General features: G+C 64.9%; 103 protein-coding genes, 1 tRNA gene and 1 riboswitch (2 of these 105 running past the window's edge). Of the genes, 51 read left to right on the forward strand and 53 right to left on the reverse strand.

The window, feature by feature from the left end:
* The 4 genes from AB3X94_RS09290 to AB3X94_RS09305 all read right to left on the reverse strand — a co-directional run.
* Nucleotides 1-547, reverse strand: partial view of an MFS transporter gene (locus AB3X94_RS09290; protein WP_368611364.1) — the start only. The gene continues 959 nt to the left of window position 1, outside the view; 547 of the gene's 1,506 nt are visible here — the first part of the coding sequence; it begins with the start codon at nt 545-547; the stop codon falls past the left edge of the window.
* 73 nt (nt 548-620) lie between these two features.
* Nucleotides 621-1,886: a CaiB/BaiF CoA transferase family protein gene (locus AB3X94_RS09295; RefSeq protein ID WP_368611365.1), complete on the reverse strand. Its 1,266-nt coding sequence runs from the start codon at nt 1,884-1,886 to the stop codon at nt 621-623.
* Nucleotides 1,883-2,899: a hydroxymethylglutaryl-CoA lyase gene (locus tag AB3X94_RS09300; protein WP_368611366.1), complete on the reverse strand. Its 1,017-nt coding sequence runs from the start codon at nt 2,897-2,899 to the stop codon at nt 1,883-1,885. Before AB3X94_RS09300 ends, AB3X94_RS09295 begins: the two co-directional genes overlap by 4 nt.
* A gap of 281 nt (nt 2,900-3,180) precedes the next feature.
* Nucleotides 3,181-4,074: a LysR family transcriptional regulator gene (locus AB3X94_RS09305; RefSeq protein ID WP_368611367.1), complete on the reverse strand. Its 894-nt coding sequence runs from the start codon at nt 4,072-4,074 to the stop codon at nt 3,181-3,183.
* A gap of 214 nt (nt 4,075-4,288) precedes the next feature.
* Here AB3X94_RS09305 and AB3X94_RS09310 point away from each other — a divergent pair, with 214 nt between their 5' ends.
* Together AB3X94_RS09310 and AB3X94_RS09315 are read left to right on the forward strand one after the other, a co-directional pair.
* Complete coding sequence (locus AB3X94_RS09310) at nt 4,289-4,930, forward strand: LysE family translocator (protein WP_368611368.1); 642 nt, start codon at nt 4,289-4,291, stop codon at nt 4,928-4,930.
* 255 nt (nt 4,931-5,185) lie between these two features.
* On the forward strand, nt 5,186-5,974 hold the full coding sequence (locus AB3X94_RS09315) for a sulfite exporter TauE/SafE family protein (protein WP_368611369.1): 789 nt from the start codon (nt 5,186-5,188) through the stop codon (nt 5,972-5,974).
* Between the two features lie 45 nt (nt 5,975-6,019).
* Here AB3X94_RS09315 and AB3X94_RS09320 read toward each other — a convergent pair whose 3' ends face one another.
* Both AB3X94_RS09320 and AB3X94_RS09325 read right to left on the reverse strand, forming a co-directional pair.
* The gene (locus tag AB3X94_RS09320) at nt 6,020-6,268 is read right to left on the reverse strand and encodes a hypothetical protein (RefSeq protein WP_368611370.1); all 249 of its coding nucleotides are present in this window, start codon (nt 6,266-6,268) and stop codon (nt 6,020-6,022) included.
* Between the two features lie 264 nt (nt 6,269-6,532).
* A complete protein-coding gene (locus AB3X94_RS09325; RefSeq protein WP_176122554.1) occupies nt 6,533-6,871 on the reverse strand; it encodes a BON domain-containing protein in 339 nt (112 codons plus the stop codon).
* 555 nt (nt 6,872-7,426) lie between these two features.
* Between AB3X94_RS09325 and AB3X94_RS09330 the strand changes: the two genes are divergently transcribed.
* The 3 genes from AB3X94_RS09330 to AB3X94_RS09340 all read left to right on the forward strand — a co-directional run bounded on the left by AB3X94_RS09330 (nt 7,427) and on the right by AB3X94_RS09340 (nt 10,830).
* Nucleotides 7,427-8,830, forward strand: coding sequence for a TAXI family TRAP transporter solute-binding subunit (locus tag AB3X94_RS09330; RefSeq protein WP_368611371.1), 1,404 nt, complete (start codon nt 7,427-7,429; stop codon nt 8,828-8,830).
* Nucleotides 8,831-8,989: 159 nt separating this feature from the next.
* Nucleotides 8,990-9,646, forward strand: a complete 657-nt coding sequence (locus AB3X94_RS09335; protein WP_368611372.1) for a 2-hydroxychromene-2-carboxylate isomerase — start codon at nt 8,990-8,992, stop codon at nt 9,644-9,646.
* Nucleotides 9,647-9,846: 200 nt separating this feature from the next.
* Complete coding sequence (locus AB3X94_RS09340; protein ID WP_184225960.1) at nt 9,847-10,830, forward strand: LysR substrate-binding domain-containing protein; 984 nt, start codon at nt 9,847-9,849, stop codon at nt 10,828-10,830.
* A 61-nt stretch (nt 10,831-10,891) separates the two neighbouring features.
* On the opposite strand, the gene xdhC is transcribed toward AB3X94_RS09340, so the two are convergent.
* From xdhC to xdhA, 3 genes are read right to left on the reverse strand one after another with little or no spacing between them, the layout of a single operon-like run.
* Nucleotides 10,892-11,503 (reverse strand): xanthine dehydrogenase accessory protein XdhC, encoded by a 612-nt coding sequence (xdhC, locus tag AB3X94_RS09345; RefSeq protein ID WP_368611373.1) that lies wholly within the window; start codon nt 11,501-11,503, stop codon nt 10,892-10,894.
* A 29-nt stretch (nt 11,504-11,532) separates the two neighbouring features.
* Nucleotides 11,533-13,902, reverse strand: a complete 2,370-nt coding sequence (gene xdhB, locus AB3X94_RS09350) for a xanthine dehydrogenase molybdopterin binding subunit (protein WP_368611374.1) — start codon at nt 13,900-13,902, stop codon at nt 11,533-11,535.
* Between the two features lie 34 nt (nt 13,903-13,936).
* Nucleotides 13,937-15,454, reverse strand: a complete 1,518-nt coding sequence (gene xdhA, locus AB3X94_RS09355; RefSeq protein WP_368611375.1) for a xanthine dehydrogenase small subunit — start codon at nt 15,452-15,454, stop codon at nt 13,937-13,939.
* Nucleotides 15,455-15,842: 388 nt separating this feature from the next.
* Between xdhA and AB3X94_RS09360 the strand changes: the two genes are divergently transcribed.
* Nucleotides 15,843-17,054: an MFS transporter gene (locus tag AB3X94_RS09360; RefSeq protein ID WP_368611376.1), complete on the forward strand. Its 1,212-nt coding sequence runs from the start codon at nt 15,843-15,845 to the stop codon at nt 17,052-17,054.
* A 19-nt stretch (nt 17,055-17,073) separates the two neighbouring features.
* Here the strand turns inward: AB3X94_RS09360 and AB3X94_RS09365 are convergent, their stop codons facing one another.
* The 6 genes from AB3X94_RS09365 to AB3X94_RS09390 form a co-directional block, all read right to left on the reverse strand.
* Entirely contained in the window at nt 17,074-18,363 is a 1,290-nt protein-coding gene (locus AB3X94_RS09365) for an oligosaccharide flippase family protein (RefSeq protein WP_368611377.1), read from the reverse strand.
* 24 nt (nt 18,364-18,387) lie between these two features.
* Complete coding sequence (locus AB3X94_RS09370; RefSeq protein WP_368611378.1) at nt 18,388-20,124, reverse strand: hypothetical protein; 1,737 nt, start codon at nt 20,122-20,124, stop codon at nt 18,388-18,390.
* 57 nt (nt 20,125-20,181) lie between these two features.
* Nucleotides 20,182-21,099 (reverse strand): glycosyltransferase family 2 protein, encoded by a 918-nt coding sequence (locus tag AB3X94_RS09375; RefSeq protein WP_368594634.1) that lies wholly within the window; start codon nt 21,097-21,099, stop codon nt 20,182-20,184.
* Nucleotides 21,100-21,255: 156 nt separating this feature from the next.
* Nucleotides 21,256-22,461, reverse strand: coding sequence for a hypothetical protein (locus tag AB3X94_RS09380; RefSeq protein ID WP_368611379.1), 1,206 nt, complete (start codon nt 22,459-22,461; stop codon nt 21,256-21,258).
* Between the two features lie 4 nt (nt 22,462-22,465).
* Nucleotides 22,466-23,566, reverse strand: coding sequence for a glycosyltransferase (locus tag AB3X94_RS09385; RefSeq protein WP_368611380.1), 1,101 nt, complete (start codon nt 23,564-23,566; stop codon nt 22,466-22,468).
* A 142-nt stretch (nt 23,567-23,708) separates the two neighbouring features.
* Nucleotides 23,709-25,928 (reverse strand): GNVR domain-containing protein, encoded by a 2,220-nt coding sequence (locus AB3X94_RS09390; RefSeq protein WP_368611381.1) that lies wholly within the window; start codon nt 25,926-25,928, stop codon nt 23,709-23,711.
* A gap of 221 nt (nt 25,929-26,149) precedes the next feature.
* Here AB3X94_RS09390 and AB3X94_RS09395 point away from each other — a divergent pair, with 221 nt between their 5' ends.
* Nucleotides 26,150-26,533 carry a hypothetical protein gene (locus AB3X94_RS09395; RefSeq protein WP_368611382.1) on the forward strand — a complete coding sequence of 128 codons (384 nt, stop codon included), beginning with the start codon at nt 26,150-26,152 and terminating at the stop codon, nt 26,531-26,533.
* 397 nt (nt 26,534-26,930) lie between these two features.
* On the opposite strand, the gene AB3X94_RS09400 is transcribed toward AB3X94_RS09395, so the two are convergent.
* The 8 genes from AB3X94_RS09400 to aspT (AB3X94_RS09435) form a co-directional block, all read right to left on the reverse strand.
* Entirely contained in the window at nt 26,931-28,175 is a 1,245-nt protein-coding gene (locus AB3X94_RS09400; RefSeq protein WP_368588619.1) for a glycosyltransferase, read from the reverse strand.
* A 92-nt stretch (nt 28,176-28,267) separates the two neighbouring features.
* Entirely contained in the window at nt 28,268-29,152 is an 885-nt protein-coding gene (locus tag AB3X94_RS09405; protein ID WP_176379075.1) for a polysaccharide deacetylase family protein, read from the reverse strand.
* A 61-nt stretch (nt 29,153-29,213) separates the two neighbouring features.
* A complete protein-coding gene (locus AB3X94_RS09410) occupies nt 29,214-30,467 on the reverse strand; it encodes an FAD-dependent oxidoreductase (RefSeq protein ID WP_176109442.1) in 1,254 nt (417 codons plus the stop codon).
* A 36-nt stretch (nt 30,468-30,503) separates the two neighbouring features.
* On the reverse strand, nt 30,504-31,493 hold the full coding sequence (locus tag AB3X94_RS09415; RefSeq protein ID WP_368611383.1) for a carboxylate--amine ligase: 990 nt from the start codon (nt 31,491-31,493) through the stop codon (nt 30,504-30,506).
* A gap of 717 nt (nt 31,494-32,210) precedes the next feature.
* Nucleotides 32,211-33,434 (reverse strand): alanine--glyoxylate aminotransferase family protein, encoded by a 1,224-nt coding sequence (locus AB3X94_RS09420; RefSeq protein ID WP_368611384.1) that lies wholly within the window; start codon nt 33,432-33,434, stop codon nt 32,211-32,213.
* A gap of 157 nt (nt 33,435-33,591) precedes the next feature.
* Entirely contained in the window at nt 33,592-35,256 is a 1,665-nt protein-coding gene (locus AB3X94_RS09425) for a bifunctional aspartate transaminase/aspartate 4-decarboxylase (RefSeq protein ID WP_368611385.1), read from the reverse strand.
* 123 nt (nt 35,257-35,379) lie between these two features.
* Nucleotides 35,380-37,062, reverse strand: coding sequence for an aspartate-alanine antiporter (gene aspT, locus AB3X94_RS09430; protein WP_176109445.1), 1,683 nt, complete (start codon nt 37,060-37,062; stop codon nt 35,380-35,382).
* Nucleotides 37,063-37,196: 134 nt separating this feature from the next.
* Nucleotides 37,197-38,882 carry an aspartate-alanine antiporter gene (gene aspT, locus AB3X94_RS09435; protein WP_368611386.1) on the reverse strand — a complete coding sequence of 562 codons (1,686 nt, stop codon included), beginning with the start codon at nt 38,880-38,882 and terminating at the stop codon, nt 37,197-37,199.
* Between the two features lie 461 nt (nt 38,883-39,343).
* Between aspT (AB3X94_RS09435) and AB3X94_RS09440 the strand changes: the two genes are divergently transcribed.
* Nucleotides 39,344-40,339 (forward strand): 2-hydroxyacid dehydrogenase, encoded by a 996-nt coding sequence (locus tag AB3X94_RS09440; protein ID WP_368594645.1) that lies wholly within the window; start codon nt 39,344-39,346, stop codon nt 40,337-40,339.
* 44 nt (nt 40,340-40,383) lie between these two features.
* Here AB3X94_RS09440 and AB3X94_RS09445 read toward each other — a convergent pair whose 3' ends face one another.
* Complete coding sequence (locus tag AB3X94_RS09445; RefSeq protein ID WP_368611387.1) at nt 40,384-41,004, reverse strand: hypothetical protein; 621 nt, start codon at nt 41,002-41,004, stop codon at nt 40,384-40,386.
* Nucleotides 41,005-41,104: 100 nt separating this feature from the next.
* Between AB3X94_RS09445 and AB3X94_RS09450 the strand changes: the two genes are divergently transcribed.
* The 5 genes from AB3X94_RS09450 (at nt 41,105) to AB3X94_RS09470 (ending at nt 45,516) form a co-directional block, all read left to right on the forward strand.
* Nucleotides 41,105-41,938: a crotonase/enoyl-CoA hydratase family protein gene (locus AB3X94_RS09450; RefSeq protein ID WP_368611388.1), complete on the forward strand. Its 834-nt coding sequence runs from the start codon at nt 41,105-41,107 to the stop codon at nt 41,936-41,938.
* Nucleotides 41,939-41,972: 34 nt separating this feature from the next.
* Nucleotides 41,973-42,365 (forward strand): SRPBCC family protein, encoded by a 393-nt coding sequence (locus AB3X94_RS09455; RefSeq protein ID WP_176109449.1) that lies wholly within the window; start codon nt 41,973-41,975, stop codon nt 42,363-42,365.
* A gap of 173 nt (nt 42,366-42,538) precedes the next feature.
* Entirely contained in the window at nt 42,539-43,696 is a 1,158-nt protein-coding gene (locus AB3X94_RS09460; protein WP_368611389.1) for an MFS transporter, read from the forward strand.
* A 70-nt stretch (nt 43,697-43,766) separates the two neighbouring features.
* On the forward strand, nt 43,767-44,315 hold the full coding sequence (locus AB3X94_RS09465) for a hypothetical protein (RefSeq protein ID WP_368611390.1): 549 nt from the start codon (nt 43,767-43,769) through the stop codon (nt 44,313-44,315).
* A 40-nt stretch (nt 44,316-44,355) separates the two neighbouring features.
* Nucleotides 44,356-45,516, forward strand: coding sequence for an MFS transporter (locus tag AB3X94_RS09470; RefSeq protein ID WP_368611391.1), 1,161 nt, complete (start codon nt 44,356-44,358; stop codon nt 45,514-45,516).
* A 52-nt stretch (nt 45,517-45,568) separates the two neighbouring features.
* Here AB3X94_RS09470 and AB3X94_RS09475 read toward each other — a convergent pair whose 3' ends face one another.
* Nucleotides 45,569-45,943, reverse strand: a complete 375-nt coding sequence (locus tag AB3X94_RS09475; RefSeq protein WP_368611491.1) for a hypothetical protein — start codon at nt 45,941-45,943, stop codon at nt 45,569-45,571.
* On the opposite strand from AB3X94_RS09475, the gene AB3X94_RS09480 reads away from it, so the two are divergent.
* Entirely contained in the window at nt 45,903-47,435 is a 1,533-nt protein-coding gene (locus AB3X94_RS09480) for a PQQ-binding-like beta-propeller repeat protein (protein ID WP_368611486.1), read from the forward strand. The genes AB3X94_RS09475 and AB3X94_RS09480 overlap by 41 nt on opposite strands.
* Nucleotides 47,436-47,542: 107 nt before the next feature.
* On the opposite strand, the gene fahA is transcribed toward AB3X94_RS09480, so the two are convergent.
* The 3 genes from fahA to AB3X94_RS09495 all read right to left on the reverse strand — a co-directional run bounded on the left by fahA (nt 47,543) and on the right by AB3X94_RS09495 (nt 51,602).
* Nucleotides 47,543-48,841: a fumarylacetoacetase gene (gene fahA, locus AB3X94_RS09485; protein ID WP_368611392.1), complete on the reverse strand. Its 1,299-nt coding sequence runs from the start codon at nt 48,839-48,841 to the stop codon at nt 47,543-47,545.
* Complete coding sequence (hmgA, locus tag AB3X94_RS09490; protein WP_176109455.1) at nt 48,838-50,184, reverse strand: homogentisate 1,2-dioxygenase; 1,347 nt, start codon at nt 50,182-50,184, stop codon at nt 48,838-48,840. The genes fahA and hmgA overlap by 4 nt, the downstream gene beginning before the upstream one ends.
* A gap of 62 nt (nt 50,185-50,246) precedes the next feature.
* Entirely contained in the window at nt 50,247-51,602 is a 1,356-nt protein-coding gene (locus tag AB3X94_RS09495; RefSeq protein WP_368611393.1) for an MFS transporter, read from the reverse strand.
* A 266-nt stretch (nt 51,603-51,868) separates the two neighbouring features.
* On the opposite strand from AB3X94_RS09495, the gene AB3X94_RS09500 reads away from it, so the two are divergent.
* Complete coding sequence (locus AB3X94_RS09500; RefSeq protein WP_368611394.1) at nt 51,869-52,702, forward strand: diguanylate phosphodiesterase; 834 nt, start codon at nt 51,869-51,871, stop codon at nt 52,700-52,702.
* Nucleotides 52,703-52,740: 38 nt separating this feature from the next.
* On the opposite strand, the gene AB3X94_RS09505 is transcribed toward AB3X94_RS09500, so the two are convergent.
* On the reverse strand, nt 52,741-53,526 hold the full coding sequence (locus AB3X94_RS09505; protein WP_176109458.1) for an IclR family transcriptional regulator: 786 nt from the start codon (nt 53,524-53,526) through the stop codon (nt 52,741-52,743).
* A 94-nt stretch (nt 53,527-53,620) separates the two neighbouring features.
* On the opposite strand from AB3X94_RS09505, the gene AB3X94_RS09510 reads away from it, so the two are divergent.
* Complete coding sequence (locus AB3X94_RS09510) at nt 53,621-54,811, forward strand: acyl-CoA dehydrogenase (protein WP_176109459.1); 1,191 nt, start codon at nt 53,621-53,623, stop codon at nt 54,809-54,811.
* A gap of 76 nt (nt 54,812-54,887) precedes the next feature.
* Here the strand turns inward: AB3X94_RS09510 and AB3X94_RS09515 are convergent, their stop codons facing one another.
* Nucleotides 54,888-55,526 (reverse strand): peroxiredoxin, encoded by a 639-nt coding sequence (locus AB3X94_RS09515; RefSeq protein ID WP_368611395.1) that lies wholly within the window; start codon nt 55,524-55,526, stop codon nt 54,888-54,890.
* A gap of 342 nt (nt 55,527-55,868) precedes the next feature.
* On the opposite strand from AB3X94_RS09515, the gene AB3X94_RS09520 reads away from it, so the two are divergent.
* The 3 genes from AB3X94_RS09520 (at nt 55,869) to AB3X94_RS09530 (ending at nt 57,267) form a co-directional block, all read left to right on the forward strand.
* Entirely contained in the window at nt 55,869-56,171 is a 303-nt protein-coding gene (locus AB3X94_RS09520; protein ID WP_026227987.1) for a YqjD family protein, read from the forward strand.
* 133 nt (nt 56,172-56,304) lie between these two features.
* Nucleotides 56,305-56,694, forward strand: coding sequence for a phage holin family protein (locus AB3X94_RS09525; RefSeq protein ID WP_176109461.1), 390 nt, complete (start codon nt 56,305-56,307; stop codon nt 56,692-56,694).
* A gap of 57 nt (nt 56,695-56,751) precedes the next feature.
* Nucleotides 56,752-57,267 (forward strand): DUF3318 domain-containing protein, encoded by a 516-nt coding sequence (locus AB3X94_RS09530; RefSeq protein WP_368611396.1) that lies wholly within the window; start codon nt 56,752-56,754, stop codon nt 57,265-57,267.
* 87 nt (nt 57,268-57,354) lie between these two features.
* On the opposite strand, the gene AB3X94_RS09535 is transcribed toward AB3X94_RS09530, so the two are convergent.
* The 7 genes from AB3X94_RS09535 to glyA form a co-directional block, all read right to left on the reverse strand.
* Entirely contained in the window at nt 57,355-57,786 is a 432-nt protein-coding gene (locus AB3X94_RS09535; RefSeq protein WP_176109463.1) for a type IV pilin protein, read from the reverse strand.
* A gap of 22 nt (nt 57,787-57,808) precedes the next feature.
* On the reverse strand, nt 57,809-58,408 hold the full coding sequence (locus AB3X94_RS09540) for a hypothetical protein (protein WP_368611487.1): 600 nt from the start codon (nt 58,406-58,408) through the stop codon (nt 57,809-57,811).
* A complete protein-coding gene (locus AB3X94_RS09545) occupies nt 58,408-59,214 on the reverse strand; it encodes a PilW family protein (protein ID WP_368611397.1) in 807 nt (268 codons plus the stop codon). The genes AB3X94_RS09540 and AB3X94_RS09545 overlap by 1 nt, the downstream gene beginning before the upstream one ends.
* Nucleotides 59,211-59,660: a hypothetical protein gene (locus tag AB3X94_RS09550; RefSeq protein WP_176109466.1), complete on the reverse strand. Its 450-nt coding sequence runs from the start codon at nt 59,658-59,660 to the stop codon at nt 59,211-59,213. The genes AB3X94_RS09545 and AB3X94_RS09550 overlap by 4 nt, the downstream gene beginning before the upstream one ends.
* The gene (locus AB3X94_RS09555) at nt 59,657-60,223 is read right to left on the reverse strand and encodes a GspH/FimT family pseudopilin (RefSeq protein WP_368611398.1); all 567 of its coding nucleotides are present in this window, start codon (nt 60,221-60,223) and stop codon (nt 59,657-59,659) included. Before AB3X94_RS09555 ends, AB3X94_RS09550 begins: the two co-directional genes overlap by 4 nt.
* A gap of 213 nt (nt 60,224-60,436) precedes the next feature.
* Nucleotides 60,437-60,919: a transcriptional regulator NrdR gene (gene nrdR / locus AB3X94_RS09560; protein ID WP_008919734.1), complete on the reverse strand. Its 483-nt coding sequence runs from the start codon at nt 60,917-60,919 to the stop codon at nt 60,437-60,439.
* Between the two features lie 6 nt (nt 60,920-60,925).
* The gene (gene glyA, locus AB3X94_RS09565) at nt 60,926-62,173 is read right to left on the reverse strand and encodes a serine hydroxymethyltransferase (protein ID WP_368611399.1); all 1,248 of its coding nucleotides are present in this window, start codon (nt 62,171-62,173) and stop codon (nt 60,926-60,928) included.
* A gap of 178 nt (nt 62,174-62,351) precedes the next feature.
* A riboswitch (ZMP/ZTP riboswitch) is annotated at nt 62,352-62,478 on the reverse strand.
* A gap of 247 nt (nt 62,479-62,725) precedes the next feature.
* Here glyA and ydfG point away from each other — a divergent pair.
* From ydfG to AB3X94_RS09610, 9 genes are all read left to right on the forward strand, one after another.
* Nucleotides 62,726-63,472, forward strand: a complete 747-nt coding sequence (gene ydfG, locus AB3X94_RS09570) for a bifunctional NADP-dependent 3-hydroxy acid dehydrogenase/3-hydroxypropionate dehydrogenase YdfG (RefSeq protein ID WP_176109469.1) — start codon at nt 62,726-62,728, stop codon at nt 63,470-63,472.
* A gap of 200 nt (nt 63,473-63,672) precedes the next feature.
* Nucleotides 63,673-64,137, forward strand: coding sequence for a tol-pal system-associated acyl-CoA thioesterase (gene ybgC / locus AB3X94_RS09575; RefSeq protein ID WP_368611488.1), 465 nt, complete (start codon nt 63,673-63,675; stop codon nt 64,135-64,137).
* 187 nt (nt 64,138-64,324) lie between these two features.
* Nucleotides 64,325-65,002, forward strand: coding sequence for a protein TolQ (gene tolQ, locus AB3X94_RS09580; RefSeq protein WP_176109470.1), 678 nt, complete (start codon nt 64,325-64,327; stop codon nt 65,000-65,002).
* A 10-nt stretch (nt 65,003-65,012) separates the two neighbouring features.
* Entirely contained in the window at nt 65,013-65,459 is a 447-nt protein-coding gene (gene tolR / locus AB3X94_RS09585) for a protein TolR (RefSeq protein WP_013088523.1), read from the forward strand.
* A complete protein-coding gene (gene tolA, locus AB3X94_RS09590; protein WP_176109471.1) occupies nt 65,456-66,496 on the forward strand; it encodes a cell envelope integrity protein TolA in 1,041 nt (346 codons plus the stop codon). The genes tolR and tolA overlap by 4 nt, the downstream gene beginning before the upstream one ends.
* A gap of 137 nt (nt 66,497-66,633) precedes the next feature.
* Complete coding sequence (gene tolB, locus AB3X94_RS09595) at nt 66,634-67,926, forward strand: Tol-Pal system beta propeller repeat protein TolB (protein ID WP_176109472.1); 1,293 nt, start codon at nt 66,634-66,636, stop codon at nt 67,924-67,926.
* Nucleotides 67,927-67,958: 32 nt separating this feature from the next.
* Complete coding sequence (gene pal, locus AB3X94_RS09600; protein ID WP_176109473.1) at nt 67,959-68,465, forward strand: peptidoglycan-associated lipoprotein Pal; 507 nt, start codon at nt 67,959-67,961, stop codon at nt 68,463-68,465.
* Between the two features lie 20 nt (nt 68,466-68,485).
* Entirely contained in the window at nt 68,486-69,235 is a 750-nt protein-coding gene (gene ybgF, locus AB3X94_RS09605; protein ID WP_176109474.1) for a tol-pal system protein YbgF, read from the forward strand.
* A 187-nt stretch (nt 69,236-69,422) separates the two neighbouring features.
* Nucleotides 69,423-69,498: transfer RNA gene (locus AB3X94_RS09610), tRNA-Lys, on the forward strand.
* A gap of 662 nt (nt 69,499-70,160) precedes the next feature.
* Here the strand turns inward: AB3X94_RS09610 and AB3X94_RS09615 are convergent.
* Nucleotides 70,161-70,598, reverse strand: a complete 438-nt coding sequence (locus AB3X94_RS09615) for an HD domain-containing protein (RefSeq protein ID WP_368611489.1) — start codon at nt 70,596-70,598, stop codon at nt 70,161-70,163.
* Nucleotides 70,599-71,246: 648 nt separating this feature from the next.
* Between AB3X94_RS09615 and AB3X94_RS09620 the strand changes: the two genes are divergently transcribed.
* Nucleotides 71,247-71,582: a hypothetical protein gene (locus tag AB3X94_RS09620; protein WP_176109477.1), complete on the forward strand. Its 336-nt coding sequence runs from the start codon at nt 71,247-71,249 to the stop codon at nt 71,580-71,582.
* A gap of 201 nt (nt 71,583-71,783) precedes the next feature.
* Here AB3X94_RS09620 and AB3X94_RS09625 read toward each other — a convergent pair whose 3' ends face one another.
* Complete coding sequence (locus AB3X94_RS09625) at nt 71,784-72,020, reverse strand: hypothetical protein (RefSeq protein ID WP_368611400.1); 237 nt, start codon at nt 72,018-72,020, stop codon at nt 71,784-71,786.
* A gap of 79 nt (nt 72,021-72,099) precedes the next feature.
* Nucleotides 72,100-74,334: a LamG-like jellyroll fold domain-containing protein gene (locus AB3X94_RS09630; RefSeq protein ID WP_368611401.1), complete on the reverse strand. Its 2,235-nt coding sequence runs from the start codon at nt 74,332-74,334 to the stop codon at nt 72,100-72,102.
* 164 nt (nt 74,335-74,498) lie between these two features.
* Here AB3X94_RS09630 and AB3X94_RS09635 point away from each other — a divergent pair, with 164 nt between their 5' ends.
* Nucleotides 74,499-74,885, forward strand: coding sequence for a hypothetical protein (locus tag AB3X94_RS09635; RefSeq protein ID WP_368611402.1), 387 nt, complete (start codon nt 74,499-74,501; stop codon nt 74,883-74,885).
* 61 nt (nt 74,886-74,946) lie between these two features.
* On the opposite strand, the gene AB3X94_RS09640 is transcribed toward AB3X94_RS09635, so the two are convergent.
* The gene (locus tag AB3X94_RS09640; RefSeq protein ID WP_368611403.1) at nt 74,947-75,126 is read right to left on the reverse strand and encodes a hypothetical protein; all 180 of its coding nucleotides are present in this window, start codon (nt 75,124-75,126) and stop codon (nt 74,947-74,949) included.
* An 84-nt stretch (nt 75,127-75,210) separates the two neighbouring features.
* On the reverse strand, nt 75,211-75,534 hold the full coding sequence (locus AB3X94_RS09645; RefSeq protein WP_176109481.1) for a hypothetical protein: 324 nt from the start codon (nt 75,532-75,534) through the stop codon (nt 75,211-75,213).
* A 191-nt stretch (nt 75,535-75,725) separates the two neighbouring features.
* Here AB3X94_RS09645 and AB3X94_RS09650 point away from each other — a divergent pair, with 191 nt between their 5' ends.
* The 3 genes from AB3X94_RS09650 (at nt 75,726) to AB3X94_RS09660 (ending at nt 77,603) form a co-directional block, all read left to right on the forward strand.
* Nucleotides 75,726-76,148 carry a hypothetical protein gene (locus AB3X94_RS09650; protein ID WP_368611404.1) on the forward strand — a complete coding sequence of 141 codons (423 nt, stop codon included), beginning with the start codon at nt 75,726-75,728 and terminating at the stop codon, nt 76,146-76,148.
* A gap of 69 nt (nt 76,149-76,217) precedes the next feature.
* Entirely contained in the window at nt 76,218-76,592 is a 375-nt protein-coding gene (locus tag AB3X94_RS09655) for a hypothetical protein (protein WP_368611405.1), read from the forward strand.
* A 192-nt stretch (nt 76,593-76,784) separates the two neighbouring features.
* Nucleotides 76,785-77,603 (forward strand): mechanosensitive ion channel family protein, encoded by an 819-nt coding sequence (locus AB3X94_RS09660; RefSeq protein ID WP_176109484.1) that lies wholly within the window; start codon nt 76,785-76,787, stop codon nt 77,601-77,603.
* Between the two features lie 122 nt (nt 77,604-77,725).
* Here AB3X94_RS09660 and AB3X94_RS09665 read toward each other — a convergent pair whose 3' ends face one another.
* Nucleotides 77,726-78,397, reverse strand: coding sequence for a VTT domain-containing protein (locus tag AB3X94_RS09665; RefSeq protein ID WP_176109485.1), 672 nt, complete (start codon nt 78,395-78,397; stop codon nt 77,726-77,728).
* Between the two features lie 194 nt (nt 78,398-78,591).
* Here AB3X94_RS09665 and mutL point away from each other — a divergent pair, with 194 nt between their 5' ends.
* Complete coding sequence (gene mutL, locus AB3X94_RS09670) at nt 78,592-80,682, forward strand: DNA mismatch repair endonuclease MutL (protein WP_176109486.1); 2,091 nt, start codon at nt 78,592-78,594, stop codon at nt 80,680-80,682.
* Nucleotides 80,683-80,727: 45 nt separating this feature from the next.
* Nucleotides 80,728-81,708 (forward strand): tRNA (adenosine(37)-N6)-dimethylallyltransferase MiaA, encoded by a 981-nt coding sequence (miaA, locus tag AB3X94_RS09675; RefSeq protein WP_176109487.1) that lies wholly within the window; start codon nt 80,728-80,730, stop codon nt 81,706-81,708.
* Nucleotides 81,709-81,812: 104 nt separating this feature from the next.
* Here miaA and purM read toward each other — a convergent pair whose 3' ends face one another.
* Nucleotides 81,813-82,880 carry a phosphoribosylformylglycinamidine cyclo-ligase gene (gene purM, locus AB3X94_RS09680; RefSeq protein ID WP_176109488.1) on the reverse strand — a complete coding sequence of 356 codons (1,068 nt, stop codon included), beginning with the start codon at nt 82,878-82,880 and terminating at the stop codon, nt 81,813-81,815.
* Between the two features lie 277 nt (nt 82,881-83,157).
* Between purM and hda the strand changes: the two genes are divergently transcribed.
* The 6 genes from hda to panB are packed head-to-tail and all read left to right on the forward strand — an operon-like array spanning nt 83,158 to nt 88,320.
* Entirely contained in the window at nt 83,158-83,910 is a 753-nt protein-coding gene (hda, locus tag AB3X94_RS09685) for a DnaA regulatory inactivator Hda (protein WP_176109489.1), read from the forward strand.
* Nucleotides 83,903-84,589: an HAD family phosphatase gene (locus AB3X94_RS09690; protein WP_176109490.1), complete on the forward strand. Its 687-nt coding sequence runs from the start codon at nt 83,903-83,905 to the stop codon at nt 84,587-84,589. Before hda ends, AB3X94_RS09690 begins: the two co-directional genes overlap by 8 nt.
* On the forward strand, nt 84,586-86,196 hold the full coding sequence (gene pcnB / locus AB3X94_RS09695; protein WP_176109491.1) for a polynucleotide adenylyltransferase PcnB: 1,611 nt from the start codon (nt 84,586-84,588) through the stop codon (nt 86,194-86,196). The genes AB3X94_RS09690 and pcnB overlap by 4 nt, the downstream gene beginning before the upstream one ends.
* 51 nt (nt 86,197-86,247) lie before the next feature.
* A complete protein-coding gene (gene folK, locus AB3X94_RS09700; RefSeq protein ID WP_176109492.1) occupies nt 86,248-86,790 on the forward strand; it encodes a 2-amino-4-hydroxy-6-hydroxymethyldihydropteridine diphosphokinase in 543 nt (180 codons plus the stop codon).
* Nucleotides 86,787-87,467, forward strand: a complete 681-nt coding sequence (locus tag AB3X94_RS09705) for a deoxynucleoside kinase (RefSeq protein WP_368611406.1) — start codon at nt 86,787-86,789, stop codon at nt 87,465-87,467. The genes folK and AB3X94_RS09705 overlap by 4 nt, the downstream gene beginning before the upstream one ends.
* A 37-nt stretch (nt 87,468-87,504) precedes the next feature.
* Nucleotides 87,505-88,320, forward strand: coding sequence for a 3-methyl-2-oxobutanoate hydroxymethyltransferase (panB, locus tag AB3X94_RS09710; RefSeq protein ID WP_176109494.1), 816 nt, complete (start codon nt 87,505-87,507; stop codon nt 88,318-88,320).
* 49 nt (nt 88,321-88,369) lie between these two features.
* On the opposite strand, the gene pabB is transcribed toward panB, so the two are convergent.
* From pabB to grpE, 4 genes are all read right to left on the reverse strand, one after another.
* Nucleotides 88,370-90,256: an aminodeoxychorismate synthase component I gene (pabB, locus tag AB3X94_RS09715; RefSeq protein ID WP_368611407.1), complete on the reverse strand. Its 1,887-nt coding sequence runs from the start codon at nt 90,254-90,256 to the stop codon at nt 88,370-88,372.
* A gap of 18 nt (nt 90,257-90,274) precedes the next feature.
* On the reverse strand, nt 90,275-91,414 hold the full coding sequence (gene dnaJ / locus AB3X94_RS09720; protein ID WP_018431876.1) for a molecular chaperone DnaJ: 1,140 nt from the start codon (nt 91,412-91,414) through the stop codon (nt 90,275-90,277).
* A gap of 267 nt (nt 91,415-91,681) precedes the next feature.
* Entirely contained in the window at nt 91,682-93,637 is a 1,956-nt protein-coding gene (gene dnaK / locus AB3X94_RS09725; protein ID WP_176109496.1) for a molecular chaperone DnaK, read from the reverse strand.
* 332 nt (nt 93,638-93,969) lie between these two features.
* Nucleotides 93,970-94,557, reverse strand: coding sequence for a nucleotide exchange factor GrpE (gene grpE / locus AB3X94_RS09730; protein WP_176122491.1), 588 nt, complete (start codon nt 94,555-94,557; stop codon nt 93,970-93,972).
* 363 nt (nt 94,558-94,920) lie between these two features.
* Between grpE and AB3X94_RS09735 the strand changes: the two genes are divergently transcribed.
* Entirely contained in the window at nt 94,921-95,082 is a 162-nt protein-coding gene (locus AB3X94_RS09735; RefSeq protein WP_176109498.1) for a hypothetical protein, read from the forward strand.
* Here AB3X94_RS09735 and AB3X94_RS09740 read toward each other — a convergent pair.
* The 3 genes from AB3X94_RS09740 to hrcA form a co-directional block, all read right to left on the reverse strand.
* Nucleotides 95,054-95,461: an RNA-binding S4 domain-containing protein gene (locus tag AB3X94_RS09740; RefSeq protein WP_176109499.1), complete on the reverse strand. Its 408-nt coding sequence runs from the start codon at nt 95,459-95,461 to the stop codon at nt 95,054-95,056. The genes AB3X94_RS09735 and AB3X94_RS09740 overlap by 29 nt on opposite strands.
* Nucleotides 95,462-95,469: 8 nt before the next feature.
* Entirely contained in the window at nt 95,470-96,540 is a 1,071-nt protein-coding gene (gene hemH / locus AB3X94_RS09745) for a ferrochelatase (protein WP_176109500.1), read from the reverse strand.
* A gap of 178 nt (nt 96,541-96,718) precedes the next feature.
* Nucleotides 96,719-97,738, reverse strand: coding sequence for a heat-inducible transcriptional repressor HrcA (hrcA, locus tag AB3X94_RS09750; RefSeq protein ID WP_026227992.1), 1,020 nt, complete (start codon nt 97,736-97,738; stop codon nt 96,719-96,721).
* Nucleotides 97,739-97,948: 210 nt separating this feature from the next.
* On the opposite strand from hrcA, the gene AB3X94_RS09755 reads away from it, so the two are divergent.
* On the forward strand, nt 97,949-98,851 hold the full coding sequence (locus AB3X94_RS09755) for an NAD kinase (protein WP_368611408.1): 903 nt from the start codon (nt 97,949-97,951) through the stop codon (nt 98,849-98,851).
* A gap of 63 nt (nt 98,852-98,914) precedes the next feature.
* Entirely contained in the window at nt 98,915-100,582 is a 1,668-nt protein-coding gene (recN, locus tag AB3X94_RS09760; RefSeq protein WP_176109502.1) for a DNA repair protein RecN, read from the forward strand.
* Between the two features lie 112 nt (nt 100,583-100,694).
* Here the strand turns inward: recN and glnE are convergent, their stop codons facing one another.
* Complete coding sequence (gene glnE / locus AB3X94_RS09765) at nt 100,695-103,493, reverse strand: bifunctional [glutamate--ammonia ligase]-adenylyl-L-tyrosine phosphorylase/[glutamate--ammonia-ligase] adenylyltransferase (RefSeq protein ID WP_368611409.1); 2,799 nt, start codon at nt 103,491-103,493, stop codon at nt 100,695-100,697.
* A gap of 261 nt (nt 103,494-103,754) precedes the next feature.
* On the opposite strand from glnE, the gene AB3X94_RS09770 reads away from it, so the two are divergent.
* From AB3X94_RS09770 to AB3X94_RS09795, 6 genes are all read left to right on the forward strand, one after another.
* Nucleotides 103,755-107,999, forward strand: a complete 4,245-nt coding sequence (locus AB3X94_RS09770; RefSeq protein WP_368611410.1) for a YhdP family protein — start codon at nt 103,755-103,757, stop codon at nt 107,997-107,999.
* 149 nt (nt 108,000-108,148) lie between these two features.
* A complete protein-coding gene (locus tag AB3X94_RS09775; RefSeq protein ID WP_176109505.1) occupies nt 108,149-109,009 on the forward strand; it encodes a carbon-nitrogen hydrolase family protein in 861 nt (286 codons plus the stop codon).
* Nucleotides 109,010-109,096: 87 nt separating this feature from the next.
* Nucleotides 109,097-110,563 carry a metalloprotease TldD gene (gene tldD, locus AB3X94_RS09780; RefSeq protein WP_176109506.1) on the forward strand — a complete coding sequence of 489 codons (1,467 nt, stop codon included), beginning with the start codon at nt 109,097-109,099 and terminating at the stop codon, nt 110,561-110,563.
* A gap of 340 nt (nt 110,564-110,903) precedes the next feature.
* Complete coding sequence (gene aroG / locus AB3X94_RS09785) at nt 110,904-111,977, forward strand: 3-deoxy-7-phosphoheptulonate synthase AroG (RefSeq protein ID WP_176109507.1); 1,074 nt, start codon at nt 110,904-110,906, stop codon at nt 111,975-111,977.
* A gap of 201 nt (nt 111,978-112,178) precedes the next feature.
* Nucleotides 112,179-112,523 (forward strand): type II toxin-antitoxin system RelE/ParE family toxin, encoded by a 345-nt coding sequence (locus tag AB3X94_RS09790; protein ID WP_368611411.1) that lies wholly within the window; start codon nt 112,179-112,181, stop codon nt 112,521-112,523.
* Nucleotides 112,520-112,852: a helix-turn-helix domain-containing protein gene (locus AB3X94_RS09795; RefSeq protein WP_008923434.1), complete on the forward strand. Its 333-nt coding sequence runs from the start codon at nt 112,520-112,522 to the stop codon at nt 112,850-112,852. Before AB3X94_RS09790 ends, AB3X94_RS09795 begins: the two co-directional genes overlap by 4 nt.
* Nucleotides 112,853-112,914: 62 nt before the next feature.
* On the opposite strand, the gene AB3X94_RS09800 is transcribed toward AB3X94_RS09795, so the two are convergent.
* Nucleotides 112,915-113,469: a cob(I)yrinic acid a,c-diamide adenosyltransferase gene (locus AB3X94_RS09800; protein ID WP_368585438.1), complete on the reverse strand. Its 555-nt coding sequence runs from the start codon at nt 113,467-113,469 to the stop codon at nt 112,915-112,917.
* Nucleotides 113,470-113,691: 222 nt separating this feature from the next.
* Between AB3X94_RS09800 and AB3X94_RS09805 the strand changes: the two genes are divergently transcribed.
* Nucleotides 113,692-114,079: the start of an FAD-linked oxidase C-terminal domain-containing protein gene (locus tag AB3X94_RS09805; RefSeq protein ID WP_368611412.1), read on the forward strand. 1,031 nt of this gene lie beyond the right edge of the window; only the first 388 of its 1,419 coding nucleotides appear in the window; its start codon is at nt 113,692-113,694; its stop codon lies beyond the right edge, outside the window.

The following is a 114,079-nucleotide window of genomic DNA, read 5'->3' on the forward strand; positions in this document are numbered from 1 at the left end:
TATACGTGCCGATCGTGACGATCTCGACGCCGATGCCGATCCCCGCGATAAAGCGCCAGCAGTTCAAGCCGAGCGCCGTGTGCTGGAACGCCATCACGACGTTGGCCGCCGTATACCACAGCAGCGACCACGTGAAGATCGCGCGGCGGCCGAAGCGGTCGGCGAGAAAGCCGCACGCCGCCGTACCGATGAACAGGCCTGCGAACAGCGCGGCGATGAAACTCGCGACGCCGCTCGTGCCGAACAGCCCGCGCGTCGTGGCCGTGAGCAGCCCGCTATGCACGAGGCCCGGCGCGATATAGCCGGAGTACATCAGGTCGTAGAGTTCGAAGAACATGCCGAAGCTCAGCAGCATCACGAGCTGCCAGATCGTGCGGGTCGCGGGCAGCCGGTCGAGCCGCGAGGAAATCCGCGCGCCATCGAGCGCGATCGCGCCGGCGCGGCCCGCCGCTGCCGCACCGGCGCCCGCGTCCGTGGGTGAGCCATCGAGCGCGCCGGCCGCTTCGCCGAGCGCAGTGGCGTACATCGCCTGATTCGACGATTTCATCGTCTGTCTCCAGAGTTTTTGGTCTATTGCCCGTTGCAACGGGTGCGGCGCGGCACGGCGCTCGTGCAGCCGCTCACGCAGCCGCGCGGGGCTTCCGCGATTGCACGGCACCGCTCAGCTCCGCGATCCGCGCGTCGTTGAAGCCGAGTTCGCGCAGCACGTCGACGGTGTGCTCGCCGATCTTCGCGATCGGCTGGCGCGGCCCGAGACGCGCACCATCGAGCGAAATCGGCAGCAACGGCATCGCGGTTTCGCTGCCGTCGTCGAGCGTCAACGGCACGAGACCGCCGCTCGCGTTCAGGTGCGGGTCGTCGAACAGCTCTTCGGGCTTCGTGATCGACGCGAACGGAATGTGATTGCGCTCGAACAGCGGCACGAGCGTCGCGCCGTCGAAACGGCTCAGGCTTTCGCCGAGCGTCGGCAGCAGCCAGCCGCGCGCGAGCACGCGGTCGTTGTTGGTCGCGAGGCGCGCATCGGCGAGCAGATCGTCGCGCTCGAGAATCGCGCACAGCGCGCGCCACTGCGCGTCGCCGGTCGCGGCGATGAACATCTGCTCGCCGTGCGCGAGCGTGAACACGTCGTAGACGGCCCAGGCGCTGATGCGCTCGGGCATTGGCGCTGCGGCCACGCCGGTGGCCGCGAACTGCTGCATGTGCTGCGCACTCAACAGCACGCAGTTCTCGAACAGCGCGCTCTGCACCTCCTTGCCGCGGCCGCTCGCGTGCCGCTCGTGCAGCGCGGCCAGCACCCCGATCGCGCCGAACATGCCGCCCATGATGTCGTTGACCGAGCTGCCCGCGCGCAGCGGACGGCCCACCGGCCCGGTCATGTACGCGAGGCCCGCCATCATCTGCACGACTTCGTCGAGCGCCAGACGATGTTCGTACGGACCACTGAGAAAGCCCTTGTGCGACACGTAGATCAGCTTCGGATTGCGCTCGCGCAGCGTCGCGTAATCGAGGCCGAGACTCGCCATGCGGCCGGGTTTGAAGTTTTCGACGAAGACGTCGGCGCTATCGACCAGTTGCTTCAGCGCGGCGAGACCGGCTTCGCTGTCGAGATCGAGCGCGACGCTCTTCTTGTTGCGATTGAAGGTGCGGAAAAATCCCGCGCCGGTGCCGAGCAGCCGGCGTGTGCTGTCGCCACGCGGCGGCTCGACCTTGATCACTTCGGCGCCGAGGTCGCCGAGGATCATGCCGCAGGTCGGGCCCATCACCATATGCGACAACTCGATCACGCGGATGCCCGCGAGCGGCAGCGTGCCGGGCTGCGGCGAAGACGCCGAAGATGCCGAAGACGTCGAAGACGGAGCTGAGGTAGCGGAGGAAAGCGGAGTCATTGCGGCACCTGCGGAGCAAAAGAATGGGAATAACGCAAAGATTCGGAAGGCTCAGCGGATTCCCGCACGGCCGGTTGCGCGTGCGCGAACTGCTTCGGCAATCCCGCTCGCGCGAGATAGCCATACAGCGGCTCGCCCGGCAGCGCTTGCGCGAGCACTGCGCGCGAGGCGAGCAGCCGCGTGATGTCGATGCCGGTGTCGTAGCCCATGCTGTCGAGCATGAACACGAGGTCTTCGGTATTGACGTTGCCGGTCGCGCCCGGCGCATGCGGACAGCCGCCGAGACCGGCCAGCGACGCATCGAATTCGCGAATCCCGTGCTGCAGCGCGACCAGCGTGTTGGCAAGACCGAGGCCGCGCGTGTCGTGGAAGTGCAGCGAGCGAAGCCTGTCGCCCGCGACGTCGCGCACCAGCTCGATCACCTTGCCGACCTGGCGCGGCGTCGCCTCGCCGGTCGTGTCACCGAGCGCGATCACGTCGGCGCCGGCCTGCACCGCGGCGCGCGCGATCGCGGCGATATCCGCGTACGGCACCGCGCCTTGCAGCGTGCAGCCGAACACCGTCGACAAACCGGCGATCAACTCGACGCGGCGCCCACCCGCCGAAGACGCGCGATCGATCAGTTCACGCATCGCGGCGAACGCGTCGATCATCTCGGCGGGCGTCTTGCGCACGTTCGCGACGCTATGCGCGACGCTCACCGAAATCGGCGCCACGATGCGCTCTACGCCGGCATCGAGCGCGTGCTGCGCGCCCTTCAGGTTCGGCACGAGCGCCGTGACGCTCAGATCGTCATAGCTACGGGCGTGGGCGACTACTGCGGCGGCGTCGGCCATTTGCGGCAGCAGCTTCGCCGGCACGAATGACGCGACTTCCATATGACGCACGCCGGCCGCGTAGGCGGCGTCGATCCAGCGGCGCTTGTCGTCGGTGGACATGATGCGGGGAATGCTTTGCAGACCGTCGCGCAGACCGACTTCGGTCACGACGACGCGCTCGCGGGTGTCATTCATCGGTTTGAATCCTGATCGTGGACGCGGGCTTCGGACGCCCGTTGGATAGAAGTGATGCGCTAACCGGATCACAGCGTGCTCGCGCGCAGACGCGCGGCAAAGTCTGCATTGACGACGCCCGCCATCGCTGCTCGCGATGGCCGCTCAGGCTGATAGGGCGGGCTTTGGCGCTCGCCTGGGTGAAATGCTTAGGGGTTTGTCTGGAGAGGTGGCGAAGGGCGTCGCCGGGGGGGGGAGCTGCCAGGGACTGCCGGTGCGAGAGACCAGGTGCGTCTCCCGTCTTACCTGGCGTCCAACAGATGCTCGAGCAAGCGCGCGGCCGCCAGCGTCAACGCCTCGCGATCGCGCATGCAAATAACGAAGCGCCGCTCGGCCCACGCGTCGCGCAATGGCACGGCGACGATGCCGTACTCGTTGGCGGCATGGCGCGGCAATGCCTCGCGCGGCAGGATCGCGACCGCGAGACCCGCCTGGACGAAGCGGTAGGCGGCATCGAACGTCGAGACATAGGTACGGTAGTTCAACTCGCTGCCTTTCTCCAGCGCGATGCGCTGCATCAGCGCGTTGACCGACGCATTGGAGGCGAGGCCCAGATGATCGAATCCGAGCGTCTGTTCGAAGCCGACCTGCGTCTCGCCCGCGAGCGGATGCGCGCGCGGCACGATCAGCGCCAGATGATCGGCGCGATACGGCAGCGTGTCGAGACTGCCGAGCGGCACCGTGTCGCGACAGATGCCCAGATCGGCGACGCCCTCTTCGAGCCCGCGCACGATGTCCGCGCTGACGCGCTCCTCGACATCGACCCGAATCGCCGGATTCGCCTGCAAAAACGCGGACAACGCCTCGGGCAAGAACTCCACCATCGACGACACGTTCGCCAGCACCCGCGCATGGCCGCGCGCGCCGGCCGCGTATTCACTGAGCTCGGCCTGCAAGCGTTCGTGGCCGCGCATGATGAGCCGCGCGTGGCGCAACAGCGCTTCGCCCGCGGCGGTCGCGCGCACGCCGCGCTGGCTGCGCGACAGCAGTGCAACATCGACGAGCGCTTCGAGATCGGCGAGCCGCTTGCTGACCGCCGACGGTGCGATGAACTCGCGCTCGGCCGCGCGCGCGATCGTGCCTTCCTCGCACACGGCGATGAACAAGCGCAGCGTGACCTGATCGATTTGCCACATCGGCGAAGCGGATTTGGGAGTTGGGAGTTGGGAATTATGCCCTGACGACGGCGGGCGCTGACGAGCAGTCACCCAGCCACGCGTTTCGCCCTTGCCCGAGCTTGCCCGCGATTTGCGGTCTGGCTATGCTGGCGGGTGCGTCGGCTATCCGCGGACGACCGGGCCGCGCCTGCACCGCACACTCCAACCAGAACAACCGCTCGAGAACCTGCTCATGTCCACCACCAGTCTGTTTTTCACCGCCGCCGGCGTCGGCCTCGCGATCGCCGCGCCGGTCGGCCCGATGGGCATGCTGTGCATCCGCCGCACGCTGACGGGCGGCCCGCGCGCGGGACTCGCGATCGGCTTCGGCATCGCGAGCGGCGACGCGGCCTACGGGCTGATCGCCGCGCTCGGCCTCGTCGGCATTTCGCAGTTCATGCTCGCGTACGACCGCCCGCTGCATCTGTTCGCCGGCCTGTTCCTGCTGTATCTCGGCGTGCGCGCGCTGCTGCAGAAGCCGCCCGCTGAAAGCGCCGACGGCAATGGCAACGGCAAGCTCGCGCAGATCGGCCGCGCCGGCGCGTTGCGTGCGTACGCGAGCGCATTGCTGCTGACGCTGACCAATCCGCAGACCATCATCATGTTCGCGGCGCTGTTCACGACGCTCGCACCGCGCGGCGCGTTTTCGCCGGCTATCGCACTGACGACGGTCGGCGGCGTGTTCGCCGGCTCGATCGCGTGGTGGTGCTGTCTGGTGACGATGGTGTCGCTCGCGCGTCATGCGATCGGCAGCAGGCTGCGCCACGCGATCGATCGCGTGGTCGGCCTGATGCTCGCGGCGTTCGGCGTCGTCGAAATCCGCCGCGCGCTCTGAGCGGCGCCTCGCACGCGATGCGGCGCACCCGCGCCGTACCCGCCGAACGCAGCGCGCTGCCAGCCGCGACGAACTCCCCCTGAGTAAGTGCCGCACGCGGGCGCGGCAGTTTTGCGACAATAGCGCCTTTCGCCGCTCAGGCGCCGGCCGACGCGGCCGTGCAGCACACCGCACACCGCCGCCGCCAGCCGCTCCGGCGCGTCCGCCGGCCTTGCCGCCCAACCCTTCACCCGCGCTGCGTCAGCTGTCCGTTCAATGGCACTCCCCCACATCGATCTGCTGTACTCCGTCTCCGGCCTCTTCGTCGGCTTTCTGGTCGGGCTGACGGGCGTCGGCGGCGGCTCGCTGATGACGCCGATCCTCGTCCTGCTGTTCAAGGTGCACCCTGCCACCGCGGTCGGCACCGACCTGCTGTACGCGGCCGCCACCAAGGCGACCGGCACGCTGTTGCACAGCCTGAAGGGCTCGGTCGACTGGCAGATCACGCTGCGCCTCGCGGCCGGCAGCGTGCCCGCGGCCACCATCACGCTGATCCTGCTGCATCGCTACGGGATGGACACGCCGGGCGCGGGCCGGCTGATCCAGGTCGTGCTCGGCGCGGCACTGCTGGTTACCGCGATCGCGCTGGTGTTCCGTCCGCAGCTTGCGGCGCTCGGCGCGCGCAAGCTGCGCGCGCCGAGCCAGGGGCGCACGCTCGCGCTGACGATGCTGACCGGCGCGATCCTCGGTACGCTGGTGTCGCTGACGTCGGTGGGCGCGGGCGCGATCGGCGTGACGGTGTTGCTGCTGCTGTATCCGATGCTGCCGACGACACGCATCGTCGGCTCCGACATCGCGCACGCGGTGCCGCTGACCTTGCTTGCGGGCGCCGGACATTGGCTGCTCGGCTCGATCGACTGGTCGATGCTGCTGTCGCTGCTGGTGGGATCGCTGCCCGGCATCGCGATCGGCAGCTATCTGGCGTCGCGCGCGCCGGAAGTACTGCTGCGCAATCTGCTCGCGGCGACGCTGACGCTGGTCGGCGTGCGGCTGGTGTTGTCGTGAGCCGCCCGCTGAAGACGCGTCAAGCGCACACGCCGCGACCGCTGTCTATTTGAAAAACCGGCTGGTCAGATCCGCCTCGAACTGCCGGACCCATTGACCGTGGCCGTCGCGATACGACCGTGACCAGTCGACACGCCGCACGGTGACGACCCGCTCGTGCGCTGGCTCACCGGGTGCCGCGCTCGCGCTGATGTCGAAATGCGCGGGCGCGAAACCGTGTCTTGCGCACACCAGTTCGAATGCCGCGCGATCGGCGATCGGCAGATCGATGTAGCGAAACTGCGTGGTTTGCATGAGCTTGGCTCCCCGTTCCCTCCTCGTCAAAGTACGCCCCGCGATGCATCGGTACTGTGCCGCAGCGCACGAAGCCGGGACAGCCGCGCCTCGATCAGCACCTGTGCGTGCGGCAAGCCACATTGCTGCGGTCCCGCAGACCTCGCCCGTCTCGCGCCCAAAACCGGCGGCGAAAAAAAAGCTCCGGCGAAAATGCCGGAGCCTCCGAATCGATTGATAGACCTCGCGACGCGGGCCTTGCGGCGCCGCGCGCACGCGCACCGCTTACTGTTGCTTCGCCGTCAGCTTGTTGGTCACCGACGTCACGCCCTCGACGCCCTTGGCGGCCTCGCCGGCCTTATCGGCCTGGCCCTGGTCCGGCACCGTGCCGGTCAGCGTCACTGCACCGCCACGCGCGCGCACGGCGATGTGCGACACGTCGAGCCCCTGGGTCTTGGTCAGCGCGTGGCGCACCTTACGGCCAAGTTCGTGATTCGCTGCCTTGCCGGCCTTGACGGTGGCTGCCGCCGACGCCGTATCTGGAGCGTTCTGGGCGTAGACGCTGCACGCCGCCACCATTGCCACCACCGCACCCAGTGTTTTCAGAAAACCGACCGTTTTCATAGCTCTCTTCTCCTTGGTTTCACATTGGACCGCATCAACAAGCGGCTACGTTACGACTACGGGCGGCCGTCATCGCGCGAACGCGCGCGTGCGCGACGGCCATCAACGTCTGACACGATGTGCAAGAGGCGAGAGAGGCTGATTACCTGTAATCGGTAACCGGCAAACCGCGAAGTCCGCCGACGTGCCCGGTTCTTGTCCGTCTTGCCGGGATATCGCCGCAAACGTTGGATCGCGGTAGCGATGCACAATTTAATCTAGCCGGCACAGAAGCGCAAAGGGTTTAGCGCGCGGCGTGGCGCACCGACAGCGGCTGCGTCATGCTTGCCGGATAAAGACGGACACGCTCCGTGGTCGCGCAAAAATTGCCTGAGCGTCGTGCTGGCGGGCACCCGCGACGCTCACCATTTGTTACGCGTTTGTCGGCGCGACGGGCGGCTACGCGATTCGCGGCCGTGCCAATCTCAGGTACCATCGGCGCGACGCGTGCTGGCGCGCCGCCCAAGCCGCCTGCGCGCATTCGAGCCCGACCGACCGCCGTTTTCAGAAGATCCGATGAAGCCTGACACCGGCCGCAGCCGCCCTACCCGTCTCGTCGCCCGTTTTGTCGCGATCTCGTGGCGCGACCTGGCGGTCTCGTTCGGCCCGCTCGTGCTGCTCGTGATCGTCGGCATCTGGGCCGCCGTGCGGCTGATCCAGCCCGCCCCGCCCAATACGCTGACGATTAGCGCCGGCCCGGTCGGCAGCACGTTCTGGATCGCCGCGCAGAAGTACAAGGCGATCCTCGCGCGCAACCGCATCACGCTGAACGTGCTGGCCTCGCAGGGTTCGCAGGAAAATCTGAAGCGACTGTTGGACCCGAAGGCCAACGTCGATGTCGGCTTCGTGCAGAGCGGCATCGCGCCCGCCGCGGTCGACAAGGACAAAAGCCTGATGTCGCTCGGCAGCGTCGCTTACGTGCCGCTCGCGATCTTCTATCGCGGCGCGCCGGTCGACTGGCTGTCCGGCTTCAAGGGCGAGCGCCTCGCGATCGGCCCCGAGGGCAGCGGCACGCGCGAGCTCGCGCTCGCGCTGCTGAAGGCCAACGGCATCGTGCCGGGCGGCCCGACCCAACTGCTGCCGCTGACGGGCGACGCAGCCGCCGACGCGCTGATCGACGGCACGATCGACGCGACCTTCCTCGCCGGCGACTCGGCGCAGCCGGCCGTGATGGGCAAGCTCTACCGCACGCAGAACGTGCGCTTCTACGATTTTTCGCAGGCCGACGCGTACACGCGCCGCTTTCCGTACCTGACGCAGCTGAAGGTGCCGATGGGCGCGTTCGACCTCGGCAAGAACCTGCCGGCGAACTCGATCAGCATCGTCGCGCCGACCGCCGAGCTGATCGCGCGCGATTCGCTGCATCCGGCGCTGTCGGATCTGCTGATCGAAGCCGCGCGCGAGGTGCACGGCGGCGCGACGACGATGCAGCGCGCCGGCGAATTCCCCGCGCCGCTCGCGCACGACTTCCCGCTGTCCGACGATGCCGCGCGCTACTACAAGTCGGGCAAGAGCTTCCTGTACCGGACGCTGCCGTTCTGGATCGCGAGCCTCGCGGACCGCCTGCTGGTGATCGTCGTGCCGCTGATCGTGCTGCTGGTGCCGGCGCTGCGCGTGGTGCCGGGCTTGTACGCGTGGCGCGTCAAGTCGCGCATCTATCGCTGGTACGGCGCGCTGATCGCGATCGAGCGCAGCGCGCTCAGCGAACACTCGCCGGCCGAACGCGCGTCGCTGATCGAGCGGCTCGACACGATCGAAGACTCGGTCAACGGCATGAAGATGCCGCTCGCATACGCGGACCAGTTCTACGTGCTGCGCGAGCACATCGGCTTCGTGCGGCGGCGGCTCACGGCAAGCCGCGACACGCAGGGCGGGTTGGACGAAGCCGACGAGCAGGCGGCCGATCAAGTCAAAGGCTGAGCGCGCCGGCGACACCGCCTGAACCCGCACCCGCCGCCCGCCACCAAGGGATATCGACCGGTGCAAGCCGGGAGCGCACCGCGTAAGATCGCTACAATTTTGATGAGATAGCGGACGCACCCTCCGCTCCGTCCGACACAGGCAATCCGGGAGACCTTTATGACCGTTGGCATCGACGCCCAACAGCCGCTGTGGTTTTACGATTTCGTCTCGCCGTTCACCTACCTGTTGCTCGAGCAACACGACAAATGGCCCGGCATGGACTTCGCATTCACGCCGGTTGTGCTGAACGATCTGTATCGCCACTGGGGCCAGCGCTCCGCGTACAGCGTGCCCGCCAAGCGCATCTTCATGTACCGGCACGCGCTGTTTCGCGCGGAGCAGCTCGGCATTCCGTACAAGATGCCGCCCGCCCATCCGTTCGATTCGATGAAACCGCTGCTGCTCGCGACCGCCGCGAACGGCGACGTGCAATTCGTGCGCGAGATTTTCCGCTTCATCTGGCGCGACGGGCGCGACCCGTCGAGCGACGAAGCGTTCGCCGAACTGTGCGAGCGCGTCGGCAGGCCGGACGGCCCCGAGCTGATCCAGGACGAAGCGGTGAAGGGGCAACTGCAGCGCAATACCGCCGATGCGATCGACCTCGGCGTCTATGGCGTGCCGACGTTTCGTCTGAACGATCAGCTGTTCTGGGGCGAGGACGCGCTGCCGATGGTGCTGTACTGCGCACGCACGCCGAACTGGCTCGAATCGCGCGAAGTGAAGCGAATCAGTTCGCTGCCGTGGGGCCTCGCGGACAAGCCGGCACCGGTATAACACGGCGGCGGCAGCGGGCCGCGCCGTGGCTGCGGCTTCGGCCCCAGAAGCGCCGCCGGCGCACGCCGCGCTGATGCCGGCCATACCGCGCCCGCTATGCCGCCGACGCGCAAACGGGCCTAAGGTTATAAGCTTTCGCACCCCACGCGCTCGCCGCGCGGCGAGCCGATCGGCTGCGCCCGCGTCACCACGCTTCGACCATGGACGACACCGCCGCCTCACTCGATATCTGGCTCGTGCGCGTGCTGCGCACGCTGCTCGTCGAGCGCAGCGTCACGCAGACCGCGATGCGGCTGAACCAGACCCAGCCCGCGATCAGCACCGCACTGCGCAAGCTGCGCGAAACGCTCGGCGATCCGATTCTGGTGCGCGGCAAGTCGGGCATGGTGCCGACCGAATACGGCGAGTCACTGCTCGCGGCCGCGCAGCGCGTGCTGCGCGATGTCGATTTCGTCGCGACGCCGCACGGCGATTTCGACCCGGGCCGCTCACGCCGCACGTTTCGCGTTGCCGCGCCCGACTATCTGAACGACTTCTTCATGCCGACCGTGATCGCGCGATTTCGCGAAGCGGCGCCGCATGCGCGGCTGGAAATCGAATCGCTGGGGCCGCTGCTCGATCATTCGGCCGCGCTCGACGCCGGCGAACTCGATCTCGTGATCGGCAACTGGCCGAAGCCCGATCCGCGCTTCGAGCGCAGCGACCTGTTCGCCGATACCGTCGTGTGCATGATGCGCGCGGACCATCCGCTCGCGCGCGAGCCGCTCACGCGCGACGCCTATCTGGCCGCGCCGCATCTGGCGCCGACACCGTACAGCGGCACGCGCGGCGGCGCGATCGATACCGGCTTCGCGCGCGCGAAGGCGAGCCGGCGCATCGTCGCTACGCTGCCCTACTTCGGGCTGGTCGCGCAGACGCTTCTGCAATCCGATCTGATCTTCACGACCACGCGGCGCTTCGCGATGCACTACGCGAGCATGCTGCCGCTCGCGGTCGTCGATGTGCCGATCGCGTTTCCGCGCATCCGCTGCTATCAGTTGTGGCATCCGCAGCCGGATCGGCCAAGCGATATCGGCTGGCTGAGGACGTTGATGTCCGAGGTGTCGAGTGAGCTGGTCGCGCGCAAGACGCCGCGCGTGAAGACGCCGCAGCGGGGCCAGCAACAACCGTCCAGCGGCAAATAAAGAAAGGGACGGCGTGTGAGCCCGTCCCCCTCGAACACTCGCGCAAGCCGTTGCGCGTTGCCTATGCCACGATCGGCTCGGTTGCGTGAATCTGGCTCGCGGCCTGCCGCGTCCTCAATCGCAGCAGTTGCGCGCACACCGCAATCGCGATCGCGGCGGGTGCCTTGTCGACGATGCCTTCGACGCCGATCGGGCAAGTCATCTCCGCGAGCCGCTCCAGTTCCACGCCTCGTTCGAGCAGACGCCGCTCGAACTTCACGCGCTTCGTCTTCGAGCCGATCATCCCGAAGTAGCTGAAATCGCGGCGTCGCATGATGCGCGCGGCGAGCGAAAAATCGAGCGCATGGTTGTGCGTCATGACCAGAAACCACGCGCCGGGCGGCGCGGCGTCGACGATCGCATCGGGCGTGTCGGTCGCTTCGACCTGCACGTTGGGCGGCGTTTCGTCGGGGAACAGTTCGTCGCGTTCGTCGACCCACTGGACCACGCACGGCAGGCTGCCGAGCAATTGCACGAGCGCATGGCCGACATGCCCCGCGCCGAACAGCACGATGTGCATCGGCGCCGGCCGCGGTGCCAGTTCGGACGCGACGCTACGCCGGCCGATCCGCACCGGTGCGGCATCGTCGATGGTGCCGGTGCCGTTCAGATAATTGTTCAGGCGTGCTTCCATCTCGCGCTCCCGCTCGTCCGCCATTCGCATCAAGCCTGCCGCGCGGCCGCGGTCGCGGCGCGCACCGCTCCGACCGCCTTCAGAATTTCCTCGCTGGTCGCGGGCGCGTTGAGCGGCGGATTGACCTGGTGGCCGCCCACCGCCGACACCGCGTCGCGCACCGCGAAGAACACCGAGAACGGCAGCAGCAGCGGCGGTTCGCCGGTCGCCTTCGAACGATGGATGCTGTCCTCCACGTTGCGGTTCTTGAACAGCTTCACGTTGAAGACCGGCGGCACGTCGTTGACGGTCGGGATCTTGTACGTCGACGGCGCGTGCGTCATCAGCTTGCCGCCCGCGTTCCACCACAGCTCCTCGGTGGTGAGCCAGCCCATGCCCTGAATGAACGCGCCCTCCACCTGACCGACGTCGAGCGCCGGATTCAGCGAGGCGCCCACGTCGTGCAGCGCATCGGCGCGCAGCACGCGCATTTCGCCGGTCAGCGTGTCGATCACGACTTCCGATACCGCCGCGCCGTACGAGTAGTAATAGAACGGCCGGCCTTGCAGCTTCGACTGATCCCAGTAGAGCTTCGGTGTCGCGTAGAAACCGTCGGACCATAGCTGGATACGCGCGAGATAAGCCTTGGCGATCACTTCCTCGAACGGCACGGCGACCTCGCCGACCACCACGCGATCATGCGCGAAACGCACGTCGCGCGCGGTCACGCTGCCCGCGCCGTAGCGCTCGGCCGCGAAAGCGGCGAGCCGCTCGCGCAACTGGCGCGCGGCGTCCTGCGCGGCTTTGCCGTTCAGATCGGAGCCGGTCGAAGCAGCCGTCGCCGACGTATTGGCGACCTTGCTCGTATCGGTCGCGGTCACGCGAATGCGCTTGAAGCCGACGCCGAGTTCATGCGCGACGACCTGCGCGACCTTCGTGTTCAGCCCCTGGCCCATTTCGGTGCCGCCGTGATTCACGAGCACCGAGCCGTCGGTGTAGATATGGACGAGCGCGCCGGCCTGGTTGAAGTGCGTGACGTTGAACGCGATGCCGAACTTGACCGGCGTCAGCGCGAGGCCCTTCTTGAGGATCTCGTTGTTCGCGTTGAATGCGTCGATCTCCTTGCGGCGCGCGCGATAGTCGCTGGTCGCTTCCAGTTCGTCGATCAGCTCGTGAATCACGTTGTCTTCGACCACCTGGCCGTACGGCGTCTCGTTGCGCTCGGTCTTGCCGTACAGATTGCGGCGGCGCACGTCGAGCGCATCGATACCGCACGAGCGCGCGACGTTGTCGAGGATGTACTCGATCGCGAATGCGCCTTGCGGACCGCCGAAGCCGCGAAACGCCGTGTTCGACTGCGTGTTGGTCTTGCCGCAGAAGCCGTCGATCGATACATCCGACAGCCAGTACGCGTTGTCGAAGTGGCACAGCGCGCGCGTCATCACCGGGCCCGACAGGTCCGCGGAAAAGCCGCAGCGCGAGGTCATGTCGACCGCGACGCCTTCGATCACGCCGTCTTCGTCGTAACCGACTTCGTACGTGTAGTGGAAATCGTGGCGCTTGCCGGTCACCATCATGTCGTCGTCGCGATCGGGGCGCAGCTTGACCGGGCACAGCAGCTTCCATGCGGCGAGCGCGGCGCAGCAGGCGAACAGCGCCGACTGCGATTCCTTGCCGCCGAACCCGCCGCCCATGCGCCGGCATTCGATCAACACGTTATGCGATGCAACGCCCAACGTGTGCGCGACGAGGTGCTGCATTTCGCTCGGATGCTGGGTCGAGCAGTAGACGTGCATGCCGTCGTCATCCTTCGGCACCGCGTAAGAGATCTGCCCTTCCAGATAGAACTGCTCCTGGCCGCCGAGCAGCATCTCGCCGGCCTCGCGATGCGCGGCGCGCGCGATCTTCGTGCCGGCATCGCCGCGCGCGAGCTTCATCGGCGGCAGCACGAACTGGTTCGCGGCGCGCGCCTGCTGCGCGGTCAGTACCGCCGGCAGTTCCTCGTAGACCACTTCGGCGCGCCGCGCGCCGAGCCGCGCCGCTTCGTGCGAGCTGGCGACCACGATGAACATCGGCTGGCCGACGTATTGCACGACGCCGTCGGCGAGGATCGGATCGTCGCCATGAACGATCGGGCCGACGTCGTTGGCGCCGGGGATGTCGTCGGCGGTGAAGACCGCGACCACGCCGGGCGTCGCGCGCACCCGGTCGAATGCGATCGACACGATCTTCGCGTGCGCCTTCGACGACAGCCCCAGCGCCGCGTGCAGCGTGCCGGCCACTTCGGGGATGTCGTCGGTGTAGGTCGCGCGGCCGCTCACGTGCAGATGCGCGGACTCGTGCGGACGCGACACGTGCACCTGGGTGAACTCGTCGAGATCCTGAAGCTCTTTCAGGAACGGTTCGGCTTGCTGGTTCATTGTTGGGTTCTCCGTATCCGTGGACGCGCGGCGCTCAAACGCTCACGCCGGCCGGCGCGACCGCGCGCACGTCGAGCGCGCTCTTCGGAAGCGGCTCCCGCGCGCGCGTTTCGAGCCAGAAGCGGTACAGCGTGTTCTTCGCCGCTTCGAGGCGGTAGTCGCTGGTCGCGCGCATGTCGGTGAGCGGCGCATAGTCGTTGCCGAGCGCGAGCATTGCGGCTTGTGCGGTCGCCTCGTGCCAAGCGGCGTCGCGCAGCACGGCTTCGGCATTGAGCGCGCGCCTCGGCGTCGCGGCCATACCGCCGAACGCGATGCGCGGCTCGCGGATCACGTCACCGTCGGCGATGAACGAAAACGCCGCGCACACGGCCGAGATATCCGAATCGAAGCGCTTCGACAGCTTGTAGGTGCGAAAGCGCAGATTCTTGCGCGCGCCGCCGCGCGCGGGCACCTTCAGGCCGACGACGAACTCGTGCTCGGCCATGTCCTTCTTCTGATATGCGAGGTACAGATCTTCGAGCGGCATCTCGCGCTCGATGTCGCCGCCGCGTACGATCACGCGCGCGCCGAGCGCGATCAGCCCGGGCATCGAATCGCCGATCGGCGAGCCGTTCGCGATGTTGCCGCCGAGCGTGCCGGCGTTGCGAATCGGCAGCGACGCGAAGCGCTGCCACATTTCGGTCAGCTCCGGATACTGCTTCGCGATCTCGGCATACGCTCTTTCGACGCTGACGCCGGCGCCGATATCGATCCAGTCGTCATTGGTTTCGAGCTTTTGCAGCTCGGCGATCTGCCCGACGTAGACGAGGTTGCCGAGTTCGCGCATCTGCTTGGTGACCCACAGGCCGATATCGGTGCTGCCCGCGAGGATGCGCGCGGCCGGTTCCTGCTCCTTGATCTGCGCGAGCGCCGCGACCGTGCGCGGCGCGGCGAAGCGCTGGCCCGCGTGCTCGTACTGGAACGTGTCGTCGCGTTCGAGCGTCGCGAGCGTGTCGGCGAGCGCCTTCACGTCGAGCGGCGCTTGCGGCGCGGGTGCGTCGAACATGCGCTCGGCCGCATCGACGATCGGCCGGTAGCCGGTGCAGCGGCACAGGTTGCCGGTCAGCGCATTGCCGATCGCCTCTCGCGACGGCACCGTGCGGTTCGCGCAGCCATGCCCGTGGCCGTGCTTCTCGTAGAGCGCCCACATCGACATGATGAAGCCCGGCGTGCAGAAGCCGCACTGCGAGCCGTGGCAATCGACCATCGCCTGCTGCACCGGATGGAGCGACCCGTCCGGCTGGCGCAGGTCTTCGACCGTGAAGAGCGCGCGGCCGTCGAGCGTCGGCACGAACTGGATGCAGGCGTTGACCGCCTTGAAGTCGACGCCGCCCGCCGCGTTGCGCTCGCCGATCACGACGGTGCAGGCGCCGCAGTCGCCTTCGGCGCAGCCTTCCTTGGTGCCGGTGCAATGCGCGTCTTCGCGCAGATACTGCAGCACCGTACGGGTAACGGGCGCGTCCTGGATTTCGCGGATCGCGTTACGGTGATAGAAGCGAATCGGCTCGGTCATGTCTCGGTGCTCTCGTCTGTTCGGTGTTCGCGCGGACACGCCGCGTCGATGGTTTGAAAGCTATCACCGTCAATAAACGCAACCCATAGCCTGAATCACATGGGGGACATATTCGCCGCGCGATATAGAACTGGATTTGCGCGCGGCAACGCTTATGTTGCTCCGGAGAATCTTCCGTATTTTTATAGTTTTTGCGGATCAAATGACATACTCTAGCGCCGCAAGCCAGCCGTCTCGCCAGAAAATCACGCGGCCACGGCGCGAAAACGGACCTTTATCGAGTCTCGGCCCGCCATTAGTTCGTCCCATTTTTTAGGCAAGCCCTGCAAAGGAATCGGTTCCATGGGACAATCACGCCTCCTCGCCGATTTCAAGTCTCGTTTTCCCGATGTCCACCGACTCCGCGCCCGCCCGCAGCGAATATGCGACGACCCTGCAAATCATTCCAGTCGTCTTTTTCACCTTTCTTTGCTACCTCGCGATCGGAATTCCGCTCGCGGTGCTGCCCGGCTACGTGCACGGCGACCTCGGCTACAGCGCGGTGCTGGCCGGCGCGGCGATCAGCGTGCAGTACCTCGCGACGCTCGCGTCTCGGCCGCTCGCGGGCCGCTCCGCCGATACGCTCGGACCGAAGCGCACGGTATCGATCGGTCTGCTCGGCTGCGGCGCGAGTGGCGTGCTGCTGCTGCTCGCCGCGCTGGCCGGTTCCTGGCCGGTGCTGAGCCTCGCGCTGCTGGTGTGCAGCCGCCTCGTGCTCGGTTTCGGCGAGAGTCTGTGCGGCACCGGCGCGATCCTCTGGGGGATCGGCCGGGTCGGCACGTCGAACAACGCCCGGGTCATTTCCTGGAACGGCATCGCAACCTACGGCGCGCTCGCAATCGGCGCGCCGCTCGGCGTGATGATCTCGCGCTCGATCGGCTTCACCGCGCTCGGCATCCTGGTGATCGCGCTGGCAGGGCTCGGCTATTACCTCGCGCGTCTGATCGCGCCGGTGCCGGTCGTGCACGGCGAGCGGATGTCGTATCGCAGCGTGTTTACGCGCGTGCTGCCGCACGGCATGGGTCTCGCGCTCGGCTCGGCCGGCTTCGGCTCGATCGCGACCTTCATCACGCTGTTCTATGCGGCGAAGCACTGGCCGAACGCGGCGCTGTCGCTGACGCTGTTCGGCACGCTGTTCATCGGCGCGCGACTGCTGTTCGCGAACACGATCAAGACCTACGGCGGCTTTCGCGTCGCGATCGCATCGTTCTCGTTCGAATGCGCGGGTCTGTTGATGCTGTGGCTCGCGCCCGAGCCGCATATCGCGCTCGCAGGCGCCGCGCTGACCGGCTTCGGCTTCGCGCTGGTATTTCCGGCGCTCGGCGTCGAGGCGGTCGGGCTGGTGCCGCCGGCGAGCCGCGGCGCGGCACTGTCCGCGTACTCGGTGTTTCTCGATCTGTCGCTCGGCATCACCGGCCCGCTGGCGGGGTATATCGCCGGCGAGTTCGGTTATGGCTCCGTGTTCCTGTTTGCCGCGCTCGCGGCTGCCGCGGCGGTCGTGCTGTCGACGGTGCTGTATCTGCGCAACGCGAAAGTGACCAATCTGTCCACCGCGCAGTGAACACCGTCCGTCTCGGCGGCTAATCCCTCTCCGCGGCCATCTCCTGCTTGATCGCCGTCTGCGAGCGCACCGCGATCTGGCCGTGATTGATCCGGCTCGCCACGTTGTACACGCCGATCAGCATGAACAGCTCGGTCGCGGCCACCGAGCACGCGGTGCCGACGCCGCCCCAGAAGTAGATGCTGATCGGCGCCTGCACCAGATGGAACAGCGCGCCGTAGATATAGATCCGCTTCAGCAACGACTGATTGCCCGACGCGATCACCGTCAACATGACCTGGGTCGTCGTCATGCCGACGATTGCCGGCACGAACACAAGGACGCGCAAAATGCGGAACGTCTCGCCGAACGCCTCGCCGAGAAAACGTCCGACGAACCATTCACCGAGCACCGTAAAGCCGACCAGGATCAACACCGCCGACGCCGCGAACGCGAGCATGAAGCCGCGGTTGACCTTGTGGATATAGCCGAAGTCGTTGCGCTCGTACGCGACGCAGATCTTCGGAAAGAACGCCTGGATGGCCGGCGCCGTGCACGCGCGCAGCGCGTTGGTGAGTCGCTCGGCCGCCACGTAATAGCCGACCGCACCAGGGCCGCTGATCATGCGCAGCATGATCACGTTCGCGTACATGTACACGGACGTCAGCGCCGAGCCGAGAAAGATGTGATACGCCTCTTTCGCCTCGGCCATCACGTCGGCCCAACCGACCCGCACGGTCAGCAGAATCTCGCGCTTCCAGATCAGCGCGCCCATCAGGATCAAGCCGCACACGAAGGTCGGCGCATATTGCAGCGCGGCCGCGAGCATCACGTCGTCGCGAGTCTTCACGAACAGGAACAGCGGAATCAGCAGACCCACGCGTGTGGCGAGCAGCGTGCCCGCGAGCACCGGCAGGCGCTGCGTGCCTTCGTAGAAGCAGCCGGGCGTCAGCACGCCGCCCCAGATCACGAGCGAGCCGAGCAGCGTCGCACCGCGCTCCTGCGGCGACATGTGCGCGGCGAACGCCCAGACGACCAGCACCAGCGAGCACAGCAACGCGAGAATCGCGCGGCCGATCGTAGTCGACCAGTAGATGCGGTTCACGACTTCCGGGCTGTCGATGTGCACCGCCACCTTGCGCGCGCTCGACAGGCCGAAGCCGAAGTCGACGATAACGAGAAGAATCTGCGAAATCGATTGCGCGTAACCGATCACACCCAACCCGGCCGGCCCAAGTACGTGCGACAGATACGGCAACGTAACGAGCGGCAGCACGTAGTTCAGCGCATACACCGAATACAGCGCGATGATGACGTTTCTCGTCGACACAATCGTCCTGTTTGCAGTTAAATCTCAAGTCGAAAAAACAGAATACGACACGAAAGCAGGTTCACTTAGTGCGACATCGATCTGGTTGTAGCGATCGTCTTCACTATTTGCGTTCAATACCGCGCTCTTCACCGCATTGCCGATCAGATTGCTCACGACGGTCTTGTAGTTGGCGTCGCTTGCGTCGGTTGCGAACAGGATTTCGGCGAGTAGAGCATGGCCGCGTGTGGCCGCGCGCAGCACCACGCGGCCCGAGGTCGAGCGCAGTACGTTGATCGAGATGCGCGTCGTCTCCTGCGACACCGTCTGGTTGCCGCAATGCAGTGCCGCCGCGACGCCGCCGCGTTGGTAGCCGACGCCGAGATTCAGCGCATGCACGAGGCTCGCGTCCTTGCCGCCCGCGATCGCGCCGCCGCCCGGATACGCCTTCGCGTAACCGACGATCGAATCGCCGGCGCGATCGCCGAAATTGCCCTGAATCGTGATGCCGTCGAGCGGCGTGCTGCCCGGCGCGGTCGAACTGCCGTATACGAACTGCGGGCCGTCGCAGCCGGCGTTCTCGTCGTCCTGGCCGGGACGGTAGCGATTGCCGACGATCGTCGCGCCCTGCTGGTAGTCGATCTGGATGTGGCAGCTCTGACCGGGCGGCACATCGAGGTACGACGGATGGCCGCGCGTCGAGAACTTCCAGCGGCCGATCTTGCCGTCGCCGCCGCAACCGTTGCGCGAGAAGTAGTTGCCGTTCACCACCTTGCCCCAGTTGCCGCTCTTCATATAGACGCCGGCAAAGCCATTGCGATCGAACACCGCGCCGACGATCAGCGACTCCGCGCCGAGAATCACGCCGTGACGCGCATTCCATTCCCAGCGTCCGCCGATCACCTGCCAGAAGTTGTCGACGATATCCGCGCCGGCCGTATGGCAGAACATGCCGACGCAGTTGATCAGCGAGCCGTCGGTGTGCTCGGTCGCGTAGAAGCCGCGCTCGCACATGTACGCATAACAGCGCTCGAGCGTCGACGTGACGCCGAGCTCGTAGCCCGCGCGCGAAAAGCCGATCGCCGTGCAACGACTCGCTCCGGCCGACGTGCCGAAGTGAATGCCGATCGCCGTGTTGCCGGTGTGCGCCGGATAGTTGGCAAGGTAGTAGATGACCTTGTCGTAATGCGCGGGCCGCACCTGCACATGCTCGACGAACGCCGAGTCGCCGAGCTTCAGTGCCGCCGACGTCGGACCGCCCGCGTCCTGTCTCTCCAGCACGGTCGCCCCCATCGCGATGTCGGTGATCACCACGTATTCGCCGCCGCCGTCGCCGCGCAGTCTCGAACCGTTCGCGGTGGTCAAGTCGCCCGTGTAACGCCAGATGCCGCGCGGCAGATACAGCCCGCGCGCGCCGCTTGCGAACGCCTCCCGGAGTTCGGCGCCGACATCGTAGCCGGACGCGCCGCGCTGGATCGCCGCCAGCCTGCGCGGATCGACGAAGCGCGCGACGCTGACCTCGAGTCCCGCGACGATGTCGCTGAGCGTCTTCAAGTAGCTCGGCGCGACCGGTTCCGATGCGGCACGCTCGGGCACGGACGCGGCGACGCGCAGGATGCCGCCTGCGCCGTCGGCCGCGCCGTTACCCACGGTCGCGAACGCGTCGGGCGCGCGCGGCGCGTGCCCGGTCGCGCGCGCGATGCCCAGATCGGCTGCGCTTGCACTGGCCCCGGCCAGGCCGCCGAACAGGAACGTCTTGAGCGCCTGTCGCCGGGTTTTCATCTACCCCTCCCCCATTGCGTTACTCCTGCTTTTTTCACGTCGATACGGCGCGAGGCGTCACTCGACCGTGATGCTTTGCGCCTGCTCGGCGGCCGCCGCACGCGCGCTCACGGCGGCCATCGGGACCGGCAGCGCACGCGCCTTCGCGCCGCGCATCAGGCCCTGCACGCCTGGCGGCCTGAACAGCGGCACACGATACTTGCGGCTGAAGCGCCACAAGCTGTTCATATGCCGGCGTCCCGCCTTGCTGAGGAAGCCCGCTGCCGACGCGCGCTGATGCTCGTGCGTGAGCCGCGCGCCCGGCACGCACAGCACGCGGTAGCCCGCCTGCCAGATGCGCGCGCAAAAATCGACATCCTCCATATAGAGGAAGAAGTGCTCGTCCATGCCGCCGAGTTCGCCGAACAATGCGCGCCGCACGATAAAGCCCGTGCCCAGCACCCACTCGGCTTCGAACGGCGTGCCCGCGGCCCACGCTTCGCGCATCATGTGGATGTCGATGCGGCGCTTGAACACGCCGAGCCGCCCGAGCGGCGAGCGCCGGCCGAGTATGTCGAGCACCGAATAGAAGCGCCGCGCGGAAAACTGCCGCTCGCCATCCGGATAGACCAGATCGAGACCGACGAGGCCGACATCCTTCTCCGTCTCGAACAACTGCACCGCGTTCTCGAGCGATGTATCGACGAAATAGGTGTCCGGGTTCAGCACGAGCACGAGTTCGCGCAGACAACCGACCATGCCGAAATTGACGCCGGCTCCGAAGCCGCGATTGATCGACGTTTTGACGAGTCTCACTCCTGTCGGAAGCGTCTCCCTCAGATAGGAAAACGAATTGTCCGGTGAAGCGTTGTCCACTACGACGATGTCCTCCTTATCCGCAATCGAAAGTTCCAGCACGGAGCGCACGCAATTTCCGACCAGTTTCGGCGTGTTGTAATTGACGATCACCACACTGATCATTCCCTTCAGGTTCATCCCCACCTCCTGCTTTGCATCAGGTGTTCGTGGAATACCCCCAAACACGGCTTTCCAGTTCGTTCACCATGCTTCGCGCTCGTCGCGCGCACTATCGACTACCCACTGCTCGTCCGCGCGATGCGGACGATCTGGCATGCACTGCCTTGCGGTTCGCTACGCGCTGTTTCGACGCGGTCCGTCCACGTAATCGAACACCGGCAATGTCATCAGGATGAAGACAAACGGAATCACTTCGATCGATTGATAGAAGAACGTTTGAAATAAAGCGGCCCATACACACAGCGCAATCCGGCTTGCGCTGCTCACGAGTTTCGTCACCGATACCAGCACGCCGTAATAGAAGATCGCGCCCATCAGGCCGATATTCAGAATCTGCTGCAGCACGCTCGATTCGACCACGCCGAACTCCTGTTTCATCGGCTCGGGTGCCGAGTTCGTGACGAGCCCGAAGTAGGTGCCCGCGATCGCGTTGACCGGCAATACGAGCGACTTGGCCTTTTCCCATGCTTCGGTGCGGCCGTCGTTGCCGTCCGATTGCAGGTCGGTCGCGCCGATGATCCGTTCGGTGCCGACGTTGACGACACTATCGTTCTGACTGCTCACCGCGACGCCGAAGATCATGATCGCCATCGTCGCGAAGATAGTGGCAACGATCAGTTTCGCGTTTCTCGTGATGAACTGGATCGGTCCCTGCACGAACGCGAGCCCGAACGTGCCGAGAATGATCAGCATGCCGCTGCGCGACAGCGCCGAGAAGATCGCGAAGCTGAGCACCGCGCACGCGAGGCCCGACAGTACTTTCTTGCGCACCAGATAATCGACGCCACACAGCGACGCGGCAATCGCGACGAACAGCGGGTAATGCAGATAGCTGCCGGTCAGCGACGGCGCGCGCAGATTGTCGAAGCCATAAGTCGCGCCGGGCAGATCGATCGGGAACACGTTCTGCTGCTGCGCGAGCGCGACGCCCGCCTCGATCAGCGCGATCAGCACGAGCCCGACATAGGCGAAGCGGGGCCGCACGAAACGCCTTTGATAGTTCGAGATCGCGTAGAAATAGATGAACAGCGTGAAGACGAAGACGAGCAGATAGGCCGGCCCGAGCTGATCGGTGAGCGCGAGCGTCGCGACGATCGACAGCCCGATTGCGAACAGCATGCCCAAGAGCAAGCCGAGCGACAGGCGTCCTTCGTCGCGGAAGTAAGCGGCAATCGCCGTCGGCGAGATGTACCACACGAGCAGCCCGACGATGCCGCCGACCTGGATCAGATAGGCGGCGTCCTTGCCGATCAGATACTCGAGCACGCCGCGCGATGCGCACAGCACGACGGCCAGCAGATAGGCGATGGTGGCGATCATGGCGTCACGCCTGATACGCCACGGAGGCGTTGACGTTGACCGGTTCGCCGCGGTAGATGCGCTCGATCACGTGCTGGAACTCATCGATCTCGCAGACGTTGAGCAAGGTGCCGTCGTGCTCGACGCCTTCCGCGCCGAGCGGCGTGGACACGACCGGCAGCTTCGCGGCGAGCATCTCGAGCGTCTTCAGCTTGACGCCGGCGCCCGACAGCAGCGGCACCACGCCGATAGCGGCGGCCTCGAAGTACTTGCCCGGATTTTCGACGAAGCCGGTCACGCAGATATCGTCGCTATTCAGGCGCTTCACGCGCTCGCTCGGATCGGAGCCGACCACGAACAGCTTCAGTTGCAGACCGCGTCGGCGCAGCGGCAGAAAAATCGTGTCGATGAAATTGAGCAGCGCCTCTTCGTTTTCGCGGCGCTGCATCGCCCCCCAGAACAGGATGTTGCCTTTCTCGACCGTGTCTTTCGAGCGCCGCACTTCCTTCAGAAACGCCGGCAGTGAGATCGGCACGACCTGCACCGTGCCGACCCCGGGGTACAGGCCGTTGATCAGCTGCGCGTCCTTGCTCGACAGCACGAGCACCTTGTCGGCCAGCTTCAGCAGACGCTGCTCGAGCATGAAGGTCTGCCGTGTAAACAGCCATCCTTCGATGGACTTGATGCGCAGCAGGATCTGGATCTGCACGTCATGCGCGCACATCACGATCTTCACGCCATCGTGGAAACGCTCGCGCAGATTCTGTGCATACGTGAAGCATTGCGAGAATTCGAGCCGCACCGTGTCGTAACGGTGCCTGTCGACGAGCTCGCAGAGGAACTTGCCGATCGCGGGTTTATAGCGCGAGAACAGGCGCGGTGAAAACGTCAGTGGATTCGCGAGGAACGACGGAATCAGGTCGAACCGGCTCACGTACTGGATGTAGACGTTGCGCACGTTCGCGCGGAACTCGATGTCTTTATCGTCGACCGGCACGCGCGACACGATCAGCACGTCGAGTTCCGATTCCGCGCTCAGTTTGATCAGGTAGTCGTAGGCCAACCGGTGGCCAGCTTGCGGCGCGTTTTTCTGAGGCAGAAAAGGCGTGACAAATAGCTGTTTCATCCGAGTAGTCCCTTGCCTGTACGGTGTGCGCTCGGCAAGCGCGGCCGTAAGATCCCTTCGCATTGCTATGTTGGTTTTCTGATCGGTCCATTCGGGCGCTACGCCCCGCGCCGCGGGAGCGTCACGAACCACGCGCCCGGGTTTAGCGGTCGTACGGTTTGTAGATGTAGGCCGCGTAGCGATAGCGTCCGTAGCCGTAGCTGTAGCGTCCCGGCCGCATCTTCAGTCCGTTCATGATCACGCCGCGCACCGGCAGGCCGACCTTCTGCATCTGGCGGACCGACTCACGGAGCTCGCCGATGCCCGTCACACCCTGACGCGCGACGAAGAACGTCGTACCTGCCACGCACGCGAGCCGCACCGCATCGGCGGCGAGCAGCACCGGCGGTCCGTCGAGCAGCACGACGTCGTAGCCGGTCGCGACCTGGCGCAGCACCGACTCGAGCCGGGTGTTCGACAACACGTCGCTCGGGCTCGCAACCTGGCGGCCGCTCGCGATGAAATCGACACCCTGGAAACGGGTCGCGCGAATCAGCTCTTCGGGGCGGTACGCGCCCTGGATCAGATCGGACAGGCCGGGACCGCGATCGCCGCCGAGATGCCGATGCAGGAAGCCGCGGCGCAGGTCACCGTCGACCAGCAGCACGCGCTTGCCGGTCGCACCGATGACCGCAGCGAGATTCAGCGACACGAACGACTTGCCGATGCCCGGCGTCGGGCCCGTGATCAGCACGATATGGTTGCGCGCCTTGGTCATCGTGAATTCGAGTGCGGTGCGAAAGCCACGCAGACTTTCGATGGCCGGATCGACCACCGCTTCGCCCGCGAGCACCAGCGCCTTCGATTCCGGCCGGCGACGGCTGTGCGCGAAGCGCTCTTCCTGACGGCTGAACGGCACGCTCGCGTAGACCGGCAGACCGGTGCGCAGCTCGACTTCGTACGGATCGTCGATCGCGTCGAACAGACGCTGACGCACGAGCGCGATCACCGAGCCGACGAACACGCCGAGCATCATCGCGCCGACGATTATCAGCAGCGGCTTGGGCCGCACCGGCGTATCGGGCGCGACAGCGCCGTCGACGATGCGCACGTTGCCGGCCTTGCCCGCCTTGATCAGCTTCAGCTGTTCGAGCGTATTGCGCAGCGACGTGTCGAGTTCGGTGCCGACCTGCACGTCGCGCTGCAGGCGCAGCACGTTCTGTTCGAGCGGCGGCAGCGACTGCGTCCGGCTCGCGAGATCTTTCGCTTCCTGTTGCGCCGCGCGCAACTGCGCGTTGACCGACTGCACGGCCGGATGCTGGTCGGTGAAGCGCGACAGCAGTTCATTGCGCTTCTGCTGGAGTTCCGCGAGCCGCGTCTGCGCCTGAACCGACAGCTGCAGCAGGTTGGTCGCTTCCTCGCCGAGATCGACGGTGCCATGCTTCGCGCGGAAGTCGTTGAAGCGCGTTTCCGAATCGGAAAGCTGCTGGCGCATTTCCGGAAGCTGCATTTCGAGGAAACGGATCGAACGCTCCGCTTCCTCGGATTTGCGCTTCAGGTTCTGGCTCACGTATTCGCCCGCGATGGTCCCGAGAATCGCGCTGATCTTATTCGGATCGCTGCCTTCGAGCGACACGCCGAGGATGTCGGACTCCTTGCCTTTTTCGGAGATCGTCAATTCCTTGCGCAGCTTTTCGGTCGTCGTCAGCGCGGACTGGCGCCGCAATTCGAAGGTCGCACCGGGCTTCGCGTCGATCCGGTCGACGACGAGCGTGAGCGGCCCGTAGTTGGTCGTCGCGTTCAGCGCCTGGCCGACCGTGCCTTCGAGCTTCAGCTTGCCGTATTGCAGTTCGTAGGTCGATCCCTCGCCCATCCTCAGCACGAACGGACGATCGAACAGCTCTTCCGGCACATCGAATTTCGACACTTTGATGCGCTCGTTGCCGTACACGTAGCCGTGCGGTCCCGGCGTCGACAGATGATCGGAATGACGGGCGAGCCAGCGGCCGAACAGCGGGAAGTAACGCGGTGCCGCTTCGATGTCGAGATTGAGCTTGTCGACCGCGCGGCCCACCACCATGCGCGAGCCGATCACCTGCGCCTCCCCGGACGTCGCGGTCTTCACGTCGAACATCGCGGACACGTCGCCGATCACGCTCTTGGACGAGGTACCTGCGTTCTCTTCGACCTGCACCAGGATGTCAGCGCGATAGACGGGTTCGGAGAACACCGAATAACCGATGCCGAGCGCGACCGCGATGGCCGTCGTGATGGCAATCAGCTTGCGGTTGTCATACAGCGCATCCAGATAGTTAGCAAAGCCTGCCGGCGGATGTTCGCTGTTGTTGTTCCGGCTATCGAATGGTGCACTGCTTTGGTTCATGCGAGTTCTCCCAAAGTCCCGACGGTTTCCCACTTCTTCCCGGCGCCCGAACCGGCACGTCGCCGCATCCAGTCACGCCCGTGTCCGATCGAGCCGACCGCCTCGATCGGACGGGGGTAGCCGATTTACGCCACATCGGCTACCTTTGTGTGTAACAGCACCTATGCGAGCTCGGCTCTTTTCCCTAACATCGCACCACTCGTGTTCTTACGGAGACCGAAATGAAAAAACTTCTTGCCGCCGTATTACCGGTATTACTGACTGCTCACGTGGGATACGCCCAGAGCATCGTGTCCGCCTCCTCTTCCGCTTATGCCCCGCGTTATGTCGCCAAGCACTCGCAACTCGACGCGATGACGCCTCATGCGGCCAGTTCACCGACGCTCTACGGCTCTCCGTCGGATCTCGCGTACGCAAAAAAGAACCGCTATGTCGCGCCCAACATGTACACCCAAACTAAAAACAGCCTTCCGAAGCAGAAACGTACAAGCGTTGCACAGCCTGTCCGCGGCAAGAACTCAGCGGACCCCTACGGCAGCGATTTGTGGAATTCAGACCAGACCTACGCGTCTCCCGAGACCTCCGATCCGTACAGCGTGCGCTAAGCTGTAGCGCATCACCGTCTGGATCCCCCGTATCGCCGATGTGGCCGCTTGCGGCCACATTCCTGTTTGGGTTGAGCTGACTGCCGGGCCCGGTAGAGATATATCCCCGATTAGCCGCGTCTCGTCCGCCGTTTTTCCACGCAAACGCTCACGACATGCACATGCTCTTGTTTTGATGAGTCTGCCGTTTCGTCGGCGCGCTACAACGCTCGATAAAAAGCCTTTCTTGGCAATCATAATATTCAGAGAGCCCGTCCTTACAACGTTCGGCAGCGCACACAAAAGCCGATTGCTACAGGATTGCTTCAGACAAATCACGCAATAAAAAACGCATGTTTAAAGCGACGATAAGCGTGCGGATATACACGCCGTTCGCCACAATCAGCGCCGACTATTTTCAGGGCGCCGGACGCGGATTATCTGCATAACGCGCGCGCCGGCGCGACGGCGCGATGGGCGCCGAGCTTTCGCCGATGTGCATGATTTCGGCCAGACGCCGCGCGTAATGCTCGGGCAGATATTCTCCGACGTCGTACTTTCTGTGCTCATCGGCCAGATGAACGGCCAACTCGCCGAGCGCCTGTTTCAGACTGCCCGGATCGAACTTGAACTTGATCTTGTTGCCGACCGATTCCGCGGTCACCGCCATGCTGCCGCCATCGCGAATCAGCACCGGCAGGCCGAGCATCGCCGCCTCGACGACGACGAGGGGCGCGTTCTCCGCGCCCACCGACGGCACGACCACCGCATCGGCGAACTCGCGCATCGCGGGAAACAACTGCTGCTGCGGCATCGTGCCGAACAGGATCAGCTTGCGCTCGGCGATCAGCGACGCGTAACGTTCTTCGATCGCCGCGCGATCCGGCCCGTCGCCATACACGCCGATGCTATTGATGCGCTCGAAGCCCGCCGCCTCGCAGAGCGTCAGAAATTGCAGCAGGCCTTTCTCGGGCGAGATCCGTCCGACGAACGCGATGTTGAAGCGTTCCTTGCCACGCACCGTGACGATCGGCATCGCGCTCGGCACCGCCGACGGATTGTGCACGATCACCGTGTTCTCGATGCCCACGCGATGCAGCGCCTGCTGCATGAACAGGCTCGGGCACAAGATCCTGTCGAACACGCGCGCGGGCTGATAGGCCGCGCGTACCGCATGCCACCACGCCTTCGTCATCAGATCGTGCACGAGGCCCTTCGGCGTCGGCCGCAACGTGAGGACCGCGCGGGTGCGCAGCACGTCGAGCGGCAGAATGATCGGCCGCTTGTCCTTGTCGAAGTACTGCAGCGACGGGTTGTAGTAGACGAGGTGATAGTCGTGGCAGGTGTGATACGCGCGGTAACCGAACTGACGCTGGTTGTGCGCGATCACGCTGAGAATCGAAGGCGACAGCACGTTGTGGTAGTTGTGCACCATCAGCCGATGCGGCCGGAAACGGTGCAGCGTCTTTTCGAGCGCGCGCGCGGCGGTCATGTTCCAGGAGCGCGTCAGCATCGTCGAGCGGCCGGAAAACTGGCTATCGTCGAAACGCTCGACCTCGACGCCGCGCAGCGTGCCCAATAGCTCGGCCGATTGTTGATAGACCACTTCCGCGCCGCCCATGTGCGCGTAATCGTTGATCACCAGTACCCTGCAACGCTGCATGTTCCCCTCCTGTTGTCTGCCTCTCGTGCCGTCTCGCGAAGAACCCGGACGGCTTGCCCGGACCAATCGCCTGGTCCGGGCGCTCCCCCTGTTCAAAACTGCGGAAACTTGCCGCGCCAGCCGCCCCCCTCGCGCAGATAACGCAGAAACAGCGCAATGCCGCTCAATTGCGCCGCGAAGCGCAGCGTCGACGCCGCATCGTCGATGATGATCGTGCGCAACCGGTACGGATCGGTGTGCTGATCGTTCCAGCCGATGTCGCAGGTCCGCGCGGTTTTGAAGCCCGCCGCGCGCACGAACTCCACTTCGCGCTCGCCGTAATTGCCGTTCGGATACGCGAAGTGCTCGCACGGCTGTTGCAGCAGCGCCGCAATTTCACGGCGGCTGTCGCTGATTTCGGCCTCGCTTTCAGCGTCGCTGCAATGCGTGAGGATCGGATGGAAGCGCGTATGCGCCTGGAAGTCGACGTGCTCGCGCATCGCCTGCATCTGTTCGATCGACAGGCCGGTCGGCCGGTCGTCGCCGTCCTGCTGGTAGCCTTGAGCCGCCAGCGCGGCGAGGCGCTCTTCGTTCGTCATGCGCTTCAGACGTTCATGGCCGACGCGCAGCGAACCCGGATGCAGCCACCAGTGACTGCGCGGCCGTCCGACGATGCGGCTGCACAGGAAGATCGTCGGGCGCACCTTGTGCTTGATGAACACCGGCAATAGCTTCGCGTTGCCCACGTGGCCGTCGTCGAGCGTGATCGCCACGCGCGGCCGGCCGCGGCCGGGCGCGCTGACGTCGGTCAATGGCACGAACTCGCACAGCTTGCTCAGATAGGTCAGGTGACGGTCGAGCGTGTCCGGATCGGGATCGTGATAAAGCAGCACGGCTACGCGATCGCGCCACAGCAGCTTGCGCGTGCACCACGCGAGCCCTGACATCAACACGAAGCCCGCGAGCATCTCCTTCACGAGCGCCTTGTAGCGCTTCATGCGGGGCCCGCGGTAGCGATCGGACAGGCGCGAGTGCACAGACGCACCCGTTGTTTGGGTCTTATTCACCTGAGCGCTCCGGCATGGGTGCATGGGCGACGGGCCACGCGCGTTGCCGCGAGCCCGCTTTCAACGAGCCGATAAGGTGCCGCGCCACGGTCGGCGACGCGTGCTTGGTTCCATAGACGAAGCGCATCACGGGCCCGAAGCTATGCGCGGACGCGGGTCCGATCACATAGAGGCCGCGCACGCGCGTTTCGTAGTGCGAGCTCAGGTCGGGCATGCCGCCTTGATTCGAAATCGCGTCGGCCAGATCTTTCGACAGGAACGCGTGCTGGCGCATGTCGGTTTTGAAGCCGGTCGCGGCGATCACGTGATCGGCGCTCACGCGTGCTTCCTTGCCGTCGGTCAGCACGTTCAGAACGACGCGGTCGTTTTCGATCGCCGCGGAGCGCACCACGGTGCGATGCGATATCTGTACCTTGCCGACCACGCGATCATGCAGCCACCACGCGCCAGACGCGCCATACGTGTGCTCCATGATCAGCTTGCGGCGTCGCGGGTCGAGCATGTGGAACACGCCGGGAAACTCGGACAGGAACAGCGACCGCCAGCCGCGCCCGAGCCCCGCGTCGGGCCCCTTGATGCGCGACAGGATGTTGCGCCCGCCGTGCGGCCGCTCGTGCCACACCACGCTGCTCTCGCGCATCAGCACGTGCGCGCGTGCGCCGAGCTCGTTGAGCAGCGCGGACAGCCCGAGCGCCGACTGCCCGCCGCCGACGATCGCAATGTCCTTGCCGCGCGCCCACTCGAGGTTGCCGTACAGCTCCGAATGCGACGCATACTGCGGCGGCAAGTCCTGCAGCGCCGGCGGAGTTTGCGCGAAGCCCTTCAGGCCGAGCGCGATCACGACCCGGCGCGCGGCGAGCGAGCGGCCGTCGCTCAGCGACAGCTGGAACTGATCGCCGACGCGGCGCAATGCGAGCACGTCGACCGGCTGGATATCGCCGACCAGATTCGACTGGAACCACAGCCCGTACTCGACGAAGGTTTCGAGCGGCAGCGCCATGCCGAGCGGCCGGTAAGGCAGGCCTTTCAGGCGGCAGAAGTCTTCGACGGTAAAGCCGCTGCGCGGCGCATGCATGCTCGACGCGAAAGCTTCGGAGCGCAGCAGCATGCCGGGCGGCATGTAGTTTCGCCACGCTCCCATCGGTTCCCCGAGGATCTGGTGATCCACGCCGGCGGCCTTCAGATGCGCGGCAAGAGATGACCCGTAGGGCCCCGCGCCAATGATGATGGTATCGGTCAAAGACATTGCTGGTCTCCAGGGGACGGGCTCTCGTCGCCGGCGTCAGGCTTTCGCCTGACGCGACTCGGGCGCCCTGATCGCTTTTTTCCAGCTGCGCTTCATGCGTCGGAGCGGATTCATCACGACATAGTGCTGCAACGCTGGGAACGGATCGTTCCAGCGGAAATAGCCATCGAAAATTTTGGTGCGTTCGCTCAGCAGTTCGGGCGGCGGCCGGTCGGAAAACGTCGCGCGCCACGCAACCGGTAGCCGGCTCGGGCGCTCGACTGGCAACGGCAGGCCGAGTTCATGGCGGTACGCGGCAAGCGGAATGTTGACGCCGCACAGCGTCGCGATCTCCTCCTGCCAGTCCGTGCGGCCGACCGTCGGCTCGACCATCACGAACTCGTTGTAGTTGTCGTCCCACTTGTACTCGATGCTGCCCATGCCGTCGAAACCGGCCGCCTCGGCGAAGCGCCGCGTCAGCGGTTCGAGCGTCCCGCGCGCTTCGGGCGCGGCCACGCAGATCGCGGTGTTGCCGACGCCCGGCGGCGAGCTCAACACCTTGCGGCCGGTGAACATGCTGACCATGTTGCCGTCGGCGCCGCGATAGAACAGCGTGAAGTGGATGTTGCTGTCGGGACCTTCGATCCACTCCTGCGCGATGATTCCGCCTGGTGTCGCCAGCATCGCGATCGCGCGATCGCGTGCATGCTGCAGCGTGTCGACGCGCACCGCGCGTTCTTTCTCGCCACGCAGCACGTTGCGCTTGTCGTCTGGTTTCAGCACGCACGGGTAGCGCAATTCGGCCAGCCATTCGATGTCGGCAAGCTTTTCGAGCACGACTGAGCGCGGCACCGGAAAGCCGTGGCTCTGTGCGAATTCGTGAAAGCGCGCCTTGCTCGACAACATCTTGACGGTGTCGTCGGCGGGCAAACGGAATCGATACCAGTGCGACAAAGCCAGCCGATTTTCCGACACCGCATGCACCGCGTCTTCGTCGGTCAGAATCAGAACCGGCAGACGATCGAACCGCTTGCCGAGTTCGATCATTTCGTCGACGAATATTTTCCCAACAAAACTTTTTATCTGATGCGCATGAACGTGTCGGCACCACGTCGCCGCGCGGCTCCTCGTATCGACTGCGACAACCGGAACGCGGGCCTGCGCGAGCGATCGCGCCACCCCCAGTCCGTTCAACTCTGCTCCAACAATAACCCCTGCCGATTGACCTGAGTCGTATGCGCTCGCCATAGTGTCGATTTCCTTGCTTCGTACGTGCATGGGCCCTCGAAGACATGCTTCGAGACTCCACGCGATCGAACTATCGAATCGGATAGAAATCCTTTTTATCGCCTCGCGGGGGCGCTTCGGCGTTAAAGCTGTGTTTCGGCGGAAAGCATGCATGAGCGCGGCAGGCGCGTCCTGGCACGCGCCGTGTGTCGAATCATGGTCTTGCGATTTACCGCAGCGAGCGCATTGCGCTGCGCTCGCCGTGACCTACTTTACGTTTCCGCCTGATCTCGATACGTGCGCCGGCGCACAGAGAGCAAAAGAAAGTATGAACAGAAAAAACCCTTTCGAAAGGCGCTCAGCCTTATTGCGTAAGGGTTTCGCCAATTATGCATTTGTTATGTAAAAACGTTGCGAAGCATTAATTTATTGCAACGCGATAATGGCGGAAAAAAACTTTCTAATGGGACTATAAAGTGCTGGATCGCACAAAAAATACGCGCTGCGAATGCTATTCGTAGCGCGTCGGAAAATGCCTTATTTACCTTCGCTCAATCCGCGTTCGAGCGCCGCGACACCCGCCGGCAGATCGACCTTGACGCCAAGATCGACCATCGTGCGGCCGAGCGCGTGCACGGTGCGAAACAGGTTGTGCTCGCGGCACTGCTCGCCCATCTGGCCGATCCGCACGATCGGCAAACCGAACGAGCCAGCGATTTCCACCTGATGCTGTCGCGAGATATGCGCGCAGACGTCGGCGGGACTCAGGCCGTCAGGCACCTCGATGCCGATCACCGAGTTGAGCCGGCAATTCTCCGGCGCATACAGTTGCAGGCCCATCGCGGTGACGCCCTGCTGCAACGCGAGCGAGCATTTCAGATGGCGCGCGAAGCGCTTCTCCAGCGTTTCCGCGCAGACGAGCCGCAGCGCCTCGTGCAAAGCGAGTACGCCCGACACCGGTGCCGTGTAGTGATAGCCGGCGTTGTGCCAGAAGTTTTCCGCCAGCGACGCATCGAGGCACCAGTGCGTGTTGGGCACCGTGCGGCCTTTGACGCGCGCCCACGCCGCGTCTGAGAACGCGATCAGCGACACACCCGGAATCGACGACAAGCCCTTCTGGCCGCCGGTAATCACCGCGTCGATGCCCCAGTTGTCCATTTCGAGCGGCATCGTGCTCAGCGTGCAGACGGCGTCCACGATCACGAGCGCGCCGGCTTCCTTCGCGAGCGCGACGATGTCTTTCAGATGATGGTTCCACACGGTGTTCGAAGTCTCGCCCTGCACGACCGTGACGACCTCGGGACGCTCGCGGCGCAGCGCGTCGGCGACCTGATCGAGACTCGCGACCGTGCGGTCCGCGACTTCGAGCGTGGTCACCTTCGCGCCGACGCGCCGGCCCATTTCGCCCATGCGGTCGCTGAAGAAGCCGTTCTTGATGCACAGCATGCGCGTGCCTTCCCACGCGAGATTGCAGATCGCCATCTCCATCGCGCCCGATCCCGGTCCTGCCACGCCGAGCACCCACTTCGACTGCGTCTGGAACACGTAGCGCGCCATCGTCTTCACCTGGTTCACCACCTTCGCCATCGTGCCGCCCAGATGGTTGATCACGATCGCATTGGCCTTCGCGACCGCGGCGGGAATCGGCACGGGACCGGCGCCCATCATCAGCAGCGGTTCTTCGGGAAGGATGGCGTCGAGCGATTCGACAGCCGGACAGGGGACGGACGAAGCAACGGTAGTAGAGGTTGAAGTCGGCATGATCGGTGTGTGAAGGTGAAGCGCAAAGGAGCGAACGGCCTCGCCGCAGATATGCCGCTCGAGGCCGTTCGTCCGATCATTCACCGAACCGCGCGATTGCGCAAGTTTTTTGGCCAGGGTCGCGGGCCGCCAGGCGCGACCGGTACACCCTCGCCAGTCACTTCATCACCTTGCTCTTGTCGAGCTTGCTGCCGGTCGCCGCGTTGTAGCGCTCGACATACTCCTCGATCAGCTTGCGCATCGCCCGACCGATCTTGCGATAGTCGGACTCGTTCAGATTGGCGAGCGACACGCGCCCCGACGGGTGCTGGGTGCCGAAGCCGCGGCCCGGCAGCAGCACCACGCGCGCCTCGCGCGCGAGCCGGAACAGCAGCTCGGACGGCTCGGTGTTCTTCAGCAGCCAGTCGACGAACTCGCGCCCGTAGGCTCTTTCACCGAGGAATTCGATGTCGACGATCGTGTAGTAGTCGACCTGGTTCGGATCGTCGTCCTCGAACGCGATGCCCACTTCTTCGTACAGCGCCTGCTTGCGCTTGCGGATCAGGCGCTTCAGCGCGTTCTTGTACGCGTCGGGCGTGTCCATCAAGGAGAACAGCGAGAACAGCACCATCTGCACCTGCTGCGGCGTCGACAACCCGGCCGTGTGATTGAGCGCGACGGTGCGGCTGTCGGCCACGAGCCGGTCGATGAACTTCAGCTTGTCGGGCTCGGTCGTGATCGACTCGTAGCGACGATGCAGCTCCTTCTTCACGTCGGCCGGCAGTTTGCCGATCAGCTTGTCGAGCACGTTGTCGCGATGCGTGGCCACCGCGCCGAGACGCCAGCCGGTCGCGCCGAAATACTTCGAGTACGAATAGACGAGGATCGTGTTCTTCGGCGCGAGCGCGAACAGCGACACGAAGTTGTCGGCGAACGTGCCGTACACGTCGTCGGTCAGCAGGATCAGATCGGGCCGATCCTTGACGATATCCGCGACGTGCTCGAGGCTCGCGTCGTCGATCTTCACCGACGGCGGATTGCTCGGGTTCACGAGGAAGAACGCCTTCACTTTCGGATCGCGCAGCTTGTCGAGCTCCTGCTTCGAGTACTGCCAGCCGTGCGCGACGTCGGCATTGATATGCACGACTTTCAGCTGATAGTCGTTCAGCGCCGGGATCTCGATGTACGGCGTAAAGATCGGCATGCCGAGCGCGATCGAGTCGCCCGCCTTGATCAGATGGTTCTCGCGCATCGTGTTGAAGATATAGGTCATCGCCGCAGTACCGCCTTCTACGGCGAAGATGTCGAACTCGCCGATGAACGGATGCTTGCCGATCATCTCGCGGCGCAGATACTGGCCGACGATGATTTCCGACAGCTTCAGCATGCGGTCGGGCACCGGGTAGTTCGACGCGAGAATGCCCTCGCACATCTCATACAGAAAGTCGGTCCCGGACAGCCCGAGCTGATCGCGCACGTACGACACCGCGCCGCGCAGAAAGTCGATGCCGGGCACGCCGCGGTTCTCGCGTATGAACAGGTCGAAGCGCTCCGCGAGTCCGTCGCGGCGCGGAAAACCGCCGACGCCTTCGGGCATGTACGCGAACGAGCGCTCGGACTCGCGCATCGCGAACAGGCCGAGCTGCCAGAAGCCGTGGCGAGGGATCGTCGCGAGAAAGTTCGGATTGCCACGGCCGGCGTTGAGCATCGCGATGTTGGCGGCCCGCTCGACCGCGCCGCCGCCGGCGGCCTTGATCAGTTCGTCCTTCAGTTCGAACGGGCTCAGCGCGGCAAGACCCGCGTCCACGCCCGAGCGTTTCTTATCGCCCTTCTCTTTAGCCATGATGCGTTCTCCAGTGAAGAGGTGAAACACGCCGGCGTGGCGAGGGGTCCCGGTTGCGGCCGGCTACAGGGATCGATACGCAACGGCTTTCGACAACCGTGCGATCAACGTCGGGGGAGCGCGCTACACGAGCCCGACGACCAGCGGCCCGAGCAGTGTCAGCGCGACGTTCGCGATCGCATAGGTGATCGCGAACGGCACGGTCGGCACCGCGCTTTCGGCCTTATCGAGCACGCCGCCGAACGCCGGGTTGGCGCTGCGCGAACCGGACAGCGCGCCGGCCAGAATCGCCGCGTTGTTGTAGCGCAGCACGTAACGGCCGAACAGCATCGTCAGCAGAAGCGGAAACAGCGTGACGAACACGCCGAGCAGGAAGATGGTCACGCCGCTTTGCTTGACCGTGACGACCGCCTGCAGGCCCGAGTTCAGACCGACCACCGCGACGAACGCGGCGAGCCCGAAGTCCTTCAGCAATTGCGAAGCGGCCGACGGCATCACGCCGTACATCGGATGCTTGCCGCGCATCCAGCCGAACAGCAGGCCCGCCAGCAGACAGCCGCCGCCCGAGCCGAGCGTGAGCGGCACGCCGCCCACGTTGACGACGATCAGCCCGATCAGCAGACCGATCACGAGGCCGACGCCCATGTAGATGAAATCGGTCTTGTTGCTGTACGGCAGCTCGTAGCCGGCAGCTTCGACCGCGCGCTTGGTATCTTTCGGCGCGCCGTAGAAGGTGATCACGTCGCCGTGCTGCAGCTCGGTTTCGGGCAACACCGGCAGCGGCTGCCCGACGCGCGTGATGCTCTGCACGTAGACGCCGTGCCGCATGTCGCGATCGATCATCTGGCGCGCGGCCGCGATCGTCGTGTGATTCATGCCCTTGCGCGTGAACACGCCTTCGCGCGTCTGCATCACGACGCCGATGTCCTCGGCGTCGCCGACCTCGTTGCCTTTCGCGCCGAACGCGACGACCGCCTCGCGGCGGCCCACGACGAGCACGATGTCGTCGGGTTGCAGCACGAAGTCGGGCTTCGGCTCGATCTGCTGGTTACCGCGCTTGACGCGCTCGATCGTCAGACCTTCGCCGTGCAGCGACTCGACCGCCTGCACGCTCTTGCCAGCGCTGAAGTCGATCCGGTATGCGCGCCCGACCAGTTCGGGCAGCGCCGCCACCTGCCCCGGTCCGCGCGTCGGCGCGCCCGACGACAGCTCGCGCTCCGCCTCGATCGACGCTTCGCGCAAGCCCTGGCCCATGAACTTCGGCAGGATGTTCACGCACACGATGATTGCGCCGAGCGAACCGAACACGTAGGTGACCGCGTACGCGATCGCGACGTCCGATTGCAGCGATCTGACCTGATCGGCGGGCAGGCCGAGCCGCGCGATCGCGTCGCCCGCGGTGCCGATGATCGCCGACTGCGTGAGCGCGCCGCCCGCGAGTCCGGCCGCGAGCCCCTTGTTCAGATGGAACAGCTTCGCGCACACGACCACCGTGATCAGCGCGGTGACCGCGAGAAACACGGCCATCGCGATCTCGCGCAGCGTCTTGCGGTTCAGCGAGTTGAAGAAGCCGGGCCCGGAGTCGTAGCCGACCGCGTAGATGAACACCGCGAACATCACCGCCTTCACGCCGTTGTCGACCGTCACGCCCGCCTGGCTGATCACGACCGCCGCGAGCAGCGAGCCGCCCACGCCGCCGAGCTGGAACTTGCCGAAGTTGATCTGCCCGATGAAATAGCCGACCGCGAGCGACAGGAACAGCGCCATCTCCGGTGACTTGTGAAAGATGTTGTGTAGCCAGTCCATCGCGCCCTCGCTGAGTAGTTGTCGGGTTCGTTGGCGATACCCGGCACGGGTACGGCGCGCACCTGTGCGGCGCGAGCGCCTGATTTGCCGCGACGTGCGAAACGCCGCGCGGCATGCGGCTTCGGCAAGTCCGGCTAGCCGAGCTTGCCGGCGAGGCCCACCACCACGGGCCCCATCAAAGGCAACAGGATGTTGGAGAGCGCATAGGTGATCGTGTAGCCGATCACCGGCGTGGAATTGCCGGCCACGCCGACGAGCGCGCTGATGGCCGGCGTACTGCACTGCTGGCCCGCGATCGCGCCGAGCAGCATCGGCGCTTCGAGCTTCAACAGCGCATGGCCGACCCATAGCGACAGCAGGCCCGGCACCAGCACCATCAGGATGCCGGCGAGCGGCAGCGCGAGCCCGTACTCGCGCACGAGCTTGATCGCGTCGGGACCGGCCGACAGCCCGACCGCGGCGATGAACGTCGCGAGTCCGAAGTCCTTGAGGATCTGCGCGGCCGCTGACGGCAGCGAGCCGACCAGCGGATGGCGCGAGCGGACCCAGCCGAACAGCAGGCCCGACAGCAGACAGCCGCCGCCTGTACCGAGCGCGAGCGTCACGCCGCCGATCGTGCCGCCGAGCCGCCCGATCGCCATACCGACCAGCACACCGACGCCGAGATAGACGAAGTCGGTCTTTTCGGTCGGCGGCAATACATAGCCGAGCCGCTTCGCGCCACGTTCGACGTCGGCTTTCGCGCCGACCAGCGTCAGCACGTCGCCGCGATGCAGATCGGTGCCGGGCAGCGCGGGAATCGTCGATTCGAGCCGCGTGATCGCGGCGATATAAACGCCGCGCGCGTTTTCCGGCTTGGCCTGCGCGCGCAACTGGGCGACCGTCATCCCATCGACGTCGGGCCGCGTCAGCACCACGTTGAGTCGTTGCGCGAACACCTGGCCGAAATCGGCGCCCAGCACCTCTTCACCGAGGCCAGCCGACGCCGCCGCGACGACCGCCGCGCGCCGTCCGGCGACGAGCACGACATCGCCGGCCGCGAGCCGCATCTCCATGGCGACCGGCAGGTCCGCGCCGTGGCGCTCGATCTGCTCGACGGTCAGGTTGTAGCCGTATTGCTCCTCGAGCGCGCGCACCGTGATGCCGGCGGCCTTGCCGATTCGAAATGCGCGGCCGACGAGCGCCGGCGCGGCCGCGCTCTGTCCTTCGCTGAACGCGCCCTCGCCGCCGAGCTTGCGCCACACGCGCTCGGCTTCTTCGCGCAGATTGACGCGCAGCAGCAGCGGCGCGAACTGGCTCGTAAACAGCACGATCGTGACCAGGCCGAACAGGTAGCTGACGCTGTAAGCGGTCACGATATTGGCCTGCAGACGCTGGGTTGCCGCGTTGCCGAGACCGAGCTTCGCGATCGCCTCGGACGCGGTGCCGATCACCGCCGACTCGGTCGCCGCGCCCGCGAGCAGTCCAGACGCGGTGCCGACGTCGAGCCGCAGCACGCTGACCGCGATCATGATCAGCACCAGCACCGAGACGATTTCGATCAGCGACAGCAGCCCATAGCGCCAGCCGCGCCCGATGTTCGCGAAGAACTGCGGCCCGCCGGTGAAGCCGAGCGCGAAGATGAACAGCGCGAACGCGATGTTCTTCAGGTCGGGCGCGATGCGCGCACCGCTCTGCCCGAGCACGAGCGCGACGATCAGCGTGCCGCACACGCCGCCGAGCTGAATCGGGCCGATATGAAACGAACCAATGAAATAGCCAATGGCGAGACATGCGAATAGTGCGATTTCGGGTTGCGATCTCAGCAATTCACCGATCATGTTGGCTCGCCGATTTACAGTTGATTAACGAAAAACGGAACACCAACCGTTTGAAAACCGAATCAAACCGTCTGACAAAGGTGACGCGATGGTGACGTCGCGCGGGCAACGGGCGCGATGCACGACACCTCAAAGAACGCTGCGATGACAGGAGAACCACGCAATGGATGCCGGAAGCGCCGCACAGCGGGCACCGGCGCGCCTGGACGAACGCACCGCCAGGCAATGCCGGCGGTGAAACGATTTCCCGAACGCCCGACAGTTACTCTTTCATCGCGAAGTCGCCTAACATCGTGGAAAAGATAATCTGCTGTTTGGCCAGTTTCTCGCCGCATGTTTGTACATGCTTTGTTCGGAATGCTCGTTATTTGATATTGCAGTTCGGCACCCCTGTCAATGTTATTTTTTACGAAAACCGACTTCGCAAATCACGTCTAAAGCACGCTTCTTCGGAGCCTCATATGCGCACGATCCTGTTCAGCAGTCGTCAATACGACGTCGATACATTCACCGAAGCCAATGCCGCGCATGGCTATGAACTGCATTTCCAGGAATCCCCACTCGACAGCGAGACCGCGATCCTCGCGCATGGCTACGACGTGGTCTGCCCGTTCGTCAACGACAACGTCGACGCCGCCACGCTCGAACGGCTTCATGCGGGCGGCACGCGCATGATCGCGCTGCGCTCGGCGGGCTTCAATCACGTCGACCTCGCCGCGGCCGAGCGGCTCGGCCTGCCGGTCGCGCGCGTGCCGGCCTATTCGCCGTATGCGGTCGCCGAGCACGCGGTCGGGCTGATTCTCGCGCTGAACCGGCGCCTGCCACGCGCTGTCGCGCGCACGCGCGAAGGCGACTTCTCGCTGCATGGGCTGCTCGGCTTCGACCTGCACGGCAAGACGGTCGGCGTGATCGGCACCGGCATCATCGGCCGGGTATTCGGGCGCATCATGGCGGGTTTCGGCATGCAGGTGCTCGCCTACGACCCGGGGCCGCACGCCGACGAACTGATCGCGCTCGGCGCGCGCTACGTGCCGCTCGATACCTTGCTCGCCGAATCGGACATCGTCAGTCTGCATTGCCCGCTGCTGCCCGACACCTATCATCTGATCAACCGCGCCGCGCTCGCGAAGATGAAGCGCGGCGCGATGCTGATCAACACCGGGCGCGGCGGCCTCGTCGAGGCGAATGCCCTGATCGGCGCGTTGAAGGACGGCCAGCTAGGCCATCTCGGGCTCGATGTGTACGAGGAAGAAGGCGGCATCTTCTTCGAGGATCATTCGAATCTGCCGCTGCAGGATGACGTGCTCGCGCGTCTGTTGATGTTCCCGAACGTGATCGTCACCGCGCACCAGGCGTTCTTCACGCGCGAGGCGATGACCGAGATCGCGCAGACCACGCTCGCGAACATCGCGGCGTGGCAGGCGGGCACGCCGCGCAACGTCGTGCAGGCGGGGTAGCGGTGATAACCGGGGCCTATGCGAGTTGCCGAGGACCGCGAAAGTCAGACGTCGCTGTCGCCCAGTTGGGTCGCGCGAATCTCGGTGCGGGCATCATCGGCCGCGCCGCACAGCTCACGCAGCAATGCCGCCTCGCGCTCGTGCACTTCGACCGGACACCAGCGCGCGCCCGCCTCGGCCAGATAGCGCGCGCGATGCTGGCCGTTGCGAAACGCCACCACCCCCTCGCGCTCGATGCCGATCCAGCCGAGCAGTCCCGGCGCTCGTCGCGTGGAGATCGTCACGTAGGGCATCTGCGGAATGCGCGCGCTGTCGGGATCGAGAAACTCGCGAATGCCGCGGACCTTGCCCGCGTGCCATTCGGCGACCGGCTTCAGCACGTAATCGGTGTTGTCGCGATTCGCGCACACGAGCAGCTTGCGCAGATCGACGAGCACCACCTGGTGACGCGTGCCGTCGGTGACGAATACGCGCTTCAGACGCACATGGTCGTACCACGAATGCTCGCGCAACGGCACGATCCAGACCGTTTCGGCGCTGCCCGGCACGGCGACCGGCGATGTATTGGGCAAAGGCAGGGACAAAGGCACACTCGGCAAGCTGACGGCAGGACGCCAGCGCATTAATAGAGCGCTCACGCTACGAGCCGGATGTGACGAAAACATGACGGCCTACCGGATTAATTGCGCTGCATGAGCGGTTGGCAACACCGCCTGATCAGCAGGCGAATACGGCGCTTCAGATACCCTTCAGGTATACATAACGATGATAGCCACCGAACATTTCAATAGCCACGTGCGAATCGAATCGCATGACGTCAACGGCGTCGCGACGATCGTGCTGGACAGGCCCGCGCGGCGCAACGCGGTCGACCGGCAGGTGGCCGACGCATTGAGCGCCGCGTTCAGCCGCTTCGAGGCCGAGCCCGCGTGGCGCGCGGCCGTGCTGTTCGGGGCGGGCGGCACGTTTTGCGCGGGCGCCGACCTGAGCGCACTCACCGACGACACGCGCCGCAACGAACTGCACGCCGACGGCAGCGGCCCGGGTCCGATGGGACCGACACGCACACGCTTCAGCAAGCCGGTGATCGCCGCGATCGCCGGCTACGCGGTCGCGGGTGGACTCGAGCTTGCCGCGCTGTGCGATCTGCGCGTCGTCGAGGAAGACGCGGTGCTTGGCGTGTTCTGCCGGCGCGTCGGCATTCCGCTGATCGACGGCGGCACGATCCGGTTGCCGCGGTTGATCGGTTTGTCGCGCGCGCTCGATCTGATCCTGACCGGCCGCGCGGTCGATGCGCGCGAGGCCCTCGCGTTCGGGCTCGCCAACCGCGTGGTGCCGAAGGGCGAAGCGCGCGCGGCCGCCGAGCAACTGGCAGCGGAGCTCGCGGCGTTTCCGCAGGCGGCGCTGCTCGCCGATCGCCGCTCCGTGCTCGAGAACAGCGCGCTTGAAGATCTCGCCGAGGCGTTGCGGCGCGAAGGCGCGGGTGGCTACGCGGCGGTCTTCGCCGAGGGCGTGGCGGGCGCGGCGCGCTTTGCGTCGGGCGCGGGCCGTCATGGCGACAGGTTCGACGCGGATCAGCCGGCGCCGCCCAATCGTTGAGACATGCTTACCTGAATCGAAGAGAGGAACTGCGATGGCTACGATCTACCGGGAAATCGCCGTGGAAACCGCCGCGGCCGATGCATGGGCCGCGCTGCGCGATCCCGCCGACGTCGCCCGCGCGTTCGCGGGCGTTCTGACCGAGGCGCGCATGGAAGGCGAGCTGCGCTGGGTCACGTTCGCCGACGGCACGGTGGTCGAGGAACGCGTGATCGCCGTCGACGATGCGCACCTGCGGCTCGCCTACTCGGTGGGCGGCGGACGCTTCGAGCATCATCACTCGACGTTGCAGGTCGTCGCCGACACGCCCACGCGTTGCCGCGTGATCTGGATCAGCGACTTCAAGCCCGACGAGCGCGCAACCGTGGTCGAAATGCTGGTGGATGCGGGCTGCGCGGCGCTGCAGCGCAACCTGGCGCGACACTGAGCGCCGCTTTCCATAAAAACAACAGCCGCCCTGACGGCCTGCAAGGCAGATTCGACTTAGGTAGAATCCCCTACTGTTTTCCCCTATCCGGCGACAGCGTTTCCGCCTTCGGAAACGGCCGCCCGGCGCCTGTTTTTCGCGCCGCTTCACGCGCCACACGCCCCATCATCGCCATGCCTTTGCCTCTGCTTGCACTTGCCGTTGCCGCGTTTGGAATCGGTACCACCGAGTTCGTCATCATGGGGCTGTTGCCCGACGTCGGGCGCGATCTGTCCGTGTCGATTCCGGCGGCTGGCATGCTGGTGTCCGCGTATGCGCTCGGCGTGACGATCGGCGCCCCGATCGTCGCGATCGCGGTCGCCAACATGCCCCGCAAGAAGGCGCTGATGAGCCTGATCGGCGTGTTCATCGTCGGCAATCTGCTGTGCGCGATCGCGCCGGGTTACGCGGTGCTGATGGCCGCGCGCATCGTCACGGCGTTCTGCCACGGCGCGTTTTTCGGCATCGGCTCGGTGGTCGCGGCAGGCCTCGTCGCGCCGAATCGCCGCGCGCAGGCGATCGCGCTGATGTTCACCGGCCTCACGCTCGCCAATGTGCTCGGCGTGCCGCTCGGCACCGCGCTCGGCCAGGCGCTCGGCTGGCGCGCCACATTCTGGGCCGTGACCGGCATCGGTGTGCTGGCGGCGGCCGCGCTCGCGGTGTGCCTGCCCGCGAAGATCGAGATGCACAAGGCGAGCCTCGTGCGCGAGTTTAGCGTGCTGAAGAACCCGCAGGTGCTGATGGTACTCGGCATCAGCGTGCTTGCGTCGGCGAGCCTGTTTTCGACCTTTACCTACATCACGCCGATTCTCGAGGACGTGACCGGCTTCACGCCGCACGCGGTCACGCTGGTGCTGCTGCTGTTCGGCCTCGGTCTGACGGTCGGCAGCACGCTCGGCGGCAAGCTCGCGGACTGGCGGCTGATGCCGTCGCTGCTCGCGTTCCTGATGGCGATCGTCGTGATTCTGTGCGTGTTCGCGGGCACGATGCACGCGCGCATTCCGGCGATGCTGACCGTGTTCGTGTGGGGTGTGCTCGCATTCGCGATCGTGCCGCCGCTGCAGATGCTGATCGTCGATCGCGCGAGTCATGCGCCGAATCTTGCGTCGACGCTGAATCAGGGCGCGTTCAACCTCGGCAACGCGACCGGCGCGTGGCTCGGCGGCATGGCGATCGGCGCTGGCGCGCCGCTGACGACGCTGCCGTGGGTCGGCGTCGCGACCGCGCTGGGTGCGCTGTTGCTGACGTTGTGGTCGGTGTCGATCGAGCGGCGGGTGGCGGTCGCGGGGTGAGCTTGCCGGCCGAAGTCGTGGTTCGAGAAAGCGATCACACCATTCTGCACTTTGCCTATAAACCTCTTCGATGAAGCATCCCACCGTCTACACGACTACCCCTGCCACCGGCGTTTCCGCCGCCATGCGGTGGGATGAACAGAGCTCTACGCTGACCTGTGAGGTCACATATCCGCCTTTGGCTGCGCCGCCGGACCCGCAAAACAATCTCAGCGACTTGCTGGATGCACGCTTCCGCATTGGCGCGCCCCGTTATGTCCTCACGGCGGGCACCTTATCGATGCTTGTCGACCAGCATCACCGATTGACCGGATTGGACTTTTACACCAATCCTGAGCGATGGGCCGTCCGCACGTCCGAACTGGCAGAGCCAAGCGACGAAACTCCACACATCGAGTCAGAATTCGACGCCCACGGACATGCGGACGACATGGGCGCGCCGGAGGTCTTTTACGAGCCTCGCGACGGCACCCTTTATCTGTCGTGGGGTAACGTGTCTCACTGGTACGGTATTGCGCCAACGCTCGCGATCGGCGTCGATGACGACGAGCGTCTCACGCAAATCCGTCTGAGCGGTCTGACGATACCGCCGCGACGCGGCAATCCGCCGATGGGATGAAGATCGCGCGCCCCCCGCACGCGTAGTAGCATCGCCGCCGATGAAAGTCATCCTCACCCGCGATTTCCTCGCGCTGATCCTGAGCGTCGCCGTCGTCGGACTCGGCAGCGGCGCCACCCTTCCCCTCACCGCCCTCGCGCTCGCCCAAGCCGGTTACGGCACCGACGTGGTCGGCCTGATGACCGCCGCGCAGGCGGGCGGCGGTCTCGCCGTGGTGCCGCTCGCCGGCTGGATCGCGGCGCGCTTCGGCGGCCGTCAGGTGATCGTCGGCGCGGTGCTGGTGGTGGCCTGCGCGACCGCGCTGATGCAGCTCACCGCGAACCTGTGGCTATGGGCGCTGCTGCGCGTGCTGTGCGGCGCGGCGCTGATGCTGCTGTTCACGATCGGCGAAGCGTGGGTCAACCAGCTCGCCGACGATGCGTCGCGCGGCCGCGTGATCGCGATCTACGCGACCAACTTCACGCTGTTCCAGATGTCGGGGCCGGTGCTGGTGAGCCAGATCGCGGGCTTCACGCAGGGACGCTTTCTGCTGTGCGGCGCGATCTTCCTGCTCGCGCTGCCGCTGCTCGCGGCGATCCGCGCCACGCCGCATGCATCGAGCGAAGAACACGCCGAGCATGGCGGCTGGCGTCGCGTACTGCCGCGCATGCCGGCGCTCGTGATCGGCACCGGCTTCTTCGCTCTGTTCGACACGATCGCGCTATCGCTGCTGCCGCTGTTCGCGATGTCGCATGGCATTTCGAGCGAAGTGGCCGTGCTGTTCGCGTCCGCGCTGCTGCTCGGGGACACGACGATGCAGTTTCCGATCGGCTGGCTCGCCGACCGGCTCGGTCGCGAACGGGTGCATATCGGCTGCGGCATCGTGGTCGTCGCGTTGTTGCCGCTGCTGCCGTGGGCAGTCGGCTTGCCGTGGCTGCGCTGGCCGCTGTTGTACGTGCTCGGCGCGGCCGCGGGCGCGATCTACACGCTGTCGCTGGTGGCCTGCGGCGAGCGCTTTCGCGGTGTCGCGCTGGTGTCGGCGAGTTCGCTGGTCGGCGCGTCGTGGAGCGCGGCGAGCTTCGGCGGCCCGCTCGTCGCCGGCGCGTTGATGAAAACGGTCGGCCACGATGCGGTGATCGGCGTGCTGTTGTGCGCGGCGCTCGCGTTTCTGGTGGCGGCGTGGTGGGAGCGTCGGCGGATCACGCTGCGGGCGGCGAGTTGACGATTAGACGCTAGTTGCTGGCTTTTACGATCTATACGCCGGGTGATAATCTTCAACCCACGTTGCGCGGGCACTCGACACGGCCCATATTTGGTGGTGCCACCGCAAGCAACGGGGAGTCCGCCATGGTCTCGATGCGCTTGTTGCTCCGTGCCAGCCTGTTGGGCACGGCGATCGCGGTAGCCGCGATCGTCGCCGCAAACTGTGGAGGCGGCGGAGGCGGAAACAGCAGTGCCCCGACGGGCACGAGCGCCGGCGGCAGCGCCTCATCCGGCGCATCGACCCCAGCCGCGGCAAGCGGCGGCAGCACCACCACCGGTGGCACCACGAGCGGCGGCACCGGCACCGGTAGCACCGGCACCTCGGGCAGCGGCTCGGGCACGTCGATGGGCGGTACATCGACGGCAGCCGTGCAGGACGTGCTCACTTATCACAACGACATTGCGCGCACCGGCCAGAACCTCGGCGAAACCACGCTGACGCCCGCCAACGTGACGGCCGCGAAGTTCGGCAAGGTCGGCTTCTTTAGTGTCGACGGCAAGGTCGACGCGCAGCCGCTATTCGTCGCTTCGCTGGCGATCGCGGGCGGCACGCACAACGTGCTATACGTCGCGACCGAGAACGACACCGTGTACGCATTCGATGCCGACACCGGCGCGACCCTGTGGCAGGTGCGCACACTCGGCAGCGGCGAAACTCCGAGCGACGATCTCGGCTGCAGCCAGATCGTGAACACGATCGGCATCACCTCGACACCGGTGATCGACCGTTCGCGCGGCACGCACGGCACGATCTATGTCGTCGCGATGTCGAAGGACGCGGCCGGCGGCTACCATCATCGCATTCACGCGCTCGACCTCGCGACCGGCGCCGAACTGCTGAACGGTCCCACCGAAGTCGCCGTCGCCTCTTACCCGGGCACTGGCGCGGGCAATACGAACGGAGTCCTGCCGTTCACCATGTCGTTGTACGCGGAGCGCGCGGGGCTGCTATTGCTCGGCAGCACGCTTTACACATCATGGACCTCGCACTGCGACCACGGCGGCTATACCGGCTGGATCATGGGCTACGGCGCCGACACGTTGCAGCAGACCACCGTGCTCAACGTGACGCCTAACGGCATCGGCGGCGCGATCTGGATGAGTGGCGCGGGACCGGCGTCGGACGGCTCGTCGATCTATCTGCTCGATGCGAACGGCACCTTCGAAACGACGATGACCTCGAGCGGCTTTCCGGCCAACAACGACTTCGGCAATACGTTCCTGAAGCTCGGCACGTCGGGCGGCCTGTCGGTCGCGGACTACTTCGCGATGACGAACCTCGTGCAGGAGTCCAACGACGACATCGACCTCGGCTCCGGCGGCGCACTGGTGCTGCCGGACCTGACCGACGCGAACGGCGTCGTGCAGCATCTGACGCTCGGCGCGGGCAAGGACAGCACCATCTACGTGCTGAATCGCGATTCGATGGGCAAGTTCAACCCGACGACCGACAACATCTATCAGGAGATTCCCGCGCAGCTGGCCGGCGGCGAGTTCGGCATGCCCGCCTATTTCAACGGGCGCGTGTATTTCGGCTCGGTCGGCGATCATCTGAAGGCATTCACCGTGACCAATGCGAAGCTGTCGATCACCCCAACCGCGCAAAGCGCGATGACGTTCGCCTATCCCGGCACGACGCCGAGCATCTCGGCGAATGGCACGACGAATGGCATCGTATGGGCCGCCGAAAACGGCAACGTCGCGGCACTGCATGCGTTCGACCCGGTCACGCTCAACGAGCTTTACAACAGCAACCAGATGGGCACGCGCGATCAATTCGGCACCGGCAACAAGTTCATCACACCGATGATCGCGAACGGCAAGGTGTATGTCGGCACGACGAACGGCGTGGCCGTGTTCGGCTTGCTGGGTGGGTGAAGCGGACGACGCGCCGGGTCATTGCGACACGGCGCGCCCACGGTCTCGCACAAACGACGAGGGCCGGCATTCGTTGCCGGCCCTCGTTCATCGTGACTGCCGCGCGCTCACTCTCGCGCCGGCAGAATCTCTCCGGCACACGCGCCGAACCCGACGCGATACCCGTCGCCCTGGCACCAGCCGACCAGCGTCAACTCATCGCCGTCCTCGATGAACGTGCGCGTACCGCCCTCCTGCAGCTCCAGCGGCTTCTTGCCGTTCCACGTCAGTTCGAGCAGGCTGCCGTACGAATCCTCGGTCGGCCCGCTGATCGTCCCCGAGCCCATCAGGTCGCCCACCCGCGTATTGCAGCCTGCCACCGTGTGATGCGCGAGTTGCTGCGCCATCGTCCAGTACATGAATTTGAAGTTGGTCCGCGCGATCGTGCTCGCTTGCCGCGCGCGTGGCGCGCGCAAGCTCACTTCGAGGTGAATGTCGAACGCATGCTTTCCTCGATGCCGCAGATACGCGAGCGGCTCTGGCTCCTGCACCGGCTGCGCGACGCGAAACGGTTCGAGCGCATCGAGCGTGACGACCCACGGCGAAATCGTCGTCGCGAAGGTTTTCGCGTTGAACGGACCGAGCGGCACGTATTCCCATTGCTGGATGTCGCGCGCGCTCCAGTCGTTGAGCAGCACCATGCCGAAGATGTGCGCTTCCGCGTCCTCGCACGCGATCGGCTCCCCCAGCGCATTGCCGCCGCCGATAATGAAACCCGTCTCCAGTTCGATATCGAGCTTGCGGCACGCGCCGAACACCGGCCGCTCCTGTTCCGGCAGCTTCAGCTGACCATTCGGACGACGCACCGGCGTGCCGCTCACGACCACCGACGACGCCCGTCCGTTGTAGCCGATCGGCATCTCCGACCAGTTCGGCAGCAGCGCATTCTTCGGATCGCGGAACATCGAGCCGACATTGGTCGCATGTTCCTTCGACGAATAGAAATCCGTGTAGCCCGGAATCTGCACCGGCAGATGCAGACGCGCATCGGCCTGACTCACCAGCACCTTCGCGCGCAACGCGGCATCGTCGCGCAGCGTCGCGGTGTCGCGCGCGAGCAGTTGGCTCAGCTGGATTCGAACGCTGCGCCATGCGTCGCGGCCGAGCGCGATGAAATCGTTCAGCGCATCGCGCGCGAACACGTTCTGCGCCGGCACGCTCAGCAGACCCGCTGCCTGCAACGCGCCGAGATCGACGATCTGATCGCCGATCGCGACGCCCACGCGGCGCGCGTCGTTGCCACGATCGCTGAAAATGCCGAACGGCAGGTTCTGGATCGGGAAGTCGCTAGCCGGCTCGTTGGCCGACTCGATCCAGCTTTTGCGCGACGCATCGAGCGTCGCCTGGAGATCGTTCACCGCGTTCATCGTTGCTCCGGATTGAAGTGTTTCTCGAGGCCTTGCCAGCACTCGTAGTAATGCGCCTGCAGTTGCGCGGTTTCGAGCGCGAAGCGCGTCGGCTTGATCAGCGTGCGTGTTTCGAACATGAAGGCCATCGTGTCGTCGACCTTCTTCGGCACCGAGGTATCGATATGCGACGCCTTCTCGAACGTGTCCGCGTCCGGACCGTGGCCCGTCATGCAGTTGTGCAGGCTCGCGCCGCCGGGCACGAAGCCCTCGGCCTTCGCGTCGTAGACGCCATGCACGAGCCCCATGAACTCGCTCGCGACGTTGCGATGGAACCAGGGCGGGCGGAACGTATCTTCGGCGGCGAGCCAGCGCGGCGGGAAGATCACGAAGTCGATCGTATCGACGCCCGGCGTGTCGCTTTGCGATTGCAGCACGAGGAAGATCGACGGGTCCGGATGATCGAAGCTGATCGAGCCGATCGTGTTGAAGCGGCGCAGGTCATATTTGTACGGCGCGTAGTTGCCGTGCCACGCGACCACGTCGAGAGGGGAATGGCCGATGTCCGCGCGCCACAGATTGCCGTTCATCTTCGCGACGAGTTCGAACGCGCCTTCGCGGTCTTCATACGCGGCGTGCGGCGTCAGAAAATCGCGCGGATTCGCGAGACCGTTGGAGCCGATCGGCCCCAGTTCCGGCAGACGCAGCAGCGCGCCAAAGTTCTCGCAGATATAGCCGCGCGCGCTGCCGTCCGGCAGGCTGACCGCGAAGCGCACGCCGCGCGGAATCACTGCGATCTCGAACGGCTCGATATCGACACGGCCCATTTCGGTCGCGATATGCAGGCGGCCTTGTTGCGGCACGATCAGCAGTTCGCCGTCGGCGTTGTAGAAGAAGCGGTTCTGCATCGAACGGTTCGCCGCGTACAGATGGATCGCGCAACCGCTCATCGCTTCTGCCGAGCCGTTGCCCGCCATCGTGACCCAACCGTCGATGAAATCGGTCGGCTCGCCCGGCATCGGCAGCGGGTCCCAGCGCAGCTGGTTCGGCGGCGTCGGCGGCACCTCGGCGAAGTTCGCGACGAGCCGCTCCGACGGCAGCATCGTGAACGGCTTGTGCATCGCCGCCGGGCGAATCCGGTACAGCCACGAGCGACGGTTGTGACCGCGTGGCGCCGTAAACGCCGTGCCCGAAATCTGCTCGGCATACAAACCATAGGCCGCGCGCTGCGGCGAGTTGCGGCCGGTCGGCAGCGCGCCCGGCAACGCCTCGGTCGCGAATTCGTTGGCGAAACCCGACTGATAGCCGGGCTCGATTTCAGGTCGCAGGCGTTGGTCGGCCGGCGTACGTGTTGAGGTATCCATACAAGGTTCTCCGCGAGTTGCTCGATTCTTTCCCGGGTGCTACGTGATCTTTGCAGTCAGGCTCAGGCGGGCTCCGCTTCGGACGCGCGCCCGGGTTGCCGCGTTGCGCCCGCGAGCACGACCACCAGCAGCGCCGAGCACAGCACCGGCACCGCCGCCGCATGAAACAGCGCGGCATTCGACCAGTTCAGCGCGATCAGCTGTCCGCCGACGAGCGGCCCGATCACCGAACCGATCCGGCCGATGCCGAGACTCCAGCCGATGCCGGTCGAGCGCAGCGCGGTCGGATAGAAATGCCCGGCGAGCGCATTGACCGCCGGCTGTCCGCCGACCACGCAAAAGCCGCCCGCGAACACGACGACGAGCAGCCACGGCAGCAGATGCGCGACCGCGCCGATCGTGCCGACCGCGACCGTGGCAACCGCGAAGCACGCGAACAGCACGCGCACGAAACCCATGCGCTCGATGAACCAGCCGAGCAGCAGCGTGCCGATCACGCCACCCGTCTGCAGCACCGTGCCGACGATCACCGCCGTGCCCGGCGTGTAGCCGGCTTCGCGCATCACGGTGGGCAGCCAGTTGGACAGGAAGTACAGCACGATCAGGTTCATGAAGCTGATCGCCCACAGGATCAGCGTGACCGGACCGCGTCCCGCGCGGAACAGCTCCGCGACCGGCGCGCCGTCGTTGCGCTTTTCGCTGACGACGAGGCGCGTGTTCGCGTTGATCGGCAAGGCCGGGTCGAACTTCGCCAGCCAGCTCGCTGCGCGCGCACTGCGCCCTTTCAGCACCAGAAACTGCAGCGACTCCGGCAGCGTCGCCAGCATCGCGAACGCGAGCAGCAACGGCACCGCGCCGCCGACCCAGAACACCGCGCGCCAGCCGTAGGCCGGAATCAGCGCGGCGCTGACGAAGCCGCCGAGCGCCGCGCCGAGCGTGAAGCCGCACGACACCAACATCATGCGCTTGACCCGATGCGCGGGCGTCGAGAATTCGCCGACCAGCGCCATCGCGTTCGGCATGATGCAGCCGAGCCCGAGACCGGTGATGAAGCGCAGCGCGATCAGCGCGGGAATCGTCGCGACGAACGGCGTGGCGAGCATCGACAGCGAGAAGAAGAACGTCGCGCCGATCAGCACCGGCCGGCGGCCGATGTGGTCGGCCAGTACCGACAGCCCGAGCGCGCCCAGCAGCATGCCGAACAGGCTCGCGCTAAAGACGGGGCCGAGCGCGGTTTTCGCGACATGCCATTCGGCGATCACGCTGGGCGCGACATAGCCCATCGCTTGCGCGTCGAAGCCGTCGATCAGCAGACACAGCCCGCACAGCGCGAGCAGCATCGCCTGAAAAGTCGGGCGATGCGTTTCGGCAAGCACGCGCTCGACTTCGATCACATTGGCGGCGGGTTGGTCACTCATTGGGGCCTCCCTCGAATTGGGCGGAATCAGGTTTTACGAATAGTAAAACGAATTACGAATAGTGAAACTAACGTATACCCCTGGAAACGTGCGTGCCAACCTCGTGATTGCGCGCTGAGCCCCGGCCAATAAGCGTTAGGCCAATAACGTTATGAGCATTTTGTTAATCTGCGCAGGGCGCGTACTGCTACCATCAATGGATGCGGCCATCGCGTCGCGCAGCCACGCGCCCGGTGCGCGTTCATCGTCGCCTTTCATTCGCCTTCATGATTTCGCCGACCATCCCCGATCTGATCGCCCGCGCCGCTCATCACCCGTTTCTCGGCGAGCATCTGGCCATGGGACAAGGCGCGCACGCCGGCATTGCGCTCGCGCATTTCGACGGCATCGAGCTCACGAGCGCCTACGAGCCGATCTTCGACATCAGCGTGCATGGGCTCGCGCAGTCGCTGTCATGCGGCGCGGAAGGGGTCGACCGCTTCGGTGACGAGCTCGGCTTTCAGGCGGTCACGCACCGGCTCGGCGCACCGCCGTTCGACGTGTTCGATCCGTTCGACAACATCGCCGACGATCAGCAGCTGGTCGCGCTGGATCGTATGTCGCGCGCGCTGCACGCAATCAACTTCTTCGGGCCGCAGCGGCATGGGCTGCTGTTTCTACGCGTGCACGAGAGGCTGTTGAAGAGCGTGAAGTACGACCACGGCCGGCATTTTTCGAGCGTGCTGACGTCGTTCAATTTGAGTCCGACGCGCATCGTCATCGAGCTGCCGGCGGCGGCGGTCGCGCACAAGACGTTTCTGGGCTATCTGACGCGCAGCTATCAGCACTACGGCTTCAAGGTGGCGGGCAATCTGTCGAACGCGGGGCAGATCCTGTCGGTATCGGAAACCGCACGGCTCGATTTCATCAAGATGGATGCGACGGCCGCGTTGCGCGACGCGACCGTGAAGCCGCTCGTCGGCTACGCAGGCCGGCTGCGGGTGCCGCTGATTTTCAATCGCGTGATGGACGAGACGCAGTTCTCCGCGCTACAGCAGTACGACGTGCGGTTCGTGCAAGGGCCATTGTTCAACGCGCATTATCACGATCGCGCGGCGTGACACGGCGGGGCCGGTTGAGCCGGGCGCCCCGGCCTTCCTCAGCCCGGCTCCCCTAGCCGCGCCGCGAGCGCCTTCAGGCGCGGCGCGACGTTCTCGCGAAACACTTCCTCCCCCATCGATGATGCCGGCCCGCTGCAGCTGAGCACGAGCCAGCGGTTTTCGCGCGGCTCGCGAAACGGCACCGCGACCGCGTTCACGTCGTCATGCCACGCGCGAAACGAGTAGCAGCAGCGCTCCGTCGCGAACGCGGCGATCTCCTGTTCGGCTTCGGCGACCAGCATCGCCCCTGCCCTGCCTGCCGCTTTTTTCAGTTCCGCGAGTAACGCGGTACGCGCGTCGAGCGGCTGCACGGCGAGATACGCGCGGCCCATCGAACTCGTCAGCATCGACAGTTTCGAGCCGGATGCGAGGCCGAGCGTCAACGCGGTCTCGCTGCGAATCGTCTCCAGATACACCATGTCGAGCCCATCCCGGCACCCGAGCGAAACCGCCGCGCCGACCTCGCGCGCGAGGCTGCGCAGGTGCGGGCGCGCGAGTTCGAGCATGTCGCTGCCCGATAGCAGCGCGAAGCCGAGCGACAGCACGCCCGCGTCGAGCGCATATTTGCCGTGTCTTTCGTCGAGCCGCAGATAGCCGAGCACGGTCAGCGTGTAGGCGAGCCGGTTCACGGTTGCCTTCGGCAAACCCGTGCGTTCGACGAAATCGCGATTGCCGAGCATCGTGTCGCCCGGCCGGAACGCGCGCAACAGGTCCAGCCCGCGGGCAAGGGCGACGACGAATTTGCGTTCGTCGAGCGGAGCGGAGAAAGTGGATGGCAGCGTCATAGGGTGCTACACTCGGGCGTCGTTTGCAAAACATTGTTTCGCAAAGCGGAACTCAAGTCAAGCTTGTTCTGAGCGTGAAATCAGGAGATACGTCATGGCCGTAGCCGCGCAGTTTCACTGGGAAGATCCGTTGCTGCTGGATCAGCAGTTGACCGAAGACGAACGCATGGTGCGCGACGCCGCCGCGGCCTACTCGCAGGACAAGCTGCTGCCGCGCGTGCTCGAAGCGTTCCGCCATGAAAAGACCGATGTCGGGATCTTTCGCGAAATGGGCGAACTCGGCCTGCTCGGCCCGACGATTCCCGAACAGTACGGCGGCCCCGGTCTGAACTATGTCGCGTACGGGCTGATCGCGCGTGAAGTCGAACGTGTCGACTCCGGCTATCGCTCGATGATGTCGGTGCAGTCGTCGCTGGTGATGGTGCCGATTTACGAGTTCGGCTCGGACGCGCAGAAGGAAAAATATCTGCCGAAGCTCGCGCGCGGCGAGTGGATCGGCTGCTTCGGCCTGACCGAGCCGAACCACGGCTCCGATCCGGGCAGCATGGTCACGCGCGCGAAGAAGGTCAATGGCGGCTATTCGCTGTCGGGCTCGAAGATGTGGATCACCAATTCGCCGATCGCCGACGTGTTCGTCGTGTGGGCGAAGCTCGAGGAAAACGGCAAGGACCACATCCGCGGCTTTATTCTCGAGAAGGGCTGGAAGGGTCTGTCGGCGCCGGCGATCCACGGCAAGATCGGGCTGCGCGCGTCGATCACCGGTGAAATCGTGCTCGACGATGTGTTCGTGCCGGAAGAGAACATCATGCCGGGCGTCAGCGGCCTGCGCGGTCCGTTCACATGTCTGAACTCGGCGCGCTACGGCATCGCCTGGGGCGCGCTCGGCGCGGCGGAAGCATGCTGGCACATCGCGCGGCAGTACGTGCTCGATCGCACGCAGTTCGGCCGGCCGCTTGCCGCGAACCAGTTGATCCAGAAGAAGCTCGCCGATATGCAGACCGAAATCACGCTCGGGCTGCAAGGCGTGCTGCGCCTCGGCCGCATGAAGGACGAAGGCACGGCCGCCACCGAAATCACGTCGATCATGAAGCGCAATTCGTGCGGCAAAGCGCTCGACATCGCCCGCCTCGCGCGCGACATGCTCGGTGGCAACGGTATTTCGGACGAGTTCGGCGTCGCCCGCCATCTGGTGAACCTCGAGGTCGTCAACACCTACGAAGGCACCCACGACGTTCATGCGCTGATCCTCGGCCGTGCGCAGACGGGTATTCAGGCGTTCTTCTGATGCCGATGCTGGCGTTCCGATGGTGCAAAAAAAGCCGGTTCATTCGAACCGGCTTTTCTGTTTGATGCCGCGCAGCTTACTGGTTCGGCTGCGGCGTCATGCGCAGGTACGGACGCAGTGCCTTGTAGCCCTTCGGGAATTTCTGCTTGATCACTTCTTCGTCCTTCAGCGACGGCACGATCACGACGTCATCGCCCTGCTTCCAGTTGCCCGGCGTCGCGACCGAGTGACTGTCGGTCAGTTGCAGCGAATCGATCACGCGCAGCACTTCGTCGAAGTTGCGGCCGGTACTCGCCGGATACGTGATGATCAAACGCACCTTCTTATTCGGATCGATGACGAACAGCGAACGCACGGTGAACGTTTCGTTCGCGTTCGGATGAATCATGTCGTAAAGCTGGGAGACCTTGCGATCGCCGTCCGCGAGAATCGGAAAACCGACGTTGGCGGCCTGCGTCTCGTTGATGTCCTTGATCCACGCCTTGTGCGACTCCGCGCTGTCTACCGACAACGCGATCGTCTTCACGTTGCGCTTTTCGAACTCGCTTGCAAGCTTCGCGGTCAGGCCCAGCTCGGTCGTGCAGACCGGCGTGAAGTCGGCAGGATGCGAGAACAGCACGCCCCAGCTATTGCCGAGCCAGTCGTGAAAACTGATACGGCCAATGCTCGACTCCTGTTCGAAATCCGGCGCAATGTCGCCAAGACGTAGACTCATAGTGCATCTCCTGTAGGTATTCGGAACGTATCCAGATATGGTCGCGGGCGTGTGCCCGCGACGGCCCGTCACGATAAAGCATAAGGCCGCGGTGGTACATGGCGAACCAAGATCGCGTCAGTACTTTATGCGTTTTTGTAATTTTCTCCGGTTTGATGGAAACTTTGCGGGACAGATCAACTCAATCCGATACCGGTCTGGAGCAAAGTGCCCTCAACCTGGTGTCGCCACGCGCTGCCGGGAACGGATCGTGCGTCGGTGGCCGGCAACCGGCACTAGGCTCGCCAGCGACCGTTTCTTTGGTTACGATTTACGCGTAGCGTGAGACAAAGGGAGCTGTCAATGTCGGAAGTCAACAAGGAGAGATTGATGTCGGATATCAAAACCGTCCTCGCGGACGCTGAAGACCTGCTGAAACAGGCCGCGAGCGCTACCGGCGAACGCGCGTCCGAACTGCGCGAGACCGCGCTGACGCGCCTGAAGCAGGCGAAAGAAAAAGCAGCCGACGTTCAGGTCGTGGTCGTCGAAAAAGGGAAGAAGGCTGCCCGCGCTACCGACGACTACGTGCACGAACATCCGTGGGCGTCCATCGGTATCGCCGCCGGCATCGGCATGGTGGTCGGTCTGCTGATCAATCGCAAGTAAAGGCCGATGAATCCGCCGGAGCAGGCATGTCCGGCGCACCGGCGATACGGGCGGACCGGCGCGAGCCTCGCCGGTCCCCTTCTGCTGGCGCGCGTGCGCGCTGGCCAGGCCCTCACGCGCAACGCCCACAGCCATGACGACCGAAACACACTCGCAGCGCGCAGAACACAGCCCGTTGCGCCGTATTCTCAGTTCCGTGTTTGCGATTCTGCAGACGCGGCTCGAACTGGTGGGCATCGAACTCGCCGAGGAAAAAGACCGCCTGCTCGGCGTGCTGTTTCTCGGCCTTGCCGCGATGATGCTCGCCACGATGGCCTTGATCGCGTTGACCGCACTCGTCGCCATTGCCTTCTGGGACACCTACCGATGGCAGGCGCTTGCCGGCATCACCGCGGTCTACGCGATTGCTGGGCTCGCCTGTGCGCTGAAGGCGCGCAGCGGTTTGCGCAATGCGCCGCTGGTATTCGAAGCGACCCTCGCCGAGTTCGAAAAGGATCGCGAAGCGTTTCGCAGCCGCGACTGATGGGCAAGTTTGTCTGCATCCGATCCATCGCCTCACCTCCACTCCCGCCGACACGCCATGAGCCCATCCCGTCCCGATACAGCCTTTCGTAACAAGCGCCATCCGTCGAAGGATCTGAGCGCCCCGCATCTGCGGGCGCTGCGCAAGGAATTGCTGCTCGTGCGCGCGGATGTCGAACGCGTCGAGCTCGCGCAGGCCGCCTTCGAACTGCGCCGGGCCGTCACGCATTTCAGCTGGCTCAAGTTCGTGATCCCCGGCTTCGGCGGCTTGCGCGTCGGCAAAGGGCCGAAGGCGAGCGTGCTCAACGCGGGCACGATCGGCGCATTGCTCAAGCAGTACCCGTTGATCAGCTCGATCGTTTCGCTGTTGCTCGCCAAACCGCTGCGCGCGACGGTCATCAGGAGCGCGAGGCCCGCGCTCAAGTGGGGCGGCCTTGCGCTCGGCGCGTGGGAAGCGGTCCGGGTCTGGCAACAGATGAAGAACGAGTCGGCGGCGGCGCGGGCGGCCGCGGCGGCTTCCGCTACGGCGCAGTCGGCGGCAGAGCAGGCCGATTCGACGAGAAGCGGCTATTGAGGTCCTGGCCGCTGCGAGTGGCTGCGATCTGCGAACTCTCGGATGTCTCGCTCGCAAGGCTGCGCGCGTCGGTTTTCAATTCACCCGCTAACCCGTATTCCAGCATTCGCTGCTCGTGGGCGCCGCGCCGCTCGTGTCATTTCTATTGCCTCGCTGACCTGTCGCGTCCAGCGTGAACGCGCCGCACGGGTCATCGCGCATCGGGCCCGCTTCCGCTGGAACCGCTTCGATCGAATAGCCGCCGTTCGTATCGTCCGCGGGCAGCACGCGCACGCGATACACCGGCGCGCCGAACTGCGGCGCCTGATCGATGCCCGGTGGCAAGGCCGGCACGCCATCGCTCGCCGCGGCCTCGACGAATTGCGCAGCCCGATATAACGCCGACGCCGCGTCGATGCGATGGGTGCGCGCGATGTGGCTTCGATACGAAGGGATCGCAAACGCGGCGAGCGTGGCGGCAATCGCGAGCGCGATCACGAGTTCGAGCAGCGTGAATGCGGATGTGTTCGGCCTTTTCATACGTGTCCAGTCGGTGCGTTCCTCAAAATGGTCTCGCGGCAATGCGCCGCCAATGACGCTCGATCGCGCCATCCTCGGTCACCAGTTCCATCTGCAACCAGACCTGTGACTCGCCGCTCTGCCCGAAGCCGCGCGCGGTGAGCAGATAAGCGCTCGCGTTGGGTCGAGTCGAGAGACGCCAAGGCTCGATCAGGCATTGCGGCGCACGCGATGATCCCGGCCATTGCGGCACAGGCGTGATGGCGCCTGCGTCGAACGCGGCTTCAAGCCTCCATTGAGCCGGCTCGCCGGATGTTAGCGGTGCATTGGGCGCGTCGCCGGGTGCCGATAGCACATTGCGCGCGCACAAGCTCAGCGCCGAGTCGGCCGCATGGAAAGCTTGCAGATAGTCGCGCGCATTGGTCGCCGCGCGAGCGGCTGCGAGCGATGTTTCGAACCAGATCGCGGACGTGGCGAGCATCATGGCCGAGATCAACAGCACGATAGCTAGCACGACACCGCGTTGATGTGCGCGTCGGACACCGTCCCGACAACTTCGCCTAACTAAGCGTTTCGCTTTTGCACTTGCCCCGCCGCATATGTCGTACGCACGACAGCGTTGCGTTGCTGAGTCACGGTTTATCACGACGACACCTCCGCGCGATTGCGCAGCCCCACCCTGCGCGAAAACGCCTGTCGAGGCCGCAAGTCGCTGCCGAGCGTACTCGCGCCATCGCAATCGACGTACTTCGAGCGCCGTCCTTGCGGCGCGCCGCGCACCAGCACGCAGACATCCACCGCGACGACGTTCGTCCATTGATCCGCCGCGACGGCCGACGCATTCACAGCATTGGCCGCCCCGCCCAGCCAGTAGCGCAACCGCACGCGCTCCACGCCTTCGACCAGCGGCTGCGCGGACCCGGCATTGCCGCTGCCGACGCAGTAAAGCTCCGGCTCGCCGGTCGAGCCGCTGACGTTGGCGAAGTATCGATTGACCACCGGCGCGCCCTGATCGCCAAGGACTGCATCGCTGCTCTTGACGGCCTGGCCGACACAGTCGGTCACCTGCCCGCTCGACGATGGCCACGTCGATACGACGTCTGCGACGTAACGGACCGCGACGCCATCGGAGCCTGTACTCAACGTGGTGCAAGCGAGGTTGTCGTCGGCGCCGGTCGGGCGACCGCCCGAGCAGCCGAACAGCGCAGGCGCCGCGTTATAGCCAACGACGTCGGCAGGGACGAAGCCGGCCATCTGCAATTGCTGGCCGATCAGCATCAGCGCGGTCAAGCCGGCTTCGCGAATCCGGGTCGCGTTGCTCGCCTGCACGAACGCGTTGCGCTGCGCCGTGTAAAGAGACACGGCGCCCGCGGTCACGATCAGCCCAAGCGCCATCGCGATCAGGAATTCGACCAGCGTGTGACCGCGTGGGCAATGCGGCCGCTTCATTTCGCGAACGCCAACGCGACACACGACGATCCGGCCGGTGCATCGACGTCGCCGCAAGGCTCCGCCGGCGGCCCGATCCCATCGCCCGCAATGGGCCGGTCTCGCACGGACGCCCACGTCACCCGCGCCGACGCGACCACGCCGCTCTCGCCGATCGATGCGTCGCCTTGCGGCAGCAGAACATTCGCCCACCCGCTCGATTGATCGAGTGCGGCATTGCCCACGGAAGGCGTGCGCGTCGCTTCGGCGATCGAGTCGGCTATCCACGTGGCGCTCTCGCGCAGCGACATTGCGTGCGCTTCACGTGCGGTCCACACCTGCGCCGCGATCAACCCCAGCGCGCTTACCGCGACCAACGCGACGGCCAGCATCACCTCGATCAACGAACTGCCGCCAGATGCCGACGCTTGCGCACGCACACCAGTACTGAATGCGGGCCATCTCATGACGTCGCTCCACACGCGCCCTCCGAGATCCGCGCGCGACCTCCTGCCGCGACACTGATGCAGCGCCGCCACGGGTTTCCCTGCATCGACTTCGATGGGCTGCGCGGCGCGATATCGAAACTTCGAAACGCGCCGATCAGTTGCCCTGCGGGCGGCGTGAACGTCATATCCGTCTGCACGCCGGCGATGCTCACCGCCGCGAGCGCCGGCTGCGCGCGCAACAACGCCGGCTTGCCGCCGCGTTCGGCGAATACGGCCCAACCACAGGCCCAGTCGGCGACGCCGTCGGCGCAGGGTTGGCCCGACGCAAGACAGACGCGCGCGGCATCGACGCGACACACCGTGATGCGCGCGCCGCGCCGCAGCGCCTCGCTGCGCGCGTAGGCGAAGGTGGACAGCAGCGCCTTCGAGCGCGCGTCGACCTGATCTCGCATATGCCATGAGGCGAACGACGGCATTGCCATCACCGCCATCAGCATCACCAGCGCTATCACCGCCAGCGTCTCGACGAGCGTGAAACCGGCGCACGATGGCCGGCGAGTTCCCTTGATTTTCATCTGCATCCCTGAGCGTTTCGAACGGATGCAGCCAATCTAGCGATTTGCGAGCGCGCCGACCATCGTCCGAATGGCCAGGTGGCATTCAGACGTTAGCGCACGCAACAATGCACGTGACGATCGATCACGGAGGCGGGAGAAGCGATGCGTGAAGAAAAGCGCGAAATGCGCGAGGCGATGGATGCGAATGACCGCAGCTCAGCTGCGGCACGCGTGCGCTCAGCGCTTGCGGGAAGGTTTGGGCGGGGAAGAGGCGCGGCGAAATTCCTCGATCACGTCCTCGAATTCGGAGACGTCTTCGAAGCGCCGGTATACGGAGGCGAAGCGGACGTAAGCGATCGTGTCGAGCGCGCGCAACTCGTTCATCACGAGTTCGCCGAGGCGCTCGCTACGCACCTCGCGCTCGCCGCTGCCGAGCAGCTGATACTCGATGCGGGCGACCGCCGCTTCAATCGCGTCCACCGCAACTGGCCGCTTGCGCAGCGCCAGTTGCATGCTCGCGACGATCTTGCGGCGATCGAATTCCGTGCGCGTGCCGTCCTTCTTGACGACCGACGGCAACGCCAGCTCGACCCGCTCATACGTCGTGAAACGCTTGTCGCAGGCCGGGCAGCGGCGGCGCCGGCGAATCGTCGCGCCGTCTTCGGATACGCGCGAGTCGACGACCTGCGTATCGGCGTGGCGGCAGAAGGGGCAATGCATGACGGCTTAGCCGTAAACCGGGAAGCGCTGGGTCAGCTCCGCGACTTGCGCGCGCACGCGCTCGATCGTCGCGGCGTCTTCCGGGTTGTCCAGCACGTCGGCGATCAGGTTGCCGACCTGCTCGGCTTCCTTCACGCCGAAGCCGCGCGTGGTCATCGCCGGCGAACCCACGCGGATACCCGAGGTCACGAACGGCTTTTCCGGATCGTTCGGGATCGCGTTCTTGTTGACCGTGATGTGCGCCGCGCCGAGTGCCGCTTCCGCAGCCTTGCCGGTAATCTTCTTCGCACGCAGGTCGACCAGCATCACGTGGCTTTCCGTGCGACCCGACACGATGCGCAGACCGCGCTTGACCAGCGTTTCAGCGAGCACACGGGCGTTCTCGACGACCTGCTGCTGATACGCCTTGAATTCCGGCGACTGTGCTTCCTTGAACGCGACGGCCTTCGCGGCGATCACGTGCATCAGCGGACCGCCCTGGATGCCCGGGAAAATTGCCGAGTTGATCTGCTTCTCGAACTCGGCCTTCATCAGGATCACGCCGCCGCGCGGGCCGCGCAGGCTCTTGTGCGTGGTGGTGGTGACGAAATCGGCGTGCGGCACCGGGTTCGGATAGACGCCCGCGGCAATCAGACCGGCGTAGTGCGCCATGTCGACCATGAAGTAGGCGCCAACCGACTTCGCGATCTGCGACATGCGTTCGAAATCGATGCGCAGCGCGAATGCGGATGCGCCCGCCACGATCAGCTTCGGCTTGTGTTCTTGCGCGAGCTTTTCAGCGGCGTCGTAGTCGATGTCTTCGGCTTCATTCAGGCCGTAGCTGACCACGTTGAACCACTTGCCCGACATGTTGACCGGCGAGCCGTGCGTGAGGTGGCCGCCGTGCGCGAGGCTCATGCCCATGATCGTGTCGCCCGGCTTGAGCATTGCGAAGAACACGCCCTGGTTGGCCTGCGAGCCCGAGTTCGGCTGCACGTTCGCGGCTTCGGCGCCGAACAGCTGCTTCACGCGGTCGATCGCCAGCTGCTCGGCGACGTCGACGTACTCGCAGCCGCCGTAGTAGCGCTTGCCGGGATAGCCTTCGGCGTACTTGTTCGTGAGTTGCGAGCCTTGCGCGGCCATCACGGCCGGGCTCGTGTAGTTTTCCGACGCGATCAGTTCGATGTGCTCTTCCTGACGGCGGTTTTCCTGCTCGATGACCTTCCAGAGTTCAGGATCGACGTTGGCGATGGTGCTTTGGGCTCTGTCAAACATACGGGTTCCGTTGAGTGTTTTCAGGTTGACCGGATCGTGCGCCGAATCCTGCGTAGAGGGTACACAGCGGGGTACGCAGCGCTGTGGGCGGCGAGGCTTGCCCTGACTTGGCGAGTGGAGAGTCGCCGCATACGCGAGGCAGGCCAGCCACCGTCAGCGCAGATTAATGCGCGCGGTTCACGGCTGCCCAGGCGAACGGCAAAACGGCACCCTGCGCTTCACGGTGGGTTGTTCCACCTTGAACCCGATTGGTTGAATCGGCTGAGTCGGACGACTCGGTTCTATCGCCAGTCACACAGGGTCGAGCGCGTTAGTGTATTGGAAGAGGCCCGAATAGGCAACCGACTTGCGGGCGCTCCGGCGGCTGCTGGCGGGCCCTGCGGACGGTCTGGCGACCCCGCTGCGCAACCATCTGACGAAAGCACCCCGACCGCGCCGCGCACCCGTTGCGCGCCGCCGCGGCAGCCGCCGATCCGGCTCGTGCATCCTTGCCGCAGCGCGGCATTGGAAGTAGGCTTGGGGCCTTTGTCTCTTACCGACCAGGGAACTGCAATGATCGTGTTTGTCACAGGAGCGTCGGCCGGCTTCGGCGCTGCCATCGCCCGCTCGTTCGTCAAGGGCGGCCATCGTGTCGTCGCCACTGCTCGCCGCAAGGACCGTCTCCAGGCACTCGCCGACGAACTCGGCGCCGCGCTGCTGCCGTACGAGCTCGACGTGCGCGACCGCGCCGCCGTCGAAGCCGTGCCGGCCTCGTTGCCGGCCGACTTCGCCGCAATCGACGTGCTCGTCAACAACGCCGGCCTCGCCCTCGGCACCGAGCCGGCGCACAAGGCGAGCCTCGACGAATGGAACACCATGATCGAGACCAATTGCACGGGCCTCGTGCAGGTCACGCATGCGCTGCTGCCCGGCATGGTCGAGCGCAATCGCGGACATATCTTCAATCTTGGTTCGGTGGCGGGCCGCTGGCCGTACGCAGGCGGCAACGTGTATGGCGCGACCAAGGCGTTCGTGCGCCAGTTCAGCCTGAACCTGCGCGCCGACCTCGCCGGCACCGCGCTGCGCGTGACCGACATCGAGCCGGGTCTGTGCGGGGGCACCGAATTCTCGAACGTGCGCTATCGCGGCGACGACGACAAGGCCGCCAAGGTCTACGAAAACGTGCAGCCGCTGACGGCCGAAGACATCGCCGATTCAATCTACTGGATCGCCACGCGCCCGGCTCACGTCAACATCAACACGATCGAGCTGATGCCGGTCGCACAGTCGTTTGCGGGTCTGTCCGTGCATCGCGGCTGAGTTTGAAGGCGGGCGGCGACAGCCGCCCCTTCCATTGGTCGCGCCGCCGCCCGTCACCGTGCTGGCTTTTTCTCGCGGCGCGCCAATATCCCGCTCCCCCAGTCCCGGCGCGGCCGGCAAAGCCGGCCACCATCGCCGCCGACACCCGCCACCCGCAACTCACACTTCGAAACAGACCCCGGAGTTTGCGTTCCGGTAGAATGCGCCGCATGAATATGTCGACCAGCCAGCCAGGCACGGAAATCGGCTACACGTGGTCCATCCGCGTGTATTACGAAGATACCGACGCCGGCGGCATCGTGTTTTACGCCAATTATCTGAAATTTTTCGAACGGGCTCGCACCGAATGGCTGCGCGCGTGCGGCGTCGACCAGCATCGGCTTGCGGAAGAAAACGACGCGATTTTCATCGTGCGCAGTACCGCGGTCGATTACCGGGCTCCGGCCCGGCTCGACGATCTCGTGAAAATTATCAGCCGGATCGAGCGTCTTGGCCGAGCTTCGGTAGACTTCGTGCAGGAAGCCTGGCGCGAAGGCACGTTGCTTGCCAGCGGGTCGGTCCGGGTTGGCTGTGTGGACCGCACGACGCTGCGGCCAGCCGCGATCCCGCCTTCGGTTCTTGCCGCGCTGCGGCACGGACCGGGCGTCGGCGAGAGCGCGGACTGAACCACGGCGGCATGTCAACGGACGATACCTGAGCCTCGTTGTTACGGGGCCAGTGAACTCATACCGGTCAGGTTGCACAAAGCATGGTTCGGCTTCGATATCGCCGAAGCTTCCGTTTTGCCCACGGCAAGCTTGAAGCGGCTTTGCAGCCGGACGCCCCCTTCCCGGGACGTTAAAACGAACCTTTATGAACACTACACAAGATCTGTCGATCGTTTCACTCGTACTCAACGCGAGCCTGCTGGCCCAGGCCGTCATGGCTCTGCTGCTGTTGCTGTCGCTACTCTCCTGGACTTTCATCTTCCGCAAGTGGTTTGCGATTCGCCGGGCGCGCGCGCAAACTGAACGCTTCGAGCGTGATTTCTGGTCGGGCGGCGACCTGCAGGCGCTGTATCAGAGCGCCGCGAACAACCGCCACAGGATCGGCGCGCTCGAGCGGATTTTCGAGTCCGGCATGCGCGAATTCCTGAAAGGCAAAGAGAAACGCCTGAACGATGCCGGCGCAATTCTCGACGGCGCCCGGCGCGCGATGCGCGCATCGTTCCAGCGCGAAATGGACGTGCTCGAAGCGAACCTCGCGTTTCTCGCCTCGGTCGGTTCGGTCAGCCCGTATATCGGTCTGTTCGGCACGGTGTGGGGGATCATGAATGCGTTCCGCGGCCTCGCCAACGTGCAGCAGGCCACGCTCGCGAACGTCGCGCCGGGCATCGCCGAGGCGCTGACCGCCACCGCGATCGGCCTTTTCGCGGCGATTCCGGCAGTGGTCGCCTACAACCGCTACGCGCACGACATCGACCGTCTGGCGATCCGTTTCGAAACCTTCATCGAAGAGTTCTCGAACATCCTGCAGCGTCAGGCACACTAAGGAGGCCCCGATGGCAGGCTCCCGCTCCTCCAGCATGCGCGGCTCGCGCTCGCGTCGCGCGATGGCCGACATCAACGTCGTGCCGTACATCGACGTGATGCTCGTGCTGCTCGTGATCTTCATGGTCACGGCGCCGCTCGTCGCACCGTCGATCGTCAATCTGCCGACCGTCGGCGGCGCCGCGCCGCAGCAGCAGACGCCGCCCGTGATCGTCAACATCCGCGCGGACGGCAACATGAGCGTCAAGTACAAGGACGACTCCGGCACGCAGCAGCAGGAAGACATGACGAAAGCTGGTCTCAAAGGTTTCATCGCCGATCGGGCACAATCGCACCCGGATCAGCCCGTCGTGATCGCCGCCGACAAAACCGTGAAGTACGAAGTCGTGATGAATGTGATGTCCGAGTTGAAGGCTCAGGGCGTCAAGCGCGTTGGATTGCTTGTCAAATCGCAATGATCCGCAAGAACACCGAATATCCGCTTCAGCCACCGCGTGAACGCGGCACCGGGCGAGCTTTTCTGTTCGCGCTGGTGATGCATGCGCTGCTCGGATTCTTTCTTTATCACGGCATCCAGTGGCAAAACAGCACGCCCGAGGGCGAGCAGGCGGAACTGTGGACCGAGGTGCCGGATTCCGCGATCCCGCATCCCGTCGTCACGCCGCCGCCCGCGCCGGTCGCCCCTGCCCCGCCCGTGCGCGACGAGCAGGCCGACATCGCGCTGCAGGAAAAGAAGCGTCAGCAGCAGGAAGCGGCTCGCGCCGCGCAATTGGCCGAACAGCAGCGCCAGTTGAAGCTGAAAGAGCAGCAGGAAGCGGAAGCGAAGCGTCAGCAACAACTGGCGGCCGAACAGGCGGCCCAACTCGCGGCGCAGAAAGCCGCCAAGCTCAAGCAGCAACAGGCGCAACAGCAACAACAGCAACAGCAGCAGGCCGAGAAGCTCAAGCAGCAGCTCGCCGAGCAGCAGAAGCAGCAGCAACTGAAGGAACAGCAGGAGCAGCAGCAAAAGCAGGCTCAGGCGGAAGCGCAAAAGAAGGCTGAGGCCGAGAAGGCGGCGAAGGCGAAGGCGCAAGCCGAAGCGGCGGCACAAGCGAAGAAGCAGCTCGATGCGGACCGTCGCGCGCGGCTGGCGCAAATGCAGGGTCTGGCTGGCGGCGTCGGCGGCAGCAGTTCGAGCAGCAACGGACTGGGCAAGAGCGGAACGGGTAGCGGCTCCGGGGGCACGGCGGCATCGCCAGGTTACGCGGACAAGGTGCGCCGGCTGGTGCTTCAGCATGTGAACTGGGGCGGCGAAACGGAAGGTCTGGAGACCGTGATCGCCGTGCGCTGTTCGCCGGACGGCAATCAGCTGAGCGCAAACATTACCCACAGCAGCGGCAACGCCGCGTGGGACGCCGCCGCGTTGCGGGCGGTGAAAGCCTCCGATCCGATGCCGCGGGACGTGAATGGCAAGACGCCGGACTACTTCACTATCACGCTGCGGCCGGCGGCTTGATGTGCAGGCTGACAGCCGACTGACATCCAGCGCCGCGCCCCACCAGGCCGGCGTTGCGCGGGAACGAAATAGCCGTTTCCCGGTCTGTCTGCTGTCTTCGAGTATTAAGTAAAACCGTTTTGAGGAACCCATACAGCATGAGTTTGATGACCAAGCTAGGCCTGCGAACACTCGTGGCAACGTGCCTGATCGCCGTCGGCGGCGCCGCCAACGCACAACTCAACGTCCTCGTGACGGGCGTCGGATCCACACAGTTTCCGATCGCAACGGCGAATTTCGCCAATGAAGCGAACTCCCCGCAGCAGGTCAGCACGATCGTGCGTCAGGACCTGCAACGCAGCGGCAAATTCACGAATATCGACGCAGGCTCGACGCCGGTGTCCGAGACCGATTCCGTCGACCTCGGCGCATGGAAGGCGAAGGGCGCCAACGCGTTCGTCGCGGGCAGCGTGAACCGCCTGCCGAACGGCCAGTACGAAGTGCGCTTCAAGCTGTACGACACGGTCAAGGGCGAAAGCCTCGGCGGCCTCGTGCTCGTGAGCCCGGAGAGCGGTCTGCGCATGAGCGCGCACAAGGTCGCGGACTACATTTACGCCAAGCTGATGGGCAACCGCGGCGTGTTCGCGACGCGCCTGTCGTATGTGATCAAGTCGGGCAACCGCTACCAGCTGCAGATCTCGGATTCGGACGGCCAGGACGCGCATATTGCGCTGTCGAGCCCCGAGCCGATCATTTCGCCGGCCTGGTCGCCGGACGGCACCAAGGTCGCGTACGTGTCGTTCGAGAAGAAAAAGCCGATCGTCTACATCCACGACCTGCCCACCGGCCGGCGCATCGTCGTATCGGACCAGAAGGGCAACAACAGCGCGCCGGCGTGGTCGCCGGATGGCCGCACGCTCGCCGTAGCGCTGTCGCGCACCGGCAATACGCAGATTTTCGCGGTCAACGCGGACGGCAGCGGTCTGCGTCGTCTGACGCAGGGCAGCTCGATCGACACCGAGCCGACCTACTCTCCTGACGGTCAGTGGATCTATTTCACGAGCGACCGCGGCGGCGCTCCACAGATCTACAAGATGCCGGCGCAAGGTGAAAGCGCGGGCAACGCGCAACGCGTCACGTTTACGGGCAGCTACAACACCAGCCCGCGTGTGAGTCCTGACGGCAAGGAGCTTGCCTACATCTCGCGCGTCGGCGGTGCATTCAAGCTGTACATCCAGGACCTGCAAGGCGGAACCGCCACGGGCCTGACGGACACCTCACATGACGAATCGCCGAGCTTCGCGGCGAATGGTCAGTACATTCTTTACGCCACTCAGGTGAACGGCCGTGGCGTGTTGGCCGCAGTATCGACCGATGGTCGCACTCGGCAGGTCCTGTCCGTTCAGGGGGGCAGCGTACGCGAGCCATCCTGGGGCCCGTTTATGCAATAACGTTGATGCAATAACACAAGGAGAGTAATCAAATGATGTCCAAACTTCGTTTCGCATTCGCCGTCGTGATGGTCGGTGCATTGGCCGCATGTCACTCTGGCGTCAAGCTCGACGAAAACGCCGGCAAGGGCGCAGGCTCGGCTCAACCGAATCCGAACGACGTCGCGACGGTCAACGTCGACCCGCTGAACGATCCGAACAGCCCGCTCGCAAAGCGCAGCATCTACTTCGACTTCGACAGTTACTCGGTGAAGGACGACTATCAACCGCTGCTGCAACAACACGCGCAATATCTGAAGGGTCACCCGCAGCGTCACGTGCTGATCCAGGGCAACACCGACGAGCGCGGTACGAGCGAATACAACCTCGCGCTCGGCCAGAAGCGTGCTGAAGCCGTGCGTCGTTCGCTGTCGCTGATGGGCGTGTCGGATTCGCAAATGGAAGCCGTGAGCCTCGGCAAGGAAAAGCCGCTGGCAACGGGTCATGACGAAGCGTCGTGGGCACAGAACCGCCGCGCCGACCTCGTGTATCAACAGTAAGTCAACGGGTGATAAGCCGAATGACGCATCGTTTCTCCTGGCTGCGGGTTGCCGCAGCGGCCTGCGTCGCAGGCACGGCCCTCGTGGCCGTGCCCGCCCATGCGGGCATGTTCGACGACGATCAGGCCCGCCAGGCCATTCTCGATCTGCGCTCGAAGACCGATAGTCTGTCGAGCCAGCTGTCGGCGGCGCAGCGCACGATCCTCGATCAGTCCAACCGTCTCGACCAGCTGAACCAGCAGGTCGCGACTCTGCGCGGACAGAACGAGGACATGGCGAACCAGCTCACGACGCTGCAAAAGCAGCAGAAGGACTACTACACCGATCTCGACACGCGCCTGAAGAAATTCGAGCCGCAGCAGCAGACGGTGGATGGTGTCCAGGGCGAGGTCCAGCCGGGTGAAACCGATGCGTTCAACACGGCTTCACAGCAGTTCCGCAGCGGAGACTTCAAGACCGCCGCAGCATCGTTCCGCAGCTTCATCTCCAAATATCCGACCAGCCCCTATCAGCCGACCGCGCAATACTGGCTCGGCAACGCGCTGTATGCACTGCGCGACTACAAGGGTTCGACGGCGGTCTGGCAAGGTATCGTGGCCAAGTACCCGCAGCATCCGCGCGCGCCGGAAGCGCTGCTCGCGATCGCGAACAATCAGCTCGAACAAGGCCAGAAGGCCGCGGCGAAAAAGACGCTCGAGCAGATCGTCGCGCAATACGCCGGCTCGGACGTCGCGCAGTCGGCGCAGAGCAAGCTGTCGCAGATCAAATAGTTCGTGGTGGCGGATTGATCACGTTTTGAAGTAGTTGTTGGCAGTAACGCGCAGTGTCCGAAGTGATAGCCACGCGCGCCTCTCGCTGGAAAGCCCGGGTAGTAATGCCCGGGCTTTTCACATTGGCCTGATGGCCTCGTAGTGTTGACAGATCATCGGTTCGCCGATATAATTTCGCTTCTCTTTTGGGTCGTTAGCTCAGCTGGTAGAGCAGCGGACTTTTAATCCGTTGGTCACAGGTTCGAATCCCGTACGGCCTACCATTAGTTTCAAGCACTTAGCCCATCCCTAACCGGATGGGCTATTTGTTTTGTGGGTGCGTATAGGCGCTGTGTAGGCAAATTCGATCAACGCGGATCGACATGCGGGTCGCTAGCCTTCGACTAAACCCTGCTATCAAAAGCTATCACTTTCGCAAGCCGCGATGTTTTCGTTCTACGCGGCGTGAAGGCGCAGCCTTACTGCGTACACCTGTGCCTTGCTCAGCGCGACAAAGTTCGGCACGGTGCAATCCGTTTCGGCGCTGGCGACATGCTCGCCGCACCGACATACGAGGTGGGGGCCGCGTTGGCCTGTCATTCCGCAGCAGCCATACGTGCGCTCAACCCGAGGCGTGACGCTCAACCCGATCAGGTCATCTTCCTGTACAAGCCAGCAACCCGCGTAGGCTTGCCATACCTCGCCGCGCTCCTTGATCGCGAACCCCAAGGCAAAGCAGGGCTCGCCCCATTTCCACGACTCGCCGCCGTGTGTGGTGTACTGCGACATGTTCCCAACCGTCAAGATACGGGTAATTGACGCGTCACACCGGATGCAGTGAAAACAGATGAGTCGCATACCCGGCGCTTTCTGAGATTTGCCCATACTGAACTTACGTAGGTGCGAGGGAACAACCGACAGGGTTAAGCGTGATGGCAGTGATCCATCAGGCCCGTTCGTCGCTCCCTTGCCGAGTGAAATAGTCTTCGATGATAGCGCGCACGTCACTTCGCAAGCGCTCATCAGCTTTCGTCAGCACCTCCAGTAATAGCTGCTTCTCGCGCATGTAGACTGCTGCGAACTGCGGGTCACGAGCCTCAACCGTACTCAGGTTCGATATGAGGTCAGCCGCCTTGATCGTCTGCGCCGCAGCCGATGCCTGCGCGGTATGCGTCCGGTCCAGTGCCTTGCGCGTGGCCCGGTCGCCATCCTCAGGTGTTGATATTGCGGTCAGTTCGCCGACAAGTTGCCCGACGCGTGTACCGAATTCCGTCTCAATCAATGACAGGGGAACGGCCGTATCCTCAGCGGTATCGTGCAACCAGGCAGCAGCAAACCGAGCTCTGTCCGGCTTGCCTTCCAGTTGCCGTGGCGGTCTCCGCAGCGGCAACCAGCATGTTTCTCAGACTGCTGAATATCAGCCGATAGTTATCTTTATTCACTTTGCCAATTCACGTTACCAAGCAATCAGGGTTCGTAAGGTAACGGCCGATTAGAGTTCGCTCCATAACAAAGAGGAAAAATATTGTTAAATCAATTAATTGCGCAACAAAAGCAATGAATTCAGATTTATCCCATTCCGGTCGAGTGATTTTTTTGCAAGCACAAAAAGCCCGCGCAGGGGCGGGCAGTTGAAACGAACATCAGCAGTTCAGGTACGAAAATCCCTGAGGTCTGCCTGTCCGACTACGATGCGTTCAGGCGTGTCAATACCACGCGAACATCGGCCAAGGCATCTTCGAACAGACCAACGATCGAGACCTGGGCAGATATCGAAAGACCGCTGAACTGCTCCATCACCTCTTCGAGGCTCAGCAGGCGCGCGAGCCGCACCGCGCGTCAAAGTCTCGAGTCGCGACTCAACTCCTCGAAGCTCGCCATAGCGCGATCGAGTACACGCAGCATGTACTGGCGATGGCGCTCTTCGTCGCTCTTGTTGCGCCAGTGAGGAACCGGATATCGCGGCTGCTGTGCGGACAATTCCGGCGCCTGATCATCCTCGGCGCGCTGCCTCCACTCCTGAAGTACCTGATTGGAGTTGCGCGTCATCGTTCTGGTACTACGCCTGCACGACGGTATCGCCCAGTATGCTTCGCCGCAAGCGGTCGCGCTGCTGACACCAGACCGCAACGCGTTCTATGTCGAGCGCCGATGCATCCGTCGCGCCGGCAAGATGTTGAGCGGCGAGCAACTCGTCGTGCGCTCTTATGTACGCCTGGTAACGTTCGACGATCCGCTCCGCTTCGCCGTACGCGGGCGACGGCAGTTCGCTTTTCAGATAGATCCGCAACTGATCGGCCCGATCGTCGTCCGTCTTCCGCAGCAGGAAAGAATTGATCAGGTCGAGCAGCGCGGCATTTACGATTAGCTCGTGGTTTTCCGCGACGATGAGCCCGGGATCGTCACGCCCGACGCTCGGCTCGGAGCCGGACGAGCTAGACGAGCCGGCCGGGCGCGCCTCGCTCGTCGGACTCGCGACGGCAGGTTCCGGATCGGCTATCCCGTTTCCCCCATGCGCACGGACCGCTGACGGGTTCCGTCGGATGGGGCGCGCAGCGGATTGGCGGTTTCAGAAAGCGCAGTTCGGCACGCTTCCCGTCGTCGTGAAGCTCGATGTGGTCACGCCGGTTCCGGACGGCGTGACGTTCGAGTTATACAAGCCGACATTCGCATACTGGTCGCCGCTTTGCGCGGTCGCATCCAGGCTGACGTTGGCCAGCCACGCGTTGACCGGATAGCTCGAATTGCGCCCGTCGATCTTCGTGTAGGCGCCCGACAGCGATTGGGTCGCATACGCGCCGTTCACGACGATGTTCGACAGCGATGGGCTGCCGCCTGCCGTGCACGTGTTGTAGTCCTTTTGACGAAGAAGTTCACGCTGACAATCAACCCTGCGCGAGCGTCGCGATCCGATCCGGCGGTAACGCGCCGCGATAGATGCGAAACTCGTCGATCGCTCCGTTGAAGTACGGGTCCGCCGCGTACTGAGAACGTCCGATCCAGTTCTGCGCGCTCGGACCGAGATGCCACGGCGCGAACGCCACGCCCGTCGTCTGGCCAGTCTGGCTGCCGTTGACGTACAGCGTGAGCGTCGTGCCCGAGAGCGTCACGGCCACATGGGTCCATTGGCCGCTCGGCAGCGGCGCGTTGCCATTGACCTGACGCTCGTTGTGAGACCCGTTGAGCGTGATCGAAAAGCGCACCGTGCCACCACTGCTGTCGGGGGTGAGCATCATGTAACGGCCGGTGCCCGTGCCGAAATCGAACACGCGCTCCCATTGCTTCGTGCTGTTTGAATTGCGGAACACCCACGTCGCGATCGTGAAATCCGAGAGGTCCCCGACGATGTCGTTGGGCAGGCTGACGTAACCGCTCGATCCGTCGAGCAGCACCGCGTTGCCGGACTTGCCAGCGGTGCGCGACGCGCCGCCGACGAGCGTGCCCGTATGGCCGTTGCCGGTCGCGTCGGCCGCGGTCGTGCCGCTCGACTCGTCGAAGCTCAGCCAGGTATGCAACTGCACGGCCGTCACCGCGACGACCTCGTTCGAGTTCGCGCTCTCGCCCGCTGCCGTCGTCGCGCTGACGACGTAGTACCACACGCCGGCCTGCGGGCTGTCGGTGTAGGTCAGCACGTCGGTGATGCCGCTCGCGACGGTCGTGTAGGGGCCGCCCGAATTCGCGGCGCGCTTGACGTTGTAGCTCGTGCCATTCGCCACGCCCCACCACGACAGCACCACCTGCCCCGCCGCCGGCCAGGCGGTCACGCCGCTCGGCGCGGCGGCCGGCGTCACCGGATCACGCGTGTAGGCGAGCGTGCCGTAGCCGAGCTGGTCGTAGCCGCCGCTCGTCGTACCGTAGTTGCCGCCGCCGCCTTCCGGCTGGATCGCGAGCGCGAACTTCTCGGACCACGGCGCGGCCAGCCCCTTGCGATTGACATAGTGGTTGTAGACGAGCGCCCAGATCGGACGGATATCGCCTTGCGAGGCCGTCGAAAACCCGGGCTGCACTACGTCGACATTCGCATAGCTCTCGTACGGCACCGTGAGGTAGGTTCCGTCGGCTTGAATGAGATTCGCCTTCGCCACGTACTCCGCGCCGGCGAGGAAGCGGTTGTTGTCGTAGCCGTAGAGATCGATGCCCTGGTTCCAGGCCATCTCGCAGATGGCGCCGCACAGCCCGATGCCGAGGTTGTTGTGCCCCTGGTCGCGCCCGCTCTCCTGCCACTGGCCGAGGTAGCCCGGGTGCAGGTAGTAGACCGCCTGCGCAATCGCACCGTTGCCAAGCCCGCTCAGGTAGTAGTTGACCGCTTCGTCGAACATCGCGCGGTCGTCACAGAGCACGCCGATCGCCATGATCGACGCCATGCTGCACAGGTCCCAGTTGGCCCAGTAGTGCGTGTAGTCGGTGTTGTTGTGGCGGTTCAGGAAGTCGATGTTGATCGGATAGAAGATGTTGGACATCATCGACTGGAACGCCGCGAGGTCCGCTGCGGCGAGGCCAGGGTAGCTGCGCATGATCTCGCCGACGATCGCGAACTCGTAGCCATAGATGCCGGCGGCCAGATCGACGTTGGTGTCGCCGGCGAGACTCTGCAGCGTCGAGGACCACGCGTTCATGATTTGCACCGCCTTGTCGGCGTATGCCGTGTCGCCAGTGACTTTCCAGTACAGCGCGCAAGCGTAGGCGGCGGCGATGTCGCCATAGAGCTGCGGATAGTTCTGCGGTCCGGTGCCGCCACGATTGATCTGCGCGGCCGGCCGGGGCGACCAGGACAGTCGCGTGTGGCCGTTGGCGGTCAGCACCTGAAAGCCGGCGTACCAGGGCTGCGCCTGCGCGGCGACCTTCTGCGCCATGCGGTCGAAGTCGGTCTGCGTGTGCAGGAGCCCCGGATGCACGAACGCGCCACTCGTCGCAACGGCGGCCTCGCCGGTTGCCGCTCGTGCGAGCACGAGGCTGGTCGTGTTGATGCTCGCCGCCCTCGCAACGGCCGAGCGGCTCACGGCCGCTTCGCCGACGCTGCCGCCCCCGCCGCATGCGCTCAGCGCCAACGCGCCGAGACTGTGCAAAAAGGTGCGGCGCGACACTGCCAAGGTGAAACTGCTTGTTTTGGTTCGATCCATATCGCGATTCCGTTTATGAGGCCGTGGCTGACAAAACTGATCCGGTGGGGGTGCCCCGCTAGCAAACGTTTGCGTCGGTGGACGGCGAACTGGTGCAGCAGAGACACATCCTTCCGTGTTATCGACACAAACTGCTGTTTCCTGACGGTGGAATCGTGTAGGGATTGCCTGAAACCTGGCGCGGGAAAATCCTATGGACCGAGCAGGAACGCCCGCGACAACTCCAATGCCGATGCGTCGCTGAACTTCGCGTTCATTTCGCAGAACTTTACGATGAACGACACGATGCTGACATTCCGGCCGTATCTGCAATGCGCCTGGCAACTGCAGAACGGTTCGACGATTACGCCGGGAGTCAAGTACGTGTCGTTCCACCGGAACAGACCGACAACTACCAGATCGGCACGACGTTCAAAACGGGTCGTCTGACCGTCGCCATCGATCCGGCCAGCGAGCGTCTGTTTTCGGTTTGCGCCAATCACCGCACGATGATCATCGATGCGACGTCGGGCCGTCGCGTGGCCGAGGTGTTGATAGGGGGGCCGCCCTGATGCTGCGGCTTTCGATCCGTCCTTGAAGCTCGCGCCCAGTTCGAACGGCGCGGACCGCACGCTAACGATCGTGCATGAAGACGATGCGGACCACTACACGGTTGCGCAGAACAGGCCAACGCAGGAAGGCGCAAAAACGATGGCGCTCGATGAGCAGCAGCACCGGATCTATCTGATGTCGTCGAAGTTCGGCGCGCGCAAGCGGCCACGGCCGCCAATCTTCATCCGCGCGCGAGGTCATCCCCGGTACGTTCGAAGTGTTCGAAGCGCAGTTCAATGCACGCTGACAGGCAGCCTCGCCGCTGCGTGTGAAACACCGGCCCGCCTACATGAGGCCGTGCGCGATGCCGCTCGGCCTCTCCCAACGCTCCCGGTCGTTCGACACGCCGAAATCGGTGGCCTGCAGTGAAACAGTGGCCGAACTGGCCAGCGAACGCTTGGCGCTGGCACGCGCGAGTATGCGCTGCTCGTGCACATAGAACAATTCGAGTTGGCGCGCGTCGGACGCTTTTCGTTCGAGCCCGAATACGTCCTCGAGCACCCGCCGCGACACGTGAAAACGCTGAAGCCCGCGGCCAAGCTGGATCTGAAAGACAACACCGTCGCTGTTATGCGGCACCGCTGCCCAGATAAGCGGAATGCTACTCATGGAGCCCCCGTGAGTCTGGATCTTCGTATCAGGAATACGATGATCTGATCCTCGCACGTATAAACGCACGGCGCGACGTTTCAAAATACCAACAAGTTCGATTTGGCATTTTCACCACAGTGGCGGAGTGTTGCGACGCAACGCGTCATTCATTGACGACGCACCGTCGCCGGCCTTTCCCGGCGAGCGCGATGACCTACCTCGGCATCGGCTATGGCTTGCATCCGGGAGCCAAAGGCTGCTGGGGGCTCGTGGTCGATCTCGGTGTCGTCTACGGCATTCCGAAGACCTCGTACACACTGTCGCCGGCACTATCGCAGGCGTCAGGACCGGAGATGACTAAACAGATCATCAACACTGGATTGCAGCAACTACGCAATAAGGCCTCGCCTTTTCGATGGTATCCGACGCTGCAACTCGGCATTTCTTATCGCTTCCGACGCGCAGCAATCGGAGTCCGTCGCAGTACTATAAATTTGCAAAGAACTTTTCACATTCCGATTGCGCATAAAAACGCTCGAAAGAAAGCGCGACACGGCTATCGCTTTTTCTGGTTATTTATCGAGATGAAAAGATATGCAATGATCGCCGCCGGATCAGCGGAGCATGTCTGAACCTCGCGTGAGCATCCGTTCCGGCAACCCCACAATCCCACGGCGCATTGCTTTTTCATTGAACTGATAATGACCAACTTTCTGTTCGATCTGCTATCGAACCTCGCCTTGCTCGCCATCGTATCGATGGCCTGTCGACTGTATAACCGGTTCGGGTCGGGTGCCGCGTTGAGCGGCCCGGCGATTTTCATCGCGCTCGCGCTGCTTGCGTGCGTGCTCGACGGCTTGTTGACCTTTGCCGTGTTCGCCGACGCGCAGAGTCGCTATGGACACTTCGTCCGGCCGACTCTATTTCTTCGGCGTGCTGGCGCATATGCGCTCGCAATCGTGATCGCGTTCTCATGGCATCGCGTGTCGAAGCGCAGGCGAGCCGTGAAAAGCGACCAGGACAACGCGGTTGTCATCTGCACGTCACCGTATTCCGAATCGCGATTGCGCATGTAGGGGCGGCGCGCTCGAGCGGCTTCTCACATACGCCCCGCCATTTTTCGTCTCTCAATTGCCGCCCGCGAACAGAGCAGGAACGGTCCTTGCGCATGCGGGCGCCGTCGGCTATAACTCCCGAAGACCGCGCGTTGTGGGTCATGGCACCACCGTCGTTCAATCCGTTGATGGCAACTTATAACGAGGAACATCTTGGATATCGAAACCGCACGTGCATTCATCATGACCCGGGGCATCGACATCGGCACCAAGGTGCTCGGCGCCATCGTGCTGTGGATCGTCGGCCGCTGGGTCATCGGGCTGATCTCCAACCTGTTGCGCAAGGTGCTCGCTCGCAACGGCAAGGTCGATCCGACGCTCGCCCACTACCTCGCGTCGATTCTCGGCGCGTTGCTGAACCTGCTGCTCGTCCTCGCAATCCTGCAAATCTTCGGTGTGCAGACAACGTCGTTCGCAGCATTGCTCGCCGGTCTTGGCCTCGCGATCGGCACTGCGTGGGGCGGCCTGCTCGCGCACTTCGCGGCCGGCGTGTTCATGCAGGTGCTGCGACCGTTCAAGGTCGGCGATTTCGTCACGGCCGCGGGCGTCACCGGCACCGTCACCGAGTTGGGCCTGTTCGGCACGACGATCGTCACGCCGGACAACGTGATGACCATCGTCGGCAACAACAAGATCTTTTCCGACACGATCTCGAACTACAGCGTGCTGCCGTTCCGGCGCGTCGAGCTGACCGCGAAGATCGCCAACGGCGTCGATCCGACCGATGCGATCGCGCGTCTGAAAGCCGCCGTCGCAAAGATTCCGAACGTGTCCGAAAACCCCGCGCCGGACATCGAGGTGTTGAGCTTCACGCCGGAAGGACCGTTGCTGTGCGTACGCCCTTACTCGTCCAATCAGAACTACTGGCAGGTCTACTTCGACACCAATCGCGCGATCGTGCAGACCTTCAAGGAAGCCGGCTACCCGACGCCGGAAACGCCGCTCGCGCCGCGCGCGATCACGCGCGATTGATGTGACCTAACGTGCGCGCGGAGCCGGCACGGGTCGCCGGCATCGCGGCATGAAAAAAGGCGTCGCGAGATTCGCGACGCCTTCTGGTCATCAAGGTCCGAACTACAGCCGGCTACAGCTCGTCAACGCGTACTCGCGTTCGCGCCATTTTTGCGCAGCATCTTCCACAACGCGGCGAGCACGACCGGCACAATTGCCGCGCCGATACCGACCAGCACGATCACGTTCAGATACTGACGGATGAACGGAATGTTGCCGAAGAAATAGCCGAGCAGCACGAGCAGGAGCACCCACGACAGCGCGCCGACGACGTTGAACATCTGGAAGCGGCTCCAGGTCATCGACGACGCACCGGCGACGAACGGCGCAAAGGTCCGCACGACCGGGATGAAACGCGCGAGCACGATCGTCTTGCCGCCGTGTTTCTCATAGAAATCGTGAGTCTTCTGCAGCGCGGCGCGATCGAGAAAGCGCTCGAGCACCGGAATATGCGAATTGAACACACGCGGTCCGATCGCACGGCCGATCAGATAGTTGGTCGTATTGCCGCCGATCGCAGCCACCAACAGCAGCAGGATCAGCAGCCCGAGATGCATCTGGCCGGCCGCGCAGAACGCGCCGCCGATGAACAGCAGCGAGTCGCCCGGCAGAAACGGCAGAACCACGAGTCCGGTTTCTGCGAACACGATCGCGAATAGCACCGCGTAGACCCAGGTGCCATACACCTGGATGAAGTCCCCGAGGAACTTGTCGATGTGTAGGACAAGGTTGGCGAAATGGAGCAACGTATCCAAGGAATGTCCTTATAAACCGATGATTGCGTAGAGGAAAAACGGCCGTCGCGCGACCCGATAACAGGGGCAGCAAGCGGCGGGCCGACCGCTGCGAAGTGACCGCGACATGATACAGAAAGTGCCTCGGGTCGAATAAAAAACTGCGGGTCGGGCACCGGCACGGGCGGCGTACGCCGAGTCGCTATAATTTCGCCATGTCCGAATTCTCCGAAACGCCTGCGGGCACCGCGGCCGCGGCCGCACCCTCCGACGGCTCCCGCGCGGCGCCCGCGCCGCGTCCGCTGCGCGCGATCCAGCCGCTCCCCGATCAACTGATCAGCCAGATCGCCGCCGGCGAAGTGGTCGAGCGGCCGGCGTCGGTGGTCAAGGAGCTGCTCGAGAATGCGCTCGACGCGGGCGCGCAGACGCTGCGCATCCTGCTCGACGAAGGCGGCGTCAAACGCATCTCGATCACCGACGACGGCTGTGGCATCCCCGAGAACGAACTCGTACTCGCACTGACGCGCCATGCGACCAGCAAGATCCGCTCGCTTGCCGAGCTCGAGGCGGTCGCGACGCTCGGGTTCCGCGGTGAAGCGCTGGCGTCGATTGCGTCGGTCGCGCAGATGAGCATCACGAGCCGCACCGCCGACGTGCCGCACGCGGTGCGCATCGATGCGGAAACCGGCGTGCTGAGCCCCGCCGCCGGCACGCAAGGCACGACGATCGAAGTCCGCGAGCTGTACTTCAACACACCCGCGCGCCGCAAATTCCTGAAGAGCGAACAGACCGAACTCGGCCACTGTCTCGAACAGATCCGCCGCGCCGCTCTCGCGCGGCCGGACGTCGCGATCTCCGTGCTGCACAACGGCAAGGCCGTCGAACACTGGAACGCGAGCGAGCCGCCCGCGCGCGTCGCGAAGATTCTCGGCGACACGTTCGCGACCGCCCATCTGCCGCTCGACGAATCCGCCGGTCCGCTCGCAATCTACGGCTGCGCCGGTCTGCCGACCGCAAGCCGCGGCCGCGCCGATCAACAGTATTTCTTCGTCAACGGCCGCTTCGTGCGGGACAAGCTGCTCACGCACGCAGTGCGCGCCGCGTATGAAGACGTGCTGCACGGTGAGCGTTATCCGTCATACGTGCTGTTCCTCGATCTGCCGCCCGAGGGCGTCGACGTGAACGTGCATCCGTCGAAAATCGAGGTGCGTTTCCGCGATTCGCGCTCGATTCACCAGTTCGTGTTCCATGCGGTGCAGCGCGCGCTCGCGCGGCACGCGGGCGCGTCGCCGGAAACGACGGCTGGCGGGCATGCGGCGCACCTGGAACCGTCGGCCGGTGAACCGGCTTCGTTTGGTTCGACGCCGCTGGGCGGCACAAGCGGCGCAGGCGACGGCATCGGCGCGGGCGCCAGTGTTTCGAGCGGCGGGGGCTTCGCCGCCGGAAGCCGTGGCAGCTTTGGCGGCGGCTTCGGCAGCTTCGGGGCCTCGCAGCCCGGCAACACGTGGATGCGCCAGGCGCGCATGACGCAAGGCACGCTGCCGGTCGCGCAACCGCTCGCCGGTTACGACGCGCTGTTCGGCCGCAAGGATCCGCTCGCGGGCCGGGTCGAAGGCGCGTCGCTGTTCGAAGCGCGCGACTCGGCGAGCGAAACGACGTCGCCATATGACGCGGCACCGTTCGCGTCGCGCCCGGCTGCCCCCGCATTCGACGCCACCGACGATCAGCCGCTCGGCTTCGCGCTCGGCCAGATCCACGGCATCTACGTGCTTGCGCAGAACCGCCACGGGCTCGTGATCGTCGACATGCATGCCGCGCACGAGCGCATCCTGTACGAGCAGTTCAAGAACGCGCTCGCCGACCGAGCGATCGCCGTGCAGCCGCTGCTGATTCCGCAGACGATGCAGGCCGATCCGGTCGAAATCGGCACGGTCGAGGAAGAACGCGATACGCTCGATGCGCTCGGCTTCGACCTCGCGGTGCTGTCGCCCACCACCCTCGCGATCCGCGCGGTCCCCGCGCTGCTAAAGGACGCCGATCTGCAAGCGCTCGCGCGCGCGGTGCTGTCCGACCTGCACGCGTTCGGCGGCTCGCGCGTGCTGACCGAGCGTCAGCACGAACTGCTCGGCACGCTCGCGTGCCATCACGCAGTGCGCGCGAACCGGCGTCTGACGCTCGACGAAATGAACGCGCTGTTGCGCCAGATGGAAGCGACCGAGCGCGCCGACCAGTGCAACCACGGGCGTCCGACCTGGTATCAGCTGACGCTGGCCGATCTCGATCGGCTGTTCATGCGCGGCCAGTAACCGCCGCGTTCGATCACACCGCCCGCGCCGCGCGCCCGCTTGCTCATGACGTCACGCCCTACCCTGATCCCGTGCCTGCTCGGCCCGACCGCGTCCGGCAAGACCGCCGCGGCGCTCGCGCTCGCCGCGCGGCGGCCGGTCGAAATCATCAGCGTCGACTCGGCGCTCGTCTATCGCGAGATGGACATCGGCACCGCGAAGCCGACTGCGGAAGAACGCGCGGTCGCGCCGCATCATCTGATCGATATCGTCGATCCCGCCGACTCGTACTCGGCCGCGCAGTTTCGCGCCGACACGCTGCGGCTCGTCGGTGAAATTCATGCGCGCGGTCGGCTGCCGCTGCTGGTCGGCGGCACGATGCTGTACTACAAGGCGCTCACGCAGGGGCTCAACGACCTGCCCGGCGCCGATGCCGAACTACGCGCGACGCTCGACGCCGACGCCGCCCGCGACGGCTGGCCGGCGCTACACGCACGGCTCGCCGCGCTCGATCCGGCCACTGCCGCGCGTCTCGCGCCGAACGATTCGCAGCGCATCCAGCGCGCGCTAGAAGTGTTCATGCTGACCGGCCAGCCGATGTCGGCGCTGCTCGCCGCGCCCGCGCGCACGGACGACGCCGCGTCGGCATGGCGCTTCGTGCCGGTCGCGCTGGAGCCGTCCGAGCGTGGCTTGCTGCACGCGCGCATCGAGCAGCGCTTCGATGCGATGCTCGCACACGGTTTCGTCGATGAAGTGGTCAAGCTGCGCGCGCGCGGCGACCTGCTGCCGGAGATGTCGTCGATGCGCTGCGTCGGCTATCGGCAGGTGTGGGAATACCTCGATGGCGCGGTCGATTATCGGACCATGCGCGACAAGGGCATCTTCGCGACGCGGCAACTCTGCAAGCGGCAGCTCACGTGGCTGCGCAGCATGCCGGAGAGACAGGTGGTGGATTGCTGCGATCCGCACGCGACGGCGCGGGTGGTGGAGTTGATCGAGACGCTGGTTGGAGACGCCGATCGAAGTGAGGGAATCAGAGGGACCTAAAGCGGGGATTTGAAGCGGGGATTCAAAGCGGGAAATGTGAAGCAAGGGATTTGAAGCCCGCGCGGCGCGCCGTTGCGGCACGCCACGCGAACCCTCGTCAATCGTTAGACCACGACCGTCTGCGCTTCACCCGCCGCGCTTTCACGGACCGTGCCGATCTTCCAGACCTGCTCGCCCGCCGCGGACAGCAGACCGATCGCCGCCTGGGCATCCGCGGCAGACACGATCACCGCCATACCGATACCGCAGTTGAACACGCGGTGCATTTCCGCATCGGCGACGCCGCCGTGCTTCTGCAGCCACGAGAACAGCGGCGGCAGCGGCCACGCACGATGATCGAGCTCGGCCGTCAGACCCTCGCGCAGCACGCGCGGAATGTTCTCGACCAGGCCGCCGCCGGTGATGTGCGCCATGCCCTTCACCTCGAGCTGCTGCATCAGCGCGAGCAGCGGCTTCACGTAGATGCGCGTCGGCGCCATCAGCGCGTCGGCGAGCGAGCGGCCGTCGAAGTCCGCGTTCAGATCGGGATTGGCGCGCTCGATGATCTTGCGCACCAGCGAAAAGCCATTCGAATGGATGCCGCTCGACGCAAGCCCGAGCACCACGTCGCCCGGAGCAATCTTGCTGCCGTCGATGATCTTGCTCTTTTCCACCGCGCCGACCGCGAAACCGGCCAGATCGTATTCGCCGTCCGGATACATGCCCGGCATTTCCGCGGTTTCGCCGCCGATCAGCGCGCAGCCCGACAGCTCGCAGCCGTGTGCAATGCCCTTCACGACGGTCGCCGCCGTGCCGACATCGAGCTTGCCGCAGGCGAAATAGTCGAGGAAAAACAGCGGCTCGGCGCCCTGCACGAGGATGTCGTTGACGCTCATCGCGACCAGATCCTGGCCGACCGTGTCGTGCTTGTTCAGCTGGAACGCGAGACGCAGCTTGGTGCCGACGCCGTCGGTGCCGGACACGAGCACCGGTTCGTTGTACTTCTTGGGCACTTCGAACAGCGCGCCGAATCCACCGATGCCGCCCAGCACGCCGTCGCGCAGGGTCTTCTTGGCAAAGGGCTTGATGGCGTCGACGAGGGCGTCGCCCGCATCGATGTCCACGCCGGCGTCGCGATACGACAAACCTTGGGCCGAATCGGGTGAAGGCTGGGCGGATTTCGGTTGATTCATGGGGAAAAGCTCGAAGGTCGGTAAAATGCGATTTTACCCGATGCTGGCCGCGTGGCTGGAATTCGCGCGTTCCGACGAGATCCTGGAAACGACCTTTGCAACACGATATCCCGATTCCGGCGCCGCCGCCCCGCGCATTTCCGTCCGTCGCGCTTCGCGACCTGCGGCCTCACGACCCGGCGAGCACGCTTCACGACAACTGAGCGCCTGGCAACGTTCCAGGCCCCGCGGTCCGGGCCACTCGCGGCCCGAGCCTCATTTTCGGCATTAACCTACTGTGCTTCGTCAACTGACGCTCGATCTCGGCACCCCGCCGCCATCGACATTCGACAATTTTTTCGCCGGTGCGAACGCCGAGCTGGTCACGCGCCTGCGTGAGCTCGACGACGCGCTCGCCTCCGGACCGGTCGCCGATCGCACCTTCTACATCTGGGGCGAAGCCGGCAGCGGCCGCACGCATCTGCTGCAGGCACTGGTGCACGAAGCGCCGCCGGGACATGCGCGCTTCGCCGGTCCGCAAAGCAGCCTCGCCGCCTTCGGCTTCGATCCGCGCGTCGCGCTCTATGCGATCGACGACTGCGACGCGCTGTCGGCCGCTCAGCAGATCGCCGTGTTCAACCTGTTCAACGAGGTGCGCGCGCATCCGACCAGCGCGCTCGTCGCCGCGGGCAACGCGGCGCCGATCGGCATGACGGTGCGCGAGGATTTGCGCACGCGGCTCGGCTGGGGTCTCGTGTTTCACCTCGCGCCGCTGCCCGACGACGCGAAGGCCGCGGTGTTGAAACGCGCGGCGCGCGAGCGCGGCATCATGCTCGCCGACGACGTGCCGGCCTACCTGCTCACTCACTTTCGCCGCGACATGCCGAGCCTGATGGCGCTGCTCGACGCGCTCGACCGCTTCTCGCTCGAACAGAAACGCGCGGTCACGCTACCGCTGCTGCGCACGATGCTCGCGTCGCCCGAGCCCGCCACCACACCGGGTTCACACGCCGCTCTTCCGGCTTCAAGTAAAATAGGCCCCCATGGCTAATCTTGCACTCTTCGATCTCGACCACACGCTCATTCCCACCGACAGCGACCACGAATGGGGCCGCTTCATGGTGAAAAAAGGTATGGTCGACGCCGAAAATTTCGCCCGTGAAAACGACCGCTTCTACGCCGACTACAAGGCCGGCAAGCTCGACATTCACGCTTATCTGATCGCCATGCTGACACCGCTCGCGAAGTACTCGCGCGCGCAGCTCGCGGACTTTCACGCGCAGTACATGCACGAGGTCATCACGCCGGCCATCCAGCCGGTGGCGATCGAGCTCGTGAAACAGCATCGCGAAGCGGGCGACCTTTGCTGCGTCGTCACCGCGACCAACGAATTCATCACGCGTCCCATCGCCCAGGCGTTCGGTGTCGACACGCTGATCGCGTGCGAGGCGGAGACCGTCGGCGGCGATCCGCACGGCGCCTACACCGGCCGCCCGACCGGCACGCCGAGCTACAAGGAAGGCAAGATCGTGCGCACCGAAATGTGGCTCGCGTCGCTCGGCAAGACGTGGAGCGACTTCGAGCACAGCTATTTCTATAGCGATTCGCACAACGACATCCCGCTGCTCGAAAAAGTCACCGATCCCATCGCGACCAATCCGGACGACACGTTGCGCGCCCATGCGCAGGCCAAAGGCTGGCGCATCCTCGAACTCTTCCAACCCTCGTGATCAAGAAACTCATCCGCAAGCTATTCGGCCAGGACGCGGCGAGCGCTGACGACACGCTCTCCGCCGCCAGCGTCGACGGCAATGCCAATGACAAGCCGCCGGCGCGCGGCAAGTCCGTATCCGGCACGACCGCTTCCGGCACGGCCGCGCGGCCGCGTCGCAAATCCACCGCCGCTGCCGCCGCACAAGCGCCGCGCGAACCGGACGTCCCCGTCATCATTCCGCACGACGTGCATGGCATCGACCCCACGCTGATCTCGCGCAACGCGATCCGCGTGACCGAGGGCCTGCAACAGGCGGGCTTCCGCGCGTTCATCGTCGGCGGCGCGGTGCGCGACCTGCTGCTCGGCGTGAAGCCGAAAGACTTCGACGTCGCGACCGACGCGACGCCCGAACAGGTGCAGAAGCTGTTCCGCCGCGCGCGCATCATCGGCCGGCGCTTCCAGATCGTGCACGTCCAGTTCGGCCAGGAAATCATCGAGACCTCGACGTTCCGCGCGCTGGTCGATCCGCCCGCGGCCGACGCGCCGCCGCCGAAGCGTCTGAAGCGCGACGAGCTCGACCGCCGCACCCACGCGGTCGACGCGAGCGGCCGCGTGCTGCGCGACAACGTGTGGGGCGAGCAGCACGAGGACGCCACGCGCCGCGACTTCACGATCAATGCGATGTACTACGATCCGGCCACGCAAACCGTGCTGGATTACCACAACGGCATGGCCGACATGCGCACGCGCCTGCTGCGCATGATCGGCGACCCGGCCACGCGCTATCGCGAGGACCCGGTGCGCATGCTGCGTGTCGTGCGCTTCGCCGCCAAGCTCGACTTCGACATCGACGACGCCACGCGCGCGCCGATCGAGAAGATGGCCGATCTGATCAACAACGTGCCCGCCGCGCGTCTGTTCGACGAAATGCTGAAGCTGATGCTGTCGGGTCACGCGCTAGCGTGCCTGAAGCGGCTGCGCCAGGAAGGCCTGCATCACGGGCTGCTGCCGCTGCTCGACGTGGTGCTCGAGCAGCCGACCGGCGAGAAATTCATTTCTCTGGCACTCTCTAATACAGATGCACGCGTGCTCGCCGGCAAACCGGTGTCGCCGGGCTTCCTGTTCGCGACGCTGTTGTGGCACGACGTGCAGCAGCGCTGGCAGAAGTTCGAGGCCGAAGGCGAGTATCCGGTGCCCGCGCTGCATCGCGCGATGGACGAAGTGCTCGACATGCAGACCGAAAAGCTCGCGATCCACAAGCGCTTCTCGGCCGACATGCGCGAGATCTGGGGTCTGCAGCTGCGCCTCGAAAAGCGCTCGGGCCGCAGCGCGCTGAAGCTGCTGGAACACCAAAGATTTAGAGCGGGGTATGATTTCCTCCTGTTGCGCTGCGCATCGGGCGAACTTGACGAGTCGGTCGGTACGTGGTGGACGGAGTTCATCGAAGGAGACGCCGCCGCGCGCGAGGCATTGCTCACGCAAGGCGGGAAAGACCGGAGCCCCAGAAAACGACGGCGGCGCGGTGGCGCCAGAAACCGCAAATCAGGTGACGGGGTGGAGGGCGGCTCGTCCGCCGAACGCACGGACAACGACGCGAGCCGCGAAGGCTCGCACGAAGACTGACGCGGCGTTCGCGGAAGAGCCGTCGAAACGATAGCTGCAGGAAGTTATGCCATGACGGTTGCTTATCTTGGCCTCGGCGCGAATCTCGGGGACGCGCGCCAGACCCTGAAAGACGCGGTGGTGTGCCTCGCACAACAGCACACCATCACCGTGCTCGCCAAATCGAGCCTATATCGCACTGCCCCGATCGACGCGGGCGGCGACGACTATTTCAATTGCGTCGTGAAGCTGGAGACGACGCTCCCCGTGCGGCATCTGCTCGCGCTGTGTCACAAGATCGAGCATCATTTCGGCCGTGAGCGGCCGTTCCGCAATGCGCCGCGCACGCTCGATCTCGACATCCTGCTGTACGGCGATCAATCGATCGACGAAGCCGACCTGATCGTGCCGCATCCACGCCTCGTCGAGCGCGCGTTTGCGCTGGTGCCGCTCGTCGAGATCGATGCGGCGATCGTGATTCCGCAACATGGCCGGGCCGCCGCGCTGCTCGATAGCGTCAGCGATCAGCGCATCGAGAAGGTGAAGGGGCCCTGCCAGTGTCCGATGCTCAATGCGCTCGCCGGTAATTCCGCCGGGAAAGGCCGTTGCGAATGAGTTCGCCGCCGCTCACGGTCACCGCGCCGCAGCTGCGTCCGCCGTTCGGCTATATCGCGATCGAGGGGCCGATCGGCGTCGGCAAGACCTCACTCGCGCGGCGCCTCGCGCAACGCTGGTCGATGCACGAACTGTTCGAGCGCTCGCAGGACAATCCGTTTCTTGAACGCTTCTATCGCGACACCGCGCGCTATGCGCTGCCGGTGCAGTTGCACTTCGCGCTGCAACGCGCGCAGCAGGCGCAGGAAGTGGGCGCCGCGCAGGCGAGCGGCACGCCGCTGATCGCCGACTTCATCACGCAGCGAAACGACATCTTCGCGCGTCTGACCTTGCAGGAAGACGAATGGCAGCTGTACCACGCGCTTGCCGCGCGGCTCGACGTCAGCGCGCCGGAGCCGGACTTCGTCGTTTATCTGCAGGCGAGTCCCGAGGTGCTGTTCGCGCGCATCCAGAAGCGCGCGGTGCCGATGGAGCTGCAGATTTCCGATGCGTATCTGCGCGCGCTGTGCGACGCGTACAACGAATTCTTCTACCACTACGACCGCACGCCCGTGCTGACGGTCAACGCCGAACACCTGAATCCGCTCGACTCCGACGCGGACCTTGCGCTGCTCGCCGAACGCATCGAGACGATGCGCGGCCGCAAGGAATTCTTTGTCAAAGCCACGTCGCTGTAAGCGGCGCGGCTAGTTCATTTTTCTCACTGGATTGACCATGACTTATTTGCAGGAAGCGAGCCGGAGCGCGATCACCGTGCCGAAACTGCAGGCAATGCGCGACGCCGGCGAAAAGATCGCGATGCTCACCTGCTACGACGCGAGCTTCGCCGCGCTGCTCGATCGCGCGGGCGTCGACGTGCTGCTGATCGGCGACTCGCTCGGCAATGTGCTGCAAGGCCAGGCGACCACGCTGCCCGTGACGCTGGCGGACATCGCGTATCACACGGCGAGCGTCTCGCGCGCGCGGCCGTCGGCGCTGATCATGGCGGACCTGCCGTTCGGCACGTACGGCACGCGCGAAGATGCGTTCAGGAGTTCGGTCGAACTGATGCGCGCGGGCGCGCAGATGGTCAAGCTCGAAGGCGGAGAATGGCTCGCGGATACGGTGCGGTTTCTGGTCGAGCGCTCGATTCCGGTGTGCGCGCACGTGGGTCTGACGCCGCAGTCGGTGCATGCATTCGGCGGCTTCAAGGTGCAGGGCAAGACCGAAGCGGGCGCGAGCCAGCTGCTGCGCGATTCACTCGCGATGCAGGCCGCCGGCGCGCAATCACTGTTGATGGAAGCGATCCCGGCTCAACTCGCGGGCGAGGTCACGAGGCAACTGCGCGTTCCGACGATCGGCATCGGCGCGGGTCTCGACTGCTCGGGTCAGGTGCTCGTGCTGCACGACATGCTCGGGATTTTCCCCGGCAAGCGGCCGCGCTTCGTGAAAGATTTCATGCAGGGACAGCCGAACATTCAGGCGGCCGTCGAGGCGTATGTGCGGGCGGTGAAGGACGGCACGTTTCCAGGCGCCGAGCACACGTTCTGATGTATGTTTGCCGCGCGGGGTGCGCGGCATTCCGGTTTGTCTCAGCGCTCTAAGCAACAACCCGTGCGGATATCGCGCCGCGCAACGCGTTGCACACGAGCAGCGCTTCGGCGTTCAGCACGTCCTGCTGCGTCAGCACTTTTTCACCCGCCTGCAGGTCCGAGGCCCCGTCGAGCAATACGCTTCGCATCACGCCAGGCAGCACGCCCGAGGCGAGCGGCGGAGTCCACCATCGTCCCGCGAGCTTCACGAACACATTCGATCTGCCGCCCTCGGTCAGTTCGCCCCGTTCGTTGAAGAACAGCGTGTCAAAGGCGCCCTTCGCCTCGGCTTCGCGCCAGCCGCGGTCGTAGTCGGCGCGGCGCGTGGTCTTGTGGCGCAGCAACGCATCGGCGGCCTGGGTTGGCGCGAACTGCGCTTCGGGGCCGAGCAGAACCCCAACGATCGCATCCGCCAACGGCGTAAGTATCGCGGCGGTGATCTGCGTCGCGCCGCTTTTGCTCAACGCAAGCCGCATACGATGCGGCGTCTGCGCCGGCAGCGTGGCGCACCGCGCTGAAATCTCCTCGCGAATGCGCGCTTCGTCGAACCCGAAACCAAGGGTCGCGGCGCTCGACGACAAGCGCCGCAAATGCCGCTCCAAATGCCGCACGCCGTCTTCCCGCGTCGCGTACATCGTTTCGAACAGTTCGAAGCCGGGCTCGGCGCCGGTCAGAAAACGTGCTTTCAATCGACACTCCTCGTGCTCGTCGGCGGCCACGCTGTCGAGCACGATGCCCGCGCCGATGCCCATGCTGCCGCGCAGCCCGTCCGTGCCGCCGGCTTGCGCCGTCGACGTAGTCAATGTCAGCGTGCGGATCGCGACCGACATGCAGAAGTCGCCGCAATCCTGATCATCGTCCGGCGCATCGAGCCAGCCGATCGCGCCGGTATAAAGTCCGCGCGGCGTGCTTTCCAGTTCGTCGATCAACTGCATCGTGCGATGCTTCGGCGCACCGGTAATCGAGCCGCAGGGAAAGAGCGCGCGCAGGATCGTCGCGAACGAGGTGCCGTCGAGCAACGTCGCCTCCACTGTCGACGTCATCTGCCACACCGACGCGTACGGCTCGACCGAAAACAGCGCCGGCACATTGACCGAACCGATCCGCGCAACCCGCGACAGATCGTTGCGCAGTAGATCGACGATCATCACGTTCTCGGCGCGGTTCTTCAGATCGGTGGCGAGGAACTCGGCGTTGCCGCGGTCGATGGCGGGATCTTGCGAGCGCGGCGCCGTGCCCTTCATCGGCCGCGCGCGCAACGTCGGGCCGTGCTTCTCGACGAACAATTCGGGCGAACACGACAGGACCCACGCATCGTCGGGCAACGCGATCAGCGCGCCGAACGACACCGGCTGGCGCGCGCGCAAACGCCGATAGAACGCAAGCGGCGAGCCGAACACGTCGAAGCCGAGGCGGTACGTGTAGTTGACCTGATAGGAATCGCCCGCGCGCAGCGCAGCGTGAATCGCGTCGATCGACGCATCGAATTCGGCGCGATCGACGCTCTCGCGCACGTTCGCCGTGCCCGCGACCGACGGCTCCGGAGCACCGTTGTCACGCGTCATCAGCCACGCGTCGACCTCGTCGCGCGCAAGCTTCGCACAGCGTTCGAACAATAAAAAACGCAGCGTGGCATTGCCACGCTGCGTTTCAGTGGACCGAAGCTTGTCGATACCGACGAGCCCACGACCAAATTCATAGTCGGCCAGCACGACGGCGTGCAGGCCGTTGCGGGTATCGGCCGCGACGCTGTCGCACACCGCTTCGAGCTGCGCCGCCTCGGTGCAGACCCGCTCGCGCACGAAACCCGTGTACAAGCGGCTCGACGGACGCGCCGCCGTTGCACCGCAATCGTCAAGCAGCGCGAACACCGCGCCGCGCCTGTCCACCGTCATGCTGACCGCCAAATCAGATCAATCGAAAAAGCTCTTCACCCGATCGAACCAGCTCTTGCTCTGCGGACTATGCCGCGCACCGCCTTCCACGAGCGCCTTTTCGAATTGCTTGAGCAGGTCGCGCTGCGCTTCGGTGAGCTTGACCGGCGTTTCGACCTGCACATGCACGTACAGATCACCAGCGATGCTCGAACGCAACCCCTTGATGCCCTTGCCACGCAAACGGAACGTCTTGCCCGACTGCGTGCCTTCCGGCACGGTGAAAGTTGCGCGACCGGCCAGCGTCGGTACTTCGATATCGCCGCCAAGCGCCGCGGTGGTGAACGGGATCGGCATCTGGCAATGCAGATCGTCGCCGTCACGCTCGAACACCGAGTGCTGCTTGATATGAATCTCGACGTACAGATCGCCCGACGGTCCGCCGTTGATGCCCGGCTCGCCATTGCCGGCCGAGCGGATGCGCATGCCGTCGTCGATACCGGCCGGGATCTTCACTTCCAGCGTCTTGGTTTCCTTCACCTTGCCCGCGCCGTGGCAGTGATTGCACGGGTCGGGGATGTAGGTGCCGCTGCCGTGGCACTTCGGGCAAGTCTGCTGGATGCTGAAGAAGCCCTGCGACATGCGCACCGAACCCGAGCCGCTACAGGTCGGGCAGGTTTCCGGTTTGGTGCCCGGCTTCGCGCCCGAGCCATGACAGACTTCGCACGAAACCCAGCTCGGCACGCGGATCTGCGTGTCGTAGCCGTGTGCGGCCTGCTCGAGCGTGATTTCCATGCTGTAGCGCAGATCCGCGCCGCGATACACCTGCGGACCCGCGCGGCCGCCTCCGCGTGCGCCAGCGCCGGCCGCCTGGCCGAAGATGTCGCCGAAGATGTCGCCGAATGCATCGGCAAAGCCGCCGAAACCTTGCGCACCGGCCCCACCCATGTTCGGATCGACGCCCGCGTGACCGTACTGATCGTACGCGGCGCGCTTTTGCGAATCCGACAGCATTTCATAGGCTTCCTTCACCTCCTTGAAATGCTCTTCCGCATCCTTGTTGCCCGGATTGCGGTCGGGGTGGTGCTTCATCGCGAGCTTGCGATAAGCCTTCTTGATTTCGTCGTCGCTCGCGTTCTTTGCGACGCCCAGAACCTCGTAGTAATCCCGTTTCGCCATATCGGTTCAACGCCGCCGCGCAAAGCGACGCGGTAGCTCCTTGTGAATGCTGTGGAGTCTTACGACTCGTCCGGCCGCTGTCTGCGCCGCGTCTCGACACGGTTCAAAACAACGCCCTCCATAAAACGAACGTGCCCGGAGAACCCAAAAGGCTCGCCAGGCGCGAAAAACCGCTCTTGCACTCAAGGCGCCCCAAGGGCGCGATCTCGTGCAGCCGGGCCGCGCACATCGCTGTGCACGGCTTTACGGTCGGATGCCGACCTGGCTTTAGTCCTTCTTCACTTCCTTGAACTCGGCGTCGACCACGTCGTCGGCCTGCTGGCTCGCGCCGGCCGATGCACCGGCACCGGCACCGCCCGCCGCGCCCGCTGCCGCTTCGGCACCTTGCGCAGCCTGCATGTCGGCGTACATCTTCTCGCCCATCTTCTGCGAGGCCGTGGCCACCGCTTCGATCTTCGCTTCGATCGCGGCCTTGTCGCTCGAGCTGCTCTTCAGCGTGTCTTCGAGTTCCTTCAACGCGGCTTCGATCTTCTCCTTCTCACCCGCTTCGAGCTTGTCGCCGTACTCGGTCAGCGCCTTCTTCGTGCTGTGGACGAGTGCGTCACCCTGGTTGCGAGCGTCGGCCAACTCACGCAGCTTGTGATCTTCTTCAGCGTTCGCTTCGGCATCCTTCACCATCTTCTCGATTTCGGCTTCGGACAGACCCGAGTTCGCCTTGATCGTGATGCGGTTTTCCTTGCCGGTCGCCTTGTCCTTCGCGCCGACGTGCAGAATGCCGTTCGCGTCGATGTCGAAGCTCACTTCGATCTGCGGCACGCCGCGCGGTGCCGGCGGAATGCCTTCGAGGTTGAACTCGCCGAGCAGCTTGTTGCCCGCTGCCATTTCGCGTTCACCCTGGAACACCTTGATCGTCACGGCGCTCTGGTTGTCGTCAGCCGTCGAGTAGACCTGTGCGTGCTTGGTCGGGATCGTGGTGTTCTTGTTGATCATCTTCGTCATCACGCCGCCGAGCGTTTCGATGCCGAGCGACAGCGGGGTCACGTCGAGCAGCAGCACGTCCTTGCGGTCGCCCGACAGCACCTGGCCCTGGATCGCGGCACCAACGGCCACGGCTTCGTCCGGGTTCACGTCACGGCGCGGGTCCTTGCCGAAGAACTCCTTCACCTTTTCCTGCACCTTCGGCATACGGGTCATACCGCCGACCAAAATCACGTCGTCAATTTCGCCGACCTTCACGCCCGCGTCCTTGATGGCCACGCGGCACGGCTCGATGGTGCGCTCGATCAGTTCTTCAACCAGCGCTTCCAACTTCGCACGCGTAATCTTCAGGTTCAAGTGCTTCGGACCCGACGCGTCGGCCGTGATGTACGGCAGGTTGATTTCGGTCTGCTGGCTCGACGACAGCTCGATCTTGGCCTTTTCAGCCGATTCCTTCAGGCGCTGCAGCGCGAGCACGTCTTTCGACAGATCGACGCCCTGTTCCTTTTTGAACTCGCCGATGATGTAGTCGATGATGCGCTGGTCGAAGTCTTCACCGCCGAGGAACGTATCGCCGTTCGTGGACAGCACTTCGAACTGCATTTCACCGTCGACGTCCGCGATTTCGATGATCGAGATGTCGAACGTGCCGCCGCCGAGGTCGAACACGGCGATCTTGCGGTCGCCCTTTTCAGCCTTGTCCAGACCGAATGCCAATGCGGCTGCGGTCGGTTCGTTGATGATCCGCTTCACTTCCAGACCGGCGATGCGGCCTGCATCCTTGGTCGCCTGACGCTGGCTGTCGTTGAAGTACGCCGGCACCGTGATCACGGCTTCCGTGACGGTCTCGCCGAGGTAGTCCTCAGCGGTCTTCTTCATCTTGCGCAGCACTTCGGCCGAGATTTGCGGCGGCGCGAGCTTCTGGTCGCGCACTTCGATCCATGCGTCACCGTTGTCGGCCTTGATGATCTTGTAGGGCATCAGGCCGATGTCCTTCTGCACTTCCTTCTCTTCGAAGCGGCGGCCGATCAGGCGCTTGACCGCGAACAGCGTGTTTTTCGGGTTCGTGACCGACTGACGCTTGGCCGGCGCGCCGACCAGGATCTCGCTGTCTTCCATGTAAGCGATGATCGACGGCGTGGTGCGCGCGCCTTCCGAGTTCTCGATGACCTTGACCGAGTTGCCTTCCATGATCGCCACGCACGAGTTGGTCGTGCCGAGGTCGATGCCGATGATTTTGCCCATTTTTACAAATCTCCTGACTTTGATCGCTGCGGAAAGCGCCCGGTTGGCCCATCTGGCGGCGGGACGATCCGCTCTCAATTCCTACCTGCACTCAAAATAAGTGCGGCCACATCGTTTTCAAGACCTCTATTGCGATGCGGTCTTTAATTTTTTTCAATCAAGGGGCGGGCTCGTGGATCCTTGCTGCGAACCCGCTCCGCCAGCTTGCACGGCGCCCCCGGCGGGGTTCGCCGGAAGTGCCTGAATCGACTGGATGTTTTGCGGCGCGCGGCGATCCGAAGCGACGAGGCAGACGCCGCCGGCGCGGACGCCCGGGGTGCGCTTCGACGTGCTTACTTCGGCGCGGCGACGGTCACCAGCGCGGGACGCAGCACGCGGTCCGCGATCACGAAGCCCTTTTGCAGCACCGCGACGACGGTGTTCGGCTCCTGGTCGGCCGGCACCATCGAAATGGCCTGATGGCGATGTGGGTCGAACTTTTCGCCGACCGGATTGATCGCCACGACGCGGCCCTTCTCGAGCGCGCCGCTCAACTGGCGCAGCGTGAGCTCGACGCCTTCGCGGACCTTCTGCAGGTCGTCGGACGAATGGGCGACGGCCGCCTCGAGGCTGTCGACCACCGGCAGCAGATGCTCGGCGAAGTTCTCGATCGCAAACTTGTGCGCCTTGGCGACGTCTTCCTGAGCGCGACGGCGCACGTTTTCGGTTTCGGCCTTCGCGCGCAGGAAGTCTTCCTGCAACTCGGCGATCTTCGCCTGAGCGTCGGCCAGCGCCTGCTCGGCGGCAGCCTGGGCGGACTCAGTGGTGGCGCCGGTGTCCTGCTGTTGAGTGGCGGCCTCAGCCGCCTCGGCGGCCTGGCGCGCGGCTTCGTCGGCGGGCGTGGGATTCTGGCTCGTCGGGTTCTCTTGCGTGTTTTCCATGTCGCTGAAAGTCGTTAAAAAGTAAAAGCAAAGACGGAAAAAGCCGTTCCGACACAGTACGATTCGTGCTTTGCAAAATCGCGACAGGTGTCTTCGCGCCGATCCGCCAGACCGGACCCCAGATGGGGTCTGAAATAGCCGTTTCAAGCGGCTCCGAGGTTTTTTCGCACCACCGTCGTGCAGGCGAAATGCGCCGTAACAGGCATTCATGTGGCGCAATCAGATAGGGATTGAGTGCAGCCCGCAACTGACCTATTCTCCAGTCATGGAGCGGCAACGCACGTTAACCCTAATTTGACGTAAGCCTTACGGACACCTGACAGTCGTTCCGATAGCCCGTTTCAGCCCATCGAGAGGAGTACCGTGAAACTGACCGTTGCAATCGGGGTGGTCGCACTGGTACTGATCGCGGGCACCACGACCATCTGCATGTCCGGCGCGGTTAACGACCACACCACCGAGTACGGTGGCGCACACGCCACGGTCGAGCAGTTTTTTAGTTCCCACCCGAAAATCTGTCGATAGTGCGCCGGTCGCGTTTCGTCGGTCGCCCGTGCAGCGCGGCCGCCGGCTCGTGATACACCTTGCGCCGTTCCTGCTCGACCTGCCGCTTCTCCTTGCTCTGCGCGGTTTCAACGTAAAGCGTCTGCGCCACGCTCGCCGGGCCGCGCACGTCGCACACGCCCAGCACCTCGACCTGCCACACGTAGCGCTCGATCTCGATTTCGACCAGATCGCCGACACGCACGTCCTTGGCCGGCTTCACGGCCGCGCCGCCGATGCGCACCCGCCCCTTGTCGACCGCATCCGCGGCCAGCGAACGCGTCTTGAAGAAACGCGCGGCCCACAGCCATTTGTCGATGCGCAGTTTCGCGCCCGGTTCGGTTGAGATGCGGTAGTTCATCTGCGTATTCAAGCTCCTGTCGTGTGCGGCACCGGCACCGCCTGCACCGGCCAGCCCTGCAGATGCTGCGCGACGATTTCGCCGAGCGCGGCAACCCACGGCTGAGACGCGTTCAGACAGGGGATCCGGTGAAACTCCTTGCCACCCGCCTGCAGAAATTCGTCGCGCACTTCCATGCCGATTTCCTCGATCGTTTCGAGGCAGTCGGCGGTGAAACCCGGACAAAACACGTCAGCACGCCGCACGCCTGCCGCGCCCAGTTCCTTCAACGTCGGCGCCGTGTAAGGCTGCAGCCATTCGGCCTTACCAAAGCGCGACTGGAACGTGATGCGGCATTCGACAGGCGTCAATTCGAGCGCCTGCATCAGCAGTGCACCGGTCTGCTGGCATTGCTCGTGATACGGGTCGCCGAGGTCGAGCGTGCGCTTGGGCACGCCGTGGAAACTCAGCACGAGCTTGTCGCCCGCCGCGAAATCAGGGCGGCCGTGCAGATGCCAGTGGTGACGCACCTGCGCGGCGAGCGCCGCGATATATGCCGGGTGATCGGCGTACTGGCGAACCGTGCGGATTTCCGGCTGGTTGCGCATGCGCTTGAGCGCGGAAAAGGCTTCATCGAACGCGGTCGCCGTGGTGGACGCCGAATACTGCGGATACATCGGCATCAGCAGCACGCGCTCGGCGCCGGCGAGCTTCAGCTGGTTCAGCATTGCCGGAATGCCGGGCGTGCCGTAGCGCATCGCGTAGTCGACCAGCACCGTGTAGTCGTTGACTTGCAGCAGATGGCGCAAACCCTCGACCTGCTTTTCGGTGTGCACGCGCAGCGGCGAGCCCTCGGGCATCCATACCGCCGCGTACTTCCTGGCGGAACTGCGGCCGCGAAGCGGCAGGATCAGCAGACGCAGAATCAGCTGCCACAGCAACGCGGGAATTTCGATCACGCGGGGATCGGACAGGAACTGCGCGAGATAGCTGCGTACCGCGCGCGGTGTCGGCGCGTCGGGCGTGCCGAGGTTGATCAGCAACACGGCGACGCGATGCGATGTGGCGTTCTGTGATGGCCGCTCGAGGTCGAAGCGCATAGGCAGCAGAAGTCACCGCTTCACGCGGCGAGTCGATTCAATGGAGATTCATTATAGCGGCGCGGGTTCGGCCGGGCGTCGCCGTACCCTGGCCATTCGGACGATTGGCAGACGCCGCCCGTTCGCGCATCATGGCCGGCACGCTCTGCGATGACGGCGGCGCCGCGGAGCGCGAGGACTACTGCTGGCTGAGCGTCATGGACAACAGCCGCGCGGTGATGTCCACGATCGGAATCACGCGGTTGTAGGCCATGCGGGTCGGTCCGATCACACCGAGCGTGCCGACGATCTTGCCGTTCACCTCGTACGGCGCGGTGACGACGCTCATTTCCTCGATCGGCACCAGCGTCGATTCGCCGCCAATGAAAATTTGCACACCCGCCGCGTGACTCGACACGTCGAGCAACTGAAGGAGGCTGGTCTTCTGGTCGAACACATCGAACAGCTTGCGCAGGCGCGCCATGTCCGACGAAAGATCGGCGACTTCGAGCAGATTGCGCTCGCCGGAGATAAGCACAGTCTCGCCGGTATCGGATTCGTCGGTGCTCGCGGTGACGGCCGCGTGCATCAACGAGGTCATGTCGCCGCGCAGCTCGTCGATTTCCTCGCGCAGGCGGCGGCGCACTTCGTCGAACGAGAGGCCCGCGAAGTGCGCGTTGATGTAATTGGAGGCTTCCACCAGCTGCGAAGGCGAAAAGTCGCGCTGGGTGGCGAGGATGCGGTTCTGCACGTCGCCTTCGGGCGTCACTATGATCAGCAGAATGCGCTTGTCGGACAGGCGCATGAATTCGATCTGCTTGAATACGTGGCTGCGGCGCGGTGTGAGCACCACGCCGGCGAACTGCGACAGGTTGGACAGCACGCTCGCCGCCGCGGCGACGATCTTCTGCGGCTCGCCCACCTGCAGCGTGGTTTTGACCGCGCGCATCACCGCTTCTTCGTCGGCGGCGGACTCGACCGTCAACATCGTGTCGACGAACAGACGGTAGCCGCGCGGCGTCGGAATGCGCCCCGCCGACGTGTGCGGACTGATCACGAGCCCCAGATCCTCGAGGTCCGACATCACGTTGCGGATCGTGGCCGGGCTCAGCTCGAGGCCCGAGTAACGTGACAGCGTGCGCGAGCCGACCGGCTGACCTTCAGCGATGTAGCGCTCGATCAGCGTTTTGAGGAGGGTTTGTGCGCGAGGATCTAGCATGACGAAAAATTTTAGCTCAATGGCATCGCAGCCGCGAGCGCCCGCGGCACCCGCTCCCGGCAAATGCGGCGCCGTCAGCGGGCGCGCATGTCATCGGGTCTTCACCATTCTAACGATAATCGCGACATGCGCAGACGCCCCGCGTGCACCGGCCCGCTACCGGGTTGGCCTGCGGTTCTTTTCAGGCCCTACCTATGGTGTAATGCCGGCATGCAAGTGACCAGCCAGTTCAAGACCGTCGCGCTCGTCGGGCGCAGCAATACGCCAGGCATCAGCGAGCCGCTGACCGCGCTCGCCGCGTGCATCGCGAAGCTCGGCCTCGAAGTCGTGTTCGAAGCCGACACCGCCGCCGAGATCGGCGTAACCGACTATCCGGCGCTGCGTCCCGCCGAGATCGGCGCGCGCGCCGACGTCGCCGTGGTGCTCGGCGGCGACGGCACGATGCTCGGCATCGGTCGCCAGCTCGCGCCATATCGCACGCCCTTGATCGGCATCAACCACGGACGGCTCGGCTTCATCACCGACATTCCGATCTCCGACATGCGCGAGATCGTGCCGCAAATGCTGTCCGGCAATTTCGAGCGCGAGGAGCGGGTGCTGCTGGAAGCGCGCATCGTGCGCGACGGCACGTCGATCTATCACGCGCTCGCGTTCAACGACGTGGTGGTCAACCGTAGCGGTTTTTCGGGCATGGCGGAGCTGCGCGTGTCGGTCGACGGCCGCTTCATGTACAACCAGCGCTCGGACGGCCTGATCGTCGCGACGCCGACCGGCTCGACCGCGTACGCGCTGTCGTCGCAGGGGCCGATCCTGCATCCCCAATTGCAGGGCTTCGTGCTCGTGCCGATCGCGCCGCACGCGCTGTCGAACCGGCCGATCGTGCTGCCGGACGACTCGAAGGTCAGCATCCAGATCGTTTCCGGGCGCGAAGTGAACGTCAATTTCGACATGCAGTCGTTCACGTCGCTGGAGCTCGGCGACACGATCGAGGTGCGCCGTTCGCGTCACACGGTGCCAATGCTGCATCCTGTCGGCTACAGCTATTACGCGACGCTGCGCAAGAAGCTGCACTGGCACGAGTACCCGTCGCACGAAGAAGACCCGAGGCCGTAAGCGGCGCTTTCAAGCCCGCGCCGCCGCGGCCGCCACCCGAATCCAAGCTACCCGACGACCTCCATGCTTCGCCACCTCTCGATACGCGACTTCGTCATCGTCGCCGCGCTCGACCTCGAATTCGACAGCGGCTTTACCGTTTTCTCGGGCGAAACCGGCGCCGGCAAATCGATCCTGATCGACGCCCTCGCGCTCGCGCTAGGCGCGCGCGCCGAGGCGAGCGTCGTGCGCACCGGCGAGAGCCGCGCCGATATCACCGCGGAGTTCGAAACGCACGCGCAGGTCGATCAATGGCTCGACGCCCAGGCGCTCGGCGCGGCCGACGACGGCCAGCACGGCGGCACCGTGATGCTGCGGCGGGTGGTCGACGCGAACGGCCGCTCACGCGCGTTCATCAATGGCACGGCCGCGACGCTCGCGCAGCTGCGCGAGGTCGGCGAAATGCTCGTCGATATTCACGGCCAGCATGCGCACCAGTTGCTGATGCGGCCGGACGCGCAGCGCGAGCTGTTCGACACGCACGCGGGCCTGTCCGACCTGGCCGCCGCCGTGACACGCGCGTGGCGCACGTGGCGCGACAAGGCGCAGGCGGTCGAGCACGCGCAAACTCGCGATCGCGAGCTGCAACTCGAACGCGAGCGACTCGCGTGGCAACTCACCGAACTCGATAAGCTCGCGCCGCAGCCGGGCGAATGGGAAGAGGTCAACACCGAGCACCGGCGGCTGTCGCATTCCGCGAATCTGATCGACGGCGTGCAGGGTGCGCTCGGCGCCCTGTCCGAGTCGGACGACGCGATGATCACGCATCTCGGCTCGATCGTGTCGAAGGTGCGCGACCTCGCGGAGATCGACCCGGCGCTGAACGACGTGCTCGCCGCGCTCGAACCCGCCGAGATCCAGTTGCAGGAAGCCGCGTATTCGCTGAGCCACTACGCGCAGAAGCTCGAGCTCGATCCGGAGCGGCTCGCGCAGGTCGAAAAGCGCCTCGACGCGCTGCACTCGGCCGCGCGAAAATTCCGTCTGCAGCCCGAGACGCTGCCGGAAGAACACGAAGCGCGCCGCAAGCAATTGGCCGCGCTCGACGCCGCTGCCGACCTCGACGGCCTGCGCGCCGCCGAGGCGCAAGCGAAGGACGCGTTCGTCGCCGAGGCTAAAAAACTGTCGAAGGCACGCGCCAAAGCAGGCAAGGCGCTCGGCGAGGCGGTCACGACCGGCATGCAGGAACTGTCGATGAAAGGCGGCAGCTTCGAAGTCGCGCTGGTGCCGTTGCCCGAAGGCGGTGCGCATGGGCTCGAGCAGATCGAGTTCCGCGTGGCCGGTCACGCCGGCGTGCCGCTGCGGCCGCTCGCGAAAGTCGCGTCGGGCGGCGAACTCGCGCGTATCAGTCTCGCGCTCGCAGTGATCGCGAGCGCGGCCAGCCCGACACCGACGCTGATCTTCGACGAAGTGGATACGGGCATCGGCGGCGGCGTGGCCGAAGTGGTCGGGCGGCTATTGCATCAACTCGGCGAGGCGCGCCAGGTGTTGTGCGTGACCCATCTGCCGCAGGTCGCGGCGCGCGGCGATCACCATTTCCAGGTCGCCAAGATGAGCAACGGCACCGGCGGCACGCTCAGCAGCGTGACCTCGCTCGACAAGGCGAGCCGCATCGAGGAAGTCGCGCGCATGCTCGGCGGTCTCGAAATCACGGCGACCACGCGCAAGCACGCGAAGGAAATGCTGGCCGCCTGAGATTGCGCCGTGCGCAGCTCACCGCACACGGCCTGAGTCGGATTGGCCGGGACGTCACACCGATCCCGGCCGCGCATGATGCGATAGCGCTACGCGAAATGCGTAAGCGCCATTACCCAAACACCCTCTTCCACAACGCCAGCACCGCCTCGCGCTCGGCCGCGACCAGCGCCGGATCGACCCGCGCCTTCTCCATCCCATCGAGCCGCAGCGTGTGCTGCAGCTTGCGATAGCGCCGATAGGCAGCGCCGACCGTCTCCGCTTCCGCTTCGCTCATCAGCCCGAAACGCGACACTTCGCGCAGCAGCGCGATATTGCCGGTATTGCGGATCAGTTCGGGATCGCGCGCCGCATGCAGCAGCACCCAGTACTGCACGGTGAACTCGATATCGACCATGCCGCCGCGGTCGTGCTTCAGGTCGAATAGCGCCGGCGTCTGGTTCGGGTGACCCGCTTCGACACGCGCGCGCATCTCGACAATCTCTTTCGCGAGCGGCGGCGCTTCGCGCGGTGTCGTCAGCACCTGTTCGCGGATCGCCTCGAACTTCGCGCCGATCTCCCGATCGCCCGCACAGTAGCGGGCCCGCGTCAGCGCCTGATGCTCCCACACCCACGCGGTATTCGCCGCGTCGCCTTCGCGCAGCTGGTAGCGGCGGAACGCGTCGAGATCGGTGACGAGCAGGCCCGACTCGCCGTTGGGCCGCAGCCGCAGATCGATGTCGAACAAGGTGCCGGCGCCGGTCGCGGTGGTCAGCCATGTGATTAGGCGCCGCGTGAAGGTGGCGTAGACGTCGGCCGCGGCATCGTCGGGATCGTCATACAGGAAGATCAGGTCGAGGTCCGACGCGTAGCCGAGCTCCTTGCCGCCGAGCTTGCCGTAGGCGATCACCGCGAAGCGCGGCACGTCGCGGTGACGTTTGGGCAATTGATTCCACACGGCTTCGATCGTCGCGTCGAGCACCGCGTCGGCGAGCTCGGACAGTCGGTCGCTGACGTGCTCGACGGACAGCTTGCCGGCAAGATCGATCAGCAGAATGCGGAACACCTCGGCATGATGCGCGTGGCGCAGCAGATCCATCTGCTGCTCGACGCCGTCGGCGGCGGCGAGCCGCAAACGCAACGTACGCTTGAATTCGGGCCAGTCGAACGGGCTGTTGATCGCCTCGCCGTCGAGCAGTTCGTCGAGCAGTTGCGGATGGCGGATCAGATAGCCGGCCGCCCAGCGCGAGCCGCCCAGCACCGACAGCACCTGATGCAGCGCCTGCGGATACTCGGTCAAGAGCGCCAGATACGCGCCGCGCCGGCTCACCGCTTCGAGCAGATCGAACAGGCGCGCGACCGTATCGCCGCGCCGGCCGGCCGGCTCCAGCGTGCGCGCGGCTTCGAGCGCGCGCTGCGCGACGATGTCGAAGCGCTGCCGGCTGCGCTCGTTCAGGCCCGTGTAGCGCGACGAGCGCCACACCGCCTGCAGCCGCGCGAGCAACTCGCCGGGTTCGGCCACACCGAGTTCGATGAGGCGCGCGCGCAGCGCGTCGTCAGCGCTATCGTCGGCGAGCGCACTGCTCCACACCCACGCGGCCGCGCCGTCCTCGGGCGCGCCGCAGCCGTCGCGGCCGCCCACCTTGTCGGCGAAAATCTGGTCGAACTGCTGTTCGACGAACTCGCGATGCGCGTCGAGCTTAGTCATCAATTCCGGGTAGTCGTCGCAGCCCATCGCGCGCGCGAGCGCCGCGCGGTCTTCGGCATCGACGGGCATCGCATGAGTCTGCGCGTCGTTGCGGTATTGCAGACGATGTTCGAGCTCGCGCAGAAAGCGATACGCCTGCGACAGCTTCAGGCACACCGACGGGTCCATCAACCCATGCGTGGCCGCATGGCGCAGCACGGCGAGCGTCGGCCGCACGCGAAAGCCGGCGTCCTGGCCGCCGCGGATCAGCTGGAACACCTGCGCGCTAAACTCGATTTCACGGATGCCGCCTCGGCCGAGCTTGATGTCGTCGGCCTTGTCGGGGCGCATCGACGCGCGGCGCTGCGCCTCCTGGCGGATCTGCAGATGCAGCGCGCGGATCGCGCTGATCACGCCGAAATCCAGATAGCGTCGATAGACGAACGGCGTGACGATCGCATCGAGCTGCTTCTGCAGCCGCTGCGCCGCGGCGCTTGCGCCCTCGGACACGAGCCGGCCCTTGATCCACGCGTAGCGCTCCCACTCGCGGCCCTGCACGTAGAAATACTCTTCGAGCATGCCGAGGCTGCACACGAGCGGGCCCGAATCGCCGTTCGGCCGCAGACGCATATCGACACGAAACACGTAGCCGTCGGCGGTGACTTCCGCGAGCGCGCCGATCAGCCGCTTGCCGAGCCGCGTGAAGAACTCCTGGGTCGCGAGCGGCGAGCGCTGGCCGCCGGTGGTCTCGCCATCGTCCTCGTAGACGAAGATCAGATCGATATCCGACGACACGTTCAGCTCGCGCCCGCCGAGCTTGCCCATGCCGACCACGCCGAGCGTGAGCCGCTCGCCCTGCTGGTCGCGCGGCTCGCCATACAGCGCTTCCAGCTCGGCGCTCAACACCGTCAGCGCGCGCTGGATCGTCGTTTCCGCGAGATCGGTCATCGCGCCGGTGACTTCGGCGATATCGGCTTCGCCGGCCAGGTCGCGCTCCATCACCGCGCAAAATACTTCGGTGCGCAACTGGCGCAGCGCGCGTTTCAGCGCATCTTCGTTGACCGGCGCACCGGCGGGGCCAGCCGCCTCGGCGCACAGTGCGTCGAGACGCGCGTCGATGCGCTCGCGCGTCAGCGGTTCGTCGGCCAGCGCGCTGACATGCGCGACCAGTTGCGGGCGGGCAGCGGCGGCGCGCGCGGCATAGTGCGAATAGCTGGAACTCAGGAGGGTTGCGTCAGTCATCAAAAATCTGGCTCGCTCGTTGCTTGATCGAATTTGTCCGGCGGTATTCTGACGATGTAGGGGTGTCGTTTCGGGGTCGCTGTCATATCGTTCTATTGTGCAACCGGCACGCGGCGGCAAGCATGCCGAAGCCGGTGCCGAACCGCCTCGCGAATCCCCGTCACCGGCTTTCGGACAGGGTTTGCAGGAAGTCCGCCGACGCTTTCCCGTGTGTTACATTTCGTCGTTAACACGCAAAACTACCATACGCCCAGCCGCCGCAGCATGTCCGAGCGAAACGAATCCGCCGACCCGCAAGCCCCATCGCAGGTCCGGCACGTGAGCGGAAGCGACCACATCGTGTTGCGTCGGACGTTGCGCGTGCTCGCCACGCTCGCACTCGTCCTCTATTTCATCGCGGGCGGAGTGTTTCTGGGTTTGCGCTACGTGGTGCTGCCGCGCGTCGACACGTTCCGGCCGCGCATCGAAGCCGCAGTCTCCGACAAGCTGCGCACCCAATTCACGATCGGCCGGCTCGCGCCGCACTGGAGCGGCTTCCAGCCTGGGATCGACGTCACCAACCTCGTCATCCGCGATCACGACGGCCAACCCGCGCTGACGATTCCGCACGCCACCGCGACGGTATCCTGGCGCTCGCTATGGGAGTTTCATCCGGCGCTGTCGAGCCTGATCGTCGACCAGCCGGACGTGCTGGTGTCGCGCAGCGACGACGGCGTGCTGTCGGTCGCGGGCGTGCCGGTACCGACGCGCCACAGCGGCAACGACGCGCTGTCCACCTGGTTGTTGCGTCAGCAGGCGATCGTCGTGCGTGGCGGCGTGCTGCGCTGGCGCGACGCGACCCGCCACGAGCCCGAACTGGCGCTGCGCGATATCCGCATCGCGATCCTCAATGACGGCCGCGACCACCGCATGGCGCTGCAGGCGCCGCCCGACGGCAGCGTGCTGAAAGGCCCGCTCGACTTCCGCACGCACTTTCGCCACGCGCCGCTCTCCGCGATCGGCAAGCCGATCAACTGGAGCGGCCAGGTGTATATGTCGACGGGCCCGGTCGATCTGCCAACCCTTGCGCGCTACGTCGAATTCCCGATCGAGACGTTCGCCGGCCGCATCGACAATGCAATCTGGATCGACTTCAGCGAAGGCCGCATGAACCAGGCGACCGGCCAGTTGAACGGCAACGACGTCGCGATGCGGGTGCGCCCGACCCAGCCAAAGCTGCTCGTGCCGATCGCCCACTTTCTGTGGCGCGTCGAGGCAGACGACGGCGAGTACCGGCTGCAGTTGTCGGACCTGCGTGCCGAGCTCGGCCAGCCGCCGCTCGAAGACGGCACGCCGCTCACGCGCATCCTGCGCTTCCGGACCCTCGACAGCCGCTACCGGACCGCGTCCCAGCAGCACGGGCAGCTTTTGAGCATCAGCGGCGATCGCGTCGATCTCGGCATCCTCGCCGAATTCAGCCGCGCGCTGCCGTTGCCGCGGCACTTTCTGAACGAACTCGTGCGCATCAATCCGCGCGGGCTGGTCGCGAACTACGTGATCGAGGTCGAGCGCGACAAACCGGAATCCGGAGAAGTGGGCAGCGACCATCGGCCGACGGGTGCAGAGCCGATCGAGCGTTATCGCTTCAAGGGCGATCTGCAGGGCATCAGCTTCGCCGCCCAGGAGCCGGGGCCTGGCCTGACCCCGCGCGGCCACCCGCGCGCCGGCATTCCCGGCATCGAGAACCTGTGGGGCACCGTCGACGCCGACGAAAGAGGCGGCCGCGCGAACCTCGATACGTCCAACGTGGCGATCACGCTGCCAGGCGTGTTCGACGATCCGCGTCTGACGCTCGCGCGTCTGCGCGGTCGCGCCGAGTGGACGATGGGCAAGAAGGCACCCGGCGACACGCGTCCCGCGTTCGCGGTCAAGCTCAACGATTTCAGCGTATCGAACCCCGACGTCGAGGCAAGCGCGACCGCGAGCTACAGCAATCCCGGCCACGGCCGCGGCTCGCTCGACCTGAAAGCCGACTTCCAGCGCGCGCAGGTGACCCGTATCGCCCGCTATCTGCCGACCGCGGTCAGCGAAAAGCTGCGCATTTACCTGGGCCACGGCCTGCAGGCTGGCGTGTCGCGCGGCGGCACGATCGAAGTGCACGGCGACCTGACCAAGTTCCCCTACGCGCGCGACCCCGACGCCGGCCTCTTTCACATCGTCGCGCCGTTCACCGGCGGCAAGTTCGATCCGACGCCGTTCCCGCCGCGCAACATGCGCAACGGCACGCCAAACGTTTGGCCGCCGCTCGACGGCATCAACGGCGTGTTCGAACTCAAGCAGAACGTGCTGCGCTTCGACATCGACCGCGGCCGTTACAAGCGCGTCGCGCTGACCGGCGTGAACGGCCGCATCGACGACCTCGGCACCAAAGGCTCGAACCTCACCATCCAGGGCAACGGCCGCGGCCCGCTCGCCGACATGCTCGACTACGTGAACCGCAGCTCACTCGGCATCATGGCGCGGCATCAGACCGAAAAGATTCGCGCGGAAGGGCCCGCGTCCCTCGCGCTGAAGCTGACGATCCCGCGTACGCCGAAGCCGCATGTCGGCGTCGAAGGCGCGCTAGGCTTCCTCAACAATCGCCTGAGCGTGAGCAATGCGCCGCCGCTGTCGCGGCTGAACGGCCGGGTGCACTTCACCGAACGAACGGCCGAGGTCGAGCGGCTCTCCGGACAGTTCCTTGGCGGCGACGTGCATGCGAACGGCGGCTTGCGGCAAGACGGCACCTACGCGCTCGCGCTCAACGGCCACGTCGCCGTCGATGCCGCGCGCGAGCTGCATCCGCCTGGCGCGGCCGCGCAGGTGCTCACGCATATGAGCGGCAGCGCGCCTTATGCGTTGCGCGTCGCCGGCGCGAGGGGCCGCCTGCCGCAGGTCAGCGCCAACTCGGATCTAAGCGGCCTCGCGCTCGATTTTCCAGCGCCGTTCAAGAAGCAGGCCGGCACACCGATGCCGCTGCATTTCGCGGTCAATCCGTCGACGGTGCCGGGCGAAGCCGGCCTCGAACGCGCCGACCTGACGCTGGGGCCGGTCGCCGCCACGTATCTGCTGCGCTATCGGCCGAGCGCGCAGCCGCGTACGCCACCGACCGTCGTGCGTGGCGCGATCGGCGTGAACCGGGCGGTCGAGCTGCCGTCCGAGGGCGTGGTCGCCGCGGTGGACATCAAGGAGTTCAACGCGGATGCCTGGCGCGCGCTCGCCGCGCAGTTGCGCGCGGGTGCGAATGGCGTGAACGGCGGCGCGAACGGCGGCAATAGCGCAACCACCGCCAGCAGCGCGACCACCCCCGCCGCCGCGCCGAATCCGATGCTCACGCAGTTCCTGCCGAACCGCTTCGCGCTGCACATCGACACGCTGACGCTTCTCAAGCGTCACTGGGACAACGTGATCGTCGGCGCGTCGCATATGGATCGCACGTGGCAGGCGAACATCGCGTCGAATCAGGTGTCCGGCCACGTGTCGTGGCTGCCGGGCGTGACCCGCGAATCGCCGGGAGAACTGCAGGCGCGCTTCGCACGCGTCGTGATTCCATCGGTCGCGGACAAGGACCTGCTCGGCCCGGCGATGTCGGCGCCCGCGCTGAACATGCCGTCGATCGATCTGGTCGTGAACGAGCTGATCGTGCACGACCGCAACGTCGGCCGGCTCGAGGTCGAAGCGCACAACTACGACGAGAACGGCGTGCCGGTGTGGCAGCTCGACAAGTTAGACGTGACGAACCCTACCGCGACGCTCACCGCGACCGCGAACTGGCGCACCTCGACCGAACTGCCCATCTCGGCCGACGAGGCCACGCCGCGCCGCACCGTGTTCGATTTCAAGCTCGACATCAAGGACGCTGGCGCGATGCTCGAGCGCTTCGGTCTGCCGAGAACGCTCAAGGGCGGCATCGGCTCTATCCAGGGCAAGGCCGTGTGGCAGGGCGGCCCGACCACGATCGACTATTCGACGCTGAACGGCAACCTCGCGCTCGATCTGCGCCACGGCCAGATTCTGAAGGTCGATCCAGGCGTCGCAACGCTGCTCGGCGTGCTGAGCCTGCAAAGCCTCGCGCGCATCGCCACGCTCGATTTTCGCGACGTGCTCGGCGAGGGCCTGCCGTTCTCGAGCGTGACCGGTACCGCGCAGATTCATGACGGCATCGCCCGCACCGACAACTTCAGGATGGTGACCGCGCCGGCCCGCGCCGAAATGGTGGGCTCGGTCGACATCGCGCAGAGAACCCAGAACCTGCACCTGCATGTGATACCGACCGTCAGCGCCGGCTCCGCGGTGATCGCCGCGACGATCATCAATCCGCTGATCGGCCTCGGCGCGCTGGTCGCCGATATCGCCTTCACACATGGGGTGTCGCACGTGTTCGCGCGCGACTACGCGATCACCGGTTCGTGGTCCAAACCGCAGGTTCAGCGGGTGACGGGCGAACGGGGTAAGATTGACGCTCCGGCTTCGACCGTGGAAGCGCACTGAGCTTCGGTTTCCCTGGCGCCGCTGTCTCGTTCCACGCGGCCGCTCGTGCCGCTCTGCCGACTCGATGCGCCAACGGGGCCGAGCCAGCCCAGAACCATGCGGTGCCCGCGCTTCATACCGCCGCCCGCCGGGAGTCTTTCGACACGCTCATGAGCGAAACACACGTCACATCATCCGCATCCGCCGCAACGTCCGGCTCTGTCGCCAGCCCCTTTCGGGTCGCCGCGCTGCAGATGGTCAGCACGCCGGATCGCGATCGCAATCTCGCCGACGCAGAGCGCCTGATCGCCGAAGCCGCCGCCGACGGCGCGCAGCTCGTGCTGCTCCCCGAGTATTTCTGTTTCATGGGCTTCAAGGACACCGACAAGCTCGCCGTGCGCGAGCCGCATCGGGATGGCCCGATCCAGCGCTTTCTGGCCGACGCCGCGCGCCGCCACCGGCTCTGGGTGATCGGCGGCACCCTGCCGCTGAATGCGCCGGAGGCGTCGCGCGTGCTGAACACGACGCTGGTGTTCGACCCGCTCGGCAACGAAGCCGCGCGCTACGACAAGATCCACCTGTTCAACTTCGAAAAAGGCGATGAATCGTTCGACGAAGCTCGCACGATCCGGCCCGGCACCTCGGTGCAAAGCTTCGAGGCGCCATTCGGCCGGGTCGGCCTGTCGGTCTGCTACGATCTGCGCTTTCCCGAGCTGTACCGGCGCATGGGCGACTGCGCGCTGATCGTGGTGCCGTCCGCGTTTACCTACACGACCGGCCGCGCGCATTGGGAGCTGCTGCTGCGCACCCGCGCGATCGAAAACCAGTGCTATGTGCTCGCCGCGGCGCAGGGCGGCAAACATGAAAACGGCCGCCGCACCTGGGGCCACAGCATGCTGATCGACCCGTGGGGCGAGATCGTCGCGGTGCGCGACGAGGGCGCCGGCGTGGTCGCGGGCAACCTCGAACGCGCGCGCATCGACGAAGTGCGGCAGAGCCTGCCGGCATGGCGTCACCGCGTGCTGACCTGAAACCGACATTGAAACTGCCGCGCCTGCCATGCATATACCGACGCAGGCGCTCCCCGACCCCTTCGTATCGAGCAGAACATACTTCGCATGAACATCATCGAACCCGGTATCCGTAATCTCGCCGCCGCCAAGGACATCCTCCTCACGCCCTATGGCCTCGACGAGTCGCTGCTCACGCGCACGCTCGCCGAAATCTTCACGCACCGCGTCGACTACGCGGACCTGTACTTCCAGACCACCCGCAGCGAAGCGTGGAGTCTCGAGGAAGGCATCGTGAAATCGGGCAGCTTCAGCATCGACCAGGGCGTCGGCGTGCGTGCCGTGTCGGGCGACCGTACCGCGTTCGCCTACTCGGACGACCTGTCGCCCGAAGCGATCCGCCAGGCGGCCATCGCCACGCGCGCAATCGCCAAGGCGGGCGGCGGCAAGCAGAAGATCAAGGTGGCGTCGTCGCTGACCGGCATCGCCGGACGCGATCTGTACCTGCCGTCCGACCCGCTGCATTCGCTCGACGCCACCGCGAAGGTCAAGCTGCTCGAGCGCATCGAACAGATGGCGCGCGGCCGCGATCCGCGCATCCAGCAGGTGATGGCGGGCTTGGCCGGCGAATACGACGTGGTGCTGGTCGCACGCAGCGACGGCGGCTTCGCGGCCGACATCCGGCCGCTCGTGCGCGTGTCGGTCACCGTGATCGCCGAGCAGAACGGCCGCCGCGAAATCGGCAGCGGCGGCGGCGGCGGACGTTTCGACTACGGCTATTTCACCGATGAAGTGCTGTCGCGCTATGTCGACGATGCGGTGCACGCGGCCCTCGTCAATCTCGACGCGCGTCCGGCGCCGGCCGGCGCAATGACCGTCGTGCTCGGCCCGGGCTGGCCCGGCGTGCTGCTGCACGAAGCGATCGGTCACGGGCTCGAGGGCGACTTCAACCGCAAGGGCTCGTCGGCGTTCGCGGGACGCATCGGCGAACAGGTCGCCGCGAAGGGCGTCACCGTGGTCGACGACGGCACGCTGCCGAACCGCCGCGGCTCGCTCAATATCGACGACGAAGGCAATCCGACCCAGTGCACGACGCTGATCGAGGACGGCATCCTGAAGGGCTACATCCAGGACACGCTGAACGCGCGCCTGATGAAGATGCCGGTCACCGGCAACGCGCGGCGCGAATCGTACGCGGCGCTGCCAATGCCGCGCATGACCAACACGTACATGCTCAACGGCGACAAGGACCCGCAGGAAATCCTCGCGTCCGTGAAGAACGGCCTGTATGCGGTGAACTTCGGCGGCGGTCAGGTGGACATCACGAACGGCAAGTTCGTGTTCTCGGCCTCGGAGGCATACATGATCGAGAACGGCAAGATCACGTATCCGGTCAAGGGCGCGACGCTGATCGGCAGCGGCCCGGAATCGCTGAAGTACGTCACGATGATCGGCAACGACATGAAGCTCGATTCGGGCGTCGGCGTGTGCGGCAAGGAAGGCCAGAGCGTGCCGGTGGGCGTCGGTCAGCCGACGCTGCGCATCGAGAAGATGACGGTCGGCGGCACGGCCTGATTGGCACGTGAATGCACGGTTCGCGCACGCAAAGCGCGAACCGTGCGGGTTTTCCGCATTTTTCGATGCCCCGGCTTGTCACCCGAGCCTGTACCGGGTTATAAAGTCACTCACCCTTTTTTGACCAGCGACGCATTCACTTCGCCATGTCCGCCAAGTTTTATTTTTACTTTTTTTGGTATCTCAGACCGCTGGCGGATCGAGAGGGGTGTTAGTACACGCAGGACACCGAGAATTCCCGAAAAACCGCCAGCTAGCCTGGCGGTTTTTTTTCGCCTCACGCATTTCGATACCTATTTGACCCACGCGAACACGCTACGAACCGATTCAGGAGAACCACATGCCCCCGCACAATACCGACGATGTCCGCATCCGCGAATTGAAGGAACTCACGCCGCCCGCTCACCTGATCCGCGAGTTTGCTTGCGACGAGACGGTGTCCAACGTGATCTACGAATCGCGCACCGCAATGCATCGCATTCTGCACGGCATGGACGACCGTCTGATCGTCGTGATCGGCCCGTGCTCGATTCACGATCCGAAGGCCGCCATCGAATACGCGGGACGTCTGATCGAGCAGCGCAAGCGCTTTGCCGGCGAGCTCGAAGTCGTGATGCGCGTGTACTTCGAAAAGCCGCGCACGACGGTGGGCTGGAAGGGTCTCATCAACGACCCGCACATGGACAACAGCTTCAAGATCAACGAAGGCCTGCGCACCGCGCGCGAGCTGCTGCTGCGGATCAACGAACTCGGTCTGCCCGCCGGCACCGAGTACCTCGATATGATCAGCCCGCAGTACATCGCAGATCTGATCTCGTGGGGGGCGATCGGCGCGCGCACGACCGAATCGCAGGTGCATCGCGAGCTGGCTTCGGGACTGTCGTGCCCGGTCGGCTTCAAGAACGGCACGGACGGCAACGTGAAGATCGCCGTCGACGCAATCAAGGCCGCCTCGCAGCCGCACCACTTCCTGTCGGTCACCAAGGGCGGGCACTCGGCGATCGTATCGACCGCGGGCAATGAGGACTGCCACGTCATTCTGCGCGGCGGCAAAACGCCGAACTACGACGCCGACAGCGTCAATGCGGCCTGCGCGGACATCGGCAAGGCGGGTCTCGCCGCGCGTCTGATGATCGATGCCAGCCATGCGAACAGCTCGAAAAAGCACGAAAACCAGATTCCGGTGTGCGCGGACGTCGGCCGTCAGATCGCCGCGGGTGACGAGCGCATCGTTGGCGTGATGGTGGAGTCGCACCTCGTCGCGGGTCGCCAGGATCTGAAGGAAGGCTGCCAGCTCACGTACGGCCAGAGCATTACCGATGCATGCATTGGCTGGGACGAAAGCGTCGCCGTGCTCGAAGGCCTTGCCGAAGCGGTCAAGCAACGCCGCGTCGCGCGCGGCAGCGGCAACTGAACGCCTGCCCCGCCGCCATCGCGGGGGCTTGTCGGTAGTCCGTAGAAAACCCGGTTCGATTTCGAACCGGGTTTTTTATTGGCCATTCGGACGAATGGTACTGAGCCGGCCGCCTCGCTATCGTCATAGCTCGTTGCCTGGTTGCTTGCACGACTTGACTGGGCTGGAGAGTGCGTATAAGATTTTATACATGAGGTGGCGATGGAGCAGGAAAAAGAAGTTCGCTGGTTAGGCTCCAGCTACCATGATTTGCTTGCTTTTCCCAACGAAGCGCGTCGTCTCGCCGGGTTTCAGCTTCACAAGATTCAGTCAGGACTCGACCCTGACGACTGGAAACCGTTCGAGTCTATCGGCGCGGGAACGCGCGAAATTCGCATCCGAGACGAGGACGGCATTTTTCGCGTGATGTACGTGGCCAAATATGCCGAAGCGCTGTACGTGCTGCATTGCTTTCAGAAGAAAACGCAGAAGCTCGGACTGCGCGACAGAATAATTGCCGAAACGCGCTATCGCGCCATCACTCATTACAGGACCACCCAGCCATGACGATCGACACCAACATTCGTCACGTAACGCGAGCCGGCGCGAACGTGTTCCTCGAACTCGGTTTTTCCGCCGAGGAAGCGAAGCGCCTTCACGCGGCGTCGCAAAAGCAGATCAATGACACGCGGCTGCTCAAGGAACAGTTGATGACCGAGCTGTCCACGTGGATCGAACAGCATCATCTGAAGCAGGCCGAGGCGGCCGAAATTCTGATGGTGTCGCGCCCGCGCGTGTCCGACGTCGTCAACAAGAAAACCACCAAGTTCACAATCGACACGCTCGTTGAAATGCTGAGCCGCATCGGCAAGCCGGTTACGCTCGCCGTCGGTTGAGCGGTTGAGCGTCGGCTCGTGCGAAGCTCAGTACCTATCTATATGCGCATGGGCGTCGCCATTCAAGGCGCGCCGCGATCGTGCTGCCACAGCACGTCGGTGCCGCCGTCCGCGCGATTGAGCACGCGCGCCAGCACGAACAGCAGATCGGACAGCCGGTTCACGTACTGACGCGGCGCCGCGTTCAGCGTCTCGTGTTCGCCAAGCGCGACGATCGCGCGCTCCGCTCGGCGGCAAACGGTACGGCACACATGCGCGAGCGCAGCCGCGCGCGAACCGCCCGGCAGAATGAATTCCTTCAGTGGCGGCAGCGTGGCGTTGTAGTCGGCGAGCCAGCCGTCGAGCTGAGCGAGATGCCGCTCGGTGATCATCGTATGACCCGGAATGCACAGTTCGCCACCCAGATCGAACAGATCGTGCTGAATCGCGACCAGCGCCGCGCGTACATTTTCGGGCAGGTTCTCGCACAACAGCACGCCGAGGTTCGAATTGAGTTCGTCGACGTCACCGATCGCGGCGATTCGCGCGCTGTCCTTGCGCACACGGCGGCCGTCGCCGAGACCAGTAGTGCCGTCGTCGCCGGTGCGAGTGGCGATTTTGCTGAGGCGATTGCCCATAATGTCTCCCCTGTATTCAGTGACGATGCGGCCATCACGTTTGTCCATATTGCGCGCATCGCGAAATCGCCGCCATTATATGAGCGGAAGCCGGCCCAGCGCCTCCTGGCGGGCGAACGGCGTAAAATGAAACAGCTGCTGCAAACAGGCTGTTACCTAAAGAAACTTTCATCGGACCGGAGTAAGCGTTGAAGCGCCAACTCCGCTCGACAGGAGACATGCGTGAACCATCCCGTACCGCCGGCGCCGCTACGCCGGCCGTTTCCCGCCGAATTGCTGAACCAGCTCAAAGCCGCCTTCGGCGATCGGGTCTCCGTTGCCGAAGCCGTGCGTGCGCACCACGGCCGCGACGAATCGCCGTTCGATCCACAACTGCCTGACGCCGTCGTCTTCGCGCGTACAACCGAAGACGTGCAAACCGCCGTCAAGCTATGCGGCCAGTTCGACGTGCCGATCATTCCGTACGGCAATGGCTCGTCGCTCGAAGGACATCTGCTTGCCGTGCAAGGCGGCGTGTCGATCGATCTGTCGGAGATGAACCGGGTGTTGTCGATCAACGCCGAAGACCTGACCGTCACCGTCGAGCCCGGCATCTCGCGCAAGCAGCTGA

The organism is Paraburkholderia sp. BR10923 (assembly GCF_040948765.1).
Lineage (GTDB): Bacteria > Pseudomonadota > Gammaproteobacteria > Burkholderiales > Burkholderiaceae > Paraburkholderia > Paraburkholderia youngii.

What these genes read in the sequence shown, in the direction of transcription:
- AB3X94_RS09295 (WP_368611365.1), bottom strand. Translation starts at nt 1,886, where the DNA reads ATGACTCCGCTTTCCTCCGCTACCTCAGCTCCGTCTTCGACGTCTTCG.
- AB3X94_RS09300 (WP_368611366.1), bottom strand. Translation starts at nt 2,899, where the DNA reads ATGAATGACACCCGCGAGCGCGTCGTCGTGACCGAAGTCGGTCTGCGC.
- AB3X94_RS09305 (WP_368611367.1), bottom strand. Translation starts at nt 4,074, where the DNA reads ATGTGGCAAATCGATCAGGTCACGCTGCGCTTGTTCATCGCCGTGTGC.
- AB3X94_RS09310 (WP_368611368.1), top strand. Translation starts at nt 4,289, where the DNA reads ATGTCCACCACCAGTCTGTTTTTCACCGCCGCCGGCGTCGGCCTCGCG.
- AB3X94_RS09315 (WP_368611369.1), top strand. Translation starts at nt 5,186, where the DNA reads ATGGCACTCCCCCACATCGATCTGCTGTACTCCGTCTCCGGCCTCTTC.
- AB3X94_RS09320 (WP_368611370.1), bottom strand. Translation starts at nt 6,268, where the DNA reads ATGCAAACCACGCAGTTTCGCTACATCGATCTGCCGATCGCCGATCGC.
- AB3X94_RS09325 (WP_176122554.1), bottom strand. Translation starts at nt 6,871, where the DNA reads ATGAAAACGGTCGGTTTTCTGAAAACACTGGGTGCGGTGGTGGCAATG.
- AB3X94_RS09330 (WP_368611371.1), top strand. Translation starts at nt 7,427, where the DNA reads ATGAAGCCTGACACCGGCCGCAGCCGCCCTACCCGTCTCGTCGCCCGT.
- AB3X94_RS09335 (WP_368611372.1), top strand. Translation starts at nt 8,990, where the DNA reads ATGACCGTTGGCATCGACGCCCAACAGCCGCTGTGGTTTTACGATTTC.
- AB3X94_RS09340 (WP_184225960.1), top strand. Translation starts at nt 9,847, where the DNA reads ATGGACGACACCGCCGCCTCACTCGATATCTGGCTCGTGCGCGTGCTG.
- xdhC (WP_368611373.1), bottom strand. Translation starts at nt 11,503, where the DNA reads ATGGAAGCACGCCTGAACAATTATCTGAACGGCACCGGCACCATCGAC.
- xdhB (WP_368611374.1), bottom strand. Translation starts at nt 13,902, where the DNA reads ATGAACCAGCAAGCCGAACCGTTCCTGAAAGAGCTTCAGGATCTCGAC.
- xdhA (WP_368611375.1), bottom strand. Translation starts at nt 15,454, where the DNA reads ATGACCGAGCCGATTCGCTTCTATCACCGTAACGCGATCCGCGAAATC.
- AB3X94_RS09360 (WP_368611376.1), top strand. Translation starts at nt 15,843, where the DNA reads ATGTCCACCGACTCCGCGCCCGCCCGCAGCGAATATGCGACGACCCTG.
- AB3X94_RS09370 (WP_368611378.1), bottom strand. Translation starts at nt 20,124, where the DNA reads ATGAAAACCCGGCGACAGGCGCTCAAGACGTTCCTGTTCGGCGGCCTG.
- AB3X94_RS09375 (WP_368594634.1), bottom strand. Translation starts at nt 21,099, where the DNA reads ATGAACCTGAAGGGAATGATCAGTGTGGTGATCGTCAATTACAACACG.
- AB3X94_RS09380 (WP_368611379.1), bottom strand. Translation starts at nt 22,461, where the DNA reads ATGATCGCCACCATCGCCTATCTGCTGGCCGTCGTGCTGTGCGCATCG.
- AB3X94_RS09385 (WP_368611380.1), bottom strand. Translation starts at nt 23,566, where the DNA reads ATGAAACAGCTATTTGTCACGCCTTTTCTGCCTCAGAAAAACGCGCCG.
- AB3X94_RS09390 (WP_368611381.1), bottom strand. Translation starts at nt 25,928, where the DNA reads ATGAACCAAAGCAGTGCACCATTCGATAGCCGGAACAACAACAGCGAA.
- AB3X94_RS09395 (WP_368611382.1), top strand. Translation starts at nt 26,150, where the DNA reads ATGAAAAAACTTCTTGCCGCCGTATTACCGGTATTACTGACTGCTCAC.
- AB3X94_RS09400 (WP_368588619.1), bottom strand. Translation starts at nt 28,175, where the DNA reads ATGCAGCGTTGCAGGGTACTGGTGATCAACGATTACGCGCACATGGGC.
- AB3X94_RS09405 (WP_176379075.1), bottom strand. Translation starts at nt 29,152, where the DNA reads ATGAAGCGCTACAAGGCGCTCGTGAAGGAGATGCTCGCGGGCTTCGTG.
- AB3X94_RS09410 (WP_176109442.1), bottom strand. Translation starts at nt 30,467, where the DNA reads ATGTCTTTGACCGATACCATCATCATTGGCGCGGGGCCCTACGGGTCA.
- AB3X94_RS09415 (WP_368611383.1), bottom strand. Translation starts at nt 31,493, where the DNA reads ATGATCGAACTCGGCAAGCGGTTCGATCGTCTGCCGGTTCTGATTCTG.
- AB3X94_RS09420 (WP_368611384.1), bottom strand. Translation starts at nt 33,434, where the DNA reads ATGCCGACTTCAACCTCTACTACCGTTGCTTCGTCCGTCCCCTGTCCG.
- AB3X94_RS09425 (WP_368611385.1), bottom strand. Translation starts at nt 35,256, where the DNA reads ATGGCTAAAGAGAAGGGCGATAAGAAACGCTCGGGCGTGGACGCGGGT.
- aspT (WP_176109445.1), bottom strand. Translation starts at nt 37,062, where the DNA reads ATGGACTGGCTACACAACATCTTTCACAAGTCACCGGAGATGGCGCTG.
- aspT (WP_368611386.1), bottom strand. Translation starts at nt 38,882, where the DNA reads ATGATCGGTGAATTGCTGAGATCGCAACCCGAAATCGCACTATTCGCA.
- AB3X94_RS09440 (WP_368594645.1), top strand. Translation starts at nt 39,344, where the DNA reads ATGCGCACGATCCTGTTCAGCAGTCGTCAATACGACGTCGATACATTC.
- AB3X94_RS09445 (WP_368611387.1), bottom strand. Translation starts at nt 41,004, where the DNA reads ATGTTTTCGTCACATCCGGCTCGTAGCGTGAGCGCTCTATTAATGCGC.
- AB3X94_RS09450 (WP_368611388.1), top strand. Translation starts at nt 41,105, where the DNA reads ATGATAGCCACCGAACATTTCAATAGCCACGTGCGAATCGAATCGCAT.
- AB3X94_RS09455 (WP_176109449.1), top strand. Translation starts at nt 41,973, where the DNA reads ATGGCTACGATCTACCGGGAAATCGCCGTGGAAACCGCCGCGGCCGAT.
- AB3X94_RS09460 (WP_368611389.1), top strand. Translation starts at nt 42,539, where the DNA reads ATGCCTTTGCCTCTGCTTGCACTTGCCGTTGCCGCGTTTGGAATCGGT.
- AB3X94_RS09465 (WP_368611390.1), top strand. Translation starts at nt 43,767, where the DNA reads ATGAAGCATCCCACCGTCTACACGACTACCCCTGCCACCGGCGTTTCC.
- AB3X94_RS09470 (WP_368611391.1), top strand. Translation starts at nt 44,356, where the DNA reads ATGAAAGTCATCCTCACCCGCGATTTCCTCGCGCTGATCCTGAGCGTC.
- AB3X94_RS09480 (WP_368611486.1), top strand. Translation starts at nt 45,903, where the DNA reads ATGGGCGGTACATCGACGGCAGCCGTGCAGGACGTGCTCACTTATCAC.
- fahA (WP_368611392.1), bottom strand. Translation starts at nt 48,841, where the DNA reads ATGAACGCGGTGAACGATCTCCAGGCGACGCTCGATGCGTCGCGCAAA.
- hmgA (WP_176109455.1), bottom strand. Translation starts at nt 50,184, where the DNA reads ATGGATACCTCAACACGTACGCCGGCCGACCAACGCCTGCGACCTGAA.
- AB3X94_RS09495 (WP_368611393.1), bottom strand. Translation starts at nt 51,602, where the DNA reads ATGAGTGACCAACCCGCCGCCAATGTGATCGAAGTCGAGCGCGTGCTT.
- AB3X94_RS09500 (WP_368611394.1), top strand. Translation starts at nt 51,869, where the DNA reads ATGATTTCGCCGACCATCCCCGATCTGATCGCCCGCGCCGCTCATCAC.
- AB3X94_RS09505 (WP_176109458.1), bottom strand. Translation starts at nt 53,526, where the DNA reads ATGACGCTGCCATCCACTTTCTCCGCTCCGCTCGACGAACGCAAATTC.
- AB3X94_RS09510 (WP_176109459.1), top strand. Translation starts at nt 53,621, where the DNA reads ATGGCCGTAGCCGCGCAGTTTCACTGGGAAGATCCGTTGCTGCTGGAT.
- AB3X94_RS09515 (WP_368611395.1), bottom strand. Translation starts at nt 55,526, where the DNA reads ATGAGTCTACGTCTTGGCGACATTGCGCCGGATTTCGAACAGGAGTCG.
- AB3X94_RS09520 (WP_026227987.1), top strand. Translation starts at nt 55,869, where the DNA reads ATGTCGGAAGTCAACAAGGAGAGATTGATGTCGGATATCAAAACCGTC.
- AB3X94_RS09525 (WP_176109461.1), top strand. Translation starts at nt 56,305, where the DNA reads ATGACGACCGAAACACACTCGCAGCGCGCAGAACACAGCCCGTTGCGC.
- AB3X94_RS09530 (WP_368611396.1), top strand. Translation starts at nt 56,752, where the DNA reads ATGAGCCCATCCCGTCCCGATACAGCCTTTCGTAACAAGCGCCATCCG.
- AB3X94_RS09535 (WP_176109463.1), bottom strand. Translation starts at nt 57,786, where the DNA reads ATGAAAAGGCCGAACACATCCGCATTCACGCTGCTCGAACTCGTGATC.
- AB3X94_RS09545 (WP_368611397.1), bottom strand. Translation starts at nt 59,214, where the DNA reads ATGAAGCGGCCGCATTGCCCACGCGGTCACACGCTGGTCGAATTCCTG.
- AB3X94_RS09550 (WP_176109466.1), bottom strand. Translation starts at nt 59,660, where the DNA reads ATGAGATGGCCCGCATTCAGTACTGGTGTGCGTGCGCAAGCGTCGGCA.
- AB3X94_RS09555 (WP_368611398.1), bottom strand. Translation starts at nt 60,223, where the DNA reads ATGCAGATGAAAATCAAGGGAACTCGCCGGCCATCGTGCGCCGGTTTC.
- nrdR (WP_008919734.1), bottom strand. Translation starts at nt 60,919, where the DNA reads ATGCATTGCCCCTTCTGCCGCCACGCCGATACGCAGGTCGTCGACTCG.
- glyA (WP_368611399.1), bottom strand. Translation starts at nt 62,173, where the DNA reads ATGTTTGACAGAGCCCAAAGCACCATCGCCAACGTCGATCCTGAACTC.
- ydfG (WP_176109469.1), top strand. Translation starts at nt 62,726, where the DNA reads ATGATCGTGTTTGTCACAGGAGCGTCGGCCGGCTTCGGCGCTGCCATC.
- ybgC (WP_368611488.1), top strand. Translation starts at nt 63,673, where the DNA reads ATGCGCCGCATGAATATGTCGACCAGCCAGCCAGGCACGGAAATCGGC.
- tolQ (WP_176109470.1), top strand. Translation starts at nt 64,325, where the DNA reads ATGAACACTACACAAGATCTGTCGATCGTTTCACTCGTACTCAACGCG.
- tolR (WP_013088523.1), top strand. Translation starts at nt 65,013, where the DNA reads ATGGCAGGCTCCCGCTCCTCCAGCATGCGCGGCTCGCGCTCGCGTCGC.
- tolA (WP_176109471.1), top strand. Translation starts at nt 65,456, where the DNA reads ATGATCCGCAAGAACACCGAATATCCGCTTCAGCCACCGCGTGAACGC.
- tolB (WP_176109472.1), top strand. Translation starts at nt 66,634, where the DNA reads ATGAGTTTGATGACCAAGCTAGGCCTGCGAACACTCGTGGCAACGTGC.
- pal (WP_176109473.1), top strand. Translation starts at nt 67,959, where the DNA reads ATGATGTCCAAACTTCGTTTCGCATTCGCCGTCGTGATGGTCGGTGCA.
- ybgF (WP_176109474.1), top strand. Translation starts at nt 68,486, where the DNA reads ATGACGCATCGTTTCTCCTGGCTGCGGGTTGCCGCAGCGGCCTGCGTC.
- AB3X94_RS09630 (WP_368611401.1), bottom strand. Translation starts at nt 74,334, where the DNA reads ATGGATCGAACCAAAACAAGCAGTTTCACCTTGGCAGTGTCGCGCCGC.
- AB3X94_RS09640 (WP_368611403.1), bottom strand. Translation starts at nt 75,126, where the DNA reads ATGACCTCGCGCGCGGATGAAGATTGGCGGCCGTGGCCGCTTGCGCGC.
- AB3X94_RS09645 (WP_176109481.1), bottom strand. Translation starts at nt 75,534, where the DNA reads ATGAGTAGCATTCCGCTTATCTGGGCAGCGGTGCCGCATAACAGCGAC.
- AB3X94_RS09650 (WP_368611404.1), top strand. Translation starts at nt 75,726, where the DNA reads ATGACCTACCTCGGCATCGGCTATGGCTTGCATCCGGGAGCCAAAGGC.
- AB3X94_RS09655 (WP_368611405.1), top strand. Translation starts at nt 76,218, where the DNA reads ATGACCAACTTTCTGTTCGATCTGCTATCGAACCTCGCCTTGCTCGCC.
- mutL (WP_176109486.1), top strand. Translation starts at nt 78,592, where the DNA reads ATGTCCGAATTCTCCGAAACGCCTGCGGGCACCGCGGCCGCGGCCGCA.
- miaA (WP_176109487.1), top strand. Translation starts at nt 80,728, where the DNA reads ATGACGTCACGCCCTACCCTGATCCCGTGCCTGCTCGGCCCGACCGCG.
- purM (WP_176109488.1), bottom strand. Translation starts at nt 82,880, where the DNA reads ATGAATCAACCGAAATCCGCCCAGCCTTCACCCGATTCGGCCCAAGGT.
- AB3X94_RS09690 (WP_176109490.1), top strand. Translation starts at nt 83,903, where the DNA reads ATGGCTAATCTTGCACTCTTCGATCTCGACCACACGCTCATTCCCACC.
- folK (WP_176109492.1), top strand. Translation starts at nt 86,248, where the DNA reads ATGACGGTTGCTTATCTTGGCCTCGGCGCGAATCTCGGGGACGCGCGC.
- AB3X94_RS09705 (WP_368611406.1), top strand. Translation starts at nt 86,787, where the DNA reads ATGAGTTCGCCGCCGCTCACGGTCACCGCGCCGCAGCTGCGTCCGCCG.
- panB (WP_176109494.1), top strand. Translation starts at nt 87,505, where the DNA reads ATGACTTATTTGCAGGAAGCGAGCCGGAGCGCGATCACCGTGCCGAAA.
- pabB (WP_368611407.1), bottom strand. Translation starts at nt 90,256, where the DNA reads ATGACGGTGGACAGGCGCGGCGCGGTGTTCGCGCTGCTTGACGATTGC.
- dnaJ (WP_018431876.1), bottom strand. Translation starts at nt 91,414, where the DNA reads ATGGCGAAACGGGATTACTACGAGGTTCTGGGCGTCGCAAAGAACGCG.
- dnaK (WP_176109496.1), bottom strand. Translation starts at nt 93,637, where the DNA reads ATGGGCAAAATCATCGGCATCGACCTCGGCACGACCAACTCGTGCGTG.
- grpE (WP_176122491.1), bottom strand. Translation starts at nt 94,557, where the DNA reads ATGGAAAACACGCAAGAGAACCCGACGAGCCAGAATCCCACGCCCGCC.
- AB3X94_RS09740 (WP_176109499.1), bottom strand. Translation starts at nt 95,461, where the DNA reads ATGAACTACCGCATCTCAACCGAACCGGGCGCGAAACTGCGCATCGAC.
- hemH (WP_176109500.1), bottom strand. Translation starts at nt 96,540, where the DNA reads ATGCGCTTCGACCTCGAGCGGCCATCACAGAACGCCACATCGCATCGC.
- hrcA (WP_026227992.1), bottom strand. Translation starts at nt 97,738, where the DNA reads ATGCTAGATCCTCGCGCACAAACCCTCCTCAAAACGCTGATCGAGCGC.
- AB3X94_RS09755 (WP_368611408.1), top strand. Translation starts at nt 97,949, where the DNA reads ATGCAAGTGACCAGCCAGTTCAAGACCGTCGCGCTCGTCGGGCGCAGC.
- recN (WP_176109502.1), top strand. Translation starts at nt 98,915, where the DNA reads ATGCTTCGCCACCTCTCGATACGCGACTTCGTCATCGTCGCCGCGCTC.
- AB3X94_RS09770 (WP_368611410.1), top strand. Translation starts at nt 103,755, where the DNA reads ATGTCCGAGCGAAACGAATCCGCCGACCCGCAAGCCCCATCGCAGGTC.
- AB3X94_RS09775 (WP_176109505.1), top strand. Translation starts at nt 108,149, where the DNA reads ATGAGCGAAACACACGTCACATCATCCGCATCCGCCGCAACGTCCGGC.
- tldD (WP_176109506.1), top strand. Translation starts at nt 109,097, where the DNA reads ATGAACATCATCGAACCCGGTATCCGTAATCTCGCCGCCGCCAAGGAC.
- aroG (WP_176109507.1), top strand. Translation starts at nt 110,904, where the DNA reads ATGCCCCCGCACAATACCGACGATGTCCGCATCCGCGAATTGAAGGAA.
- AB3X94_RS09790 (WP_368611411.1), top strand. Translation starts at nt 112,179, where the DNA reads ATGGAGCAGGAAAAAGAAGTTCGCTGGTTAGGCTCCAGCTACCATGAT.
- AB3X94_RS09795 (WP_008923434.1), top strand. Translation starts at nt 112,520, where the DNA reads ATGACGATCGACACCAACATTCGTCACGTAACGCGAGCCGGCGCGAAC.
- AB3X94_RS09800 (WP_368585438.1), bottom strand. Translation starts at nt 113,469, where the DNA reads ATGGGCAATCGCCTCAGCAAAATCGCCACTCGCACCGGCGACGACGGC.